This window comes from Arthrobacter sp. K410C (genome assembly GCF_059090105.1).
The window spans coordinates 1-112,898 of sequence record NZ_JBNHFJ010000003.1 but is presented as its reverse complement, the minus strand read 5'-3'; the positions used below and the strand labels follow the sequence as shown (position 1 = coordinate 112,898).

Below are 112,898 nucleotides of genomic sequence, written 5' to 3'. Positions count from 1 at the left end.
GGGACCTGCGCGGAGCCGGGTTTGGCGGCGGTCACGCCGGGCAGCGGGGCGATCATCTGCGCACCGGTTTCGGTCTGCCACCAGGTGTCCACGATCGGTGCCTTGCCGCCGCCGATGACGTCCCGGTACCACATCCAGGCCTCGGGGTTGATGGGTTCGCCCACGGAGCCAAGGACACGCAGGGAGGTTAGGTCGTACTTGTCGGGGATTTCCCGGCCCCACTTCATGAAGGTGCGGATCGCGGTGGGGGCGGTGTAGAGGATGGAGACCTTGTACTTTTCCACGATCTCCCACCACCGGCCCTGGTGCGGGGAGTCCGGGGTGCCCTCGTACATGACCTGGGTGGCGCCGTTGATGAGCGGGGCGTAGGTGACGTAGGAGTGGCCGGTGACCCAGCCGACGTCGGCGGTGCACCAGTACACGTCGGTGTCCGGGTGCAGGTCGAACACGGCCTTGTGGGTGTAGGCGGTCTGGGTGAGGTACCCGCCGGTGGTGTGCAGGATGCCCTTGGGCTTGCCGGTGGTCCCGGAGGTGTACAGGATGAACAACGGGTGCTCGGAGTCGTGCCCGACGGCGGTGTGCTGGTTCGAGGCGGCGTCCACGGTGTCCGCCCACCAGTGGTCCCGGCCCTCGGTCCAGTCCACGTCCTGGCCGTTGCGCCTGACCACCACCACGTTCTGCACGGTGTGCCCGGGCCGGGACAGCGCCTCGTCCACCGCCGGCTTCAGCGCGCTGGGCTTGCCCCGCCGGTAAGTTCCGTCGGCGGTGACCACCAGCTTGGCTTCGGCGTCATCGATCCGGGAACGCAGCGCGTCGGCGGAGAACCCGCCGAACACCACCGAATGCACGGCCCCGATCCGGGCGCAGGCCAGCAGCGTGATGACGGCCTCGGGGATCATCGGCAGGTAGACGGCAACCCGGTCACCCTTGGCCACACCGAGGGACTCGAACGCGTTCGCGGCCTTCTTGACCTCTTCGGTCAGCTCGGCGTAGGTGTATGAGCGGGTGTCGCCCGGTTCGCCTTCGAAATGGATTGCCACCCGGTCGCCGCGGCCGTTCTCCACATGCCGGTCCAGTGCGTTGTACGCGGCGTTGACCTCCCCGCCCACGAACCACTTCGCGAACGGCGGGTTGGACCAGTCCAGAGCCTCGTCGAAATCCTTGCTCCAGGTCAGCAGTTCCCGGGCCTGCTTCGCCCAGAAACCCGGCCGGTCGGCGTCGGCCTCCCGGTACTCCTCCGCGGTGACAACCGCGTTGGCCGCGAACTCCGGCGACGGCGGGAACGTCCGCGTCTCATGGAGCAGGTTTTCGAACGCGTCACCGTGCTGTTCGGAGCCGGCAGGAACGGTGGCCGTGGAGCTTGGAGTGTCCTGGGACATGTGAACCTCATCATTCATCGATCTTCGCTGGCGGCATGATCGCCGGCCGGGCTCCGCCGCATGCACGACGTCGGGCACCGGCCCGTCACGGTCATACCGCAAAGAGCTGTTCCGGATTCAAGACTAATGCTTGGCCGCGCAGGTGTGTGTGCCGTGTCACAAGCCGGCCCGCGAGCGGCGTTTATTAAGCGGTGAATGGTCTGCCGCGCGTCCTTTCGGTGGTCCCGGCGGTCCCTTGTCAGCTAGTGATCAGCCCGGCTGTTGACTAGGCTGAAATGGAATTGTGACTTCACCTCGGGCCGCTGGAGCCGGGCGCTACCAGTGCCGGGCAGCAGCGGATCCGGTGTTACGACGGGACGGTACCGGGGCCAGGCCCCGGTACCGCCACGCTAAGGAGAACAGAATGAACCAGCAGAGCTACGGCCAGAAAACAGGCCCCGACACCGCGGCAGGCGCAGGCGCCGAAGGGCCCGCCTCCGGGGACGGTCCGCAGGCGGCGGCCGCTGGAAAAGGCAGCCGCACAGGCCTTTCCAAGGATGCCAACCAGGCAGTGCTCGGGCCGTTCACCGTGCGGGACCTGGCTGTCTTCGCCGGCACCCTCATCCTGTTCATCGCCTCACTACTGCCCATCTTCGGCGGGCGGTACAACCTGTGGAACCTGAACAACCTGTTCTTCCTGGGATTGGGAATCATCCTTCCCCTGATCACCAGCGCCCTCTTCGCAGCGCGCAGGCTCGCGCCCACCACCAGGATCCGCATCGGTTCCCTGTCCGTGGACCAGTTCGCCTCCGTGGTGGCCTGCTTCGCCGTTGCCTTCTTCTTCCTGTCCGTGGCAGGCGCTTACGTGCCCAGCCTGCTGGTGGGCCTGATCGGCTCCCTGGTCCTTTTCGCGGCAACGGTGCTGGGCCGCTTCCTGCCGTACCTCAAAGGTGACTTCCAGGGCCGCGCCGAAACGCCGGCCCACGTGGTGGCCCGTGAAGCAGCTGTCCCGGTCCAGAAGCCGCGTGCCCCCAAAGAACCCAAGCCGAAATCTGCGTCCAAGCCGGGCGCGGGGAAGCTGCTCAGTTCCGCCGGCGGCAAGCTCTTCGGCGGCGCGGGTGCCGGATCCTCGGCCGTCCCGCCGCGGTCAAACGACCATGCGTCCGCCACCAACCATGCGCCGGCCACCGCCGCCGTCCCGTCCGTTTCCGCGCACCATTCCCCGGCCACCGCGGCCGTGCCCGCCACCGGTCCTGCATCCGCAGGGACCTCCGCGGCAGGCACTCCCGTGTCCACCGCTCCCGAAGTAGCCGACCACGCTCCTGAAATCGACGCTGGTCCGCCCACCCAGGCGGCCGACGTCGTGCGTCCCGCTGCAGCATCCGGCGAGGACACGCATTTCGGGGAGGTGCCGGCCGGATCCGGTTCGTCCGTCACAAACGGTGCGCCTGGCGGACATCACGACGCCGGTGCGCAGCCGGTTGCCTCCGGTGCGGCTGCCTCCGCAGCCCGGAGGACGTGGGAGCCGCCTGCAGCAACTGCGGTGCACCAGCAGATCCGCCCCGAGGAACCGATCGGGGCAACAGTTGACCCGTCGAGCCGGCACGAGCAAGTGGACGAGCAGCCCATCCACGAGGCGTTCTGGTTTGCTGTTGCCCAGCACCGCACCGCCTACGATCCGCGCACGGGGGCGCCGGCCTTCATCATTGAACCGGGTGGCTGGGTCCTTGCCCTCGAAGACCGCGGCCATGAGTTCCTGGTCCAGCACACTGACGGGCGGCTGGGCGTCCTGCGGGACCTCAGCAACATCGAGCGCGGCTAGGTCCCGTGGCCGCGCCCCGCGCCGCAAAGGCCGGCGGAAAGACGGCCCCCGCCGGCCAAACCGCCGGGATGCCGGTGGTTTCCTCCGAGTCGATGCTCGCGCTGAAGCGGCGGGCACGGCGCATCAACAGGGCACTGGCGGAGAAGTACCCCTACGCGCACGCGGAGCTCGATTTCACCAACCCGTTTGAACTGCTGGTGGCCACCGTCCTTTCGGCCCAGACCACCGACGTCACGGTTAACCAAATCACGCCGCTGCTCTTCGCCCGCTACCCGGACGCGCGGGCCATGGCGGAGGCGGACCCGGCCACGCTCGAGGAAATCATCAAGCCAACCGGTTTCTTCCGGGCGAAGTCACGCAACCTCCTGGCGCTGGCCACCAGGCTGGTGGATGAGTACGACGGCGTTGTGCCCGGCCGGATCGAGGACCTGGTCACCCTGCCCGGCGTGGGCCGCAAGACCGCCAACGTGGTGCTCGGAAACGCCTTCGGCATCCCGGGTATCACGGTGGACACCCACTTCGGCCGGCTGGCCCGCAGGTTCGGCTGGACGCAGTCGGAGGATCCCGTGCAGATCGAGTCCGACGTGGCCGAGCTGTTCGAACCGAAGGATTGGACCATGCTCTCGCACCGGGTGGTGTTCCATGGCCGACGGGTCTGCCATTCCCGGAAACCCGCCTGCGGGGCGTGCCCGGTGGCCAACTGGTGTCCCAGCTACGGCCTGGGTGAAACGGACCCGGCCAAAGCGGCCAAGCTCCTGAAATACGAACTGGCGCCGGGCAGCGAGGACCTGCTGGCAGAGCTGCTGGCCAACACGGAGCGGGCGGCGGAGATCAGGATGGCATCCCGGAAGAAGACGCCGTGAGTGCCCGGGATGACCTGATCGGCTTGGTCCGCCGGTCCGAATCGGGAGTCGACGCCACACCGGATCCGCGTTGGGCGGCACTTACCGTGGACGAGGAGCTGGCACGAAAAGCCGCCGTGCTGATGCTTTTCGGCGCGCTGGATGACGTCCCCGCCGCCGGGGGCAAGCCCCTTGCCCCCGCCGACCTCGACGTGCTGCTCCTTGAACGCGCCCACACGCTGGGCTCGCACCCGGGGCAGGTCGCTTTTCCCGGCGGCAGCATCGACGCCGGCGAGTCAGCAGTGGAGGCCGCCCTCCGCGAAGCCGAGGAGGAAACCGGGCTCGACGCGGGCGGCGTCGAAGTCCTGGGCACGCTCCAGCAGCTCGGCCTGGCCCACAGCAACTTCCTGGTGACCCCGGTGCTGGGCTGGTGGCGCTCACCCTCGCCGGTCCGGGTGGTGGATTATGCCGAATCAGCCCAGGTCTTCCGGGTGCCGGTGCGGGACCTGCTGGATCCCGACAACCGGGTGATGGCTACCGTGCACCGGGCAGGGCGCACGTTCGAAAGCCCCGGATTCACCGTGAACGGTGTCCTGGTGTGGGGTTTTACCGGAATTGTCCTGAGCGGACTCTTCGACCAGCTGGGCTGGTCCGTCCCGTGGGACCGCACCCGCCTTCACAGGCTGGGCGTCTGATTCCAAAAGAATAGGGAAGCCACGCGCGCCTTTGAGCGCGGCTGCCCGGTCTTGGGGCGGGTCCCCGGCAAAAGCCGGGGAGCCCGGTGCGTGGTGCTTCAGGCCTGCTGCTGCCTCAGGTCCACCACGATGCCTGTCGCCGCGTTTTCCCGCATCGCCTTGATGCCTTCAAGCAGCGTGTTGAGCGACTTGAAGTTGGGTGAAACGGCAACGATGTTGCCTTCCGCATCTGTGAGCCGCAGCCGGTATGACTCGTCTCCTACGCGGTGAATTTCGAACCTGCCCGCCATATGTCGGACCTCCCCTGGTATGCGTCGTTGCATCAGCCGTCCCGACCGGTCTGCCTCAGTCGCCGCTATGAACTGTAACGCCCGTCACGCTGCCAGTCGAGCTACTGCCGGGTAGGTTACATTCCCCGACTTGTGGGTACGTGTGCTGACTTATTTGCCGTCACTTGGCGTGGTCATAGGAGTCCACCACGGCCATGCTGACGGGAAACTCCACCGGAACGGGGCCGAACAGCAGTTCCTTGGCCGCATTGGCAGCGTCCTCGATGGCCCTGGTGCAGGCAGCCACCTGGTCCGCCGGAGCATGGACCATTACTTCGTCATGGAGGAAGAAAACAAGTTCGGCACCCGCGGCACCATCCGCGCGCAAGCCGCGCAGCCGCCGTCGTAATTCCGCGAGCCAGCAGGCCGCCCAGTCAGCGGCTGAGCCCTGGACCACGAAGTTCCGCGTGAAGCGGCCGCGGGACCTGGCAAAGGATTCCGCGCGCCGCTGCTCCTCGGCGGTGGCGGACCGTTGGCTGTGGAACCAGCGCTCCGACGGCGGCGGGCTGCTGCGGCCCAGCCTGGTGGTGACCGTTCCGCCGGTCTCACCGGTCCGCGCCGCACGCTCCACAAAGTCCACGGCGCGCGGGTATGTCCGGGCCAGCTGGGGCATAAGCCGGCCGGCTTCCCCCGACGTGGCCCCGTACATGGCGCCGAGCAGGGCAATCTTCGCCTTCGCCCGGTCCCCGCCGAAGCCCTTGGCGGCGATGGCCGCGTACAGGTCCTGGTCGCGCGCGGCCTCGGCCATCACAGAGTCCTGCGCCAGCGCAACCAGGACGCGGGGCTCCAGCTGGGATGCGTCCGCCACGATCAGTTTGTGGCCGGGATCGGCATGCACGGCGCCGCGGACCTGGCGCGGAATCTGCAGGGCACCGCCGCCACGGGACGCCCAGCGCCCGGAGACCACGCCGCCCACCACGTACTCCGGCCGGAACCTGCCTCCCGTCACCCAGGCATCGAGCCAGGCCCAGCCGTTGGCCGTGTGGAGCCGGGACAGCTTCTTGTACTCCAGCAGCGGCTCTATGGCCGGATGGCCCGACTCCCGCAGCTCCCACTTGCGGGTGCTTTTCACCTCGATGCCGTTGCGGTGCAGGGTCCGGATCAGGTCCTGCGGGGAGTCCGGGTTGAGGGCGGGCGCGTTCAGCAGGTTCCGCAGTTCCGCGGCCAGGGCCTCCAGCCTGGCCGGGCGGTGCCCCAAGGGCGGGCGGGGCCCGAGATGGTCGGCAAGGATCTTTTCATGCAGGTCTTCGCGCCAGGGAACGCCGGCGTGCTGCATTTCGGCGGCGATCATCGCGGCGGCGGACTCTGCGGCGAGCAGCAGCTGAAGCCGGTTGCGCCGGTTCCCCTCCGGGTCCACCGCGGCAAGGGCGGCCTGCTGCGCAGCGTACTCGCTGCGGAGCTCACCGGGCGTTTGCCGGGGTAGGGGCGCCGTGTCCGGCTCATCGAACAGGGCACCCTGGTCCGCCGGCGGGCGGGGCGGCAGGAGTGTTTTGGACGGGAGGACCGGGTCCTCCACCGGGGTCCTGTCCGCGGTGCGGGCGTACTCCGTGTGGGCGGTGAACTGGGAGAAGGCGAGGATGTTTCCGCAGAGGGTGAGGTCGTAGGACCGCTCCAGTTCCACGCCGGACGCCAGCAGGCTGGGGTACCAGTCCTGCGTGCGGTGCCAGATCCAGCGCGGCGGCTGCCCGCCCTTCCGGTCTGTTTCAAGCCGATGCACGACGGCGGGGAGGTCTTCGCGGGCGATAATGTGCGGTTCGGGGTTGGCCGGCTGGGGCTCGCCCGCCTGGGTCAGTTCCTGAAGGGCCGCGCCGTGGGGGTGGGCGGCGAGCAGCAGGTACATGCTCCAATTGTGCCCTGATCACGGGGCTGTCCTGGCGCGGGCAGCGTCCGGCCCGGCTTTTCCACATAGCGGCCGCGGTGCCTTACCTGCTTCCGCCCGCCCGTGGAGAGTGGCTCCATGAGCAGGCACCAGTTGACCCCGTCCCACACAGATCCAGGCAGTGCTGGCAGTTCCGCGCGGTCCTCCGGCCCGGTGCCGGCCGGGACGGCGGATACCGGAGCCGGCCCGGGGGACGACGCCGCCGGGGCATGGCTTCCGGCCGGTGCTGACGAGGTGCTGCTGGTGACGGCGTCCGCCCTCCTCCGGTCCGAGGTGGAGCGGATTGTGGCGGCCGCCGGCGCGCATCTGCGTGTCGTTGCTGACGCTGCCGAAAGCGGCCGGCACTGGGAAGGGGCGGGCGCGGTCCTGGTGGGCAGTGATATCCGGGAACTGCCGCCGCGGCGCCGGGCACCCGCGGTGCTGGTGGGACTGGACGGGGAAGGCGATAGCCTGTGGCACCTGGCCGCTGCCCTGGGGGCTGAACGGGTGGCGGTGCTCCCGGACGCTGCAGCATGGCTGGCCGACCATCTCAGCCGGTCGCGATCGCCTGCACCCGGCGGACTGGTGCTGGGCGTGACCGGTGGGTGCGGCGGCGCCGGGGCCACCACTGCGGCCGTCTGGATCGCGCAGGCTGCCGCTGGCCTGGGGGTCCGTGTGCTGCTGGTGGACGGCGACCCCTGGGGAGGAGGAGTGGAGCTTGCCATCGCCGCCGAGGAACACCCGGGCCTGCGCTGGCCGGACCTGTCCGATGCCCGGGGCAGCATCGATCCCGTGCAGCTTTCGGACTCCCTGCCCGTTGCAGGCGGGTTCTCCTTCCTGTCATGGCCCGCCAGCAGGGACCAGCCGGTTCCGGTGGCTGCCTCCACCACCGTGGGTGTACTGGACGCTGCCCGGCGGAGCTACGAACTGGTGGTGGTGGATATAGGCCGGCGGACAGAGCCGCTCCAGGCCTTCACGTGGGATTGCGACCGGATTCTGGTGGTGGTTCCCGCACAGCTCAAAGCTGCCGTGGCGGCGGCGCGGCTGCTCCAGGAGTTCCCTCCGGTTGAGGCTGCCCTCCTGGTCCGCGGAAAGCCCGGTTCTGCGCTGGACGGGCCTCTGCTCTCCGACGCCATTGGGCTGCCCATCCAGGGCCGGGTGCCGGAATTGCGCGGGGTGGCCGCCGCGGTCGAGGCCGGACGGCTCCTTGACCTGGGCAAGCGGCGAAGCATCCGGCACTTCGCCGCATCCGTCCTTGACGCATTGGGCGACGACATGTTTGTGGAGGACCTGGCATGAGGCAACACCCCGGGCCGCTGGTGCCGGGCCCGGTCCTGCCCGGGCCAGAACCGGCCGGACCGCCGGCAGCCCGGCCGGGCCCGGGCCCTGTCCGGCGGCGCGACAACCGTGGACAGGACAGCCGGCGCCGGGTTGACGCCGGGCTGCTGGAATCCGTGCGGGAATCAATGATGGCCGAGGCAGGTGCGGTTACGCCGTCGCGGGTGGCAGCCGCCGTGCAGGCCACGGGAAAGCTCCTGGGCACAGCGGGTGCCCTGGCCGCCGCGGAACGGATCAGCGCGGAGCTGAACGGCCTGGGTCCGCTCCAGGAACTCACGCGCGATCCGGCCGCCACGGACATCTTCGTGAACGCACCGGATTCTGTGTGGGTGGACCGGGGCCGCGGCATCGAACGCACGGCCATCGTTTTCGACAACGAATCCCAGCTGCGGGCGCTGGCCTGCCGGCTGGTGGCAGCCGGCGGCCGGCGGCTGGACGACGGCTCACCCTGTGTGGATGTGCGCCTGGCCGGGGGTTACCGTGTCCACGCCGTCCTCCCTCCGGTCTCCACGGCAGGTACCCTGCTGAGCGTCCGTATCCGCCGGGAACGGGTCTTCTCCATGGCCGAACTTGGCGCGGCCGGAATGTTCAGTCCACGGCTGCAGGATGTCCTTCGCAAAGTGGTGGAGCGCAGGTTGAGCTTCCTGGTCAGCGGTGCCACCGGGTCAGGCAAGACCACCCTGCTGTCAACCCTGCTGGGGCTGTGCTCGCCGGAGGAGCGGCTCGTCCTGATCGAGGATGCGGCAGAACTCAATCCCCTCCATCCGCACGTGGTGTCGCTCGAGTCCCGGCACGGGAACCTGGAAGGCGGCGGCGAGGTGGACCTCGGCGAACTGGTCCGGCAGGCGCTGCGCATGCGCCCGGACCGGCTGGTGGTGGGTGAGTGCCGCGGAGCGGAGGTACGCGAGCTCCTCACGGCCATGAACACCGGCCACAGCGGCGGGGGTGGCACCATCCATGCGAACACTGCCGCCGCGGTGCCCGCCAGGTTGACGGCGCTGGGCGCCCTGGCCGGGCTGGGCCCGGACGCCGTGAGGCTTCAGGCAGCAAGCGCCCTTGACATCGTCATCCACGTTGAGCGGACTTCCCGGGGACGGGAAGTGTCCTGTATCGGCGTCATTGGTGATGGCCCGGACGGGCTGGCGGTCGTTCCCGCACTGGAAGCCGCTGCGGGCGTGCCCGGCCCCGCGTGGCCGGCGCTCGCGGCCCGGCTGGGGATCCGGGCGGGGGATTTGTTGTGATCCTGCTGCTGGCCGCCATCCTCGTCCTGGCGGCCGTCCTGCTGCTGAGGCCGCCACATGGGGCCCCGGCCAGGCTGCGCCGCGCGGCAGGACACTACCGGGCTGTGCCCTTTGCCGGTGCCGGGCGGTTCACCATGCCCTGGGCTTTGCGGAAGCGGGAGCGTTCGGCGGGGCGGGGCAGTAAGCCGGCAGCCTCGGCCCTGACCCTGGTGGTCCAGCAACTAGCAGCCCTGCTGAAAGGCGGACGGACGCCCGGCCGGCTCTGGGAGGAACTGTGGGTGGTCTACGGGACGGCGGGCAGCGGTGCGCCGCCGGCGCACCCTCCGGCCAAACTCTTCCGACCGCATCCTGTGCAGTCCCCGGACCGGAACCGTGCCGCCAGCCAGAAGGAGCGGCGGCCCGGCGCCGGACTGTCGGCAGGTTCCGTGGCCGTGCTTGCCGCTGCCAGGGCTGCAGCAGCAGGCGGCCGGCCCGTGTCCGAGGCCATCCGCAGGACCTTGGATTCGACGTCCACGGTCCGGGACCGTGAAGCACGGATCTGGTCCGAGCTGGCGGCCTGCCTCGACATCGCGGAAGCCAGCGGATGTCCCCTCGCCGATGTGCTTACACGATTCGCGGCCCAGCTCGAAGTGGAGGACGACGCCGACGCTGCCCGGCAGACGGCCCTGGCAGGCCCAAAGGCCACCGTAACCCTGCTGACCTGGCTGCCGCTGATGGGGTTGGGCCTGGGAGCGGCGCTGGGGGTGGATCCTCTTGCCATTCTGCTGGGAACACCCCTGGGCCTGGCAGCGCTGGCGGCCGGGATAGCGCTCACTGCTGCCGGCCGGGTGTGGTCCGCGCGACTGGTGTCGGCCGCCGCCGGGGCAGGAGTGCCATGAGCGGGAACGTCCCGCTGGCCGCCGCCGTCTTCCTGTCACTTGCAGCTGCCGCCTGCCTCATCTGTTCGGACAAATGGACGGCGAGGAAACGCCTTCGTCTCCTGCGCATCAACAAACTGGCCCCGGCTGTTCCGTCCGCCGGCGAGGCAGGAACCACACACAACCGGGGCGGGCCTGGCCTGCGAGATACCGCCATGATGCTCGAACTGGTGGCGGCGATGCTGGACGCAGGTTCCAGCATCGGACGGTCACTGGAACTTGTGGCAGCGTCGGCCTCAACCCGGTACCGCGGGGCGCTCCGGCCGGTAGTGTCCGCCCTGTCCATCGGCGCCGACTGGGAGACCGCCTGGCGCAGCTCAGCCGTCCGGCTCCCCGAGATCTTGGAACTGCGTGACGCCCTTGGCTTCGCCGCCCTCACCGGCGCCCCGTCATCGGCCATCCTCTATGCCCAGGCAGCAAGGCTGCGCCGGGAGAGATTCCGGGCGGCAGAGAAGCGCGCAGCCTCGCTCGGCGTGAAACTCGTCGTCCCGCTGGGACTCTGCTCGCTCCCGGCCTTCATCTGCCTGGGCGTGGTTCCTGTCCTGCTGGCCCTGGTGCCCTCCGGCAGTTAGCCACGTCTTTCCCTCCACACCGGCCGGGAGCCCGGCCTTATCCACTTAGGCCACCCGCGCACTTACCGGTCCTGCCCGGGAGCGGAAGAGTCAAGACAGCCGGCAACATCACCGGCCCCAGGAAAGGAAACACCACATGTCCATGAACCACCACCGCCGGTACTACGCCGGACATGCCGGACCTGCCGCGTTCCGTCCGGCCGCTCCGGACCGGGAAGGCAACAGGTCCCGCAGGGCACGGATGAACACCGGCAGCATCCTGCCAGCCAACGTTGTGGAGCTCCACCCAGGCGCACGCCTGCCCCGGAAGCACAGCGGAACCATCAGGCTGATGGGTTCGGAGGCGGGCATGGCCACCGCCGAATACGCCATCGCCACACTTGCTGCGGTTGGCTTGGCGGGCCTCCTTGTCTTCATCCTCCGCAGCGACGAGGTCCGCGGCTTCCTGCTGACCCTGATCCGCACCGCGCTGGCACTGCCGTGACCGCTGCGCCGGCCGCGCTCCAGCACCGGACAACCCGGACCGTTCCCTGCTGCCCGGAAGGCCGGGAAGCCGGCACCGGGGGACACTGCAAGCGCGGGCCCGGACACGGAAGCAGCATGTCGAACGCGGGACGCGGCGCGGTCACTGCCGAGTTCGCCGTGGCGCTTCCCGCGGTGCTGGCCCTGCTGGCCATGCTCCTGGCGGGGGCTGCGGCAGGGGCAACCCAGCTGCGGATCGAGGAAGGGGCGCGGGCCGGTGCGCGGGCGTTGGCGAGGGGCGATGATCCCGCCAGGGTCGAGAGAACCGTCAGGACACTGGCCGGCAGCACGGCAGCAGCCGCGGTCGCAGCGGAGGGCGGCTGGTACAGCATCACTGTCACGGACCGTGTGGCCGGGCCGCTGGGCTCCTGGATTCCTTGGATCCTGACCGCCCGCGCCTCCACGCGCAGCGAAGCGCCCCCAGCATCCTCAGCCGGTGGACTGACTGACTGGAGGGGGACCAGGTGACGGAGGCTCACGCGCGCAACGGGCCGGCGCCTGGCCGCCGGAGTACTTCCAGGCGGCGCGGCAGCGGCCTCATTGCGCCGCTCGTTGCGCCCCCTGACGACCAGGCCGAGCGGGGCTCCGGGACGGTCCTTGCCGCCGGCCTGGCGCTGGTGGTCCTGCTCGTCGCGGCCATGGTGATGCTGCTGGCCCAATCGGCGGTGCTGGCCAGCAGGGCGGCATCTGCCGCGGACCTCGCTGCCCTTGCCGGTGCCGATGCGCTCCGCGGCCTGGCCGACGGCCAACCCTGTGCAGTAGCGGCGGCGGTGGCCGCCCGCCACGCAGCGGTGGTCGTCAGCTGCGTGGCGGGCCCGGGCCAGACACTAGAGGTCCGGACGCAGCTGGCCGGGTCCATTCTGGGTCCGGCCAGCGGCCATTCCCGGGCAGGACCTCCACCCGGTGGGATTCCCTAGGCGCGCCGTGAGCCGGCGCTTGGTTCGCCGATGCCCTGCTGCCCGGTCGCCTCCTGTGGCCCTGCGGCGTCCGGCTGCCCGGTGGTCTCCGGCTGCTCCGTGGCCTCCCTCAGCAGAACGTCCAACAGTGTGACGGCGGCGTCCTTGTCCAGCGGGTTGTTCTTGTTTCCGCACTTGGGCGACTGCACGCAGGACGGACAGCCGGAGTCGCACTCGCAGGCCTTGATTGCATCCCGGGTGGCGGCCAGCCACACCTTTGCCTTGTCGAAACCCCGCTCGGCAAAGCCGGCCCCGCCGGGGTGACCGTCATAGACAAAAATGGTGGGCACCCCGGTGTCGGCATGCAGGGCCGTGGAGACGCCTCCGATGTCCCACCGGTCGCTCGACGCCACCAGCGGCAGGAGCCCGATCGCGGCGTGCTCGGCCGCGTGCAGCGCACCCGGGAACTGGGCTTCGATGAGGCCGGCGGCCGTGAGCGACCTGTTGTCCACCACGAACCACACGGCTTTGGTAAAGAGGTCCCGGGCTCCGAGGTCCAGCGGTTCCTCACCCAGGATCTCGTTGGAAATCAGGACCTTGCGCTGGAAGGAAACCACCTGCGTGGTGACCTTGACGTCGCCGAAGTGGACGGTGATGTCGCCCCACTGCATGGTGCGATGGGTCTCCAGCACCTCAATCTGGGTGACGTCCCGGGCGGTGGTGTAGTAGTCCGGGTTGGCCCGGCGCACCACCACGCAGTGGTCCTCCTCGTTCAGGTCCTCCACCACGTAGCTGTCGCCCTGGTGGATGTACACCGCGCCGTTGTGCGCCTGGTAATGAGTCTGTGGCGAATCCATGGTGCCCAGCAGGGAACCAGTGTCCGCGTCCACGATGCTTACCGGCCCGCCGCCGTCCGCCCGGAGGTTGACCATCGCCGCAGCGCTCTGGGCATGGGTCCAGAACCAGCCCGCGGGCCTGCGGCGGAGGTAGCCCTGCGCCACGAGCTTGTCCAGGAGTGCCCCTGCCGTTCCGCCGAACAGGTCCAGTTCCCCAGGACCCAGGGGGAGTTCGGCGGCCGCAGCGCACAGGTGCGGGCCGAGCACATAGGGATTGGAGGGGTCAAAGACCGTGGCCTCCACGGACACGTCGAAAATCGCTTCCGGGTGGTTCACAAGGAAGGTGTCCAGGGGGTCGTCGCTGGCCACGAAGGCGGCGATCGCCTCCTGGCCGGCCCTGCCGGCACGCCCGATCTGCTGGAACAGGGAGGCCCTGGTTCCGGGCCAGCCCGCCACCAGGACCGCGTCCAGGCCAGAAATGTCGATGCCCAGCTCCAGAGCCGAGGTGCTGGACACGCCCAGGAGCTGGCCGGAGCGGAGGGCTCTTTCCACGGCGCGGCGTTCCTCCGGGAGGTACCCCGAGCGGTAGGCGGCCACCCGCTGCGGGAGGCTGGGGTCCACCTCGTCCAGGAGGCGCTTGGTGATGGTGGAGATGGTCTCCGCGCCGCGGCGCGATTTGATGAAGGCGATGGTCCGCACCTGTGCGGACACCAGATTGGCGAGCAGGTCGGCTGTTTCGGCCACGGCTGTCCGCCGTTCCTTCGCACCGTTCTCGCCCCTGACTTCGCTCAGGGCCGGTTCCCAGAAGGCCACCGTGGTGGCGCCGTGGGGTGAACAGTCGCGGGAAACGGCCTGTACCGGGGCGCCGATCAGCCGGGAGAAGGAGGCATCGGGGTCGGAAGCCGTTGCCGAGGCAGCTATGAACACGGGTTCGGGGAAGGAGGTGCCGGCTCCGTAATAAGCGCAGATGCGACGCAGCCGCCGCATCAGGTTGGCCACATGGGACCCGAACACGCCCCGGTAGCTGTGGGCTTCGTCGACGATCACATAGCGCAGCCGGCGGAAGAACCCCGCCCACCAGGCATGGTTGGGAAGGATGCCGAAATGAAGCATGTCCGGGTTGGCCAGGATGAAGTTCGCATGGTCGCGGATCCAGCGCCGGGAGGCGGGGTCGGTGTCGCCGTCGTACGTCTCTGCCCGGACGGTGGGAAGCTTCAGGGCGCGGATGGCGTTCAGCTGGTCGGCGGCCAGCGCCTTGGTGGGGGAGAGGTACAGGGTGACGGCACCGTCGTCGTGGATCTTTCCCGGATCTGCGAGGACACGCAGTTCAGACCGGTGGATGGCATCCAGCGCTGGCAGCTGGTAAGCCAGCGACTTCCCCGAAGCGGTGCCGGTGGCCACCACCACATGGCCGCCGCCGTGCGCGATCCCGGCGGCTTCCACCTGGTGCCGGTAGGGCTCCCGGATGCCCAGGGAAGTGTAGGCGTCCACCAGGTCCGGATGGACCCAGTCCGGCCATGGTGCGTGGACCGCCGCGCGCGCCGGCAGGGTGCGGACATGACGGAGCTGTTCCGGATCCGGGCCGCGGCCCAGCATGGGAATCAGGGAGTCATGGGGGTTCACCCCAACATTGTTTCACCCGCGGGGAAACGGCAGCCCCGGTTCCCCCAAGGGCGAACCGGGGCTGCGGGTCAAAGAGGAGGGAACGGTCAGCTCAGGGACAGATCCGAACCGTCGTGGGATGCGGACAGCATCAGCACGCGCGAGACCGTGCTCCAGCCCAGATGCGAGTAGAGCTTCTGGCCGTCAACGGATGCCAGCAGCAGCCCCGTGGTGACATCGTGCTCGAATGCCTGCGCGGCGAGGGCCCGCATGATGAAACTGCCCAGTCCGCGGCGCTGGAACCCCGGCTCGGTAATGATCTTGTCGAACACGGCGGTGTCCCCCACCACAAACACCCGGCCGCTCGCGGCCAGCGCATCGCCGGATCGCACCTCCGCGTAGTGGACTCCGTTCTGCTCGGTTGCGGAGAAGGTCAGGTCGTCGTCGGAAAGCCAGGGATCCTCGGCATCCTGCGTCTCCATGTCAACGATCATCATGGTCTGGCTATCCGAGGTGACGTTTAGCCCGTGCCTGCCGGCCATGGCTGCGTAGCGGGGGATGTCATTGGTGAGGATCGTCAGGACGCGGGGCGGAACCTCTGCGGTTTTGGCAGCCAGGGCGGCGAATTCGTCGTCAGTGGGGTCGGACGCGAAGTATTCCCATTCGCCGCTCGTGTCCGCCCGGAGTGCAGCGGGGAAACGGCCCTCTGTGGATGTCTGGTACCCGCGGCAGCCGGCCCAGCCCGCCACCCACACTTCAAGAAGGCCAGTGATGTCTTCAATCATGGTTTCCGGACTCATGGCATGAACACTATTCCAGCCTGAACGCCAGCAACAGGGTGCTTACGCAATTGTGATGGAGGAGGTTCCGGACGCCGGTACGGGTGCTCGGGGCCAGCCCAACGGGGCAAGTGCCCGGACCCCAGCCGGTACCCTTAAATACGTGGCTTTGAACCGAATCGTGCTCTTCTACGGCTTTACCCCCATCGCTGACCCGGACGCAGTGCGTCTCTGGCAGCGTGCCCTCTGCGAGAAGCTGGGCCTGACCGGGCGCATCATCATCTCCAAGGACGGCATCAACGCCACCGTGGGCGGCGAGATCGGCGCGGTAAAGCAATACGTCAAAACCACAAGGGAATACAAGGGCTTCCGCGGCATCGACGTCAAATGGTCCGACGGCGGCGCGGAGGACTTTCCAAGGCTCAGCGTCAAGGTTCGCGACGAGATCGTCTCCTTCGGCGCACCCGGCGAGCTCAAGGTGGATGAAAACGGTGTGGTGGGCGGCGGCAAGCACCTTAAGCCCGAAGAGCTGCACCAGCTGGTGGACGCCCGGAAACAGGACGGCGAAGAGGTGGTCTTCTTCGACGGCCGGAACGCCTTTGAGGCCCAGATCGGCCGGTTCAAGGACGCCGTGGTCCCGGACGTCGCCACCACCCATGACTTCATCAAGGAACTGGACTCCGGTAAGTACGACGCCCTGAAGGACAAGCCGGTGGTGACCTACTGCACCGGCGGCATCCGCTGCGAGGTGCTTTCGAGCCTGATGGTGAACCGCGGCTTCAAAGAGGTCTACCAGCTGGACGGCGGCATCGTCCGCTACGGCGAAACCTTCAAGGACCAGGGCCTCTGGGAAGGCTCCCTGTACGTCTTCGACAAGCGCATGCACCTCGAGTTCAGCGAAGACGCCAAGACCATCGGCCAATGCACGCGCTGCTCCGCGCCCACCAGCAAGTTCGAGAACTGCTCCAACCCCAGCTGCCGCACCCTCACGCTGTACTGCGCCGAATGCGCCGCAAGTCCCGAAACACTGCGCTGCCCCGAGGGCTGCGCCGCCTGAGGCACAACTTCAGCCGGTCGGCTGCAGGGCTGGCCAGGTACAAGCCGCCCTCACAGCCGCCGCACCCGGTAGGCAAAGTTGGCGCCGGTCCTGGCTTCCACCGTGATGCTCAAGGAAGTCTCGGCGGAGAGGTAGATGACGTTCTCCCGGTTGACCCCGCATCTCAGCCCCAGGTCCACCAGGGTCAGCGCATCACTGCGGACAACGAAATCGACCCGCCGCTGGCTCCGGCAGGCCAGGGCCAGAGCGTAGGTGCCGGTTTCCAGCACCGGGGTGGTTTCCGTCCGCACTTCCGCGGCGGCAAGGAGCCCGGCCCCTGCATGGACCACCGGCTGCGGGGGGTCGGGCAAGGTCCGCTCCACCCACGCCTCCAGTTCCCCTTCCGGCACGGGGTCGCGCCGCAGTGCATCGCGGGTGAAGGCCGGAGCAGGAGTAACGGAAGGTTCCGCCGGGACGCCCGACCAGTCCCGGCCGTCGTCGTACGTGTATTCACAGCCGCCCAATGCCATCCCGGCTGCCAGCACAAGGCCCAGGACGACGGCGGCCGCCGGCTTCCGCGCCAGCGGTGCCCGTGCTGTCCCTCCGGAAAGGGGCGCGGAGAGCCTCCGCACGGTGGGCATAGTCCGACTCTAAGCCCGCAAGGCCCGGCGGGCCAGAGCGAAAGGACCGCTATCGGGCGGGCACCAAATTGTAGGCGTAGATGAGCGGGGCATCCACGCTGGAGGTGCTGACCTCCACCGTGCCGGGCTCGGGCAACGTGATCCTGGTGACTTCCCGGCTGCCGTTGCAGGCCGCCCCGGCGTCCACCACCTGGGTGCCGTTAAGTGATAGCGCGAAGAAGGCTTTTCCGCCGCCTTCGCAGGTGGCCGTCAGAGTGTAGCGTCCGGCCGGAACGCTGGACGCTTCCTGCACGATGTGGTCCCGGTTCAGAATCTTCCCGGCGTCCGCCAGCACGGCTCCCGCGGCGGAAGGCAGGGCAGTGGCCTGCCACTGCGGCACGTCCGCGTTCTCTATCGACACCACCGGGGAACAAGCAGCCAGGGCAAGCGCCGCGGCGGGCATGACGGCAGCCAGCAGCAGCCCTCCGGACTTCAGCGGGCGGCAGGGGACGGCAGCCCGGCGGCGGGCGCGCGGAAGGAGGGGCAGCGGAGAAGGCATGCTTCAACGCTACCCCGCGGACAGGACACCCTTTGTACGAGACCCCGTCCGCCCCTGCCCGGACCGCCGGACTAAACTTGACCGGTGCCTAGATCCCCATACGAGTTTTCCGCCGGCAGCATCCCCGACGCCCCGCGCAGCGACCTTCCCCAGCTGCTGTCAGCCCTCGCAGCGGACCTGCGCCGGACCGGATACACCCTCGATGGCGTCGCGCAGCTCCTTGGGCCCGCGGCCTCGGCGGCACTCAACAGGGACCAGATCATCCCGGCCCTGCTGGCCACCGAACGCGCGGCCCGGGGGGACGAAAGTGCCCGGCCGCTTGCCGCCGTCGTCCGTCTTTGGCTCCTGGCCGAACCGCAGGAACGGGACGTGCTGGACGCCGCCCTCCCGGGCATCCGCAGCGGGGGCCTCCTGGAACTGGGGCTGGTGCAGCCGGTGTCCGGCAGCACCCTGCTGGCAGCCAAGGCTGACCTGCGCCCCTACGGCTGGGACGCGAATGAGGATGGAAGCGGCGGGGCCGAGCTGTGGGTGGCCAGCGACCTCGCGGCCCACCAGCAGGAGGGGGTCCTCCGGCATGACCACGTCCTGGGCATCGGGCAGGCCTCCACCACCCTGGTGCAGACCACCATCCGCCGCCACACCAGGCGGGCTCTGGACCTTGGCACGGGGTGCGGGATCCAGACGTTCCACCTGCTGCACCACTGCGAGCACGTGACGGCCACGGACATTTCAGAACGTGCGCTCGCCTTCACCCGTTTTAACATCCTGCTCAACGCCGAGCCCCTTTCCGTGGACCCGGCCCGGTTCGAGGACCGCGTGAGCCTCCGCCTGGGGTCGCTCCTGGAACCGGTAGCCGGCGAGGAATTTGACCTGGTGGTGTCAAACCCGCCCTTCGTCATCACGCCCCGCCGCGCCGGAGAGGACGCCGCGGGACAGTTCACCTACCGCGACGGCGGGCTGCCGGGCGATGACATCGTTTCCTCGCTGGTGGCGGACCTGCCCGGCGTGCTGGCGCCGGGCGGCACGGCGCAGATGCTCGGCAACTGGGAGGTGACAGCCGACGCGGAGTGGCACGAACGGCCCAGGAACTGGGTCCGGCCCGGCACGGACGCATGGTTCATCCAGCGCGAGCAGGTCAGCCCGGAGCAGTACGCCGAGACCTGGCTGCAGGACGCGTCCGAAGGCCGTGACCGGCAGCATTACCGGGATGCTTACGCCGCCTACCTTAGCGACTTCGAGTCCCGGAACGTGGAAGGGATCGGCTTCGGCATGGTCTGGCTCCGCCGTCCCCTGCCTGGCGGGCAGGCCACCGTCAGTCGCTTCGAGGAAATCACCTACCCCATCGAGCAGCCCATCGGTCCCCACCTGGGCGCCGCCGTCGAACGCTGCGACTGGCTCGCTGCCAACAGGCTCGAGGACACTCACCTGCTGGTGGCGGAGGACGTCACCGAGGAACGGCACCAGCGGCCCGGCGCGGAGCATCCGGGCGTGATCCTGCTCCGCCAGGGGGCCGGGCTGCGGCGGACCAACCTGCTCAGCACCGAGCTCGCCGGGTTCGTTTCGGCCTGCGACGGCGACCTGACCGCCGGCCAGATCGCGGGCGCCCTGGAGGCGCTCCTGGGTGGCGGCATGGCCGGCGACGGCACGGGATTCGACGCCGGCAGTTTCCGCAGCGCACTGCTGGCCGACGTGGAAAACCTGGTCCGCGACGGCTTCCTGGTTCCGGCCCACGGCTGAGCCTTCCGGAGCCTTTGCGCACCGCAGGGTTTTCCACACCGAATGCGCACAATTGTCCAAAATATGGTGAACTAGGCCAATATGGGCTCATCTGCCCCAGCAACCTTTTTCTGTAGGAGCACCGTGCCAAGCAAGGCCAAAACCGGCAAGAAACTCGTGATTGTGGAGTCTCCGGCCAAGAGCAAGACCATCGCCAAGTACCTGGGCGAGGGCTTCATTGTCGAGGCCTCCATCGGTCACATCCGCGACCTGCCGCAGCCGTCGGAGCTTCCCGCAGAACTGAAGAAAACCTCGGTAGGCAAGTTCGCCGTCGATATCGAGCACGACTTCAAGCCCTACTACGTGGTGTCCGCGGACAAGAAGAAAAAGGTCACTGAACTCAAGGCGGCGCTCAAAGACGCCGACGAACTCTACCTCGCAACCGATGGGGACCGCGAGGGCGAAGCCATCGCGTGGCACCTGCTGGAAGTACTCAAGCCCAAGGTCCCGGTATACCGGATGACGTTCGGCGAAATCACCAAGGAAGCGATCCAGCGCGCCATGGGCAACCTGCGCGACGTCGACTCCGCACTGGTGGACGCCCAGGAAACCCGCCGTATCCTGGACCGCCTTTACGGCTACGAGATCTCTCCCGTCCTGTGGCGCAAGGTGGCCCGCGGCCTGTCGGCCGGCCGCGTGCAGTCCGTTGTCACCCGCATGGTGGTGGACCGCGAACGCGAACGCATGGCATTCAAGGCGGCGTCCTACTGGGACCTCACTGGCCAGTTTGGCGCCGACGCCGGCTCCTTCAAGGCCAAGCTCGCCGCCGTGGACGGTGCAAAGGTCGCCACCGGCCGTGACTTCAACGACGACGGCGTCCTGGTCTCCAAGAACGTCGCCCACCTCAACGAGGAACTGGCGGCGTCCCTGGCCGCCGGGCTCCAGGACGCGGACTTCCGCGTCCGCTCAGTGGACACCAAGCCGTACACCCGGCGCCCCGCCGCGCCGTTCACCACCTCCACGCTGCAGCAGGAAGCAGGCCGCAAGCTGCGGTTCTCCTCCAAGAGCACCATGCAGATCGCACAGCGGCTGTATGAAAACGGCTACATCACCTATATGCGTACGGACTCCTCGGCGCTGAGCGACGAGGCCATCACCGCCGCCCGCCGGCAGGCGTCGGAGCTGTACGGCCCCGAGTACATTCCGGGCTCGCCCCGGGTCTACTCCAACAAGGCCGCGAACGCGCAGGAAGCCCACGAGGCCATCCGTCCCGCCGGCGACTCGTTCCGGACCCCGGCGCAGGTTGCCTCGCAGCTCTCGGGCGACGAGTTCCGGCTCTACGAGCTGATCTGGAAGCGGACCGTCGCCTCCCAGATGGCCGACGCCAAGGGTTCGACGGCCACCATCCGGCTCGGTGCGGTGGCATCGGACGGCCGGGACGCAGAGTTCTCCGCTTCCGGCACCGTCATCACCTTCCCCGGATTCCTCGCCGCCTATGAGGAGGGCAAGGACGAGACCCGCGGCGACGACGACTCCGACGAAGGCCGCCGCCTGCCCAACGTGGCCAAGGACGACGCCCTCACGGCCTCGGAGATCGTGGCCGTGGGCCACGAGACCTCACCGCCGCCGCGGTACACCGAAGCGTCGCTGACCGCCGAGCTGGAAAAGAAGGGCATCGGCCGGCCGTCCACCTACGCGTCCACCATCTCCACCATCCAAGACCGCGGCTACGTCCGGAAACAGGGCTCCGCCCTGGTACCCAGCTGGATCGCGTTCTCCGTGATCCGCCTGCTGGAGCAGCACTTCAGCGACTACGTGGACTACGAGTTCACGGCCGACATGGAAGGCGACCTGGACAAGATTGCCAACGGCCAGGCCGTGGGCGCTTCCTGGCTTCGCCACTTCTACTTCGGCGAGGATTCCGATCCCGGCCTGCTGAGCATCGTCAACAACCTCGGCGAGATCGACGCGCGGGAAATCAACTCGATTCCAATCACCGACGAGATCACCCTGCGGGTGGGCAAGTTCGGCCCGTACCTGGAGAGCTCCGCGGCTACCGTTGACCCCAAGACGGGGGAGATCGTGGAATCGGCGCGCGCGAACGTCCCGGAGGACCTTGCCCCGGACGAACTGACGGCTGCCAAGGCCATCGAGCTGATGGAGACCGCCGCCCCCGAGGAACGCGTGCTGGGCACCGATCCCCACACCGGCCACACCATCGTGGCCAAGAACGGCCGCTACGGCGCGTATGTCACCGAAATCATCCCCGAGATGACCGAGGAACAGATCGCCGCCCAGCCCGTCGAGTACTACAAGAACGGCAAGCCCAAGCCGCCCAAGAAACCGGTCAAGGCCAAGCCGCGCACCGGCTCGCTCTTCAAGTCCATGACGGTTGAGTCGGTGACCCTGGACGAGGCACTGCAGCTCATGAGCCTGCCGCGGCTCCTGGGCGAGGACGCCGAGGGCAACCCCATCACGGTGCAGAACGGTCGCTTCGGCCCGTACCTGAAGAAGGGGACAGACTCCCGGTCCATCGGCTCGGAAGAGGAAATCTTCACCATCACACTGGAGCAGGCGCTGGAGATCTACTCCCAGCCGAAGCAACGTGGTGCCCGTGCAGCCGTGCCGCCGCTGGCGGAGTTCGGCCCGGACCCGGTGTCGGAGAAGAACATCGTAGTGAAGGAGGGCCGCTTCGGGCCCTACATCACCGACGGCATCACCAACATCACTGTTCCCCGCGCCACCTCCCTGGAGGAACTGACGCGGGAACAGGCTGTGGAGCTCCTCGCCGAGAAGCGTGCCAAGGGGCCGGTCAAGCGCACCGCCACCCGGAAGGCGCCGGCCAAGAAGAAGGCCACGGCGAAGAAGTAGCCTGGTGGCAGGGCAGCCGCCCGGCCACGGGCGGGGAATTGCGCAGGGCACCCGAACGTGATCGGGTAGGGGGATGACTGAACAGCCTGCAATTGCCGACCCCACTCCGCTGAACGACCTCGAGGAGCAGCTCGCCAAGGGCGGACAGCCGGACGCGAGTCCCGTGGACGTCATCCTGTCCTTCCTCAACAGCGAGGTCTACATCATCAGCTCGGACACGGTGGAGGGCGAGGACTCCCAGGTGGAGCCGCTGGTCCTGGCCAATGCCGAGGGTGACCCCGTCCTGGCCGTCTTCTCACACCCGAGCCGGGTGGACCGGCAGTACCTGGATGCCGCACCCAACGTACTGGGCACCCAGGGCGCAGCGATCATCGCCAACATAGGTGAGGAGCTGGGCATGGTGATCAACCCCGGCGCCGCCTACGGCTTCGAAATTAACCCGGAGGGCGTGGCCAACATCAAGCGCGACTTCAAGCGCGCGGACGAGCTTCCCGACAGCGCCCCGGAGGACCCTGCCGGCATCTGAGCACGTCAACGGGCTGCGCACCGCGGTGCCCAGTTGGAATACGGCGCCCGCGCCGGTGAATAATGTCACCATGCGGCTAGGCGTCCTCGATATCGGGTCCAACACTGTCCATCTTCTGCTGGTGGATGCCCACCCTGGCGCGCGGCCGGTTCCCTTTGCCTCGCACAAGCGCCCCCTGTCCCTGGTCCAGTACCTGGAAGCGGACGGCAGCATCAGTGATGCCGGGCAGCACGAGCTCACGGAGTTCGTGCTGGAAGCCTGGGAGTTCGCGGCCCGGCACAAGGCCGAAGACCTGCTGGCTTTCTGTACCTCCGCCATCCGTGAAGCAACCAACGGGCCGGAGGTGCTGGCCCGGGTTAAGCATGAAACCACGGTGACGCTGCAGGAACTCAGCGGCAGCGAGGAGGCGTCCATGACGTTCTTCGCCGTCCGGCGCTGGCACGGCTGGGGCGCCGGGCCCATCTTGAACCTGGACATCGGTGGCGGCTCCTTCGAAATGGCCTTCGGACAGGATGAGCTGCCTGAGCTGGCCACCTCGGTGCCGCTCGGCGCCAGCAGGCTGACCCGTGACTGGCTCGCCGATGATCCGCCCACTGCCAAGAGCGTCAAGGAACTGCGGCGCTACATCCGGGCCACCCTGAAGCCGGCTGTCCGTGAGTTCGACAGCCTGGGCAGGGCGAACGTTGTTGCCGGCACGTCGAAGACCTTCCGGTCACTTGCCCGCATAGCCGGGGCAGCCCCCAGCGATGCCGGTCCCTACGTCAAACGCGAGCTCAACGCAACGGACCTGGGCATCTGGGCCCAGCGTATTTCCGCCATGAAGGCCGAGGACCGGCTGCACCTGCCGGGTGTCTCGGAAGCGCGTGCCCACCAGCTGCTGGCCGGCGCGCTGGTTGCCGAAGCCGCACTGGAGCTGTTCAAATTCAAGAAACTGCGGATCTGTCCCTGGGCCCTGCGTGAGGGCCTCATCCTCCGGCGGCTCGACCAGCTGGTCTTCGACGGGCCGCTCGAGCCCGCGCCGCACATTGCGCCGCCGCAGGCTGTCCGGGCCGCCGTGTAGTTGCCTGCCCGTGGGAGCAGGGCCGGAGGCTGCTAAAGGCGCCGGAAGGCTGCTTAAAGGCGGAAACACCGGGGCCGGCAACAGGAAAATGGGGGAAAACCTGTTGCCGGCCGCCGGTGCCCTGGCAGGCATCCCCATGCCTGCCGCATCACTCGCACCCTCAATGAGGTAATAACCACAGTAGGGGCGCTAAATGTGAGCTACCTGCACTGAACATGGGAGCAACCTGTGAATACGTGCCCTGTTCCGGAGATGGTGGCGTAAGGAATCGGCACGGGCCATTCGTAACTGCAATGATGGAGCCATGAGCAACCGAATCGCCTTCCTTGGCTGTGGGTCCATGAACGAAGCCATCTTGAGTGGCTTGCTGGAAGCAGGAACGGATCCGGCGGACATCGTCGCCACGGTCCGGCGCGCTGAGCATGCCGCGGAACTGGCCGAACGGTACCACGGGATCACGGCCATCGCCGGCGAGGAGGAGCCGGACAACAACAAGCAGGCCACCAAGGGGTCAGGCGTGGTCATCCTGGGCGTCAAACCGGTAGGCATCACCGACCTCGCCCGGGAAATCAGTGGAGCCCTGGCACCGGACACCGTGGTGGTGAGCGTGGCGGCGGCCGTGTCCATCGCCCAGCTCGAGGCCGCCCTTCCGGCAGGCCAGCCGGTCATCCGGACCATGCCCAACACCCCGGCCAAGCTGGGCCGCGGGGTCGTGTCCGTGTCGCCGGGAACCAACTGCAGCCCGGAACAGCTGCAAAAGGTCAAGGACGTCCTGCAGGGCACAGGAACCGTCGTCGAGGTCCCCGAGGAGCAGGTGGATGCCCTCTCGGCCATCAGCGGCTCAGGGCCCGCATACGCGTTCTACCTCGCCGAGGCGATGGCCGCGGCCGGCGAGGAACTGGGCCTGGACCGTGAACTGTCACTGCTCCTGGCTCGCGAAACTGTGGCCGGCGCCGGGCTCATGCTCGCCGAGCCGGGCGCAGACCCGTCCGCCCTGCGCAAAGCGGTCACCAGCCCCAAGGGCACCACGGAGCGGGCCATCGCCACGTTTGATGAGCGGGGCATGCCCTCCATCATCGCCGCCGGCGCCCGCGCAGCGGCAGACCGGGCAGCGGAGATCACCCGCCAGCTCGGCTAACCCGGAGCTTTTGTCCAGATATGGAGGCTTCCGCGGCCTGGAAGTCACCATATCTGGACAAAACCCTAAGCGAAGGGTCAGGGGCGGGCGGCGAACCGTTCCAGCAGGTCCACGTGCCCGGACACGATCAGCATGTCACGGGAGGACACCTTGGTTTCCGGGCGGGCGTATGTGAAGTCCTCGCCCGGGGACTTCACCCCGACGATCGTCACACCGTACTTGGAGCGCACCTTGGACTCGTCCAGGGTGAAGCCCACGGTTTCGCGCGGCGGGTACATCTTCACGATGGCGAAGTCGTCGTCGAACTCGATGAAGTCGAGCATGCGGCCGGACACCAGGTGCGCGGCGCGGACGCCGGCGTCGGCCTCGGGGTAAATGACGTGGTTGGCGCCGATGCGGGTGAGGATCTTGCCGTGCGACGGCGTGATGGCCTTAACCCACAGGTGCTCGATGCCCAGGTCCACCAGGTTGACGGTAATCAGTACCGAAGACTCGATGGACGTGCCGACGCCCACGACGGCGGAGCTGAATTCCTGCGCGCCAAGTTGGCGGAGGGCGTCGATGTTCGTGGCATCGGCCTCCACCACGTGTGTGAGGGTTGAGGCCCACTTCTGCACCAGGCTCCGGTCGCGCTCGATGGCAAGGACCTCCCGGCCCTGCTTGACCAGTTGCTCGGCAGTCGCTGAGCCGAAGCGTCCCAACCCCACCACCAGCACGGGGGCATTGTGGGCGGGACGCCTGCCGACTTCTGTGGAACTAGCCAATGATGGGCCTCTCTTCCGGATAGTGGTAAAGCTGCCTGCGTTGCCGCAGGGCAAGGGCTGCGGCGAGGGTCACTGTTCCCACACGTCCCATAAACATCAAGGCTGTCAGCACGTAAGCACCGGCAGGTGGTACCTCAGCGCTCAGGTTCGTGCTCAGGCCACAGGTGGCAAAAGCGGAGATGGCTTCAAAGAGGACGCGGTCCAAAGATTCACCGCTGATTGACAACAACAGGAACGATCCAACGGAAACCAGGGTTGCCCCCGCAACGATAACGGAAATGGCCACCCGCATGGCACCCTCCGGGATGGTGCGTCCGTGGACCTTCACGTCGGCGTCGCCCCGGGCTTCGGCCGCAATGGCCAGGAACATGACGGCAATCGTGGTCACCTTGATGCCGCCCGCCGTAGATGCCGACCCTCCTCCGGCAAACATCAGAGCGTCGGTCAGCAGCATGGTGGTGGATTCCAGCTGGTTTTGGTCCACCAGGTTGAAGCCGCCGGAACGGATCTGGACTGACGCGAAGACGGAATTCAGGATCTTGTCACTGAAACTGAGCAGCCCGATAGTTCGGGCATTGTCCCACTCCATCAACGCCCAAAGGATGCTTCCTGCTGCGAAGAGGATGAGTGAAACCTCAATGGTCAGCTTGGTATGCAGATTCCATTTTTTCCAGTTCAGGCCGTTCTGCAGCAGAACCATAACCACCGGAAATCCGAGGCTGCCGAAAAATACACCAGCCATGATCGGAACAAGTATCCACAAGTCACTGGCGAAGGGAACGATGCCGTCTGCATGGGCCGTGAATCCTGCGTTGTTGAACGAGGAGATGGCATAGAAGAACCCATGCCAGACCGCACCCCAGAAACTCTCGCCCAGCACGAGGAACCGGGGGATCAGGACCAGGGCAAGGGCGGCTTCGATCACCACAGACGTGGTGATGACAATCCGCAACAGGGCGCCTACTTCACCAAGGCGTCCGGCGTTATTCATCGATTCCGCCGCGATGATCTTGCCGCGGACCCCGAGCCTCTTGCTCACCATCAGTGCGAGGAGTGACGCAAGCGTCAGCGTGCCCAGGCCGCCGATGAACACGCCGATCAGAATCACCAGCTGGCCGAAAAAGGACCAATGGACGGCTGTTGTGACCACCGTCAAGCCGGTAACGCAGACAGCGGATACCGCAGTGAACATGGCCTGATGCAGGGGAGTGGACTGCCCGTCCGCCGACGCGGCCGGCAGCGAGAGCAGGAACGTAAATAGAAGGCAGACGGCGGCAAAGACGGTCAGGGCAAGCCGGGCGGGGGAGGTGTTGGCGATATCGTCGATGAAGTCGCGCAGCCGCGTCAGTATCCAGAGGCCTTCCCGCTCCTGTGCTGCGGGATGCCAGCTGGCCGGATTCCGTGGCCTCGACTGGCTTTGCGTCATGTGTGGCTTTTCCTCGGTTGAATCTGATTCCCTCTGTAGTAAACCACTAATGCCCGCGTAATGGCCGGGCCGGGCGGGGCCGGTGCTCGGGTAGCCTGTGATTGATGACATACCTGCCCGGTCTCAGCAAGCCCGCGCCGCCAACGGTGGTGGCGTGGGGTCCTGACATGACCGCCTACAACTTTGGCCCGGGCCACCCGATGGCGCCGGAGCGGATGGATCTCACCGCCCGCCTGGCGCAGAGCCTGGGGCTGTTCGACCTGGACCATGTTTCCGTGGAACCTCCGGAGGTGGCCAGCGACGCCGAGCTCGAACTGGTGCACGCGCCCGAGTTCGTGGCGGCCGTGCGGCGGGTCAGCGAGAACCCTAGGGAGCCGGACGAGTCCCGCGGCCTGGGCACCGAGGATGATCCAGCGTTCGCGGGCATGCATGAGGCGGCCGCACGGCTGGCTGGCGGCTCCCTGCTGTGCGCCGCGCAGATCCTGGACGGCTCGGCCCTGCATGCCGTCAACTTCGGCGGGGGCATGCATCATGCCGCCCGTGACCGTGCCAGCGGCTTCTGCATCTACAACGACGCCGCGCTCGCCGTGCAGAGGCTGCTCGACGGCGGCATCGGCAAGGTGGTGTATATCGACGTCGATGCCCACCACGGTGACGGGACGGAAAGCATCTTCTGGAGCGATCCCCGGGTGCTGACGATTTCACTGCATGAGTCCGGCCTTACCCTGTTTCCCGGGACCGGGTTCGCCAACGAAATCGGCGGTCCACAGGCGGAGGGAACGGCCGTGAACCTTTCCTTGCCCGCGGGAACCGGCGACGCCGGGTGGCTCCGGGCCTTCTATGCGGTGGTGCCGCAGCTGGTGGCCGCCTTCGGGCCGGAAGTGATCGTGAGCCAGCACGGCTGCGACTCCCACCGGACGGATCCGCTGACGCACCTCAATCTCAGCGTGGACGGCCAACGGGAGGCGGCCAGCGCCGTCGGGCAGCTCGCCGAACGCCACTGCGGCGGCCGCTGGATTGCCACCGGCGGCGGCGGGTACAACGTCCTGGACGTGGTTCCCCGGGCGTGGAGCCACCTGGTGGCCATCGCCGCCGGGCGGCCCGTCCCCCTGCGCGCGGCCGTGCCCCAGGACTGGCGGGACTACGTGGAGGACAAGTTCGGGGCCGCTGCTCCCGGGCTGATGGGCGATGACGTGGAGCTCTGGTGGCGGTCCTGGGAGGTGGGTTTCGACCCCAACGATGCCGTGGACCGCACCGTCATGGCCACCCGCAAGGCGGTGTTCCCGCTGCACGGGCTGGACCCCTGGTTCGACTAGGACGGCACCAGGCGTCGGTCTTCTCGGTCTGGAACACCACTCCCGCCGCAGGGCGTCCAGGCTCTGTTCTAGCACCGGCCGGGGCAGCGGGCAAGGGGCGGCTCCGGGGGCGAAATAGTTGATGCCTTTCGGCGTATATGTCGCTAGGGTGGGAGGCATGGTGACAGACGACGTATTTGCCGTCATTGCGGAATCGACCCGGCGGGACATCCTGGTGTCCCTTCGTTCCGGAGACAAAGCCGTGGGGGAACTGGTGGAGGAACTGGCCGCAAGCCAGCCCACCATTTCCAAGCACCTGAAGGTACTGCGCGAGGCCCAGCTGGTCAGCATGCGGGCGCAAGGCCAAAAGCGCTACTACGCGCTGAACCGCAAGCCCCTTGAGGGCATCGCCAGCTGGCTTGAGACGTTCGACGTCGGGTCTCCCGCGGCAGCCGGCGCACCCGGAAAGGCCGCACAGCAGACCGCGGCAGCGCGCGAAACAGCAGCCGCCGGCGGGGAGACGCCGGAAGCCGTAGCCGCGGGCGCCGTCTCCGAAGGCGTGCTGGCGCCCGACGGCGTGGAACTGAGTCCCGCCGTCGTCATCCCTGGCGGCACCACCGCCCCGCTCAGTGATGACAGCGTCCCCCAGCAGATCGGACGCACCGTTGGCCGTGCGGCCACCCGCGCGGCCGACCTGCTGGCAAACCTCCCGAAGTTCGGGCGCAAGAAGTAGCAGCCTACTTCCCCAGCAGCCGGACGTGGTCGGGCGTGAGCTCGGAAATCCGGCTGACACCCAGCAGCGCCATGGTGCGGGCCATGTCCTTCTCAAGGATCTGCAAGGTGCGGTCCACCCCGGCGCGGCCACCGGCCATCAGGCCGTAGAGGTAGGCGCGGCCGATCAGGGTGAAGTCGGCGCCAAGGGCCAGCGAGGCAACGATGTCCGCGCCGCTCATGATGCCGGTGTCCAGCATGATGGCCGCGTCCGTGTTGTCCGCCGCGAAGGCCTGCTTGACCTCCGGGAGCAGGTGGAACGGGATGGGCGCGCGGTCCAGCTGGCGGCCGCCGTGGTTGGACAGTACGACCCCGTCCGCGCCGTGGTCCACCACCCGCCGGGCGTCCTCAACGGTCTGGATGCCCTTGACCACCAGCTTGCCCTTCCAGGTTTCACGCAGCCAGTCGAGGTCCTTGAACGTCAGGGTGGGATCGAACATCGAGTTGATCAGGTCCGCCACCGTGCCGGTGTAGCGGGACAGCGAGGCGAAGGTCAGCGGCTCGTGGGTCAGGAAGTTGAACCACCAGGCCGGCCGGTAGGACGCGTCCAGGACGGTCTTGAGGGTCAGCGCCGGCGGGATGGTCATGCCGTTGCGGACGTCGCGGAGGCGGGCGCCGGCCACGGCGGTGTCGACGGTGACCATGAGGGTGTCGTTGCCGGCCTTGGCAGCGCGTTCGATCAGTTCCAGCGAGCGGTCACGGTCCGTCCACAGGTACAGCTGGAACCAGTTGCGGCCGTTCGGGGCGGCTGCTGCCACGTCCTCGATGGAGGCCGTGCCCATCGTGGAGAGGGTGTAGGGGATGCCGGCCGCTTCGGCTGCCTGGGAACCGGCGTACTCGCCCTCGGACTGCATCATCCGGGTGAAGCCGGTGGGAGCGATGCCTACGGGCAGCCGTGACGGCTTGCCCAGGATCTCGGTGCTGAGGTCGACGGCGGAGACGTTGCGGAGGATGCCGGGGCGGAACTCGATGTCCAGGAACGCCTGGCGGGCCCGGCGCAGCGTGATCTCCTCTTCGGCCGCACCGTCCGTGTAGTCGAACGGTGCCTGCGGTGTGCGGCGCTTGGCGATCTCCCGGAGCTCCCAGATGGTGCTGGCGCGCTTGAGCCGGGCCTCCTTGCTGAACTCCGGCTTCTTGAACTGCATGAGGGGAGCGAGGTCCGCGTACTTGGGGATGCGGCGCTTCAGGGCCGCGGGAACGGCGGACGACGGCGCCGGGGGAGTCTGTGCCGGTGCGGCGGGAACGTCCGTGGCATCCGGCGCGGGGGTTGTCTCCGGATTGTTGGGCTGGATGGTGTGGGTCATGGCGTCCTCTGTTGGGCCGGCAGGTCCGGTTCTGGAACCTTCTGTGGTCTAACCACACTGTAGGCTATGTGGTCCAACCACATCAACTACCATTGGTGCATGCGTACCCACCAGCTTGTCCTGTCCTGGATCGAGAATGAGCTTTCCGCGGGCCGGCTGGCCGTGGGCGGCCGGCTGCCGGCGGAGCGCAGCCTTGCCGAACAGCTGCAGGTCTCCCGGACGTCCGTCCGGGAGGCCATCAGGATCCTGGAAGCTTTGGGAGTGGTGCGGGCAGGCGTGGGATCCGGACCGGAGGCGGGGACGGTGGTCATTTCAGATCCGACGGCGGCACTCGGTTCCGCCCTGCGGCTGCACGTGGCCACCCAGCACCTGCCGGTGGCGGACATCGTGGAGACCCGCGTGCTGCTGGAGTCCTGGGCGGTGGCGAAGGCGGGCCCCGACGCCCCGGAGCTGGACGAGGCCGCCGCGCTCCTTGAGGGCATGGCCGCGGAAGACCTTCCGGTGGCGGAGTTCCTGGCCCTGGACGTGCGGTTCCACCTTGCCCTGGCGGATGCCGCGGGCAACGCCGTGGTCAGCGCCATGATGGGCTCGCTCCGGGAGTCCATCCAGGGGTATGCGGCGGAGCTGACCTCCAACCTCCCGGACTGGGCCACCACGGTGTCCCGGCTTCGGGACGAGCACCACGGCATCCTGGCAGCGATCCGGAACAACGACGGCGGGCTGGCGGCCAAGCTGGTGGCCGCGCATATTGAGGGGTACTACAAGGAAGCCGGGCTGCGCCCGTAGGGGCGCTTAGCCGTGGACCGTGCTGCGGGCGGCCTTGGCCGGGCCGGTGCTGGCGCGCACTTCCAGCCGGGGCTGGTACCGGCTGCCCGGGATGTCGCTCTGCTCCTTGCGGATGAGCGCGCGCAGCTGCTGCCAGGCCTGCTCGCCCAGTTCGGTGATGGGGACCGCGGCGGTGGTGAGGGCCGGCGTCGTGTATTTGGCGAAAGGGATATCGTCGAAGCCGGTGACGGAGATGTCGTTCGGCACGTCGAGCCCGCGCTCATGCAGGCCGCTCATCAGGCCCATGGCTACCAGGTCGTTGAAGGCCAGGATTCCGGTGGCGCCGCTGTCCAGGACGGCGTCCACAGCCCCGTGTCCCGTATCGAAGTCCGAGCCGCCTTCGAGCATGATGACCTCCACGTCCGGGTGGGCGGCCTTGAAGGACTCCAGGCCCTGGAGTCGTAGCCCGTTCGATGCACTCCGGGGCGGCCCGGCGAGGAACGCCAGGCGGCTGTGTCCCAGTTCCACCAGGTGTTCGGCGATGTCCTGCACGCCCTGGCCGTAGTCGACCACCAGGCTGGGAACCCCCGCTGTTGAGGTGGTGCGGTTGATCAGGACCAGGGGATGCAGAGACGGTGCGATCTCCTCCAGCTCGGCGTCCGTCATACGGGGTGCGCAGAGGACCAGGCCGTCACAACGACGGCGGGCCTCGCCTGCCAGGATGGCCTCCTCGCTGGAGACCTCGAAGGAATCGGCGATGAGGACGCGGTAGCCGTCCTGGGCGGCGGCACGGCTGAGTCCCCGCAGGATGGCCTGGAAGGTGGGGTTGGCGAGGTCCGGCACCACGATCCCGATGGTGTCCGTCTTGCCCAGGGCAAGGCTTCGGCCGACCGGGTTGGGCTGGTACTTCAGCTCTGCCGCAGCGGCCCTGACGCGGGCGGCAATATCGGGGTCCACCGTGAAGTTGCCGTTCATGACACGGGACACCGTGGCATGCGAAACCCCCGCCTTCGCGGCGACATCCGCGATGCCGATCCTGCCGGATGCAGACTTCCTGACCATAGCGACCCTTCCTTAGCGCCACAGGCCTGTTGGCCTTGAGCCGTTCTGCGGCGGATGGCCGCAGTGCCCGGCCGTCTGGTGGCGGTGTCCTGAGTGACAGCATATAACGCAGCGGGAAAACGATTTCTATCCTTTTCCCATGTTTTCCCAGCGTTTTTCCCGGCAGTCGCTGGCGCCGCTTAGCAAAGGGGGGTAGAAACCGCTTTCTTTCAACGGCCAGAATGGTTGACGGATCGCGGCTGCTGTTGATACAAATCATATAGCGAATCGAGAAAACGCTTTCTCAGCCGGTGCAGCAGTCTGCCGGCCACCTCCCCGGAACGGCCGGTGAAAACGGCCGCATCTTGAGCCTTTGAAAGGGACCCACATGGTCAACACAGCCGAGCCGAGTTCAGCAGCCACGGTCTCCAATGCCGGCGCTGCCCCCGGCACCGCCACCGCAGCAGCCGCCGCTCCGGGGAACGGCGGCAGGGCCCGCATCGCCCTGATCGGCACTGGTGGGCGTTCGGAAATGTACATCCGCGCAATCTTCGGCAATTACGCCTCGACGGCGGAGCTGGTGGCCTTCTCCGACGTCAACCCCGGCCGGGTGGAGTTCTACCAGCAGCTGATCCAGGAACTGGGTGCGCCGGGCCCGGTTGCCTCCTTTGATCCCGCGGAGCTCACCGCGTTCATCCAGGCCAACAAGATCGACCGCGTGGTGGTGACCACGCCGGACTACACCCACGCCGACTACATTGTGGAAGCACTCCGGGCAGGCGCGGACGTGGTGGTGGAAAAGCCGCTCACCATTGACGCCGAGGGCTGCCGCCGCATCACCAAAGCAGTGCAGGAGACCGGCCGCAACGTGGTGGTCACGTTCAACTACCGCTATTCGCCGCGCAACAGCGCCCTCAGGGAGATCATCCAGAGCGGCGTGATCGGCAAGGTCACCTCCATCGACTTCAGCTGGGTCCTGGACACCGTCCACGGCGCCGACTACTTCCGCCGCTGGCACCGGGAGAAGAAGAACTCCGGCGGCCTGCTGATCCACAAGGCCTCGCACCACTTCGACCTTGTTAACTGGTGGATTGACGACGTTCCCGAGCGTGTCTTCGCCTCGGGCGGACTGAAGTTTTATGGCGACAAGAACGCGGCGGAGCGCGGCCTGGGCCCCCGCCCGGAACGCGGCACCCCCGACGCCGATGCGCCGGCCGCCACCGAGAAGGATCCGTTCACGCTTGACCTGCGTGAGGACGAGCGGCTGAAGGCCCTCTTCCTGGACAACGAGCACTACGACGGCTACCGCCGCGACCAGGACGTCTTCACCGGCGGCATCACCATCGAGGACAACCTCGCCCTGGTGGTGGAGTACCAGGGCGGCCCGCGCCTGAGCTACTCACTGAATGCCCACAGCCCCTGGGAGGGCTACCGGGTGGCAGTCAACGGCACCGAGGGACGGGCCGAACTGGAAGTGGTGGAACGTGCCGCCGTCACGTCCAGCACCGACAAGAAGACGGTGGTGGACCCCAGCGCAACCCCCATCGAGGAAGACGACGCCATCCGCCGGAACGGCGAACGCCTGGTGGTCCAGCGCCACTGGGAGGCAGCCTACGAGGTGCCGATCGTCAACGGCGAAGGCGGCCACGGCGGCGGTGACGAACTTCTGCTCTCGGACCTCTTCAACGGCCCGGGCGAGGACCCGCTGGGCCGTCCGTCGGGCTACCTGGACGGACTGCGCTCCGTATCGGTGGGCATCGCCGGCAACCGGTCCCTTGAGTCATCCCTGCCCGTACGCATCGAGGACCTGGACCTCGGCGTCGACCTCCGCCGCGGCGCCTAGCCCCTGCCCTGAACGTTAGGAAACAACCATGAGCAGGATCTTTGTCACCGGCGGCGCCGGCCGGCTGGGACGCAGCGTGGTGGCGGGGCTCGCCGAAGCCGGCCACCACGTCATTTCGGTGGACCGCGACGCCGTGCCCGCCGGACAGTTGCCGGCCGGCACCGTCCAGGAAACCGCGGACCTCCTGGCACCCGGTGAGGCCCAGCGCCTGCTCCGGGAAGCAAAGCCCGACGCCGTCATCCACCTGGCAGCCATCGCCGTACCTTTCAGCGCGCCGGAGGACGTCATCTTCAGCACGAACACCAGGCTCGCCTTCGCCGTCATCAGTGCGGCCACGGAAGTTGGGGTGCCGAAAATCGTCACCGCCAGCAGCCCCACCGTCCTGGGCTACGGCTCACCGGCCGGCTGGCTGCCGCCGTCGTTCCCGCTCGACGAGCGGACACCGGCAAAACCGTGGAACGCCTACGCGCTGTCCAAGCTGATCGCGGAACAGACGGTGCAGATGTTCGCCGCGGGCCAGGGGGAGAAGATCCGCTACGCGGCTTTCCGCCCCTGCTATGTGATTTCGCCCGAGGAATGGGACGGAGCACCTACCCAGCAGGGCCACACGGTCGCCGAGCGGCTGGCAGATCCGGCCCTGTCCGCCCCGGCCCTGTTCAACTACGTGGATGCCCGTGACGTGGCCGACTTCCTTGACCTGCTGCTGCAGAAGATGGAGTCCATTCCGAACGGGGAAACCTTCTTCGTGGGGGCGGCGGACGCACTGGCAACGGCGCCCCTGGCGGACCTCATGCCCCGCTTCCTGCCCGGCAGCGAGGCGCTCAGCGCAGGCCTCACCGGCACCAGCCCCGCCTTCTCCATCGCCAAAGCCCAAGCACTCCTGGGCTGGCAGCCCAAGCGGAGCTGGCGTACAGAACTCAAGTCCCATCCCACCCTCAACGACGAGACCTCCGCGCTGGTGACTGCCGGCACCGGAGCCAAGGAGACAACATGAAATTCGACGGCGTACTCTTCTTCCCCGTCACCCCCTTTACGCCCGAAGGCGCCGTGGACACGGAACTGCTCAAGGAGCACATCAGCTCCCGGCTGCCCTACGGCCCCGGCGGCGTGTTCCCCGCCTGCGGCACCGGGGAATTCCATGCCCTCAGCATTGACGAGGTCCGCACCGTGGTGGCGGCCGCCGTCGAGGTCGTGGCCGGACAGGTTCCGGTTGTCGCCGGAGCCGGCGGACCGCTGGGCCACGCACTCGCCGCCGCCCCCGCGGCCGAGGAAGCCGGGGCCGATGCCCTTCTGGTGCTGCCGCCCTACCTGGTGACCGGCCCCACCGACGGGCTCGTTGCCTACATAGAAGCCGTGGCTGCGGCCAGCAGCCTGCCCGTCATCGTCTACCACCGCGGCAACGCCAAGTTCACGGCGGCCTCCATGGCACGGCTGGCATCCAACCCCAAGGTCATCGGCTTCAAGGACGGCCTGGGCGACGTTGGCCTGGCGCAGGAGATCGTCTCCGTCGTCAAGGCGGCCGGCCGGGACGACTTCGCCTTCTTCAACGGCCTGCTCACCGCCGAACTGACCCAGGGTGCCTACCGCGGCCTCGGCATCCCGCTGTACTCCTCCGCGGCGTTCGCCATGGCACCGGAAATCGCCAAGGCCTACTACGACGCCTATGTTTCCGGGGAGGAAGAACGCCGCAACGCCCTGCTCGAGGGCTTCTATGCGCCCCTGGTCCGCCTCCGCGACCAGACCCCCGGCTTCGGTGTGTCACTCATCAAGGCCGGGCTGCGGCTGGGTGGGCTTCCTGTCGGGTCCGTGCGCCCGCCGCTGGTGGACCCAACCGAGGACCAGGAACTGGAGCTCAAGGCCATCCTTGCCAGGGGCTACGAGCTGGCCGGACGCTGATGAGCGCCCCCGCAACGGAGGCCGTCCGTACCGTTCCCCGGATCACCGGGCTCAGCAGCAGGCTCCTCACGGTGCCCCTGCGGCGGCACTGGGGCGCCGAGGCGCCGGAAAACCACGTGATCGTCACCGAGATCCAGACGGACGACGGCGGTGCGGGGCATGGTTTCTCCTGGACGCCCACCATTGGCCCGCAGGCGGTCAAGGCGTTGCTGGACTACGACATCGCCCCATTCGTCACCGGGCTGCCCGCGCAGCCCGAGGCCGTGTGGGATGCACTCTGGAAGCGCCTGCATGAAGCGGGCGGGGGAGGGCTCACCACCATTGCCATGTCCGGCGTGGACCTGGCCCTGTGGGACCTGCAAGCCCGACAAGCGGGAACCACCGTCACCGGCCTGATTGGCCGGCGGCAGGAATCCGCCGAGGTCTACGGGTCCGGGGTGAATTTGCACTACACCCTGGACGAGCTGGTTTCGCAGGCCGAACGGTGGGTGGCGGCCGGGCACCAGGCAGTCAAGATCAAGGTGGGCAAGCCGGACCTCCGGGAAGACTACGAGCGGGTGCAGGCTGTCCGCTCCGTCCTGGGCCCGCACCGCAAACTCATGATCGACGCGAACCAGCGCTGGGACCTGCCCACCACCTTCCGGGCCCTGGATGTCCTGTCCGAATTCGGCCTCGAATGGCTGGAGGAGCCCATCCGCGCCGACGACCTGTGGGCCTACCGCCGGCTCCGGAAGCATTCCCCGGTTCCGATTGCCCTCGGCGAAAACCTGCACACCATCTACCGCTTCCGCGATTTCATAGAGGCGGAAGCGGTGGACATCATCCAGCCCAACATCATCCGGGTTGGCGGGATCACCCCGTTCCGCCGGATTGTTGAGCTGGCCCGGACCAACAGCATCCGGGTGATGCCCCACCTGCTTCCCGAGCTCTCCGGGCAGTTGGCGCTCACCCTTGCCGAACCCACCCTGGTGGAGGACGTGGAGGAAGCATCATTCGAGCAACTGGGCATCCTGGACGGGCCGTCGCCGGTGCGCTTCAGCGACAGCCGGGTGGCGCTGACCGGCCAGCCGGGGCTCGGCTTTCGCTTCCGGGAAGGGCTGTAACCATGAACGCACATACAACGAACAGGTATCCGACGTGACAACTGCAACGCTTTCCCTGTCCGAAGTCACAACCGCTGCCACAGCTGCAGCCAAAATCTCCGCCGCGGCCTCCGATGCCGAACGGGCAAGCTGGCTCACCGCCGTCGCTGATGCGCTCGACGCCAACGCCGCCGAACTGGTGGAGATCGCTGACGGGGAGACCAGCCTGGGCAGCGCCCGCCTGACCGGCGAGGTCGCCCGGACCACCGGGCAGCTGCGGCTCTTCGCCCGAGTCATCACGGAGGGCTCCTACCTGGAGGCCGTCATCGACCACGCCGACCCGGCCGCCACCCCACCAAGGCCGGACCTCCGCCGCATCCTGCGCCCCATCGGGCCGGTGGCCGTCTTCTCGGCCTCCAACTTCCCCTTCGCCTTCTCGGTGGCCGGCGGCGACACCGCCTCCGCCCTGGCAGTGGGCTGCTCCGTCATCGTCAAGGCCCACTCCGGCCACCTGCGGCTGTCGGAGCGAACGGCGGAGATCGTGGCGGAGGCGCTCCATGCCGCGGGTGCACCCGCGGGCCTGTTCGCGCTGGTCAGCGGCCGGGAAGTGGGCACCGCACTGGTCCAGGACCCAGCCATCAAGGCAGTGGGCTTCACCGGGTCCATCCCCGGCGGGCGCGCGCTGTTCGACCTCGCAACCTCACGCCCGGATCCGATTCCGTTCTACGGAGAGTTGGGGAGTCTCAATCCGGTGGTGATCACGCCGGCAGCACTGGCCGAACGCAGCGGCCGGCTCGCCGCCGGACTGGCCGCTTCCTTCACCCTTGGCGCCGGCCAGTTCTGCACCAAGCCCGGCCTGGTCTTCATCCCGGCAGGATCAACCTTTGCCCGGGAAGTGGCGGAGGCCAGCAAGGACAAGCCCGCAGCCGGCATGCTGACCAGCAGGATCGCCGAGGCCTACCCCGACGGACTGCGCAGCTTCGCGTCCGTGCCCGGGGTTGAGGTGGTCAGTGGCAGCGTGGACCAGGACGCCGCCGCCAACGGTGCAGCGCCAGTGGTTTTCTCCACTTCCGCGGCCGCAGTGCTGGAACGGCCTGAACAACTGCTGGAGGAGTGCTTCGGCCCCACCACCATGTTGATTGAATACAGGGACCCGGCCGAGCTGTCCGCGGTGCTGGCCAAGGTGCCCGGCAGCCTCACTGCCACTCTGCACGCCCAGCCCGGCGACGACATCGACGCGCTGGCGGAGCAGCTGTCCAACCTGGCAGGCCGCGTCCTGTTCGACGGCTGGCCCACCGGCGTAGCAGTGAACTGGGCCCAACAGCACGGCGGGCCGTACCCGGCCACCACGTCGCTGTTCACCTCGGTGGGTGCGACGGCGGTCCGCCGGTTCCAGCGCCCGGTCGCCTACCAGGACGCCCCGGAATCCGTGCTGCACCCCGCCCTGCACGAGGACAACCCGCTGCGCATCCCGCGCCGGGTGGACGGGGAACTGGTGCTTCCATAAGAGGCTCTCTCACTTGATGTGGGATGACCACAAACGCTCCCGCAGTTGCGGCCGGAGTTCCGGCCCCAACTGCGGGAGCGTTTTGGGGTTCTATGCAGGATGGGGGAGAGCGTCGGGGAGAGCCGCCATAAGTGAGCTCGCGTCACAGAAAAGACCGCCATAACTGAGCGCGCGTTGTAGGGATGCCGGGCTCTTGCCGACGCGGAAAATTTCCTCTGACGCGGAGATTCCCTGCCGTGCCCAAATATGGGGTGCGCCAGGGTACACGCGGGTCGACACTGAATTTGCGCGTCGATGGAGAGAGTCACCGGCAGGCAAATGACCCCGGGACCAACGGCCGCGGGGTCATTTGTCGTCAGGCTTAGAGCTGGAGCGTCACGGGGCGCTGCAGCCCGTTCACGGCGGCCGTCGGCCAGCGGGGATCCACCGTCAGGACCTGCAGCCCGGATTCGGTGAGCTGCACGGTGTCCTCGATCTTCACCCTGGGGCCGGAGGGGTTCCAGGTGAAGGTCTGGGCCAGCACCACGGTGTCGGTGGCGGACGACGTGACGCGGGGGTCACGGCCGGCGTAACCGGCGGATCCGCCCTGGTGGTGCTGTTCCCACTGGTCAGTGCCGAAGCCGTGCCGGGTGTAGGCGGCCTTGATTTCTGTGAAGATCCGGTCCAGCCGCGCGCCGGGGACCGTGGCATCGAAGATGTCCGCCTCCACCGCGGCGATCCGGGACTCGGCGTCGCGTTCTTCGGCGGTTCCGGCGTCGAACCGCACCCAGCGGGTGATGTTGGCTACCAGCCCGTCGCGTCGGGCGCAGACCACGGCCATGGCCCGCCGGCCGAGGGGGGAGTTGGTGGCCAGCGGGTGGCGGAAATCGCTCCGGGAACTGCCGTTGCACAGCAGGACCAGCGGCTCGGCCCCCGCAGCCACCACACGTTCAGCCAGTTTCGAGACCAGCCCGAATTCGGTGGTGTCCGGCCGGGCTGCGGACAGCACGTCGGTCATGATCGCCGCCAGCTCACCGCTGAGCCGGGCGTAACGGGCACTTTCGCCCGGCAGCAGCTGCTGGCGGGCGGCCCGCAGTTGGGCCGCGACCTCAGCCTCGGCCAGCGGCTGCTGCCCGGCTGCGGCGGACGTTCCGACGGCGGCGGCAGCCTCGTGCAGGTTCCCGTACCAGGGGACGGTGTGCAGGGTGACGCCCGCCGGGAGCTCCTCGGCCGCAATGCGCCCGGCCTCGTTGTTGAAGGTCACCAGGTGGTCGCCCGTCCGGTCCACCAGCACGGCGGCGATGGGGTCGCCGGCCAGGCTGATGTGGACGCGGCTGCCGTCCAGGTACCAGGTCAGCGCCGTGTGCGTGGTCAGCAGCAGCGAATCCCGCCCGGCGGCATCCAGGATGTCCAGCACCCGGCGGCGCTTGACCTCCCGGTCTGCAGCGGAAGCGGGCGCAACCCGGGCGTCGCAGGTGGCCGTTAAACCGGCCTGGCCGGTGGCGGATGCCGGGACTGCCGGCGGGGCGGCTGCGGCGGTTGTCTGGGTCATGCGGGGTCCCCCTGGTTGATCAAAGCGTTGATATCGGATGTGGCCAGGATGCCGTCGGCCACAAAGACGGTGACTTTCCGGTGCACCGGCTTGCCGGGTTCAGCGATGACAGGTGCATCCCAGGCGAGTGACTGGCCCACGCCCGGATAGCCGTCCACGCGGACGAACCATGGGTCCGTGGCGTCGCGCGGCGCCACGAAAACCAGGGTGGCGTCCTTTCCGCCGTCGAACTTTCCTGCCCAGGCGAGCCAGCGGGTCACGCTGCCATGCACTCCGGCTTCCCCGCTGCCGGCGGGCGTCCATACGGTGGCGTCCTTGCATTCCGGCAGTCGCCAGAAGAAGCCGCCGTAGCCGCCCTCGTGGCGGCCGTTGGATCCGGGGCTGCCCAGGCTGACCGGCTTGCTCACGGCGGGGGACAAGGCGAACTCGAGGGACAGGCTCCAGACGGAGGGGCCGACGCCGGCCCAGGTCCACGTGCGGTCCTCGGCCAGGACAGGGGCGCCGTCCGGGCCGTTCCAGCTGAGGCGCTCCCGCAGCCTGCCCGGGCTGCCGGGAGTGGCCGCGGTTTCTCCAACCGGCGTCTCGGTAACGGCGATGCTGCCGTGGTCCGGCCGCCAGATGTACTGGCCGGCCTCCCGGGTGTAGGTGCGGCCGCCCCAGAAGTTGACGCCTTCCACATCCTGCAGCGCCACGCCGACGCCCAGGTGCCACACGTGGTCCAACGGCTGGTGGTCCGTCACCACGGTGCCACCGAGCGTGCGGACCGGGTGCAGGTAGGGGCGGGGGGAGGACACCGCACGGATGTGGCTGCCGTCCTGGTAATCCGCTACCGCCGTGCCGTCAACGGTCAGCGACCGGACCGGCGGAAGCCGGCGGGCCCAGGGGACGCCGAGCTCGGCAAACGTGGCCTGCGCCTTGGATGCACGCTCGATAAGGTCCGCGATGCCGTGCACCACGGGGTGCGCGTCCTCGCCCGCACCCTCCCACGTGATGTGTTCCTGCCCGATGGCCTGCGGCGCGGGGGAGGTACGGATGGCTTCCAGCACAGTGGTGAACGCGCCGGTATCCGGCAGCGAACAGAGCAGCGGTGCGCCCGTGGACCGGGCCTCGAGGAGGTTTTCCAGCAGGTCCGTGCGGCCGTAGGCCTCCCGACGCTCGCCGTCGGGGGTGGTGATGACCACCTCGTCCCGCGTGTAGAACAGGGTCACCTCGCCCAGGGTTCCGTGCACGGTCACCGAAGGATCCTGCTGTTCCGGTGCGCAGAGGGTCAGGCCGCAGAGGAGGGTGGTTCCCTGCGCGGTGCGGACGCGGATCACCGAGGTGTCATCGCTTTCGGTGTCGTGGGCCCGGTACAGGTCTGTTTCCACGACAGCGACATCGGCCACCGTGTGTGCCCCGGCCAGGTGCAGTGCCGTGGCTACGGCATGGGCGAGTGCGTTGGTGGCCACGCCGTCCACCACGTCGGTGCCGTCCAGGCTCCGCTTTCCTGCCCAGCGGGAGCGCTTGAAGTATGCCTTGGTCCGGACCCACCGGCCCTTGGCGCTGAAGCCCAGGACGTTTCCGATGCCGCCTGACTCCACCAGGCGGCGGATGGCAGGCAGGGCCTGCGAGCCAAGGCTCTGGAAACCGACCTGGACCAGCCGTCCTGCGGCATCCGCGGCGGCGAGTACCTCTTGGAACTGGGCCAGCGAGGACACCGGCGGCTTTTCCACGTAAACGTCCATGCCTGTGTGGAGGGCGGCAAGTGCCAGCGGCGCGTGCGTCTGGATGGGCGTGGCAAGGATGACGACGTCGGCAGGCGCGTTGGCAGCCGACTGTGCGGCGAGCAGCCTGTCCAGGTCGGGAAAGACGGCTACCGAGTCCTTGAGCTGGCCCGGTGCCGGAGGGTTGGGATCAGCCACCGCCACAAGTTCCAGGACGCCGGCTTCTTCCAGCCGGGCGAGGTTGGCCAGGTGCCGCTCGCCAAAGCCGTGGACGCCCACCAGGGCGATGCGCGGAACGGCAGCCGGAACAGGCGCGGCACCCGGAATGCTGTGGCCTTGTTCGGCAGTGGCGGAGTGTTGAGTCATCAAGGATCCTTACAGGCTGGGGTGTTGAGGGATTAGGCGTATGTCTTGAGGGCGAGGGTGGCGGCCAGGAAGTCTGTGGCTTCTTCCTGCATGGCGGCAGTGAACACATGGCCGCCGGGCCAGAAGCTGCCCGTGTACGGGGATGCGGTGCCTTGGCTTGTATTGTGCAGCGATTCCAGGATCCGGTGGGCTTCGCGCATCCCCTCTTTGGGAAAGAGTTCATCGGCCAGGGCGTACTGCACCAGGAACGAAGCGTCCGATCGGGCTGTCAGTTCGGGCCAGTCACCAAGTTTCCACAGCCCGGGTGTCTGCAGCAGCCAGGAGTGGACGTCCAGGTAGGCCGGCAGGAGCGACTGGAACGTGGTCATCATGCAGGTCACCACCGACGCCCGGATCTGTGGGCTGAGTGCGGCGAGGGCCAAGGACCGTCCGCCGCCGCCGGAGAAACCCAGGCACCCCAGCCGGTCCGGGTCCACGCCGGGAAGGTGCGCGAGGATGTCCAGCGCAGCGAGGTCGTCGTGTGCCACCATGCCGGCCAGGCTCGTGCCCAGCAGCCCGGCGGTCTTGGCAACGGTCTCCTCGTGGAACCCTGCGGCGGCGTTGTAGTCATCCGCCTGGGAGGGCACGACGCCGTCCTGGCGCCACTGCGCCCGCCGCGCCTCCAGCGCGGCGGCGGTCCGCCATGGGGGAGTGGCGAGGTCGAAGCGCCGGCTGCCCCAGGCGAACGTGTCGTGGGCCAGGACGGCGAACCCCTTCCGGGCGGTCTCTGTTGCCAGGGCACGGCCGTCATAATGCCCGGCCCGGGCGGCAGCGGCGGACGGGTGGCTGTCCGGCAGTTCGACCAGCCGGTCCGCGCCGCCGAATTTGTTGCCGCCATGGCAGTGGAGCGCCAGGACTCCGGGCAGTTCGCCGGTTTCGCCGGCAGGCCTCACCAGCCAGCCCCTGGTCCGGGGGCCGAAGCCCAACTGCCAGCTGAGCTGGGAGGTGGTGACGCCGTCGTACGTTTTCTCCCACTCCACCGTCACACCGGGCGGGCCGGACGCGCCGGGAACTCCCAGGGCATCGGCAAGCTCCTGGCGGCCGGGCGTCGCAGCGGCGAAGCGTGGCTGTTCGCGGATGTAGGCAGGCCAGTCCTCGTACCCGCCGATGGCGCTGGGGCGTGCAGCGGTGTCCACTGGCCTGCCTCCTTCCTTTGGATGGTTCTGCCTGGAGGGGGTCAGCCCAGGTTTGAGTTGACCTCGTTGATGACGCCTTTGGCGGCATCCCGCGGGGAGACCTTCCCGAAAAGAACGTCGGTGTTGTAACGGTTCAATACTTCCATGGTGGCGGAGGATCCTGCCGGGAACGGCTTCGGCGGATCAATCTTCATCTCTGCGATCCGGTCCAGGTAGGTGGCCTCCTTCTGCTGGGTTTCCTTCAGCAGGGGAGTGATGCCGGCCTTCAGTTCGGTGTTGGCGGGCATGCCGCGGTCGCTCTTGATCTTGCTGGCAGCGTCCATATTGTTGACCAGGTAGTTGATGAAGAGTGCGGCTTCCTTGGACTGCGCCGACTTCGCGGAGATGGCGTACTCCATGGAAGAACGGAGCCAGGTGCCGGGCTGCTTGCTTTCGCCGGGGAGCTTCACCATCATCAGCGGAGCGCCGGAGTATGAGGTCATCTGGTTGCTCCATGAAATCTTCATGGCCTGCTTGCCCTGGCCCATGAGGGTCATCTCGGGCTGGGCCGAGCCGTCCTCCACCGTCTGCGACGCGGAGGGCGCTCCTCCGGTGTCCATCAGCTTCTTATTGAGCTCGAACCATTTGGTGAGCGTGTCCTCGCTGATGGCCATCTTCTTTCCGTCCTCCGTGTAGAGCTCCTCGCCGTTTTGGCGGGCCCAGACGGCAACGAATGAGTCGTTGGACATCGGCGTGGTGCCGAAGGTGCCGGCGGGAGACTTTGCGGTGATCTCCGCGGCAATGTCGACGTAATCATCCCAGGTCCAGGTTTCGTCATCCGGGAGGGGGACGCCGGCTGCCTCGAAGACAGTGGGGTCCAGCACCATGGACATGGCATTCACGCCGGCGGTGATGGTGTACTGCTTGCCGTCGATCTTGCCCAAATCCACAGTTCCTTCGGCGAACTTCGAAGTGTCGAGCTGGTCCTTTACCGTGTCCAGGTCAAGCAGCACGCCCCGGGAGGCGTACTCGCTGGGGTACGAGCCGCTCATGGCGAAGACATCAGGAGTGGTTCCCCCGGCGATCTGGGTGGCCATTTTGTCCCAGTAGGAGCTGAATTCGGTGTTCTCACCCTGGACTTTGATGGTGGGATTGGCGGCTTCAAAATCTTGGATGACCTCGAGCGTCGTTTTGGCGCGGGAGTCGTTGCCCCACCAGGCGAAGCGGATGGTTACCGGGTCCTCCTCGGTGCCCACCTTTCCGGCCTGGGTGTTGCTGCCGCAGCCGGTCAGGGCCAAGGCCAAGCTGGCAGTGGCCGCCGCCATCCCTAGTACTGACCTTTTTGGAAGAAACTTCATGGTCCTGCCCCTTTGCTGGTGTTCCAGAGCTGCTGTTCTAGAGTTGAGTGATGCCGGTTACAGAAAACGCTTTCTCAAAAATTAGCAAAGGGCTATACATCAGTCAAGAAACCGTTTACTTTGGTAGCGAGCCGCTTTCAACCAGCACCTCGGGCGGCGCCCGGCAAGCGTGTTCCGCAGTTCTTGCGGGCTCGCCTTCGCCACCGGCGCCACAGGTGCCCGCAACCATCGCACCGCGATGACAAGAACGTGGAGGCCACGATGACCAAAGGAGACCATATGGCCGCGAAGCACAAACCCAGGGCCCTGCGGCCGGCAATTCGGCCGGCCGCAGCCGGCCCATACCGGGCGGGGCACCTGCAGTGAGCGCGATCAGTGAATTGAGCTCGCTGTCCCGGCGGAAGGGCAAAGCCACCGCCGAGGAGAAGAGGGCGAACGGTCGCGACAACAAGGCCGCGTACATCTTCCTGCTGCCGTGGCTGGTGGGCCTGGTAGCCATCACCATCGGCCCCATGCTGATGTCCCTCTATCTGTCCTTCACGGACTACAACCTGCTCCAGCCGCCGGAATGGACCGGGCTGGACAACTTCACCCGGATGCTGACCGATGCCCGGCTGCACAACTCACTCGGTGTGACGTTCACCTACGTCTTTGTCGGTGTTCCGCTGCAGCTCGCCGTCGCTCTGCTGATCGCCCTGGTCCTGGATAAGGGCCTGCGCGGACTGCCGTTCTACCGCTCGGTGTTCTACCTGCCGTCCCTGCTTGGCGGTTCGGTGGCCGTGGCCATCCTCTGGAAGCAGATCTTCGGCACCACCGGCCTGGTCAACCAGGTCCTGGCGATGTTCGGCATCCAGGGGCCGGGGTGGATCTCGGATCCCAGCACTGCACTGGGGTCGATCATCCTGCTGCACGTCTGGACGTTCGGCGCCCCCATGATCATCTTCCTGGCCGGCCTGCGCCAGATCCCGCACATGTACTACGAGGCCGCCAAGGTGGATGGCGCCACCACGCTCCAGCAGTTCTGGCGGATCACCATGCCCATGCTGAGCCCCATCATCTTCTTCAACCTGGTTCTGCAGATCATCGGTTCGTTCCAGTCGTTCACCCAGGCGTTCATCGTCTCCGGCGGCAACGGTGGTCCTTCGGACTCCACGATGTTCTTCACGCTGTATCTCTACCAAAAGGGCTTCGGCCAGTTCGATATGGGCTACGCGTCGGCCATGGCATGGTTCCTGCTGGTCATCATCGGCGTCTTCACCGCCATCAACTTCATCGCTTCTAAGTATTGGGTTTTCTATGACGACTAACCTGGAGACGCTGCCCGCATCGGACAAGAAGTCCGGGAATGCCGGTAAGCCTACGAACCACCGCAAGCCCCGCGAGTCCCGCGGGACCCTGGCCTTCAGCCGGGCCCAGCGCGGCAAGTCCCTGATGAAGCACGGCATCCTGATCCTCGCCGGCGGCCTGATGATCTACCCCCTCCTTTGGATGGTGGTCTCCTCGCTCCGCCCCAACGAGATGATCTTCCGGGAGCCCGGCCTGTGGCTGAACAGCCTGGAAATGAGCAACTACACGGACGGCTGGTCCGCCCTGACGCACCCGTTCGGGCATTACATGATCAACTCGGCCATCGTGGTGATTGGCTCGATCCTGGGCAACCTGATTTCCTGCTCCATGGCCGCCTACGCCTTCGCCCGCCTGCAGTTCACGGGGAAGAAGCTGTTCTTCGGCATCATGCTGCTGACCATCATGCTTCCCTTCCACGTGGTAATCGTTCCGCAGTACATCCTGTTCTCGCAGATCGGCTGGGTGAACACCTTCTGGCCGCTGCTGGTGCCCAAGCTGCTCGCCACGGACGCGTTCTTCGTCTTTTTGATGGTCCAGTTCATTCGAGGTATTCCCCGGGAACTCGATGAAGCCGCCCGGATCGACGGCGCCGGCCACCCCCGCATCTTCCTGCGGGTCATCCTGCCGCTGATGGTGCCGGCCCTGGCCACCACCACCATCTTCACCTTCATCTGGACCTGGAACGACTTCTTCGGCGCCCTGATCTACCTCACCGATCCGGACATGTTCACGGTGCCCGTGGCCCTGCGTGCGTTCGTGGACTCCCAGTCCGCAACCAGCTGGGGATCATTGTTCGCCATGTCCATCGTGTCCCTCCTGCCGGTGTTCCTGGTGTTCCTGTTCGGCCAGCGGTTCCTTATCAAGGGCATCGCCACCACGGGCATCAAGTAGCCCCGCGCTGCCGCAGAATCCCAGGACCGCGGTTCTGCACCGGGCGGCGTTAAGCCCGAGCGGCCCGTCCCTGCGGCGGGCCGTTCGGCTGTCCTTTCCGGCATCCTGAAACTCTCCGCACAAGGTCTTGTATTACAAGTCACACACTTATAGCATTAGGTTCAGAAAGCGTTTTCCCGCCAGAAGATACCGTTCCCCCTATTCCTGCATAGCGAAACCAAGACCACACCATCCCCAGCACCAAGATCAAAGAAGATCGGAGTACCAAGTGCCGTTTTTCCCCCGTTCTGCATCTGCTGAGAGGCAGGCAGAAAATTCATCCTCCGGCGCAGCCCGCCGCATCCGCAAGACGGGCGTGGCGGCCGCGGCTGCCGCCGTCGTCGTGGCCCTCAGTGCATGCGGCGGCGGAGATACCGCGCAAAGTGCCGACGGCCCTGTTGAACTGCGCTTTTCCTGGTGGGGCGGTGACAAGCGCGCCCAGCTGACCCAGGAAGCCATCAAGCAGTTCGAAGCCGAGAACCCGAACATCAAGATCAAGCCGGAGTTTGGCGACTGGAGCGGCTACTGGGACAAGCTGGCCACCCAGGTGGCGGCCAATGACGCCCCGGACATCATCCAGATGGACGAGAAGTACATCACCGAGTACTCGAGCCGCGGCGCCCTCCTTGACCTGTCGAAGTACGACATTGACACGTCCAAGCTCGACGAAGCCGCCCTGAACGCCGGCAAGAGCGAGGACGGGCTGACGGGCATTGCCGCCGGTATCAATGCCGCCACCATCCTGGCCAACCCGGCTGTCTTCGAAGCCGCCGGTGTCCCGCTGCCGGATGACTCCACCTGGACCTGGGAGGACTTCGGACGTATCGCCGCGGAAATAACGGAGAAGTCGCCGAAGGGCACCTACGGCGCTGCGGCATATGGCACCGATGAGGCCTCGCTGGGTGTCTGGCTCCGCCAGGACGGCAAGTCCCTCTACACGTCGGACGGGAAGCTGGGCTTTGAGCCGGCCGATATCGCCGCCTGGTGGGACAACCTGAAGCAGCTGAGCGAGAAGAAGGCAGTGCCGACCGCATCCGAGGTGGTTGAGGCCGAAGCCGCACCGCTGGACCAGAGCGGACTGGCGACGGGCAAGAACGCCCTGGCCTTCTGGTGGTCCAACCAGGCGCCCGCACTGGAAAAGGCCTCCGGTGGCGACCTGAAGATCCTGCGGTTCCCCACCAAGACCGGTGACGCCGCCGATGCCGGGCTCTGGTACAAGGCATCCCAGTTCTGGTCAGCCTCCTCACGCACCAAGCACCCTGAGGAAGTGGCCAAGTTCATCAACTTCCTCGCGAACGACGTCAAAGCCGGTGAAGCCCTCCTGGCTGACCGCGGTGTCTACCCGAACTCCGAAGTCCGGGCAGCCATCGAATCCAAGCTGACCCCCGCCGACGTCAAGGTGGTCAAGTTCATCGACCAGATCAAGGACGAACTTGGCGAGGCTCCGGCACCGCCGCCAAAGGGCGCAGGCTCCATCCAGGAGATCATCAAGCGGTACACCTCGGAAGTCCTCTTCGAACGGCTGTCCCCGGAAGAAGCAGGCAAGAAGGCCCATGACGAAATGAAGTCGGCCATCAGCAGCTAGACCTCACACCGCCAACACGGCTCCGGACAGTTGGGTGGATGCCTCCTCCGCCCACAGCGTCCGACGGCGGGTGGCAGCTCCGTCCCGGCAGGAACCACCGGTTCCTCCCGGGACGGAGCTGTTTGAAGGCGTGGATGACGCCGGCTGGATGACCCGCCCGCCTCAGCCCTCCTCGGCGATCACCGCCACTCCGCCTGCAGGCACAATTCCGGAGAATGCATCACCCGTCAGAAGGTCCCTCCCCGATGCCTGCACTGAGGCACCGGAGCGGGTGTGGTTGATCGCGAACAGGAAGCTCCCACCGTCGGCAGAGCGGCGCCGCACCACCTCCACGCCGGTGTCGGCCACGGCGGCGGGTGCAACGCCGGAATCGGCAAGGAGCCGGTCCACCACAGCCTCGATGCCGTCCGGGTCGGGGAAAGTGGCCAGGTACCACGCAGTGCCCCTGCCGACAGTCCGCCGGGTCAGGGACGGGACGCCCTCCAGGGGGTATTCGGTAAAGGTCTGGACGGTTTCGGCGTCCACAGCGTGCACGTGCTCGCTCCACACGGACGCTACGGTGCCGTCGCTCAGCTTCAGCCGGGAACCTTCGAGCAGGGGATGGAATTCCTCCACCCGCACCCCCAGCAGCTCGCGGAAGGCTCCCGGGTAGCCTCCCAGCCGGACATGGTCCTTCTCGTCCACGATCCCGCTGAAGTAGCTGACCAGCACGGTGGCGCCGGCCGAAGCGGCAGAGGCAATATTGGCTGCGGCATCATCGGTGACCGAGTACAGCGTGCAGACGAGGACCAGATCGTAGCCCTCAAGCGACGCAGAGGGATGCACCATGTCCACGGAGACTCCCCGCAGGAACAGGGAGCGGTGGAAGGCCCGCAGCAGGTCCAGGTACCGGACATCAATGCTGGGCTTGGAATCGATTTCGCTGGCCCACCAGGCCTCGTAGTCAAAAACGATGGCCGCCCGGGACTCCACGCGGGAGCCGCGGACGGGCTCGAGCAGTTTCAGGGCGGCGCCCAGGTCCACCACCTCGCGCCAGACCCGCGTGTCGCGCCCGCCGTGCGGCACCATGGCCGAGTGGAACTTCTCCGATCCGGCAAAACTTTGCCGCCACTGGAAGAACATCACGGCGTCCGCCCCGCGCCCCACGTGGGCGAGGGAATTGCGGAGCATCTCGCCCGGCAGCTTTGGCTGGTTGCGCGGCTGCCAGTTGACGGCCGACGTCGAATGTTCCATCAGGATCCACGGTTCGCCACCCGCGATTCCACGGGTGAGGTCCGCGCTGAACGCGAGTTCTACGTGGCGTTCCGGATCCGCGGCCACCAGGTAGTGGTCGTTGGCAATGACATCCAGGTCCCTGGCCCAGTCGAAGTAGTCCATGGCCTTTGTGGCACTCGATGCCATCAGGTTGGTGGTGCAGGGAACGTTGGGGGTCACTTCACGCAGGACGGCCACGAGGTCGCGGTAGTAGTCCATCAGGACCCACGAGTTAAACCGCTGGAAGTCCAGCTGCTGGCCGGGGTTCAGTGTGCTGGGAGCGACGCCGGGAGGCAGGATCTCCTCGAACGATGCGTAGTTCTGGCTCCAGAATGCCGTGCCCCAGGCGGCGTTCAACGCCTCGATGCTTCCGTAACGGCGCTCCAGCCACACGCGGAATGCTGCCGCGTCCTCCTCGCCGTAGAAAGCGGAAACATGGCAGCCCAGTTCGTTGTCCACGTGCCAGAGTGCCAGTGCCGGGTGGTCCTTGTAGCGTTCTGCCAGCGCCCGGGTAATGCCCTTGGCGTACCGACGGTAAGCGGCCGACGACGGCGTGTAGTGCCGCCGCGAGCCCGGTCCCAGCACTGTTCCGTCAGCCGTGACCGGCAGGATTTCGGGGTGTTTGCGGACCAGCCAGGCCGGGGGAGCGGCGGTGGCGGTGGCCAGGGCCACCTTGACGCCGATGCCCGCGAGGTTGCCCAGCACCTCGTCGAGCCAGCCGAAATCGTAGTGCCCTTCAGTAGGCTCGAGCAGTGCCCAGGAGAAGATCCCGACGCTGAGGAAGTTCACGCCGGCTTCCTGCATCAGTTCCAGATCCTCCAGCCGCACGCTGACGGGCCACTGCTCCGGGTTGTAGTCACCGCCGAAGGCAATGCCTTCGACGTTGCTCCAAACGCTGGCCGGGCCGGAAGTTGCCTGGATTGTCATGGGACTCCTATGTCTGCTGCGGGGCTGGAACATGACGGAACGTCAGATGTTTGGAAAACGCTTGCCCAAATGGGGGAATGGCTATATTGTATCGTTTCAGAAGCCGTGTAAGCCAGCTCACTACTCGCGTTGTAGATGAGATCAGGGATTGCACACATCGAGCAAGGAGGCTCCCGTGATCAACAGAAGGCATTTCCTCACCACCGTCGCCGTCGGCACAGCATCCGCCGGCGTTCTGGCTGCGTGCGGCACCGGGTCCAGCACTTCCGGACAGACCGGTTCCGCCGAGAACCCCGTTACCATCAACTACACCTGGTGGGGCAACGACGACCGCGCAGAGCGGACCCGCAAGGCCATTGCCCTGTTCGAATCGAAGAACCCGGACATCAAGGTCAACGGCAACTTCACCGATTTTCCCAGCTACTGGCAGAAGCGTGCCACCGAGGCTGCCGGCGGCGGCCTGCCGGACGTCATGCAGTGGGACCTTTCCTACCTGCGTGACTACGGCCAGCGCAACCAGCTCCTGGACCTGGGCACCGTCAACATCAACACGGACGCCTTCGAGAAATCCCTCCTGCCTTCCGGCCAGATCAAGGGCAAGACCTACGGCATCCCCACCAGCACCAACGCCTTCGCGGTCTACTACGACCCCGCCAAGTTGGCTCCCCTCGGTATCGCGGAGCCCACCGGCAAGTGGACCTATGAGGAATTCAACGCTTTCCTCACCGAGGTGGGCAGCAAGAGCAACGGCGCGTTGTTCGGTTCCACTGATTACACCGGTGTCTGGTGGATGTTCAACATCTGGCTCCGCCAGAACAACATCGAGGCCTTCACCGAGGACGGCAAGCTCGGCTTCAGCAAGGATGACCTGAAGAAGTGGTGGAACCTCACCGCCGACCTCCGCGGCACGCCCGCCATCGTCCCTGAAGAGCGGGTGACCCAGCTCAAGCCCAAGTCGGCACTGGGCTCCAATGTGACTGTCTCCGAGGTTACTTGGGACAACTTTATGGCCGGCTACCTCGGCGACAGCGGAGCGAAGGAACTCAGGCTGGTTCCGGTTCCCTCTGACGACCCGGACAACCTGGGCCTGTTCCTGAAGCCCTCCATGCTGATGGTGGCCAGCGCCAAGACCAAGTTCAAGGACGCTGCAGCCCGGTTCATCGACTTCATGGTCAACGACCCCGAGGTGGGCCAGATCTTCAAGACTTCACGTGGCGTGCCGGCGTCCAAGACCCAGCGTGACGGCACCACCTTCGAAGGCACAGACAAGCTGGTTGTCGATTACGAAAAGTCCATCGAACAGTACCTCAAGGACGCTCCGGAGCCGCCCATCGTGGGCTTCGGCACATTGGAAGCATCGTTCGGCCGGATCGCCTCGGAGCTGAACTACGGCAAGCTGGACGTCAACGCTGCTGCCGACAGCTGGTTCAAGGAAGCCGAAGACCTCATCAAGCAGAATGCCTGAGCAGGCGCATCGCCTGACCAGGACGTTCACAACTGACGGAATGAACTCGTGACTCAAAGCCCAACAATGAGCAGGCGTTCGACGCAAACCGCCTCCCCGCAGCCGCGCAAGTCGCGGCAGCGGGGAGCGGATGCCCGCGCTGGCTACACCTTCCTGCTGCCCTGGCTGCTCGGATTCATCGCCCTCACTGTTGGGCCCATGATTTCCTCGCTGTACCTGTCCTTCACCAACTACAACCTGTTCGAACCGCCCAAGTGGATCGGCCTGGACAACTACGCCAGCCTCTTCCAGGACGAACGGTTCCTGCAGTCCGTCGGCGTGACCGTCAGCTACGTGGTGTTCGGTACTCCGTTGAAGCTCGCTGCCGCGCTGGCAGTGGCGATGCTGCTGAACAGCAAGCGCCGCGGCCAGGGCTTCTACCGCTCCGCCTTTTACGCACCGTCACTGATCGGCGCGTCGGTCTCCATTGCTATTGTGTGGAAGGCGATGTTCGGCGACTCGGGTCCGGTGGACCAGGGCCTGTCCTTCTTCGGAATCAACCTCGGCGGCTGGGTGGGAAACCCGGCGATGACCATGCCGATGTTCATCCTGCTGACCGTGTGGCAGTTCGGCGCCCCGATGGTGATCTTCCTCGCCGGGCTCAAGCAGATCCCCAACGAGCTCTACGAGGCAGCGTCGATGGACGGTGCAGGCCCGGTGCGGAAGTTCTTCAACATCACCTGGCCCATGCTCTCCCCGGTGATCTTCTTCAACCTGCTGATGGAAACCATCCACGCGTTCCAGATCTTCGCCTCGGCCTACATCATCTCCAACGGTGACGGCGGTCCGGCCGGTTCCACCCTCTTCTACACCCTCTACCTCTACCTGCGGGGCTTCAGCGACTTCCGGATGGGCTACGCCTCGGCGATGGCCTGGCTGCTGGTGATCGTCGTCGGCATCATCACCCTGATCTTTTTCCGCACGTCCAAGTCCTGGGTCCACTACAGCGGTGATGCAAAATGACAACCATGGCAACCCCCACCCAGTCCGCCCCGGACGCACCGGTGCCGGTCTACAACCCGAAATCCGAGTCGGCGGGTGCGAAGCGGGCCAAGAGCCTGGCCTTTCATGCCGCAACCCTCCTCCTCACCGCGATTGTGCTCTATCCGGGCCTGTGGATGATCGCCTCGTCGTTCAAGCCGAACTCGGAAATCGGTGGTGCGAACACGTCTCTGTGGTCGAACAACTTCAGCTTCGACAACTTCGTCACCGCAATGGAGGGGATCGGCGGTGTGTCCACTGTGCAGTTCTTCACCAACTCGTTGATCCTTGCCATCGGGGCAGTGGTAGGCACGATCCTCTCCGCGTCCGTGTCGGCCTACGCGTTCGCCAGGATCAACTTCCCCGGCCGCGGCGTATTCTTCGGCATGATGATCGCCACCCTGCTCCTGCCGTTCCACGTGGTGATCATCCCGCAGTACATTGTGTTCCAGCAGCTTGGCCTGGTGGACACCTACGTGCCGCTGCTGATCGGCAAGTTCCTGGCCGCTGACGCGTTCTTCGTGTTCCTGATGGTCCAGTTCATGCGAAACCTGCCCGGTGAGCTGGACGAGGCCGCAAGGATCGACGGCGCCGGCCACGCGAGGATCTTCACCTCCATCATGCTGCCGCTGATGAAACCGGCGCTGATCTCCACCTCAATCTTCTCCTTCATCTGGAGCTGGAACGACTTCCTTGGCCCGTTGCTCTACCTGAACACCCCGGAGAAGTACCCGCTGCCGCTGGCGCTGCGCCTCTTCGTGGACCAGACGCAGAGCTCCGACTACGGTGCCATGATCGCCATGTCCGTGCTGGCCCTGCTGCCGGTACTGATCTTCTTCCTTGTGTTCCAGCGGTACATTGTTGAGGGCGTCTCCACCCAGGGCCTGAAGGGCTGACGGAGGCAGGAATGAGCATCATGGACAGCACCAGGCCCGCATCCGACCACCATGAACCCGTCCCGGTAAACCGCTTCGCGTTGTTCTCCGAGACCCTCCTGGCAGGGGTCCTGGTGCTGGTCTTGTCCATTCCGCTGGTCACGATCCCCGCCGCCTACGCGGCGGGGATCGCCCATCTGGAACGGCACCTCGCGGGCCGGGACGATTCGGTCCGCGGGCTCTGGGGTACGTTCAAAGGTGCCCTTCCCGGCAGCTGGAGGCTTGGCTTCATCACCGCGGCAGCCGCCGTCGTGATTGTCCTCAACCTGCTGTTGGCCTGGGTGGGCCAGCTGCCCGGCCGGGAAGTAGTCCTGCCGGCAACCCTGCTCCTGGCTGGCTGCGGCGCCATCCTGCTCCTGCGCACCACCGCCGCCTGGTCCGACTCCAGCGGCCCGGGCACAGATGCCAAGAGCGCGTGGCGCTCCGCGCTGGAAACCGGAAAAGCGTTGTCCCTCAAAGACTGGACAGGCTCGCTTCTGCTGGGAGCCGCCCTCTTCGGCGCCGTGGTCTTCGTCTGGATGCTTGCGGCACTGTTCGTCGTGGTCCCCGGCACGTTGATCCTCGCGGCCGCCGCCGTAAAGCTTCGCTCACACCGGGCCTGAGAGCCCGTTTTCAAGCTATTCCGGCGCCGGCCTCCCGCCGGCGCCGGAACCATTGCCCCAGTCTTCCCAGCTATCGAGTTGAGTCCCCGACGTGCCTTCCGAACGCCCGCGTTCCGAACAGTCCACCCACCCGCCTGAAAGTACCGCCCGCTGGTACCACCCGCTGAAGCAGCACAACTACCGGCTCTTCCTGGGCATGCAGCTGGCGGGCAGCGCCGGCGTCTGGATGCAGCGGCTGGCCCAGGACTGGCTGGTGCTGCAGCTGACCGGGAGCCCGGCGGCCGTGGGCGTCGCCGTCGCCCTGCAGTTCCTTCCCATGCTGGTGGTGGGGCCCCTCGCCGGGCTGGTGGTGGACCTCTACCCCAAGCGCCGAATCATGATGGTCTGCCAGACCGTGATCGTGCTTCTCGCCCTGGGCCTGGCAGCATGGGTAGCCAGCGGCTCCATCACCGTTTGGGCCGTGTATGCAAGTTGCGTTGCGCTGGGAATCACCGCCGCCATTGACCAGCCCGCCCGGCAGGTGTTCGTGAACGAGGTAGTGGGCGACGCCGCCCTCCGGCCTGCCATCGGACTGAACAACGCGCTGGCCCAGCTCGGAGCCATGGCGGGACCTGCCCTCAGCGGCGTACTCATCGCCCAGGCCGGCCCGGCCGCCGCCTTCGCTGCCAACGCCCTGATCGGCGTACTGGTGCTAGGGCTGATCATCGGCATGCGGACCTCGGAACTTTATCCCGGCACTCCTGCCGAACGGGGCCGCGGGCAGCTCCTCGCGGGCTTCCGCTATGTCCGGGACCGGCCGCGCCTGCTGCTCCTGATTCTGCTGGCCGGGCTCCTAGGTGCCTTCGGCATGAACGGACCGGTGGTCCTGGCAGCCTTCGCCGACCGGGTATGGCACAACGGCGTGGCGGGCTTCGGCCTGTTCAATACCGTCAGCGCCATCGGGGCGCTCACCGGCGCACTGCTTGCCGCCCGGCTCAGGAACATGGGGCGCAAGGGCATCGTGGCGGCGGCGGGCCTCTTTGGACTGTCCCAGCTTATTGCCGCCCTGATGCCCAACCTGCTGCTCTTCACGGCGATGCTGGTAGTGGTGGGCCTCATGACGCTCCTCTTCCTCACCAGCGCCGCCACCGCGGTCCAGCTCGAGGCCGGCCCGGCCATCCGCGGCCGGGTCATGGCGCTGTACCTGCCGCTACTCCTGGGCGGACACGCCTTGGGAGGGCTCCTCGCGGGCTGGCTGACAGAGCAATTCGGAGTGCGCACCGGACTGGTAGTTACAGGCGGGCTGGGCCTGCTGTCCGCCGTTGTCGTGGGCCTGCTGCTGTGGCTGCACGGCAGGCGGTCCCGCACCCTGTAAAAGCGGCGCCGAAGTAAGGCTAGTCAGGACGCAGGGAGGGCGAACGAAGTGGGGGAGGACCCGGCCCAGCGCAAGCCCAGTTCGCTGAAGGTGGCATGCTGCCGGCCGGCGCGTTCCAGCGCGTCCTCAATGTCGACCACCACGGCGTGGGTTGCTTCGCCCTCGCCCTCCCACCGGACGTAGGCGCCGTCGATGGGGGCGGGCGCCGGCGCGGTGCGGATCGCCTCCAGGACCAGCATGAAGGCACCGCTGTCCACCGCCGAGCTGAGCAGGGGAACGCCGTGGTTCCGGTGCGCCAGCAGGTTCTCGGTGAGGTCGTCCCGGCCGAAGGTTTCCTCCGTGCGGCCGGACGCCGTTTCGATGGTGAGGCGGTCCTCGGTGTAGTGGAAGACCGCTGTTCCGGCCGATCCCTGGAGCGTCACGTATGGCTCCACGGACTCGGTGGCGCAGATGGTGAGGGCGCAGGTAATGGGCAGGCCGGATGCGGTGCGGATCCGGATCACGGAGGTGTCGTCCGATTCGATGTCGTTCGCGCGGTACAGCTCAGTTTCCACGGACGCCACATCCGCCGTGGTGCGGGCGCCGGCAATCCGCAGCGCGGTTGCCACTGCGTGGGCCAGGGGATTGGTGGCCACCCCGTCCACAACGTCGATGCCGTTGATGCTGCGCTTTCCCGCCCAGCGTGAGCGCTTGTAGTACGCCTTGTCGCGCACCCAGCGGCCGGTGGCCGAGATGCCCTGCAGGGTGCCGATGGTGCCGGCCGCCACCAGCTCTTCGATGGCCCGGAGGGCGTGCGAGCCGAGGCTTTGGAATCCGATCTGGACGCTCCTGCCGGAGGCGGCGGCGGCGTCGAGGAGTGTAATGTAGTCCGCGAGCGAGGCCACCGGCGGCTTTTCCAGGTAGAGGTCGGCTTCAACGGCCAGCGCGGCGAGTGCCAGCGGGGCGTGGGTTTGGATGGGCGTTGCAACGATGATCACGTCCAGCCCCTGCGTGTCCGCCAGCAGTTCAGCGAGCCCCGGAAAGACAACGGCCGACGCCGGCACGGAGCCGGGTGCCGGCGGCTGCGGGTCGGCTACGGCCACGAGTTCGACGGCGCCTGCCGCCTGGAGGCGTTCAAGGTTGCGGAGGTGGTGGGTGCCAAAGCCATGGACACCCACGAGAGCCACGCGGGCGGGGGCCTCGTCCTTGCCGGCAACGGCTGTGGTAGGCAATTCTCGCGATGCCGGAGCTCCTTCCGGTGCGTCCGGTACGCGGGGGCCAGCTGGCATTCCCATGGTTCTCCATTCCGCCCAAGGGCATGAGTTGTCGGCTTCGAGCCTCCGGCTGCGGCAAACGCTTTCCGCCTTCAAGTGTGCGGCATAGTCCATCCCGCCGTCCAGTGATGTAACGATTCAAAAATGGCGGTTGACCCTGGCCCGTAAGGTGGTCTAGCTTCTGAGAAGCCGACTACCTGCGCCGAACCCATGCACTTGCGCTATCACCTATGGGCCCCAGGGCGGGTTAAGCCGGCCATCTACCACGGCACTTATCCGGCTGCGGGGGAAGCTGTGCTTTGGCGCACCACCAGTTCGGGGGTGAAAACCACGGAGCGGTGGGTGGCGTTTTGCGACTCCACCTCCTCGGACAGCAGTTCGATGGCGGTGCGCCCCAGTGCCTCGGTGGGCTGCCGGATGGAGGAGAGTGGAACCACTGCGGAGGCGGCGAAGTCGATGTCGTCATAGCCGATCAGCGCAACGTCTTCGGGAATCCGAAACGTGTGCGTCATGGTCAGGGACTGCATGACTCCCAGGGCCAGGAGGTCGTTCGCGCAGAAGATGCCCTCCGGCAGATCGTCCCTGCCGCGCTCCACCAGCATGTTGCCCACGCTGCGGCCCGCCAGGACGGTCATGCCCTCCGAGGTCAGCACCTCTAGCGTTGCGCCCGGCTCCTCCTTCACGGCCCGCTCGGCCCCCTGCAGGCGGTCGGCCACTTGGCGGATGGAGGTTGCGCCGCCCACAAAGGCCAGCCGACGGCGGCCGGTGTCCAGCAGGTGCCGCGCTGCCAGGTACCCGCCGGCGTCGTCGTCCACTGCAACGGAACTGAACTTGGTCTCGTCGGCCAGGCGGTCCACCAGGACGGTGGGCACGCCGCGCTCGCGCAGCAGGTCCAGCCTCTCGGTCACGTCGCCCACAGGGGAAATCAGCAGGCCCTGGACCCGTTGCTCCTGGAACAGGTCGATGTAATTGGCTTCCCGGCCGGCGTCGTGGCCGCTGTCGCCCAGCAGCACGGCGCTGCCGTGGAGGGCAGCGGCGTCCTCCGCCGCCCTGACCACCGAGGTGAAGAAGGGGTTGCCGACGTCCAGGACGATCAGCCCCACGGTACGGCTGTGCCCGGCCCGGAGCTGCCTGGCAGCGTCGTTACGGATGAAGCCGAGCTCGTCAATGGCCTTCAAAACCCGTTCCTTGGTGCGCTCGGACACCCGGTCCGGGTAGTTCAGCACATTCGAAACGGTTCCCACCGCCACGCTGGCGTGCGTGGCGACGTCCTTGATGCTGGCTGAGCGGTTCATGGTTCTCCGTGCTGCTGGTCCGCGTGCGCTGCATTCCGGTCCATGAACGGCCAGACCCGAATGCTTGACACCTACTCTGGTTCAAGAGTACTTTGAATCGTAACAATGAAACGATTCAAAGTTTTGCGAGTTCAGGAGAGTTCCAGATGAGGGTGTGCTTCCGCTCTTCGATCAAGCCGGAGTTGGCCGATGAATACAAGCGGCGCCACGCCGCCGTGTGGCCGGAGATGCTCCGCGCGCTGAAGGATGCCGGCTGGAACAACTACTCCCTGTTCCAGGGGGAGGACGGGCTCCTGGTGGGTTACGTGGAGTGCGACGACTTCGACGCCGCCCGGGCACGCATGGCCCTCACCGACGTAAACACCCGCTGGCAAGCGGAAATGGCAACGCTTTTTGCAGACTCCGGCCAGGCGCCCGATGAAGGGTTCCAGGTCCTGGAAGAAGTCTTCAACCTCGACAGCCAGCTTGCGGCAGCAGGAACACCCGCTTTCTGAACCGCCGCAAGCGGCAGCCCCGGCAGCGGGGATGCACCCAACAGACCACAGAACAAGACACCGGGAAGAACCATCATGAATGACGTAGCAACGGCGCTGGGCAGGCTCGGGGAGCTTGCCATCGAGGTCCCTTCGTGGGCCTATGGAAATTCAGGCACGCGGTTCAAGGTGTTCGGCACGCCCGGTACCCCTCGGACCGTGCAGGAGAAGCTGGCCGATGCCGCAAAGGTGCACGAGCTGACGGGCCTGGCTCCCTCGGTGGCGCTGCACATCCCGTGGGACAAGGTGGACGACTACGCCGCGCTGAAGGAATACGCGGCCGGCATGGGTGTGGGTTTGGGAACCATCAACTCCAATACCTTCCAGGATGACGAGTACAAGTTCGGCTCGCTGACCTCGTCCAACGAGGCGGTCCGCCGACGGGCCATCGACCACCACCTGGACTGCATCGAGATCATGCACGCCACCGGCTCGAAGGACCTCAAGATCTGGCTGGCGGACGGCACCAACTACCCGGGCCAGGATGACATGCGCGGACGGCAGGACCGCCTGGCCGAGTCGCTGCAGGAGATCTACGCCGCCCTGGGCGATGAGCAGCGCCTGGTGCTGGAGTACAAGTTCTTCGAGCCGGCTTTCTACCACACCGATGTTCCGGACTGGGGCACCTCCTATGCCCAGACCTTGGCGCTGGGCGAGAAGGCGTTTGTCTGCCTGGACACCGGCCACCACGCCCCGGGCACCAACATCGAGTTCATCGTGATGCAGCTGCTGCGCCTGGGCAAGCTGGGGTCCTTTGACTTCAACTCCCGCTTCTACGCCGACGACGACCTCATTGTGGGTGCTGCGGATCCGTTCCAGCTCTTCCGCATCATGCACGAGGTCATCCGTGGCGGCGGTTACGGCAAGGACTCCGGTGTGGCCCTGATGCTGGACCAGTGCCACAACCTGGAAGAGAAGATTCCGGGCCAGATCCGCTCGGTCCTGAACGTCCAGGAAATGACCGCCCGCGCCCTGCTGGTGGACACCGCCGCCCTGAACGAGGCCCAGCGCGCCGGGGACGTCCTGGCTGCGAACGGCATCTTCAACGATGCCTTCTACACCGACGTCCGGCCTGTGTTGGCCGAGTGGCGTGAATCCCGCGGCCTGCCCGCGGACCCGCTGGCCGCCTTTAAGGCCAGCGGTTACCAAAAGAAGATCAACGAGGACCGCGTGGGCGGCCAGCAAGCCGGATGGGGCGCATAAGAAGCATGAACAAGACTGTTGAAGACCTGATCTCACGCTCCAACCGCCTGGGCGCGGACAAGCGGAACACTAACTTCGCCGGCGGCAACACCTCCGCCAAGGGCACCGAGAAGGACCCGGTCACGGGCGAGGACGTCCAGCTGCTCTGGGTCAAGGGCTCAGGCGGGGACCTGGGCACCCTGAAGGCCGAAAACCTCGCGGTGCTGCGGCTGGACCGGCTGAACGCCCTGAAGAACGCCTACCCCGGTGTTGACCGCGAGGACGAGATGGTGGCGGCCTTCGATTACTGCCTCCACGGTAAGGGCGGCGCAGCCCCCTCGATCGATACCGCCATGCACGGACTGGTGGACGCCGCGCATGTTGACCACCTGCACCCGGATTCCGGCATCGCAATCGCGACGGCGGTGGACGGCGAGGCGCTGACCACCAAGATCTTCGGCAACAAAGTGGTGTGGGTTCCCTGGCGCCGCCCCGGGTTCCAGCTGGGCCTGGACATCGCCGCGATCAAGGACGCCAACCCGCAGGCCGTCGGCACCATCCTTGGCGGCCACGGCATCACCGCCTGGGGCGCCACCAGCGAGGAGGCCGAGCAGAACTCGCTGTGGATCATCGACCAGGCCGAAAAGTACATCCGCGAGAACGGCAAGGCCGAGCCCTTCGGGCCCAAGCTGCCCGGCTACGGTCCGCTGCCCGAGGCCGAGCGCCGTGCCAAGGCCGCGGCCCTGGCACCCGTGATCCGCGGCCTGGCCTCCACGGACAAGCCGCAGCTGGGGCACTTCAGCGATGACGCCGTCGTCCTGGATTTCCTCGAAGCTGCCGAGCACCCGCGCCTGGGCGCCCTGGGCACCTCCTGCCCGGATCACTTCCTCCGCACCAAGGTCAAGCCGCTGATCCTGGACCTGCCCGCCGACGCCTCGGTGGAGGACTCCATCGCCCGGCTGCACGAGCTGCACGCCGACTACCGCGAGGACTACCAGGCCTATTACGACCGCCACGCGGACGAAAACAGCCCGGCGATGCGGGGCGCGGACCCGGCCATCGTGCTGGTCCCGGGCGTGGGTATGTTCTCCTTCGGCGCCAACAAGCAGACCGCCCGGGTTGCCGGTGAGTTCTACATCAACGCCATCAACGTAATGCGCGGCGCCGAGGCCATCTCCACGTACGCGCCGATCAAGGAATCCGAAAAGTTCCGGATTGAGTACTGGGCGCTGGAGGAAGCCAAGCTGGCCCGGATGCCCAAGCCCAAGTCCCACGCCACCCGGATCGCCCTGGTGACCGGTGCGGCGTCGGGAATCGGCAAGGCCATCGCCACCCGCCTCGCCGCGGAAGGCGCCTGCGTGGTCATCGCCGACCTCAACCTTGAGAACGCGCAGAAGGTGGCCGAGGAGCTCGGCGGCTCCGACGTCGCCGTCGGCGTCCAGGCCGACGTGACCGACGAAGCGCAGGTGGCTGCCGCGATCGACGCTGCCGTCCTGGCGTTCGGCGGCGTGGACCTGGTGGTCAACAACGCCGGCCTCTCCATCTCCAAGCCGCTGCTGGAAACCACCGAAAAGGACTGGGACCTGCAGCACAACGTCATGGCCAAGGGCTCGTTCCTGGTGGCCAAGGCCGCTGCCAGGGTGATGATCGCACAGGGCCTGGGCGGGGACATCATCTACATCTCCTCCAAGAACTCCGTGTTCGCGGGCCCGAACAACATCGCGTATTCCGCCACCAAGGCTGACCAGGCCCACCAGGTGCGCCTGCTCGCCGCCGAACTGGGCGAGCACAGCATCCGCGTCAACGGAATCAATCCCGACGGCGTGGTCCGCGGCTCCGGGATCTTCGCCGGCGGCTGGGGTGCCAAGCGCGCAGCGGTCTACGGCGTGGACGAGGAGAAGCTGGGCGAGTACTACGCCCAGCGCACCCTGCTCAAGCGCGAGGTCCTGCCCGAGCACGTGGCCAACGCCGCCGCCGTGCTCACCAGCAACGAACTGTCGCACACCACCGGCCTGCACATCCCCGTGGATGCCGGAGTGGCCGCAGCCTTCCTGCGATGAGCGGGCACATTTCGAATGTCGACGGCGGCAACGTGTTTGCCGCCGTCGACATCGGCGCCTCCTCCGGCCGGGTCATCCTGGGCCGGGTCGGCAACGGCGGTGTGCAGCTCGAGGTGGTCCACCGCTTCCCCAACGGCGTGGTGGAGATCGACGGCGGCCTCCGCTGGGACTTCGACGCCCTCTTCGCCGAGGTGCTTGAAGGGCTCCGGGCGGCGGCCACCACCGCCGCGGCGCAGGGCGAAAAGATTGCCAGCATCGGCATCGACACCTGGGCCGTGGACTACGGGCTGGTCAACACGGCCGGGGAGCTCACGGCCCAGCCGTTCAGCTACCGCGACGACCGCAGCCGCGCCGCCGTCGAACCCGTGCACCGCAAACTGGACCCGGCCCGCCTCTACGGCACCACCGGGCTGCAGTTCCTGCAGTTCAACACCATCTACCAGCTCGCCACCGAGAAGAACCTGGACGGCCTGCAGGCACTGCTCATCCCGGACCTGATCGCCTTCCTCCTCACCGGTGTCCGGCGGACAGAGGCTACCAACGCCTCCACCACGGGACTGTTCGACGCCGTGGCGGGGGAATGGGCCACGGAATTCCTCGCTGCCCTGGACCTGCGGCGGGACTTGTTCCCGCCGCTGATCCAGCCCGGGGAAACCTTCGGAACCCTGCTGCCGGAGATTGCCGGCCAGGTGGGGCTGCCGCAGTACACGACGGTGGTGGCGGTCGGCTCGCACGACACCGCGTCCGCCGTCGCCGCCGTCCCGGCCCAGGAAGAGGACTTCGCCTACATCTCCTCCGGCACCTGGTCCCTGGTGGGGCTCGAGCTCAAGCACCCCGTCCTTACCGAGGCCAGCCGCGCGGCGAACTTCACCAACGAACACGGCGTGGACGGCACCATCCGTTACCTCCGCAACATGGGCGGCCTTTGGCTGCTCAGCGAATGCCAGCGGACCTGGGCATCGGAGGGATTCCATCCCGAGCTTCCGGCGCTGCTCCAGGCTGCCGCGGCGCTGCCGCCGGGCGGACCGCAGATCAACCCGGACGATCCGTACTTTATTGCCCCGGACAACATGCCGGAGCGGATCCGGGCCGCTGTCCGCCGGACGGGCGAGGTGTTACCGGACGATCCGGCGGCCATCACCCGCTGCATCATGGACAGCCTCGCCGCCGGCTATGCCAGGACTATCCGCGACGCCGAGAAGCTCGCGGACAGTGCAGTGGACGTGGTGCACGTGGTGGGCGGCGGCTCGCAGAACCAGTTGCTTTGCCAGCTCACAGCAGATGTGACGGGCCGGAAAGTGGTGGCCGGACCGGTTGAAGCCACCGCCCTGGGCAACGTCCTGGTCCAGGCTCGGGCGGCCGGCGCGGTGACCGGCGGCCTGGCCCAACTGCGCGCCCTGGTGGCGGCCAGCAGCCCGCTCCAGGTCTTCGCCCCGCAGCTCACACGGCTGTAGCAACCCGCCGGCAAACGCCACGGATCCGGCGGTTCCTGTTTCTGCGGACGATTCTGGGGTAAGTTCCTTTCTGCGGCCGTGAGAAAACGGTTTCTGGCGCAGGGACAGGGATACATGAAACAACTGAGCAGGCTCGGCATTGTGGGCTACGGGGCCGGCGACGCCGCCAACAGCATGATTATCAGCACCGCGAACATGTTCCTGCTGGTCTATTACACGGACGTCGGAGGAATTGGTGCCGCTGCCGCCGGGACCCTGCTGGTGGTGGCGCGGGTGTTCAACGCCTTCACGGACATTGCTGCCGGACGCATCGTGGACCGCGTGCACAGCAGGCGGTGGGGCAAATTCCGGCCCTACCTGATGTTCGGCTTCATTCCGCTCCTGCTCAGTGCGGCGGTTTTCCACGTCCCTGACGCGGACCCTGGGGTGAAGCTGCTGTACGCGTACTGCACCTACGGCCTGGTGTGCCTGGCCTACAGCCTGGTGAACGTGCCCTACGGCTGCCTGGTGGGAGCAATGACCCAGGACCCGCGGGAACGGGCCCGGCTGGCCGGGGCCCGGACCATCGGCGGGCTGTCGGTGGGGGCAACGCTTGGCTTCTTCGTTGCCCCGCTGCTCGGCGCAGGCGGGGACATGCAGCAGATCTTCACGGTCATGACGCTGGTTTTCGCGGCTGTGGGGTCAGGGCTGTACGCGTTCACCGGGATTGCCTGCCGGGAACGGATCGCCGGCAGCGTTCCCAGCATTACGCTGCGCCAAAGTGTGGACGCGCTGAAAGCCAATTCCCCGCTGGTGGTCCTCTGCGTCAGTTCGGTGCTGTTCGTCACCGGTGCCAGCGCCACCGGAGCCGCACAGTTCTTCTACCTCCGCGATGTCCTGTCCCGGGTGGACCTGTTTCCGGTCATGGCGGCCGCGCAGGTGGCCATCACCCTGGTGCTCGCCATCGTGATGCCGCGCATCGTGGCCCGGTGGGGCAAGAAAGCTGTTTACGCGGCCGGTGGCTGCACCGGGGCACTGGGTGGCCTGCTGGTCTTCCTGGTTCCGGCAACCCTGCCGTGGCTTGCCGTTGCAGGCATCGTGCTGGCCATGCTGTCGTCCGCGTCGGTGGGCATTGTGACCTGGGCTCTGATTGCCGACACCGTGGAGTATGGCGAGTGGAAGACCGGCGTGCGCGTGCAGGGCATCAACTATGCGCTCCTGGCGGCAACCCGGAAGCTGGGCATGGGCTTCGGCGGGGGAGTGGTGGCCTTCTCCCTGGCCTGGGGCGGCTATGCGTCAGCGGCTGCGGCGCAGTCGGACGCTGCCGTCTTTGCCATCAGGGCCGCCGCGGGACTGCTGCCCGGCGCACTGACCCTGGCAGCAGCGGCAGCAATGTACTGGTACCGCCTCACCGATAAGAGGCACGCGGAGCTGGTGGCAGGCCTTCAGGAATCGCGCTAGCTGGGGTGGAATGTGACGCAGCCGATTTTGCAGTCCTGTCCGGCGGGGTTATGGTCTTTCCCATGACTAACCGTTGGTATGCGTATTTTTCGTTGGCTCTCGAGGGGCCCGCGTCTAACTGACACGCATCCGACCACCTTCAGAGCCAACAGGGCAGAGATCATTCTCTGCCCTTCGCCGTTTCTCCGGCGGGTTCTGAACTGGGCCCGCTCCCCATCTGGAACAGGACCCGAACATGAGCGCCGCAACAGCAACAGCCGCAAAATCCACCTCGAACCTGCGGGTCAGCGAATTCACTGCGCTGCCCGCCCCTTCCGAACTCATCGCAGAACTTCCCCTGGACGCCCGCGTGGCGGACGTCGTCGAACGCGGACGCGATGAAGTCCGCGCCATCATGGACGGCGTTGACGACCGCCTGCTGGTCATCGTGGGCCCCTGCTCCATCCATGACCCCAAAGCAGGGCTGGAATACGCCCGCCGGCTGGTCAGCCAGGCCGAGAAGCACAAGGCAGACCTGCTGATCGTCATGCGGACCTACTTCGAAAAGCCCCGCACCACCGTGGGCTGGAAGGGCCTGATCAACGATCCCCGGCTGGACGGCAGCCACGACATGGTCACCGGCCTGCGGACCGCCCGGCACTTCCTGCAGCAGGTCACAGCCCTGGGGCTGCCCACCGCCACCGAATTCCTCGAGCCCATCAGCCCGCAGTACATGGCGGACCTGATCTCCTGGGGCGCCATCGGGGCGCGCACTACGGAAAGCCAGATCCACCGGCAGCTCGCGTCCGGCCTGTCCATGCCCATCGGCTTCAAGAACGGGACCGACGGCGACCTCCAGGTGGCCATCGATGCCTGCGGTGCATCCGCGGCGCCGCAGGCATTCCTGGGCATCGACGGCGAAGGCCGGGCGGCGCTGGTGGCCACTGCCGGCAACCCGGACACCCATGTGATTCTGCGCGGCGGGCGGAAGGGCCCCAACTACTCTTCAGCCGACGTCGAAGCCGCCTCGGCGAAGCTGGCCGGGAAGCAGCTGAACCCGCGGCTGATCGTGGACGCCAGCCACGCCAACAGCGGCAAGAGCCACCACCGGCAGGCAGAGGTGGCGCTCGAAATCGGCGCACAGCTTGAGGACGGCGGCACCTCCGCCCAGGCCATTGCCGGCGTCATGCTGGAGAGCTTCCTGGTGGGCGGGGCCCAGAACCTGGATGTTGCCGAGCACGCGGCGGCCCGGGACGAGCTGGTGTACGGCCAGAGCGTCACCGACGCCTGCATGGAGTGGGACGTGACCGCGTCGGTCCTGGACCAGTTGGCGGCGTCTGCACGGAAGCGCCGGGCGGTGAAATAGGGGAGCGCACTACTTTCACATCTGCCACAGGAACATCTAGAGTATCTAGGTAGGTGGTTGGTGGATGGCTCAGCATCGGAACACCGCATTGGCATGTACCTGGGGTCACTGTTGTCCATCCGTCAGCAAAGGAATAGGGAAATGTCGGAACAGAACTTCTCCAACGCGAAGTTCCTCACCGTGGCTGAAGTAGCCCAGGTCATGCGCGTCTCCAAAATGACGGTGTACCGCCTGGTGCACTCCGGCGAAATGCCCGCGGTGCGCTTTGGCCGCTCCTACCGGGTCCCCGAGAACGCCGTCGAGCAGTACCTCAAGGGTGCTGTGGTGGAGGGCCACACCGAGACCGCCTGAGGAGGCCTGTCAAAGGCCGCTCCGGATAGGCGGTACCCTGTTAAGGAACGATTTACGTCATTGTAAGAATCTGTCAGTTGTTCAGTTCGTAGCTTCGTCCACGGACCCGTTCCAGCAGGCAGGTACTGCATCTAGTTTGTAAGGAACTTTCGTGGGTTCAGTAATTAAGAAGCGTCGCAAGCGTATGGCCAAGAAGAAGCACCGCAAGCTGCTTCGCAAGACCCGTCACCAGCGCCGCAACAAGAAGTAGCAATACTTCGAACAGCGTGAATGCCCGTCGCCTTCCAGGCGGCGGGCATTTCTTTGCTCCCGGCTACCTAGATGCGCGGGCCGCGGATGCGGGCGAAGCCCTTCCACAGGCCGTAGACCGCCCCGCCGGCGGTGGCTGCCTTGAGGCCGAACGTTGCGGCGCGCCGTCCCGCCCGGAAATCGTAGACGGGCCAGTTGTTGTCGCGGGCGTGGCGGCGGAGCCGGACGTCCGGATTAATCGCAACGGGATGGCCCACCAGCGAGAGTAGTGGGATGTCGTTATAGGAATCGCTGTAGGCCCAGCAGCGCTTGAGGTCCAGGTCCTCGGCGTCGGCGATGGCCCGGACTGCCACGGCCTTGGCGGACCCGTGCAGGATGTCGCCCACCAGGCGGCCGGTGTACATGCCCTCCGATATTTCGCCCACAGTGCCAAGCGCGCCGGTGAGGCCCAGGCGGGTGGAAATTACCGTTGCCACCTCGATGGGGGTGGCCGTGACCAGCCAGACACGGCGGCCCACCCGCAGGTGTTGCTCTGCCAGCGCCTTGGCTCCGGGCCAGATCCGTGACGCGATCATCTCGTCGTACACTTCCTCGCCCAATGCCTTGATGTCATCGACGGTGATGCCGGCGGCCAGGGTCAGGGCGGAATCACGGACGGCATGGACGTCGTCGATATTCTCGCCCCGGGCCATGAACTTCAACTGCTTCCACGCGAAGCCGGCGGCCTGGGCCATGGTGAAGGCGCCGCGCTGGTGCATCTTGCGCGCCACGTGGAACAGGCTGGCCCCGCGCATGAGCGTGTTGTCCACGTCGAAGAAGGCCGCCTCGCCCGGTTGTGGCGCAGCAACCGGCTTGGTGACTACGGCAACGTACTTCTCCTCGGGCATGGACTCGAGTCTAGTCAATCCAATAGGACGAAGCCGTCGGCGTGCCCGGCACCGCGAACGGGGCTACGGTTAACCCATGGCCATCCCCCGCGTCGTCCTCCTTACCAAAGCCAACTGCCACCTTTGTGAGGAAGCGCGCGACGCCGTTGCGCGGGTCACCGCCTCGCTGGGCCTTGAGTGGACGGAAGAGTTGGTGGACCAGCAGCCGGAGCTGCGGGAACGCTACGGGGAGGAGATACCGGTGGTGCTGGTGGACGGGGTGCAGCGCGACTTCTGGAAGATCGACGAAGCCCGCCTGGAACGCGTCCTCCAGCGCGCCATGGCGCAGTAACGGGGGAGCGTTGCGGTTCATTGCACCTGCTTTGTGGGCACCGGCGGGAGGGCTCTAGAGTGGAGTCACAACGCGACTCAAGGGAGGGGCTGGTGACTTCGCTGGACTCGACTCCCAAGGCTGTCCCGGATCTTCCGGGCGCCGCGGGCACCCCGGCCAAACAGATTCCGCCCGCAGCCGTGGCCCGGCTGACGCTCTACCTGCGCGCCCTGAACACCCTGCTTGCCGACGGAGTGGAGCGCGTCTCCTCCGAGTCCCTCGCCGAAGCCTCAGGCGTCAGCTCCTCCACACTGCGCAAGGACCTGTCCCATGTGGGCTCCTACGGCACCCGCGGAGTGGGTTACGAGGTGCAGTACCTCAGCCGTCATATCGCGGCTGCCCTTGGCCTCACCCACGACTGGAAAGTGGCGATAGTCGGCGCCGGCAACCTGGGCAAGGCCCTGGCACGCTACGGTGGCTTCGAATCCCGCGGGTTCGACGTCGTGGCCATTTTTGACGCGGACCCGATGGTGGTGGGCAACGAAGTGGGATGGCTGCGCGTCAGCGATGTTGCGGACCTGGAAAAGGTCCTGCACCGCACCGGAGCCAACATGGTGGTGCTGGCGCTCCCGGCGGCGGTGGCCCAGGACGTATGCGACAGGGTGGTGGCCGCCGGCGTGCACAGCGTGCTGAGCTTCGCCCCTGTCATGCTGCAGGTTCCCGAAGGGGTCAATCTGCGCAAGGTGGACATGGCCACCGAACTGCAGATCCTGGCCTACCACGCGCAGCGGGCGCAGGCTCCGGGGCAGACTGCCTAGGTACAGAAAACGGCCCGGGATGCATTGCGCTTCCCGGGCCGCTTTCGTTAGCAGGTATTACCGGCCGTACGGGTTTCCAAAGCCGCCGCCGTACGGGTTGGTGAACGGCTGCTGCTTCCGGAAATAGGGAGCAGCAGCGGGCAGGTACAGCAGCACGATGGCGGCGATCCCCAGCAGGGTGCCCAGGGTTCCGATAGTGGGCGGACCGAACAGCCCGAAGATGGACAGGGCCGCGAACACCGTGCCCAGGATGCGGGCCCAGTTCTTGCCCTTGCGGACGAAGAAGGCCACCAGCAGGTACAGGCCTGCGCCGATGATGGCGAACACCACCAGGGTGCCGGCGATGATGCCCTTGATGTCCTCGTACGTGACTCCCGTGGCGCCGCCGGCTTCCATCTGGTCCTCGAAGGTCTGGCGGAACAGCGGGTCATCCAGCTGGGTAAGGCCCGTCAGCAGGGAGACCACGAAGATTACCGCGGACGCAATCAGCAGCCAGAAGGAAATGTTGACGAGCTGGGGCACGCCATTGGCGCCGGAAGGCTGCGGCTGCTCCGACGGGTACTGGGCGTACGGGGACTGGCCGTAGGACGACTGGCCGAACGGCTGCTGGCCGTAGCCGGGAGCCTGCGGCGGGTTCTGCCCGTACTGCGGTGCGTTTTGTCCGTACTGCGGCGCCGACGGCGGCTGGGAACCATACTGCGGCGCGTTCTGCCCGTACTGCGGCGGGTTTTGGCCGTACTGTGGAGCGTTTTCGCCGTAGCGGGGCTGGCTGCCGGGCTGGTTTCCGGACTGGTCATCGTTGGGTACGGGCGGCGGGACGGGAGGAGTGCTCATGAGCGGTCCTTCTGCAGGTCGGATTCCAGGGAGGCTGCCGGGAGCGGTCCTGCGCCGACCCCCAGCAAGGCTTAAGTCCACCGTACCCCCGGGCTGCCGCCTTGTGGGTCATTCTGGCGAGGTATTCCGCCCGGTGGCGGCGGCGAACCAGGCCTGCGCATTCGGCAGCCACATCAGTACTGATGCCGCCAGGCTGACCAGGAAGGCTGTCCAGTTTCCTGCACCCTGCCCAATGCCCGATGCCGTATTAACTCCGGCCAGGACGAGGGTGATCCCGGCAAGCACCGTCAGGGCCACCCGCGCCCAGTTCCGGCCGGCTTTCATCTTGACCGCGAAAACCATCTGCGCGGCCCCAACGGCGGCGGCCAGCAGCATCAGGGCGACGACGGCTGCAGCGGCCGCGGGCGCGGCGGCAAACAGCACCAGGGATGCCAGCATCCCCAGGAGCCCGCCCATCACGGCAAGGACCCCGCCCACGAACCAGATCCAGAATGAGACCTTGATTTCGACGGGCCGGCCGGCGACGGAAAATAGCGCCCCCAAGCCGCCCTGCGGCAGGCGGGAAGAGTTGGTCATGGCGTTCACTGTAGTCCTGCCCGGCGGCGTCGCGGCCAGGCTCGGTAGGCAGGGACTGCTCCCCGTGCAAGGGGCGACGGCTTCACTGCGCAGGCCGGGGCGACGAACGCCATTAAGACGGAAACCTCCGGCACCGGGCCATTGGCCAGTGCCGGAGGTGGTTCCGGGGCTGCTTACGCGGCGGGAGCGATGAAGGCCAGTTCCAGGTTGATGGCAACCTTGTCGCTGACCAGGACACCGCCGGTTTCCAGGACGGCGTTCCAGGTGAGGCCGAAGTCCTTGCGGCTGATGGTGGTCTCGGCGGAAACACCGGCGCGGGTGTTGCCGAACGGATCAACGGCTACGCCGTTGAATTCGGTCTCCAGTGTCACCGGGCGGGTGACGCCCTTGATGGTGAGGTCGCCGTTCAGTTCGTAGCTGTTGCCCTTGGCGACCAGGCCGTTGGAGACGAAGGAGATTTCCGGGAACTTCTCCACGTCGAAGAAGTCCTCACCCTTGACGTGGCCGTCACGGTTCGCGTCGCCGGAGTCGAAGCTGGCGGTGTTGATGGTGGCCTCGATCCTGGCCTCGGCCACATCCTCCGCGAGCTGCAGGGTGGCGGCGGCTTCGGTGAACTGGCCGCGGACCTTGCTGATGCCTGCGTGGCGGACGGTGAAGCCGATCTCGCTGTGGGAGTTGTCGAGGGTCCAGGTGCCGGTGGTGATGTCTGCGGGAAGTGCCATGGTGATGCTCCTTGATTCTTGCGTGCCGGGGTGACGGTTGCGTTGAACCTTCATCTGTTGAAGCCTCAACTATCTTGCTGCATCCAGTATAAACATGCATTTGCATCTTTTGTTCCCGGCCTCGGAACATTTCTTCAAAAACTTCAGTTCTACTCTTTGTAGAAAGCATGTGCGGAAGATTTCGGATCGCACGCCATCTTTGAGAAACTGGTAAACATGCCCCAAGCCACTGTCCATCTGCTCCGCCATGGCGAAGTCCACAATCCGGACGGCGTCCTGTATGGAAGGCTGCCCGAATTCCACCTGTCCGAACTCGGGCGGGAGATGGCCCGCATGCTCGCCGAGCACTTTCGGCAGCGCGTGGAAAACGGTGCCCGGATCACCTACCTGGCCGCTTCGCCGCTGGACCGGGCCCAGGAAACGGCGGCTCCCACCGCGGAGGCGCTGCGCCTGCATATCCACACCGATGAGCGGATCATCGAGGCCGAAAACTATTTCGAGGGCATGAAGGTCAGCAAGGCCGAGTTGCGCCGGCCCAGGCACTGGCCCCGGCTGGTCAACCCCCTGCGCCCGTCCTGGGGCGAGCCGTACAAGCAGCAGGCCTCGCGGGTGATGGCGGCAGTCCAGGAAGCCCGTCTTCACGCCATCGAACTGGCGGACGGCGATTTCGGCGTGTCCGGCCCCGAGGCAATCATGGTCAGCCACCAGCTTCCCATCTGGGCAACCCGCCTCAACGCCGAGGGCAAGCCGCTGTGGCATGACCCGCGGAAGCGCGAATGCACCCTGACATCCATCACGTCGCTGGTGTTCGACGACGACGGCACGCTCCTGCGCGTCCAGTACAGCGAACCAGCGGCGTCCCTTCTTCCCGGTGCCGCCAGCACCCCTGGAGCCTAGTAGTGACCGACAGCAATTTCAGGAACACCCCGGCAGGCAAAGGGCCCGTCAGTTCCCGCCGCAGCGTCCTCGCTGCCGGTGGCCTGGCCCTGACCGCCCTGACCGTGGGCCTGTCCGGTTGCGCCCAGGAGGACGCCCTGGCGCAGCAGGCGAAGGCCGGGGACAACAAGAACTATGTGGCCGGGGACGGTTCCGTCACGGAGTTCGCCGCGGCGGACCGCAAATCGGCCGTCCAGATCAACGGCACGCTCTTCAACGGCACGGCAGTGGCACCGGCTGATTTCCAGGGCAAGGTGACGGTATTGAACTTCTGGTTCGCCGCCTGCGCCCCGTGCCGGGTTGAAGCGCCCATCCTGGAGGAGCTCCACCAGGAGTTCAAGGACCAGGGCGTGCAGTTCTTCGGCGTCAACCTCCGCGACGAGAAGGCCACCGCCGAGGCGTTCGACAAGACGTTCAACCTGACCTATCCCAGCTTCGACGACAAGGACGGCGGGGTCCTGCTCGCCGTGTCCGGACTGGTCCCGCCGGGGGCCGTACCCACCACGCTGGTGTTGGACAAGGAGGGGCGCGTGGCGTCCCGCGTCCTGGGGGAGATCCAAAAGGGCACCCTCAAGGCCCTCATCACCGCAGCCGTGGCAGAGTAGCGGACCCGTGAACAGTCCCTTCGCCGAAGCCATCCTGAGCGGCTCGCTGCTCCTGGCCATTCCCGTGGCCCTGCTCGCGGGACTGGTTTCCTTCCTTTCGCCCTGCGTCCTGCCCCTGGTCCCCGGCTACCTGGGCTACGTCACGGGCCTCAGCGGCGTGGACCTGCAGAAACAGAAGCGTGGCCGCATGCTGGTGGGCATCGGGCTGTTCGTCCTGGGCTTCTCCGTGATCTTCGTGCTCCTGGGCGGTGCTTTCGGCCAGTTGGGAACCCTCATCACCGGCTCCCAGAATGCCTGGATCACCCAGCTGCTTGGCCTCCTGGTGATCGTCATGGGCGTGGTGTTCATGGGCGGTTTCAGCTGGCTGCAGCGCGATGCGAAAATCCATGCCAAGCCGCCGGCAGGCCTGTGGGGCGCGCCGCTGCTGGGCCTGACCTTCGGGCTGGGGTGGGCGCCCTGCATCGGCCCCACCTACTCCGCCGTGCAGCTGCTGAGCCTCTCCGGCGGTTCCTCCGCCGCCAAGGGTGCGTTCCTTGCCTTCGTCTACAGCCTGGGGCTGGGCATCCCGTTCCTGCTGATCGCCCTCGCCCTGCGCCGCGGCATGGGCGTGATGGCGTTCTTCCGCAAGCACCGCCTGGCCATCCAGCGCATCGGCGGCGGCATCCTGGTGGTCCTGGGCCTGCTGATGGCCACCGGGGTGTGGGGAGCCTGGGTGACTGAGTTGCAGTACTGGTTCCAAACCGACGTGAAGTTGCCAATCTGATGAGCGAGCGTGTGAACGTAGAGAAGAAGTCCCCAGCCGAGGCAGGCGGCAACGAGCCCGGCGCCAAAGTGCTGGAGGCCAAGGCCGGCGCCGCGCTGCCCGCCCTGGGCCCCAAGGAAATGCTGCGCTGGGCGTGGACCCAGCTGACCAGCATGCGGACGGCCCTGTTCCTGCTGCTGCTCCTGGCTGTCGCTGCGGTCCCGGGCTCGCTCTTCCCGCAGCGCCCGGCCAACCCGGCCGTGGTGACCCAGTACATCAAGGACAACCCGGACTACGGCAAGCTGCTGGACTCCCTCCAGCTCTACGACGTGTATTCCTCGGCATGGTTCTCTGCCATCTACCTGCTGCTGTTCATCTCCCTCATCGGCTGCGTGGTGCCCCGCGCCATCGCCCATTACAAGGCGATGCGCTCCCAGCCGCCGCGCACCCCCAAGCGACTCTCCCGCCTGCCCGAGTACGGCACACTGGTCATTCCCGCCTCCGCGGGAATCCCGGCGTCGGACGCCATCCATGGTGCCGCCGGGCTGCTGCGGAAGCGCGGCTACCGCGTTGAAGTGAGGGACGACGACGGCGCGCGGCCGTCTTTGGGTGCCGAACGCGGCTTCCTGAAGGAAGTGGGCAACCTCGTCTTCCATACCTCCCTGATCGGCGTGCTGGTTTCGGTGGCAATTGGAGGACTGTTCGGCTACAGCGGCCAGCGGATCCTCGTGGAGGGCGACACCTTCGTCAACACCCTGGTGGGCTACGACCAGTTCAACCCGGGCACCAACTTCCAGTCCAGCCAGCTGCAGCCGTACTCCATCCAGCTGGACAAGTTCGACATCACCTTCGACCGGGAGTCCCAGGGCAAGTTCGGCCAGCCCATCGACTTCGCCGCCGCCGTGACCACCCGGGAAAACCCGGACGCGCCCGCCAAGCAGGAGACCCTGAAGGTGAACGACCCCGTCACCCTGGGCGGCACCAGCATCTACCTCACCGGCAACGGGTACGCGCCTGTGGTGACCATCCGGGACGGGGAGGGCAACATCGCCATGCAGGGGCCCGTGGTGGCCAAGCTGCAGGGGGATAATTACTACTCGTCCGTGGTCATCAAGGTCCCCGATGCAAAGCCGGACCAGCTGGGCTTCGCAGGCTTCTTCCTCCCCACCGCGTTCGTCACGGATGAGGGCGTGTCCTTCAGCGGGGACCCGGAGCTCTTCAACCCGCAGCTGACCCTGAACTCCTACTTCGGAGACCTTGGCCTGGACGACGGCGCTCCGCAGAACGTCTTCGAGCTGGACGTGGAGGACCTGACGCCGCTGAACGCCCGCAACCTTGACGCCGGCGGCATCACCCTGGCGCCCGGAACCTCCCACACCCTGCCGGACGGCAAGGGCAGCATCAGCTTCGACGGCGTGAAGCGCTACATCGGCGTGGACATCCACCACAATCCCGGCCAGCTGTACGCCCTGATTTTTGCGCTGCTCGCAGTTGCCGGCCTGATCCTCTCCCTGTACGTCAACCGCCGCCGGGCCTGGGTGCGCACCGGCACCCACGAAGACGGCCGGACCATGGTGGAGTACGGGCTCCTGGCCCGCGGCGAGGACCACCGCCTGGCCGCCGAGGCTGCCACCCTCCGCAAGCTGTTCTCCACCGAATGGCGGCTGCCAGGGGACGCGCCTGCCGAACCTTCTTCCGTAACCACCCCAGCAGGCCCCTCCGGGCCCGAAAAGGACCAGTAATGCCGTTCGGAATCAACGAGACCATGGGCCAGTACAGCGAGCTCTTCATGCTGCTGGCGGCGGGCACCTACACGGTTGCCTTCATCGCCTTCGCCTGGGACCTCGCCAAGAGCAGCAAGGCGCTGCGGGCCATCGACCTTAAGGCCGCGCAGGCTGAAGAAGCAGTCAAAGTTCCGGTAGCAGCCGGGGCAGGGGCAGAGTCCTCAGCTGCCGGATCCCGTCCTGATGAGGCTCGCCTTGGCGGGCCGGCAGGCCGGGCCGAGCGGCCGTCGTCGTCCACGGCCAAAGCGGCCGGGGCCGGGGGAGTGGTCACGGCCGACGCCGACATGAAGTACGCGGCCGAGCGCCGCGCTCCCGCGCGGGTAGCGGTGGCCCTGACCGTCCTCGGTGCGCTGATCCACGGGGCGGGCGTGGTGACCCGGGCGCTCGGCGCCGGGCGCGTGCCGTGGGGCAACATGTACGAGTTCCTGACCACCGGCGCGTTCGTGGCGATTGCCGTGTTCCTCCTGGTCCTGGTCCGGCGGGACCTCCGGTTCCTGGGAACGTTCGTGGTGGGCCTGGCCATCATCATGCTGGTGGCTGCCTCTGTGGCCTACTGGACACCGGTCGGGCACCTGGTGCCCGCCCTGCAGAGCTACTGGCTGATCATCCACGTCTCCATCGCCGTGCTCTCATCAGCGCTGTTCACGCTGACCTTCGCCATGTCCGCCCTGCAGCTGGTCCAGTCGCACCGGCAGAAGACGGTGGCTGCGGGCGGCGCGGACAAGCTCGGCTTCATGCGCCTGGTGCCCTCCGCGCTCAGCCTGGAGAACCTGTCGTACCGGATCAACGCCATCGCGTTCATCGGCTGGACCTTCACGCTGATGTTCGGCGCCATCTGGGCGGAGAAGGCCTGGGGACGCTTCTGGGGCTGGGACACCAAGGAAGTCTGGACGTTCGTCATCTGGGTGGTCTACGCCGGCTACCTGCACGCACGGGCCACCCGCGGCTGGACCGGCAACAGGGCGGCCTGGCTCTCGATCGTGGGCTACCTCTGCGTGATCTTCAACTTCACCATCGTGAACCAGTTCTTCAACGGCCTCCACTCCTACTCGGGCCTCTGAGCAGGGGATTCTCGGGAAAGCCCGGGGTGGCCCGGGCAAATAACAAATCGATGTAGCAATGGGGGTGTTCCCGGTCCGCCGGTGATGCTACGTTGGTGACGTTCGCCCGTGATGAAGTTTGCAGGCGAAACGCAAGTTTGCCTGAGGTACCCCATGAGCTACGTTCTCGCCATTGATGTCGGGACCAGTTTCACGGCAGCCGCCGTTGTCCGTTTTCAGCAGGGGATCAAACCCATTCCGGAGTGCCTTCCGCTGGGTCTTCGCGGGTCTGCCGTGCCATCCGTGGTGTACTACCCGGAGGAGGGCCCCATCCTGGTGGGGGAGGCGGCAGAGCGCCGCGGCCTCGATTCCCCCGGCCGCGTGGTGCGGGAGTTCAAGCGCCGGATTGGCGATTCCGTGCCGATTTCCGTGGGCACGTTGTCCCTTCCGCCTGAAGACGTCTTCGCCACCATGGCCCGCTGGGTGGCGGACCGGGCAGCGGAACGGGAGGGGGAGCCGCCGTCGGAAGTCATCCTGACCCACCCCGCCGCCTGGGGCAGCCACCGCACGTCCGTGGTCCGGGACGCCCTGGCCGCCCACGGCCTGCCAAACGTCACGCTGCTGACTGAGCCCGAAGCGGCTGCGCTGCACTACGCATCGCAGGTCCGGGTGGAGGACGGCAGCACGGTGGCCGTCTACGACCTCGGTGGCGGGACCTTCGATACCGCTGTCCTCCGCAAAACCGGCAGTAACCGGTTCGAGGTGCTGGGACGGCCGGAAGGTATTGAGGACCTCGGCGGCGCCGACTTTGATGCCGCAGTATTCCGCTTCGTGGCCGGAAACACCGGCGAAGCCATGGCCGGCCTGGACGCCGAAGACCCGAATGTGCTCGCGGCGCTGGCCCGGCTGCGGCGGGAATGCGTGGAAGCCAAGGAAGCCCTGTCCTCGGACAGCGAGGCCAGCATCTCCGTGCTCCTGCCTGGCCTCCAGCAGCAGGTCCGCCTGGTCCGGTTCGAGTTCGAGGCACTGATCGAGGAGCCGGTCCGCGATACCGTTGACGCCTTGGAACAGTCGCTGGCGCAGCTGGAGCTGGAACCTGCAGACCTCACCGCGGTCCTGCTCATCGGCGGTTCCTCCCGGATCCCGCTGGTGGCCCAGCTGGTCTCCGAACAGCTGGACCGGCCCATCGCCGTCGATGCCGATCCCAAATCCTCCATCTGCCTCGGGGCCGCCGTGTCCGCGGTACTGGCACTGCCGGAGGTTGCTCCCGCGGCGGCCGCGGAGCCGGAAGCCGCTGCCGCGGATTCCGCCGCAGAGGGCGCTCATCTGCCGGTCCGGCCGGCCAGCTGGTCCCGGAAGGGCCCGGCGGGTGCCACTGCCGCCCACGGTCCCGGACACGGACACCACGGCGGGGCGCATGCTCCGAAGCCGACAGTACGGCTGACCGCCATCGCAGCCGCCGCCGCCATGCTCACCGTCTTCACGGCCACCGCTGCCCAAAGCCCGGAGGGTTTCAACAACCTCGCATCCATCTTCCAGCCGGGTGCAGAAGCCGCACCGGGGGCGAAATCCGACGGCGGATCCGGCGCCGGTGACGGAACCGGGGGAGCCGCGGTCGGGGCCGCTGGCGATGGGGCGGCGCCGCTGGCAGGCATCGAGGCCGGAGTGGAGAAGCCGGCATCGTCGCAGAGCGCCGGCCTCGAGGTCGAGGCGTCGCCTACCAGCAAGCCGTCGGCCTCCGCTGAGAAGAGTCCAGCTGGTGAGCCTTCGGCGGACAGCACGTCGGGGTCCGACTCCGTAACGGGTGCTGCGGCGCCGGGCACCTCCCCGGACACAGTGTCCGGTACCGAAGGTACGACGACGCCCGGCACTACTGATTCTACCGGCACCCCCACGACGGCGCCGGGAACGGTGGATCCGACGACGCCTGGCACGACTGACCCCGCGCCGACTGATCCCGGCACAAGTACTCCGCCGGCGACGGAGGAACCCGCGCCTGTAACCTCCGATCCTCCACCACCTGAAACTTCGGATCCACCACCGCCCGTCACCTCGGAACCGCCGGTTACGGAAGATCCGCAGCCAACGGCAACCGAGGATCCGGCCCCGGTGACGGAACCGGTACAGACCACAACAGAAGCGCCGGCAGTGGAAACTGCCGCTCCGACGGAACCGGGGGCTTAGCATGTTGGGCGATTACACCGGAGCCGAGGAACCGGCACATGCGGAGCCGAACCACCAGGGGCAGCCGGCCCACGCCGCCGAACACATGGCCAGGCAGCTCAAGGGCGAGAACGCGGCCGTACGGGAGCTGCTGCTGGCGTTGTCCGTTGGCTTTACCCTTCCGGGACCGCTGCCTGCCGGCCTGCAGCGCAGGATCGACGGCGGCGAGGTGGACAGCCTGGATGTCCTGGTGCAACGCGCAGAGTCCGCAGGCCTGCTGACCACCGATGGCACGGTTGTGGGACAGGCACAGCATGCGTTGCTGACCGTTGCTCCCACCGCGAAAGTCCATGCGCTCCAGCGCGAACTGGTGGCCGCCTACGCCGCTGCCGGCCAGCCGCTGGGTGATGTGGCACGGGAATTGGCCCGTGGCGGCCTTGCCGATCCACGGGTGGCCCTGGAGCTGGAGCACGCTGCCAACAAGGCCTTGAACCACGATCCAGGGCTGGCCTACCAGCTGTACGGTGAAGCACTGCTGGCCGGTGCCGACGAGATTGCCACCGCCGCGCGGCGTGCCCAGGCCGCGGCGGGCGACGGCGACCTGGACACCGCCACGCGCATTATCGACACCCTCCTGGTTGAGGAGGACCCGCCGGACGTGCGCCGTGGTGCCGATGTCGCAGCCGCCGTCTGGGCCCAGCGCGGGATGCTGGCACGCGGCGCCGACATCTACAGCTGGCTGGGGTCCTCGCGGGTGGGGCAATCGGCGCCCCTCGCCGCCGTCGCCCTGCTTGGCTGCGGCAACCGTGCCGGCGCCGAAGCACTGTTCCGTGCGGACGCGCCGCCGGCCTCGCCCACGCTCCTGGCCACCACGCTCGCCCAGACCGGCAAGGGCCTCCTGGAGTCCCTTGCGGCTGATCCGCACCAGGGCCTCCCCCTCCTGATCCACGCCTCGGATATGCTCAACGCCGCCGGCACGGCGCTTCCCATGCCGGAGACACCCGCCGCGCTGGCCGCACTGGTGGCCCTGCACAGCGGGGAGCCGCATCTGGCCGAAACCGTCTGCCGTTCCGCGGCTGCGGCGGGCCAGGGCGGCAACGGGGCCAAGCCCCGGCTCTTCCTCTTGCAGGCATGGTCGGCGATGATGCAGGACAAACTCGAGGATGCCCGGCTCGCCATCAACGAGGCGTCCAAAACGAACCACTGGCCGCTGGTGCCGCGGGACGAATTCCTGTGCTCGGCACTGGAAGTTGGCCTCGCACGCCGCAACGGCGACGTTCCCGAACTACTCAAGGCCTGGGAACGGGCCCGCGAGGCGATGCTGCACACCGCCGTCGATCTTTACAGCCTCCTGCCGTGGGGCGAACTGATGATCGCTGCAGCCCGGCTCCGGGAAACCCGCCGGGTTGTGCACTATTTCGACGAGGCGAACCGGCTGCTCGGCCGCCTCGGTGATCCGCCTCTGTGGGCTGTGCCGTTCCACTGGGCGGCAGTCCAGGCAGCCATGCTCAGCGAGAGCCCGTCGGACCTCGCACCCCATGCCGCAGCACTGGCCCGCGCGGCGAACCACAGCCACCTCGCGGCGGTGCTCGCCACCGCCGGCAAAGCATGGGTTTCCGTCCTGGCCAACAGGTTCAGTCCCGCCGAGGTTGAAGCGGCAGCACGAAGCCTGGGCAGGGTGGGAATGCCCTGGGAGGGTGCCCGGCTGGCTGGCCACGCTGCCGCGAAGGCGGAGGATCGCAAAGACATGGTGCGTCTGCTGTCCTGTGCCCGCGACCTCCATCCGCAGGGCAGCTCCGCGGGCGGGGGAAGCTCCGGCTCGGTCGAATCCGGTACCGCCCCTTCCGAGACGGGAAACGGCATGCATCCCGACGGGACGGGGCTCAGCGAGCGGGAAAAGGAAGTGGCCCGGCTGGTGCTTGAGGGCAAGACCTACCGGGAGATCGGCGAAGCCATCTACATCTCCCCACGAACGGCCGAACACCACATTGCCCGCATGCGCCGGCGCCTCGGAGCGGAGAACCGATCGGACCTGCTGGCCCGGCTGCGCGTAGCCCTGAACTCGGAGAATCCTCCTCTCGAGTGAACCCCTAATGCCCCTAACAGGGGGTGCGGCAGTTCCCCAGCAGGGGGACTGCTGGAAGGGGGAATCGGCCCGATGCCCGGTTCTGCACCCGGACCATACGTTTGATCCAAGCCCGGCAACGAAGCTTGGCGAAATTCAACTCAGAGAAACCAGGGGACCATCAAATGACACTCGCAAACGACCTCGTACAGTTCCTGATGCACCTCTTCGGCGACCGCCAGGCCGCGCAGGACTTCCTGGATGATCCGGAGAAGGTCCTGGAAGACCACGGCCTGGGCCACGTTTGCTCGGCGGATGTTGACGCCGCAATGCCGGTTGTCCTGGACTACGCACCCATCACGGTCAACTCCCGGTTCGACCGCGACTACAACACCGGTGGCAACACCTCCTGGACCCGGGATAACGACGGCGGCAACCACGGCGGTGGCGGCAACCATGGCGGCGGTGGCGGACACGGCGGCGGCGGACATGGTGGCGGCGGCAACCACGGTGGCGACGACCACGCCCATGCTGTCCAGCAGCTGCACCACGTGGTGAACAACTACTCCTACACCTCAACGGTCGATGACCGCGACAACATCGTTGACCAGTCGGTCAACCAGAACATCTGGGCCGACGGCGACGTCAAGCAGTGGTTCGACAACGATTCCGTGATCGCCTCCGGCGACCGTGCCGTTGCTGCCGGCGACGACGCCTACGTCAAGGACTCCAACAACATCGAGGACTCCTACAACACCGACAACTCGACGGACAACTCCACCGACAACTCCATTAAGGCCGGCGGCGACGTTAACATCGGCAACGAGGAAACCGACATCGACGACTCCTTCAACACCGACGTGGACGTGGACGCCGACATCGACGACTCGTTCAACGACAACTCGGACAACTCGGACAACTCCATCGAGGACTCGTTCAACGACAACTCGGATCATTCCGACAACTCCACGGACAACTCGGTTGACGTTGACATCGACGATTCCTTCAACGACGAGAGCGTCGAGATCGACGAGTCCTTCAACGAGGACAAGTCCACGAACACCGACATCGACGTTGACTTCGAGGATTCCTTCAACGACAACTCGACCACGGAGACCAACACCACCGAGGTGGAAATCGAGGATTCATTCCAGGACAACTCCACCGATGTTGATGTCGACGTCGAGGACTCGTTCCAGGACAACTCGCAGACCGCCGTCCTTCAGGACAACATCATTGTCGCCGACAACGAACTCAGCTACTCGGAGGAGACCACCAACACCACCGAGATCGACACGGACATTGAGGTCGAAGACGTGAATGTGGCAGGGGACGACGTAACGCTCTAGGAGGCAACGCTGTAGCACACCGGAATCAGCCCGGCAGGTGAACCCAGAACACCTGCCGGGCTCTTCCCAACCCATCCCACATTCCAAATCGCGGCTCGAGGAAAAGGACACGCTGTGGCAGAAGAAGGACCGGCAAAACCCACTACCCCGGCGACGGCGGCGCAGCTTATCAAATTGGTGGAGCACGGCCTTCAACTGGTCGGCACCGGGGACCGGGCGGACCTCCGGAAGCGCCTGGACCAGACACTGGGCAGGCTCAAGGACCCCAGCATCCGCGTCATCGTGGTGGGCGAGTTCAAGCAGGGAAAGAGCAAACTTATAAACGCCCTGGTCAACGCCCCCGCATGTCCCGTGGATGATGATATTGCCACCTCGGTGCCCACCGTGGTCCGCTACGGCGACCCTGCATCGGCGTCCATCCTGGTTCCCAAAGCTGACAAGGACGGCGCCGACGAGGCCAGTGTGGAACGGCAGCCCATCCCGCTTGCCGACCTCCCGGCCTATGTTTCCGAGCATGGCAACCCGGGAAACAGCAAGAAGCTCGTGGCCGCGGAGGTCTGCCTGCCCCGGAAGATCCTGACCGGCGGGCTTACCGTCATTGACTCCCCGGGCGTTGGCGGGATGGGCTCGTCCCACACCCTGACCACCCTGACCGCGCTGCCCACCGCCGATGCCATGCTGCTGGTGTCGGATGCTTCACAGGAGTACACCGAACCTGAACTGCGTTTCCTCCGCCAGGCCATGCGGATCACCCCCAGCGTTGTGGGTGTCCTGTCCAAGACGGATCTGTACCCGGACTGGCGCCGGGTGGAAGAAACGGACCGTGCCCACCTGGGCAGGGTGGCTCCGGATATTCCGTTGTTCCCCGTGTCCTCAGACCTGCGGCTGGAGGCTGCGCGCCTGCAGGACGGCGAGTTGAACGCCGAATCCGGCTTTCCGGTCCTGATTACGCACCTTCGGAATGAGATCGTCGGAAAGGCCCAGCGCCTGCAGCGCCGTTCCGTCAGCCAAGACCTGCTCTCCGTTACCGAAAACCTTCGGCTCTCACTGCAGTCAGAGCTTGAAGCACTCGAAAACCCCGAGGGCACGCCCCGGATGATCGCTGAACTGGAAATGGCCAGGACCGAGGCGGACGAACTCCGCAAACGCTCGGCGCGGTGGCAGATCACCCTCAACGACGGCATCAGCGACCTCATTGCGGACATGGAATACGACCTAAGGGACCGCCTGCGCCGCATCCAGAGGGAAGCTGAGACTGCCATCGACCAGGGGGACCCGGGACCAAGCTGGAACGAGTTTTCCAAGTGGCTGGAGGAATGCGCCGCCGCCGCCATCTCGGACACCTTTGTGTGGACCAGCGAGCGGGCGCAGTGGCTGGCGGCCCAGGTTGCCGAGCACTTCGCCGCCGAGGAAGTGTCACTGCCGGTCATGCGCGTGTCCGATTCCGGTGACGCGCTGGATCCCGTGGACGCAATGCCGGACATGGACGACGGCCGCATCAACCCGATGCAAAAAGTGCTGATCGGCATGCGCGGCTCCTATGGTGGCGTGCTGATGTTCGGCCTTTTGACCGGCATCTTCGGCATGGCCCTGATCAATCCGCTCTCCGTTGGCGCCGGCCTGCTGCTGGGCCGCAAAGCGTACCGGGAGGACAAGGAGGCGCGGCTCAAGCGACGGCAGGGCGAAGCGAAGGCGCTGGTCAGGCGGCAAATCGACGACGTGACATTCCAGGTGGGCAAGCAGCTCAAGGACCGGCTTCGGCTGGTGCAGCGGTCCATCCGCGACCATTTCACCGAGATCGCGGAAGAACACCACCGCTCCCTGACCGATTCCGTGAGCGCAGCACAGAAGGCTGCCACCACCTATGCGTTGGAAAAGGACGTCCGGATCAAGGACATCAGGGCCGAGCTCAAGAAAGTCGATGCCCTCCACCGGGCGGCGGAGGCGGTCGCTGCCGAGGTGGCAACCGGCGCCCAGAAGCTCACGTCTGTGGGCGCAGGATGACCGGTTCAACCATTGACGGTGCCGCCGGCCTGGTCCAGGAGGCCCTGAAAGTTTACGGCGATGACCCGGTGGCTGCCGGGGTGCTGCGCAATTATGCCCGCAGGCTGGCCGAGCCCTTGCGGATAGCCATCGCCGGGATGGTGAAGGCGGGCAAGTCAACGTTGCTGAATGCCATTATCGGCGAGGAAATCGCGCCCACGGACACGGGCGAATGCACCAGGATCGTCACGTGGTACCGGTACGGGCGCACGCCCCGCATCACCCTCCACCCCCGGGACGGGGAACCCCGCATCCTGCCGCTCAAGCGTGTGGAGGGCCGTCTGGTGTTCGTCCTGGGTGCCGTGCAGGCGGAGGACGTGGAGCGGCTGGACGTGGAGTGGCCGTCGCCCACGCTGCGGAACATGACCCTGATCGATACGCCGGGCATCGCCTCCCTTTCCGAGGACGTGTCTGCCCGGTCCACGAGCTTCCTGACGCCCGGGGACACACCGTCGGAAGCGGACGCGATCATCTACCTGATGCGCCACATGCACGCCTCCGACCTCCGGTTCCTCGAATCCTTTCGGGACACGGAGGCGGGCCGCTCCGGCACCGTCAATGCGCTCGCGGTCCTGTCCCGCGCGGATGAGGTAGGCGCAGGGCGCATTGATTCGCTGCTCTCGGCCGGGGAAATCGCCGAGCGGTACCGGCGGGACCACAACCTGCGGAAGCTGGCCCTGGGCGTGGTCCCCGTGGCCGGCCTCCTTGCCCAGAGCGCCCGCACCATGCGCCAGCAGGACTTTGCCGCCCTGCAACTGCTGGCAGGCCTGGAGCGTGCCGACCGCGAAAAGATGCTGCTCTCTGCCGACCGGTTCGTCCGGTCTGCCGGACCGGACGGCCTGACGGCGGAGGCCCGGGTTTCGCTGTTGTCCAGGTATGGATTGTTCGGTATCCGGCTGGCAGTCGTCCTGCTCCGGAACGGGTTCGACGAACCCACGCCGCTTGCTCATGAACTCGCCCGCCGTAGCGGCCTGGATCCGCTGCTGGAGCTGCTCAACCGCCAGTTCCAGGCGCGCGCGGAGGCGTTGAAGGCCCGGACCGCCCTGGTGGGGGTGGAATCCCTGCTGCGCACCTCCCCCCGCCCGGATACCGGGCAGCTGGCCGCCGCGCTGGAACGGTTGCAGGCCAATGCCCACGAATTCCGGGAACTGCGGCTGCTTGCGACGCTGCGGACTTCAGGCGTGCCTCTCCGCCCGGAACTGGCAGCGGAGGCAGAAGGCCTGATCGGGGGCTGGGGCGCTGCGCCGCACGTCCGGCTGGGGCTGGGCGAGGACGCAAGCCCTGACGACGTGGCGGACGAGGCCCGCCGGTTCCTGGTCCGGTGGCGCTCGGTGGCCGAGAACCCGCTGACTGACCGCGCCGCGCTGGATGCCTGCAGGGTTGTTATCCGCAGTTGTGAGGGAGTGCTGGCGGAAGCATCCACCCGGCAGCGCCAGCCGCTTCGGCACTCCGCCTGAGCGGCCGGCGGTCAGCCGGCGGGGTGGCTCGTCTTGAGCCAGGCGTTCGCTGAGGGCAGGAAGAACATCACCAGCCCGGCCAGGGCCAGGAGCAGTTCGGCGCCCCACAGCAGCAGGACGTAATCGGCGCCGTCACCCTCGGGGACGAGGAACGCGATGGCCACGATCATCACCAGCGCGTGGCCGGCGAGCAGCGGGATGAGGGCCCACCTGGCCCAGCCCTGCCGGCCCAGCACCACGCCCAGCATCGCTGCCTCAAGGAGGATCGCCAGCAGCAAGGCTCCTCCGCTTCCCCAAAAAACGATCCCGGTGGCGGTGGTCACGGCCTCTGCGTCACCGCCCGGCGCCATCTCCTCCACCACTCCGCGCAGCCGTTCCAGGTGCCCGTCGCGGGTGAGGAAGGAACCCACCAGGACGGCCAGGCCCGCCAGGAAGCTGGCAAGCCACAGTGTGCGGCCATGCCTGATGGTGCCCGGGGCCGGCGGGATGACGGCGATGGGGGCAGGTGCGGAATAGGACAGCCCCGGCCGCGGCGGCGGGGCGTGCTGGGTGGGAGGCGGTGCCGGGGGCTGGCCGGGGGCCGAATCGGACGGTTCAGTGGCTTGCCCCTCTGCCGGATAGGCGGTCCCGGATGCATTGGTCCGCAGACGTTCTTCTCCGTCAGGTTGGTGAGCCATAGGTCCTACTTCCGTCCGTCGTTATCGCGTTCGTCGGTTTCGTGCTTGTCCTTGCCGCCATCGTCCTTGGCCTTGGCATCCAGCTCTTCCTTGAGCTTCTTCAGGCGGGCAGCCTCGGCCTCGTTGCGGCGGCGGAGTTCGAGGTTACGGAGGAAGTCGGGGTCGTCGTCCGGGGCGGTGGGGTGCCGGTAGTTCTGCTGCTGCGGGGCGGAACCGCGCGGCCGCCCGATGAGCAGCCAGAGGATGGCGCCCAGGACGGGGAGGACGATCATCACCACGATCCATGCGGGTTTGGAAATTCCCCGGGTAAGCCGGCCGTCCGTGCGGATCACGTCCACGAGGCCATACACGAAGATGACGAGGACTGCCACGGCCAAAGCCACACGGAGGAGCATGCCATCAAGTCTATCGCCCGCAGGGCCGCGGGAGCCCGGGCGGGAGACGGCTAAACTTGAATGTGGCCTTTTTGAAATATTCCCTGATCCGACTTGCCCTCTTCGCACCGCTGTTCGTGCTGTTCACGCTCCTGCAGCTGGGCGTCCTGATGTCCGTGATCTGTGCCGCCCTGATCGCCTTCGCCATCAGCTACCTTTTCTTCCAGAAGCAACGGGACGAGGCTGCCGCAGCCCTGCACCGGCGGTTCTCCGGCAAGGCCAAGCCGCTCCGTTCGGCCAATGAGGTCCAGGACGCCAACGCAGAGGACGCGCTCCTGGACGCTAACCCGGACATCGCCATCAGCAATGACGCGAAGGACCACAAGCCGCGCAGCTAGGGCCTAGAACCCGTGGCTGAGCACCAGGCCCAGTGAGAACAGCAGGCTGTACCCGAGGTTGATGAGGCCGGTCTGCTTCAGCACCGGGATGAGGCTCTTGCGCTTGCGGCCGTTGATCATCAGCCAGGACGGCATCAGGCAGGCCGGTATCAGCAGCAGCACAATCAGCATCCACGGCCGCGCCGGAGCCAGGATGACCACCAGCAGGATGGCCACGGCCAGCATCAGCACGTAGCTTTCCCGGGCATGCTTGTCGCCCAGCCGCACGGCCAGGGTCTTCTTGCCCACCTGCATGTCCGTGGGGATGTCCCGCACATTGTTGGCCATCAGCAGGGCCGTGGCGATGAGCCCGGTGCCGATGGCGCCGATGATGGCGGGCAGGTTTATCTGCCCTGCCTGGGTGTAGGTGGTGCCGAGCGTCGCCACCAGGCCGAAGAACACGAACACGAACACGTCGCCCAGGCCCATGTAGCCGTAGGGGTTCTTGCCGCCCGTGTAGCCCCAGGCAGCCATGACGCAGCCCAGTCCCACCAGGATCAGCCACCAGCTCTGGGTGATGATCACCAGGACCAGCCCGAACACCATCGCCGCAGCAAAGGTCCCGAACGCGGCTCGCTTCACGTGCTCCGGCTTGGCCACGCCGGAACCGACCAGGCGCAGCGGGCCCACCCGGTCATCGTCCGTCCCGCGGATGCCGTCGGAGTAGTCGTTGGCGAAGTTCACGCCCACCTGCAGCAGCAGGGCCACCAGCGCAGCGAGGATGGCGTTGAACAGGAGGAACGAATCCATCTCGTAGGCGGCAGCGGAGCCTATAAGTACCGGCGCTATCGCGGCGGGCAGGGTTCGCAGTCGCGCGCCTTGGATCCATTGTGCGGCTGTGGCCACGGTTAGTACCTCGTATTGAATCGGGAGTCCGGCGGGGCGGAAAGCACGCACCCGCCGCTTTGGTGCAGGTCCACTCTACTTTCCCTGGTGCAGGGCGCTGAGTTCGGCGGTCATGGCAACCCGGTCGGGTTTGCCGTTGGGCAGCATCAGCAGGGCGGAGGCGGCCAGCACGGTTTTGGGCGCCAGCACCCCCAACCTGCGGTGCCATTCCTGTTCAAGCACGACGGCGCGTTCCCCCGGTGCGGCGACCGAACCGGCGGCACCCGGGGCGGCGGGTTCGTCCGCGAGGGCAACATACGCGGCCACGGCCTGGCCCCACTCCGCGGAGGGGACGCCGGCCACGAACGCGGCCGTGACGCCGTCGGACTTTTCCAGTTCCTCCTGCACGTGCCGAGCGGAGACTTTCATGCCGCCGGTGATGATCACGTCGTCCATCCTGCCCAGCACGGTGAGCCGGCCGTCGTCGTCAATGCTGCCGAGGTCGTTGGTGCGGTACCACCGCACGCCGTCCTCCTCGAAGAAGGTGCCGGACTCCTGGTCCGGCGCCTCAAGGTAGCCGGCGGTGATGGTGTCGCCGCCCAGCAGGATGCGGCCGTCCCCGTCCACCCGGACGGAGACGCCTTCCAGGGGGTAGCCGTTGTAGATGCAGCCGCCGGAGGACTCCGCGGACCCGTAGGTGGTGACAACGCGTACGCCGGCGTCCCGGGCAGCGTCCAGCAGGGACTCAGGCGCCGGACCCCCGCCCAGGAGGACGGCGTTGAACCGGCGGAGCACCGCCAGGGTTTCGGGTGACGGGTCATCAAGGAGCCGCTGCAGCTGGGTGGGGACCAGTGAGGTAAAGCGGATCTTGTCCGTCAGCTCCAGTGCCGCGGCTGTGAAAGCCTCCGGCGTGAACCCGCCGGACATGTCCATAACCCAGGGGCGCGTGCCGGCGAACAGCGAACGCACCAGCACCTGGATGCCTGCCACGTACTGCACCGGCAGGGCCAGCAGCCACTGCCCTTCACCCTTCAGCGCCAGCGCCGTGGCCATGGAGGACGCGGCTAGCGATTCCACGGTGAGGACCGTCGCCTTGGGCGTTCCGGTGGATCCGGAGGTGCGGACCACGGCCACCGCATCGTCGCAGCCAGGCGTTTCAACGTGGCCCACCACCAGGGAGCCGTCCCCGGCGATGGAAAGTTCGACGGCGGGGCCCTCGCCATGGAGGGCGGCCGCCAGGGCCTTCAGGGCCGGTTCGATGTTGAGGGGACCGCTGCTCATTGCCGCGCCTGCCTTAGAAGTAGTGCGGGAAGGAGGACCAGTCCGGGTCGCGTTTTTGCAGGAAGGCTTCCTTGCCCTCCACCGCCTCGTCCGTCATGTATGCCAGCCGGGTGGCTTCACCGGCGAACACCTGCTGGCCGGCCAGGCCGTCGTCGGCAAGGTTGAAGGCGAACTTCAGCATCCGGATGGCCTGCGGCGACTGGCGGGCGATGTCAGCCGCGTACTCCAGGGCCACCTCCTCGAGGCGTTCATGGTCCACGGCCTCGTTCACGGCGCCCATCCGGACCATGTCCTCAGCGGAATATTCGCGGGCCAGGAAGAAGATCTCCCGGGCGGCCTTCTGCCCGATCTGGCGGGCCAGGAGCGCGGAGCCGTAACCGGCGTCGAAGCTTCCCACGGTGGCATCGGTCTGCTTGAACTTGCCGTGCTGGCGGGAGGCGATGGTGAGGTCCGCCACCACGTGCAGCGAGTGTCCGCCGCCTGCCGCCCAGCCGTTGACGACGGCGATGACCACCTTGGGCATGGTCCGCATCAGCCGCTGGACTTCCAGGATGTGGAGCCGGCCGGCCCTGGCGGGGTCGATGGTTTCGTGGGTCTCGCCGTCGGCGTATTTATAGCCGTCCCGGCCGCGGATCCGCTGGTCACCGCCGGAGCAGAACGAGTGGCCGCCGTCCTTTGGGGAGGGGCCGTTGCCCGTGAGCAGGACGGTGGCCACGTCCGGGGTCATCCGCGCGTGGTCCATGGCGCGGTACAGCTCATCCACGGTGCCCGGCCGGAATGCGTTGCGGACTTCGGGCCGGTTGAAGGCGATCCGGACCGTCGGCAGGTCACGTACCCAGCCGCCGTCGGAATCCCGCTCCACCTGGCGGTGGTAGGTCATGTCCTGGAAGTCTTCAAAGCCGGACACCACGCGCCAGCGGGTGGGATCGAAGACGTCGGACACCGGGGCGGGGATCTGGTTGCTCACCGTCCAAGTGTAGTAATCAGGCTTCGCTGATGCAGAACCCGTTTGCCCACCGGGGTGCCAAAAGCGCGGTCCTGACGGTCCGTACCGGCACCTAGGCCGGAACGCCCTGCTGGAGCTGGTCGTACAGCTCCGGCGGGATGGCGTAGAGAAAGACGACGGCCAGTAGGTTCTTGGCGGCATGGACGAAGTAGGAGAACATCAGGTTTTTCCCGGTCCAGACGTAGACGAACACCAGGGTGGCGCCCATCGCCAGGTATGGGAGCAGCACCGTCAGTGTGATGGTCCCCTGACTCATCATGTGCATGACCGCGAACAGGGACACGGACAGCGCACAGCAGACCCAGATGTTGACACGGCGGCTGAGCTTGCCGATCAGCAGGTGCCGGAAGATGTACTCCTCGACAAAGGGCCCTACAAGCACCAACAGCGGAACCATGAGCCAGGCAGGAACCTGCTGGATCAGCGACTGCACACCCGCTTGGTTTGCTGACGTCTGTACTTCTCCACCAACAGTCACTACCAGCGCCGTGAAGACCATCATGGCGACCACTGCCGCTGGAATCATTAGCAGGGTGAACCATGGCCGGGTGGCAAGGACCCGGAGGTCCCTGCTTGCGACCCGCCGGGCCGCCACAACCGCTACGATCCCCACCGAACCAAACCACAACAGGTTTGCCGCGTAGGATACGGCCGCCGGGGAGGGGGCAACCTGGCGCAGGAAGGGGGCCAGAAGGCCACCCCCGAATGCAAAGAATCCGGCGATCGCCACGAAAAGCCCTACTGCGGTGAAGTCCAGGGGAGTAAACCGGTACAGCTGTGGCTGCGGAGCAGGTGGAATGCGATGGGCGGTTGCCATGGTTTCAGCCTATCCCGGGGCAGGGCAGGGTGCGTTGCCCGCGGAAACCTGCTTCGCGTAAAATGTTCGGTATGCCTAAATTTACGTTTCGGTGCGCCAAAGTAGCCGCCCGGACCAGCACCACACAGCGGCTGCGCCTCCGCGCCGCGGCCGTTGCAGCCGTCGTGCTTTCCCTCTTGCTCACCGCCTGCGGAGGCGGCGCCGCCGGCAACGGCGACGACGGCAAGAAGGTGGTCCTGACCACCTTTACTGTGCTGGCCGACGTCGCCCGGAACGTTGCAGGGGACAAGCTAACGGTGGAGTCCATCACCAAGGCGGGCGCCGAGATCCACGGCTACGAGCCGACGCCGGGGGACATCCGGAAAGCGTCCAAAGCCGACCTCATCCTTGATAACGGGCTGAACCTGGAAGCTTGGTTCGCCCAGTTCGTGGAGGGGCTGGACGTGCCGCACGCCGTGGTCAGTGAGGGCGTGGAACCCATGAACATCAGCGAGGACGCCTACCAGGGCAAGCCGAACCCGCACGCCTGGATGTCGCCGCTGAACGTACAAACCTACGTGGACAACATGGTGAAGGCCTTCTCGGAGCTGGATCCGGACAACGCCGAGGCCTTCAAAGCCAACGGTGACGCCTACAAGGCAGAACTCCAGGCCGTGCAGGACCAGATGACCACCCGCCTGGCCGGAGTGCCGGAGGCGCAGCGCGCCCTGGTCACCTGCGAGGGCGCATTCTCCTACCTGGCCCGCGACGCCGGGCTGAAAGAGCTCTACATCTGGGCCGTCAACGCCGAGCAGCAGGCCACCCCGCAGCAGATCACCCGGGCCATCGAGTACGTCAAGGCCAACAACGTTCCCGCGGTGTTCTGCGAGTCAACCGTCTCGGACGCCCCCATGCAGCAGGTGGTGGGTGCCACCGGCGCCAAGTTCGGCGGCACCCTCTACGTGGACTCGCTCTCCGAAGCGGACGGCCCAGTGCCCACCTACCTGGACCTCATCAGGCACGACGCCGACGTCATCACCAAGGCCCTCACCGGAGCCGGGTCATGAACACCCCCGCCATCCTCGTTGACAACGTAACCGTCCACTACGGCGAGGTCCTGGCGCTGGATGCCGCCTCCCTGACCTTGGATCCCGCCCGGATCTGCGGCCTGGTGGGCATGAACGGTTCCGGCAAGTCCACGCTGTTCAAAGTGATCATGGGCATGATCAAGCCCGACGCCGGTACTGTTCGGATCAACGGGCAGTCACCCGGCCGGGCCCGCCGGGAAGGCGGGATCGGGTATGTGCCGCAGAGCGAGGAGGTGGACTGGCAGTTCCCGCTGTCCGTCCGCGACGTGGTGATGATGGGCCGCTACGGGCACCAGGGCTTCACCCGCCGCGCGTCCAAAGCCGACCGCGCCGCCGTCGACGAGGCACTGGACCGGGTGGAACTGGGCGGCTACGCCGGGCGCCAGATCGGCCAGCTGTCCGGCGGCCAAAAGAAACGCGCGTTCGTGGCGCGGGGGATCGCGCAGGGGGCCACCACCATGCTCCTGGACGAACCCTTCGCCGGCGTGGACAAGCGCTCGGAGGCCACCATCACCCGGCTGCTCCGCGAGCTCGCCTCCGACGGCTGCACCATCCTGGTGTCCACCCACGACCTGCACGCCCTGCCCCAGCTCTGCGACGAGGCCGTGCTGCTGATGCACCGGGTGCTCATGCACGGGCCGCCGGAGCAGGTGCTGCAGCCGGAGAACCTGGCGATGGCCTTCGGCCTGGACGTGCTGAACCGCGATCTGCCGGACCAGGACATGGATGCCCGGAAGGAGCGGACCGCCTGATGGAGCTCCTCCTCGAACCCCTGTCCTATGACTTCATGGTCCGGGCCATCGTCACCACCGCGCTCGCCGCCGTCGTCTGTGCCGTGCTCAGCTGCTGGCTGGTCCTGATCGGATGGTCCCTCATGGGCGACGCCGTTTCGCACGCGGTGCTGCCCGGCGTCGTGCTTGCCTACATCGTGGGCGCCCCGTTTGCGCTGGGTGCGCTGGTGTTCGCGCTGGTGGCGGTCACCCTGATCGGGGTGGTCCGCAACACCAGCCGGGTGAAGGAAGACGCCGCAATCGGGATCGTGTTCTCCTCGCTGTTCGCGCTGGGCCTGGTGCTGATCTCCGTCACGCCCAGCCAGACCGACCTCAACCACATCATCTTCGGCAACCTCCTCGGCGTCAGCGTCCCGGACCTGATCCAGGTGCTGGTGCTCGGCGTGGTGGCCTTCGCCATCCTCATCCTCAAGCGCCGCGACCTCACCCTCTACGCCTTCGACCCCACCCATGCGCATGCCATCGGGCTTTCGCCCCGCCGGCTCGGCGCGCTCCTGCTCGGCCTGCTCGCCCTGACGTCCGTGGTGGCGCTGCAGACCGTGGGCGTGGTGCTGGTGGTGGCCATGCTCATCATCCCCGGGGCCACCGCCTACCTGCTGACCGACCGGTTCTCCCGAATGCTGGTCATCGCGCCCACCATCTCGGCCCTCTGCTCCGTGGCGGGCATCTACATCAGCTACTACCTGGACACCGCTTCCGGGGCCATGGTGGTGCTGACCCAGGGCGTGGTGTTCGGCGCCGTCTACCTCTTCAGCCCGCGGCAGGGCCTGATCGGGACCCGGCTGGCAAAGGCCCGGCGCCGTAAAGCGGCTGCACTGGCGGTGTGATTCCCGCTTCCGTTCCGACGGTTCCCTGCCCGCTCGACGTTTCCCGCCGTCGAGTCTGCAGGGAACCGTCGAAATGGCTTACGACGGCGGCACGCGGCCCGGTGCCGTCACACCACTTGGGGTCCTAGCCGGGCACCTCCGGAAATGGTGAGGTTGGCGTAAAGGGATCTTTACGGTGGAACCGGCGTGCTGAAACATCGGCGGCGCAGGATGGGCAGTGCCAGTTGTTGTGCTGCCGAAAGGATCCTCCCGTGCTGACCCAGAATCTCTTCCTGCAGGGCATCTACTCCTTCCAGGGTGCCGGGATGGAAAAGCCCGTGCCCATCCACAGCGAGCTCCTGCACTACGTCCCGGACGGCGTGGTCAACCAGACGCTGTACTTCCGCGGCGGCAATTCCAGCCCGGAACTGATCGCTGTGGTGCTCATGCGCAACGGTGTCCCCATGCGCTACTTCCCCATTGGCGCGAAGAGTGAGGTCCACGTTCCCCTGCGGGTGGTGGAGGACATCGAAGGCGGCACGGCCATTGAACTGCACGTGGCCGCGCCGGAGGGCGTGGCCGGAACCGTGGTGGTCGACCTGGGGATGGTGGAGCACTGATGGCCACGGTCCTGGTCAACCCCCGGACCCTGCGTACCGGAAGGGAACAGCGCCGGCGCCTGGTGGTCATCGGCAACGGGATGGCAGGGGCCCGGGCCGTGGAGGAGATTCTGGCGCGCGGCGGCGCCGGCATGTTCACCATCACCATGTTCGGGGACGAGCCCTACGGGAACTACAACCGGATCATGCTCAGCCATGTCCTCTCCGGCGAGGAAACCGATGCCGGGATCCTCCTGAACCCCCTGTCCTGGTACCAGGAGAACGGCATTACCCTGCACGCCGGGGTCCGGGTGGACAGGATCGACCGCTTCGCCAAGAACGTGCACTCCAGCGACGGCAGGGTGACCCCGTACGACACGCTGGTGATCGCCACCGGAAGCCGTTCCCACCTGCCGCCAATGGACGGTTTGTACACTCCCGCCGGGTCCCTTAAACAGGGCATCTTCGGGTTCCGCACCATCGATGACACGCGGAACATGCTGGCCCACGCGCGGACCGGCCATGCCCGGCATGCCGTGGTGATCGGCGGGGGACTGCTGGGGCTCGAGGCCGCCTCCGGCCTCCGGCGCCACGGCGTGTCAGTGGACGTGGTCCATTCTGGCGGGCACCTCATGAGCGCCCAAATGGGGCCCGACGGCGGGGCAGTGCTCCGCCGCAGCGTCGAGGCCCTGGGTATCGGGGTACTGACCGGCTGCCGCACCACAGCCGTGCTGGGAACGGACAGGGTCACCGGGGTCCGGCTGCGTGACAGGGCCGACCTCGAGTGCGACATGGTGGTGATGGCGGCTGGGATTCGCCCGAACGTGGACCTGGCAGTGCTCAGCGGGCTGCCGGTGGAGCGGGCCATCGTGGTGGACGATTCCCTCCGGGTCCAGGACGAGGACGAGATCTACGCCGTGGGGGAATGCGTCCAGCACCGCGGCGAGGTGTACGGCCTGGTGGCCCCGCTCTGGGAGCAGGCGGTGGTGCTGGCCAACCACGTAACGGGCGCCGACACGTCGTCGGCGTACCTGGGGACCCGGACGACCACCAAGCTGAAGGTGGCTGGGGTGGAAGTGGCCTCGATGGGCCTGCACGGGCCGGAACTGGACACGGACGAACACATTGTCTTCTCCGAGCCCAGCCGCGGGGTGTTCAAGTCGATTGTGCTCCGGGACAACAAGATGGTGGGGGCCACGCTCCTGGGCGACAGCCGCAAGGTCGCCTACCTCGCGCAGGCGTACGGCAGCGGGTTGCCGCTGCCGGAGGAGCGGCTGGGCCTGATGTTCGACCTTGGAACGCCGGGCGGGGAAACCGGCGTAGAGGAGCTCGACGGCGGCGCCCAGGTCTGCAACTGCAACGGCGTCAGCAAGGGCGCGCTGGTGGAGGCCGTGAAGGGCGGCTGCACCACGGTGGCCGGAGCCATGGAAGCCACGCGCGCCGGCAAGGGCTGTGGCTCCTGCAAACTGCTGGTGGGCCAGGTGGTGGAATGGGCTGCCGGGGGAGCAGTCGAGGAGGACCCCGCCGCCAACTACTACGTGCCCGGCATCCCGCTGGATAAGCCCGCGCTCATGGCCGAAATCCGGAGGCTGGGGCTGCGGTCCGTCTCCCAGGTGTTCCAGGCCCTGGCGCCGGACGGCCAGGAGGACGCGAAGTCCAAGATGGGCCTGGCCTCGCTGCTGAAGATGATGTGGGCTGGCGAGTACATCGATGAACGTGATGCCCGGTTCATCAACGACCGTGTCCATGCCAACATCCAGCGGGACGGAACCTTCTCCGTAGTGCCGCAGATGAAGGGCGGCGTGACCAGCGTCGAGCAGCTGCGGCGCATCGCCGACGTTGCGGAGAAACACAACGTGCCGCTCATCAAGCTCACGGGCGGGCAGCGGATCGACCTGCTGGGCATCCGCAAGGAGGACCTGCCGCAGGTATGGGCGGACCTGGACATGCCCTCCGGCTACGCGTACGGCAAGAGTTTCCGCACCGTCAAAACCTGTGTGGGTCAGGACTTCTGCCGCTACGGCACGGGGGATTCCACCGCACTCGGCATCAGGATCGAATCCCGCTTCCAGGGGCTGGAGTCACCGGCGAAGCTGAAGCTGGCGGTCTCCGGCTGCCCGCGAAATTGTGCTGAATCCCTGGTCAAGGACGTCGGCGTGGTGGCCGTTGAGGGCGGCCGCTGGGAGATCTACGTCGGCGGAGCAGCTGGCGCCCATATCCGCAAGGGCGACCTGCTGGCCACGGTGGAGAGCCAGGACGAGGTCATGGTCCTGGCCGGCCGGTTCATGCAGTACTACCGCGAGCATGCCAACTGGCTGGAGCGGACGTACTCGTTCGTGCCGCGGGTGGGCATCGAACACCTGCGGGCCGTGATCGTCGAGGACTCGGAGGGGATCGCCGGCAGCCTGGACGAGGCCATGCAGGCTTCGGTGGACAGCTACGCGGATCCGTGGCGGGAACGCGACGACCCCCAGACGCCGGGCCAGTTCCGGACCTCGCTGCCGCTGACGGCCCTGCCGCAGGTGCCGGTCCGATGAGCGGCACGCAGGCGCGCATCCACAACCTCGGCCCCGTGGACCAGATCCCGGTCGGGGAAGGCCGGGCCTTCGGCGTCGACGGGATGCAGGTGGCGGTCTTCCGGCTGCGGGACGGTTCCGTGCGCGCAGTTTCGGCCGTCTGCCCGCACCGGGGAGGACCCATCGCGGACGGCACCATCGACCGGCAGGTGGTCATGTGCCCCCTGCACCAGCACGCCTTCGACCTCGCCACCGGCTGCTCCACCACCGGCATGGACCCGCTGCAGAGCTACCGGGTGGGCCTGGACGGGCAGCAGAATCTGCTCCTGGAGACGGAGCGGCTGTAGCCCACGTCACGTAACACCCCTGGTGTCTTGTAGGATGGACAGGCCGCGCGAAGCTTCGGCTTTACGAGGGTTTGGACTCATAAACTGTAGCTGCAGGAGCAGAACACCGAATTTGTGAGCTGAATTACATCGTATTCCGGATGCGGCCAACCCCCAACCCACTAGGAACAGTTGTGCCTCAAAGTACCCCAACAGATCTCCAGAACAGCACGGCACCATCCACCGCCGTCGATCCCTCCCTCAGCGCCGAGGGCTACAGCAAGACGCTGGGCAGGCGCCATGTCACCATGATCGCCATGGGCGGCGCCATCGGCGTAGGCCTGTTCATGGGCGCAGGCGGCCGCCTCGCCTCCACCGGCCCGGCCCTGATCTTCTCGTACGCCATTGCCGGCGTCATCGCCTACCTGCTGATGCGGGCGCTGGGCGAGCTCATCATGTACCGCCAGACCTCAGGCTCGTTCGTCAGCTATGCCGGCGAGATGTTCGGCAAGAAGGGCGCGTTCCTGTCCGGCTGGATGTATTTCATCAACTGGGGCATGACCGGCATCGCCGAGCTCATCGCGATCGGCCTGTACTTCCAGTTCTTCTTCCCCAACGTCCCGGTGGAGGCCTCCGCCATGGCGGCACTGGCGCTGCTGGTGGCAGTGAACCTGCTCAGCGTCAAGGCGTTCGGCGAATTCGAATTCTGGGCCTCCTGCCTCAAGGTGGGCGCCATCCTCATCTTCCTGGTGGTCGGTACCTTCATGGTGGTCACCAACGCCCAGGTGGGCGACGGCAACGCCTCCGTGGCAAACCTCTTCGCTGCCGAAGGCGGCATGTTCCCCAAGGGCGCCCTGGTAATGGTCCTGGTCCTCAACGCCGTGATCTTCGCCTACAACGGCATCGAACTCGTGGGCATCACCGCCGGCGAGATGCAGAACCCGGAACGCGAAGTGCCCAAGGCGATCCGCGCCGTCGTGCTCCGCATCGTGGTGTTCTACGTCGGTTCCGTGACCCTGCTGGCAATGCTGCTGCCCTCCGACCAGTACGTGGCCGGCACCTCGCCGTTCGTCACGGTCTTCGGCCAGATGGGCCTGGCCTGGGTGGGTGACGTGATGAACATGATCGTCATCACCGCCGCGCTGTCCTCCTGCAACTCCGGCCTGTACTCCATCGGCCGCGTCTTCCGCACCATGGCCAACAACGGCCACGCCCCGCAGTGGCTCACCCGGATGTCCAAGCGGCACGTCCCGTACGCAGCCATCCTGGCTATCGCGGCGTTCTACCTGGTGGGCATCCTGTTGAACATCTGGCTGGGCGGCTCGCACGCGTTCGACCTGGCCCTGAACACCGCATCGATCGGCGTGATCTTCACCTGGGGTGCCATCTTCGCCAGCCAGATCGTGCTCCGCCACCGCAAGGGCGTCACCTCCAGCCTGCCGATGCCCGGATCGCCGTGGACAAGCTGGGCCGGCCTGCTCGGCCTGCTGGCCATCACCGTGCTGATCGGCTTCGACACCATGACCAGCAAGACCGGCGAGGTGTTCTACCTGGGCCTGTGGACCCTGGCCACCATCCCGTTCTTCGCGGTGCTCCTCTGGCTCGGCTGGCAGAAGGTCAAGAACAACGAGCCCAAGAACGCGCTCTACAGCTAAGCATTCCTTAGCAGCAAACGACGGCGGGACGCCCCTGGGGAGGGCGGGCCCGCCGTCGGCGTTTTCCGGCTGGGGTGCGGGAAATGGTGGTGCGGGGCGCCGGGCGGGGGCAGACTGTGGCTTGTGGGAGAACCCTGGGTGCTGCATGTTGACCTCGACCAGTTCATCGCCGCCGTGGAGGTGCTCCGCCGGCCGGAGCTGGCGGGCAAGCCGTTGATTGTGGGCGGCCGAGGTGATCCCACCGAGCGGGCGGTGGTGTCCACGGCGTCCTACGAGGCAAGGGCGTACGGCGTCGGCTCCGGGATGCCGCTGCGCATTGCCGCCCGGAAAGTCCCTGACGCCGTCATCCTGCCCGTGGACCAGGACGCCTACCTTGAAGCGTCCGGGAAAGTCATGGCGGTGCTGCGTGCACAGCCGGACGCCACTGTCCAGGTGCTGGGGTGGGATGAAGCGTTTGTGGGCGTGCGGACGGAGGACCCGGACAACTATGCCCGGCAGCTGCAGCAGGCGGTCCTGGCCGAGACCCGGCTGCACTGCAGCGTGGGCATCGGTGACACGCTGGTTCGCGCCAAGGTGGCCACGACTTTTGGCAAGCCCGCCGGGATCTTCCGTCTCACCGAGGGCAACTGGCTTGACGTCATGGGCGGCCGGCCCACCATCGACTTATGGGGTGTGGGAACCAAGGTCTCGCGCCGCCTGGCCAAGCTCGGGATCGAAACGGTCGCCCAGCTGGCGGCATCCAACCCTGATGACCTGGTTCCCGAGTTCGGCCCGAAGATGGGACCCTGGTACGCACAGCTGGGCCGCGGCGACGGCGCCCGGGAAGTTGATGACACGCCCTGGGTGGCACGGGGGCACAGCCGGGAAACCACCTTCCAGCAGGACCTGACCGGGCCCGCGCAGGTTGATGCCGCCGTCCGTGAACTGGCCGGGCACGTCCTCGAGGACGTGGCGGCCGAGGCGCGGCCGGTGGTCGGTCTGACCCTGAAGGTCCGCTACGCCCCGTTCATCACCAAGACTTATGCCCGGAAGATCCCGGAGACATCCGATCCCGAGGAAGTGCTCGCCAGGGCGCTGGACCTGGTGGCGAAGATCGAGCCGGACCGCCCCATCCGGCTGCTGGGGCTGCGGGCTGAGATGTCCATGCCCGGGGACTCCCGGCAGGGGCACACCCCCACCCGCAGCGGCTGGTGACAGGCAACCTCCGGGAAAGCAGAACGGCGGCGGATCCGGAAGGGATCCGCCGCCGTTTCTGGCTGTTGCAGCACGCCGTTCGCTGCGGCTGCGCCAGCAAGGAACTAGTCGCGCTTGAACTCGTCCTTGACGCTTTCGCCAACCTTCTTGGCATCAGCCTTGACCTGGTCCTTCTGGCCTTCAGCCCTCAGGCGGTCATTGTCAGTCGCGTTGCCCGCAGCTTCCTTGGCCTTGCCGCCCATGTCTTCTGCTGCATTACCGATCTTGTCTCCGAGGCCCATGATGGACTCCTTTCGTTTCGTCGATCAACCTGACCGCTTCACCCTAACACGAAGCATGCTTACTATTTCAAGCCCGTGTATCCGCGGGCGGATGCCTGTTGGTTGTCAGTGCCCGGGGCTAGGCTCGGAACCATGGAACAAACCACCACGCTCACCCAGCACATCCAGGCCGCCCCGGAGAAGGTGTGGTCTGTCATCACGGACATCCCGGGCTCGGCGGCGACGCTGTCCGGCGTGGAGGCGGTCCAGCTCCTCACGGACGGCCCGTACGGCGAGGGAACCCGGTGGAAGGAAACCCGGAAGATGTTCGGCCGGTCGGAAACCGTGGAGATGTGGGTGGACCAGGTGGATCCGCCCCGCAACACCACGGTGAAGGCCGTCCAAGGCGGTGCGGATTACAGCACGCGCTTCAACCTTGCTCCGCGGGACGGCGGAACGGACCTCACAGTCACGTTCGGGGCAGGGGTTGCCAAGCCCACTGCCGCAAGCCGCATTATGATGGCGCTTTTCGGAAAGATGGGCCTGGCGGCCACGCGCAAAGCCTTGGCCAAGGACCTGGCGGAGATTGCAGCGAAGGCTGAGTCGCTGTAGTGGCGGACGCCTGGCCCGCGGCCCGGAAGAAGCCGGGCCAGGGGTCGCAGCGCCCCGGCTTTCACAGGTGGTGCTGGAGGACCTTTCGGACGAGCCTGCGCCGGAGTTCCTGCGCGGCGGGAAATACGACGAAGCTGCACCATCGGCACCCTTGACTTAACGGGTGCCAGGCTCAAGGATTTCGACCTCCGGGGGACCGATTTCCGTGGCATCAGCGGATCGGGCAACGTCGCCGGAATGGTGGTCGAAGATTACCAGCTGGGCCTCCTGGCGCCGCTCCTGGCTGCGCACCTCGGCATCACCATCCTCTAGCTGGAGTTTTTGTCCACATCTGGCGACCTGCGCGCCGGCAAAGTCGCCAGATGTGGACAAAAACTCCAGAGGTACGCAACGGCAGCCCTGCCGTGTACTATTTACAGAACGAACGGTCGGTAAGTGGAGGATTCCGCGATGCCGGATGCCGATGACAGTGCTGTTTATCGCGTGAAGGGTGTTTCCATGGCTGCAACCGCAGGTCCGCAGGCTTTCCTTGTTGGCGGGGTCCGAACGCCGGTAGGCAAATACGGCGGCGCGCTCTCGTCCGTCCGCCCCGATGACCTTGCCGCCTTGGTAGTCCGGGAAGCCGTAAACCGGGCGGGCCTGGACCCGGACAGCATTGACGAGGTCATCCTGGGCAACGCCAACGGCGCGGGCGAAGAAAACCGGAACGTGGCCCGGATGGCAACCCTGCTGGCCGGGCTGCCGCTCCACATTCCCGGAATTACGGTCAACAGGCTGTGCTCCTCGGGCCTGAGTGCCATCATCCAAGCCAGCCATATGATCAAGGCCGGTGCCGCGGACATCGTGATTGCAGGCGGCGTGGAGTCCATGAGCCGCGCACCGTGGGTGCAGGAGAAGCCCGCCGCCGCCTTCGCCAAGCCGGGCCAGATCTTCGACACTTCCATCGGTTGGCGCTTCGCCAATCCGCATTTCCAGCACGGTGCCCTGTCCCGCGACGGCAAGATGACGTACTCCATGCCGGAAACCGCGGAAGAGGTGGCCAGGGTGGACAGCATCTCCCGCGAGGACGCCGACGCCTTCGCCGTCCGCTCGCACGAGCGGTCCCTCGCCGCCATCGAAGCCGGCCGGTTCAAGGACGAGATCGTCCCCGTCACCGTGAAGACCCGCAAATCGCAAAATGTGGTGGACACCGACGAAGGCCCGCGGCCGGGAACCACCATGGATGTCCTCGCCGGGCTGAAGCCGGTGGCGCACGGCGGCACGGTGGTCACCGCCGGCAACTCCTCATCCTTGAATGACGGCGCCTCCGCGATCATCGTGGCCTCGGAGGCCGCCATCGAACGGCTGGGCCTGACGCCCCGGGCACGCATCATCGACGGCGCGTCGGCCGGCTGCGAGCCGGAGATCATGGGCATCGGACCGGTTCCCGCCACCCAGAAAGTCCTGAAGCGCAGCGGCCTCAGCGTGGGCGACCTTGCCGCCGTCGAACTTAACGAAGCCTTCGCCACGCAGTCCCTTGCCTGCATCCGCCGGTTGGGCCTCGAGCCGGACATCGTCAACAACGACGGCGGCGCCATCGCCCTGGGGCACCCGCTCGGTTCCAGCGGTGCCAGGATTGCGATCACCCTGCTGGGCCGGATGGAACGCGAGGACGCCAGGATTGGCCTCGCCACCATGTGCATCGGCGTGGGCCAGGGCACCGCGATGCTGCTGGAGAAGGTCTGATGCCCGGCGCCGTGGACTTGGCTGCGGAAAAGTTTCACGCCCTCCTGGTGGAGGAACGCAGCGACCGGGTGGTGGTGCTGCTCAACAGGCCGGAGGTGCGGAACGCCATCGACCAGCAGATGGTGGACGAACTGCACACCGTCTGCACCGCGCTGGAACAGAACCCCAAAATCCTGATCATCGCCGGCGTGGATGGCGTCTTCGCCTCCGGGGCGGACATTGCACAGCTCCGGGAGCGCCGCCGGGACGACGCACTGCAGGGAATCAACTCCACCATCTTCGTCCGAATCGCCAAGCTGCCCCTGCCGGTGATCGCGGCCCTGGACGGGTACTGCCTGGGCGGTGGGGCGGAACTGGCATACGCGGCCGATTTCCGGATCGGCACCCCCGCCGTGCGGATCGGCAATCCCGAAACCGGGCTGGGGATCCTCGCCGCAGCCGGCGCCAGCTGGCGGCTCAAAGAGCTGGTGGGGGAGCCGGTGGCCAAGCAGATCCTGCTGGCCGGCCGGGTCCTTGGCGCCGAGGAGGCGCTGGCAGTCAATCTCATCACCGAAATCCATGAGCCGGACGGCCTGCTGGACGCCGCCCACCACCTCGCGGACGGGATCGGGAGGCAGGACCCGCTGGCGGTCCGCATCACCAAGTCCGTGTTCCATGCCCCGGCCGAGGCCCACCCCCTGATCGACCAGCTGGCTCAGGGGATCCTGTTCGAATCCGAGGCGAAGTTCGAGCGCATGCAGAAATTCCTGGACAGGAACGCCGCCAGGAAGGCTGGCAAGGAATCCGGCCGGGCGGCCGGCAGTGAAACCGGAAAGAAGAACTGATGAACAACCCCCAACTTGCTCCGGGCCTCCCCTCACATGTTGGTGTCCTGGGCGGCGGCCGTATGGGCGCCGGCATCGCGCATGCCTTCCTGGTGAAAGGCGCCGACGTGCTGGTGGTCGAGCGCGACGAGCCGTCCGCTGAGGCTGCCCGCGAGCGGATCGAGGCGGCAGCGGCCAAGAGCATTGAGCGCGGCGCCACCGATGCCAACCTGGATGAGATGGTGTCACGGCTGGCTGTGGGCGTGGACTACGACGCCTTCACCGGCCGGCAGCTGGTGGTGGAGGCCGTACCAGAGGACTGGGACCTGAAGGTCACCGCCCTGCGCGGCATCGAGGAACGCCTGGCCGACGACGCGTACCTCGCCTCCAACACCTCATCACTATCCGTCAACGGACTTGCCGGCGAACTGAAGCGGCCGGAGCACTTCCTGGGCCTGCACTTCTTCAACCCCGTCCCGGCGTCCACCCTCATCGAAGTGGTGCTGGGGGAGCGCACCTCACCCGGACTCGCGCAGGCCGCCAAGGGGTGGGTGGAGGCCCTCGGCAAAACCGCCGTCGTCGTCAACGACGCCCCGGGCTTCGCGTCCTCCCGCCTCGGGGTCGCCATCGCGCTGGAGGCGATGCGCATGGTGGAAGAGGGCGTCGCCTCGCCGGAGGACATCGACGCCGCCATGGTCCTGGGCTACAAGCACCCCACGGGGCCGCTTCGGACCACCGACATTGTGGGGCTGGATGTCAGGCTGGGGATTGCTGAGTACCTGCACTCCACCCTGGGGGAGCGGTTCGCGCCACCGCAGATCCTCAAGGACAAGGTGGCCCGCGGTGAACTGGGACGCAAGGCCGGCAAGGGCTTCTACGACTGGTCCAGCTAGGACGGCGCTTTAGGCGGTTGCCTAGTCGAAGAACCCGACGATATAGCCGATGAAGTAGAGCAAGGACAGCAGGACCACGATCCCGATGATCGCGATCCACAGGAACTGGATGCTCTTCTTGGTCCCGTGCTCGTCGTGCCCCTGCGGGCCGGCGGTGGAGGCTTCGCCGGGCGGGGTCTCTCCCGGCGGCACGCCGCCGCCCGGCTCCAGGCCTGTGATCCTGTCGTCCTCCGGGTCCGGATTTGTTCCTGACACGTCAACTCCCTTTTGCTCGCCGTCCTGGTGCTGTCCCAGCGTAACCGGCACCGATGAGGGGGCCTAGGCTGGTGCAGTGACTTTCCTAGAACCCCTTACCCTGACCGGCCGCCATGTAATCCTGGAGCCGCTGGCCGAGGAGCACCACGACGGCCTGGTTGCTGCGGCAACCGACGGTGAGCTGTGGAAGCTCTGGTATACCTCGGTGCCCGCGCCGGAGGAAATGGCCGACGAGATCGGGCGCCGCCTGGCGCTGCAGGATGAGGGCTCGATGCTGCCGTTCACCACCCGGCTGATCGACCCCGCCACCGGGGGTCCCGGCAGGATCATCGGGATGACCACGTATATGAATATCGACGCCGGCACGCCCCGGGTGGAGATCGGCTCCACCTGGAACGCGGCGTCAGCCCAGGGCACGGGCACCAATCCGGACTCCAAGTTGCTGCTGCTCCGGCACGCGTTCGAGACCATCGGCTGCCCTGCCGTCGAGTTCCGCACGCACTGGCTCAACCACCAGTCGCGCGAGGCGATCGCGCGGCTGGGTGCCAAGCAGGACGGGGTGCTGCGGAACCATTCCCGGACCCGCGACGGCATCCTCCGGGACACAGTGGTGTTCTCCATCCTTGAGCACGAATGGCCCATGGTCCGCGCCGGGCTGGAGCACAGGCTCGCCCGGCGCGGGTAGGCGGTCTGGAACAAAGGACTACGGTCGTGCCAGCTGCCGCAGGTTTACTGAAGACAACAAAGCCTCCGCGTATTGGGCGTGGCCAGTCGGGTTCGGGTGGAAGCTGAACACCGCCTCAAGCACAAGCGTGTAGGTGTACGTTTCGCCCGGCGCGGGCGGGCGTCATCAGCGTGCGGCCCGCAATTTCCCTAATTCTTCCCCAATCGTGACGTGCGTCTCCTGTGACTGGTGTGATTAGCTGGCCGGGTGACGAAAACGGGCAGGTCCATGGATTGGGACGGTGCTGTCAACGCGTGGCACGTGGCCGGCGGCGTTTACCGGATGGGACGCCGCGAATGGCTGACGGAGGCGGGATGGCAGCAGGCGTTCGACGACGGCGTCCGCACCGTCGTCGACCTTCGCAATGCCGCGGAGGCGCGCCGCCGGGACACCGATCCTCTGGTGTCGGACGGCGCATGGCACGGCATGGCCGTCGTCTCGGCACCCACCGAAGAACCCGGCCACCCCCGCTTCACCGAACTGTGCGGTCCCTACCTCAACGATCCCGCCTTCTATGCGGACAACGCCCGCATCTTCCCCGCAAAGCTGGTGGGCGTCTTCCGGGCGCTCGCGGCAGGGGCGGAACGCGGCGGGGTGATCCTGCACTGCGCCGCCGGACGCGACCGCAGCGGCATGGTGGCCGCCATGGTGCAGGACTTGGCGGGGGACACGGACCAGGACATCGCCGAGGGTTACCGCCTCGCCGCCCGCGGCATCAATGAGCGCTACCGGACCCACGGTCCCCCGCATGACCGGGAACGCTACCTGGACGACGCCGAACTGGCACCACTGCTCGAGCGGCGCGGGGCCGCCGTGGTGGAGTTCGTCCGTACCCTGGACACCCGGGGCTACCTGCTCCGGAACGGCCTTAGCACCGACGAACTCGACGCCGTGCTGTCCCTGTGCGGGATGGGAGTGGCCCGATGAGGGCGGCCCGCCTGCCCCGGTTCCTGTCCCTTGGGGCCGTCGCCGGGGTGCTGGCGTCCTCCGCCTACGTGACTGCTCCTGCATGGGCGGCGGACCAGGCTCCTGAGGCTCCCGGCGTCGGGCTATCCGACGGCGGCCCCGTCCTTTCGGAAGCGGCGCTCGCCGAAGCGGTGCAGCGGGATCTCGGCCTCACCCCGGAGCAGTTCACCGCGGCTGGGGAGCTTGGTTCCCGGGCGGCTGCTGCGGCCGTGCAGCTCCGCGACGTCCCGGGGTACGTGGGCATCAGGCTGGAAGACGGCCGGATCGTGGTGACAGGGTCCGGTGCCGAGCTGCTGGCGAAAGTGGCCGGGCTCGCTGTTCAAATACCGGAATTGGTGGTGGAGGCACCGGCGCCCGAAGCCAGGCTGGCGGATCCTGGCGCCGCAGCTGCCCCTGGCGAAGGGGCGGAACTGGCCGTCAGCACCGAACAGCTGTTCCAGGCCTACGTGCGCGAGGTCGGCCCGGAAGGACTCCAGGCTGTGCTGGCGTCCGGCGGGAAATTCGTGATCCGCACCGGCGGCGTCAACACGCCCGAGTCAACCGAGAGGACTGGCACAGCAGCCGTTCCGGCCCGCGCCGGAAAGGTGTCGCCCGCCGAGTTCGTGGCCAAGTACGCCAACGTGGAGCTCGACGGCGGCGCCTCGCTTGCGCCCGAAGCGGACGTTCCCGGGGGAGTGGGCTACATCGCCGACACCGGCTGGGTCTGCTCCACGGGCTTCTCCGCCTTCGACCCCGCAGGCCTGCCCGCTGTTCTCTCCGCCGGGCACTGTGCCTCCGATGGTGCGGCGAAATCCGCAACCCTGCATTTCCTCGGCGAATCTGCCGGCCTGCTGGGCGACTTTGGCTTCAGCCAGTACGGCGGCCCGGGCAACTCGAGGGTCCTGGACCCCAACACCGCCACCGGCCCGGGCGGCACGGCTCTGACTGACCCCGGGAATGTGGGCACCGACATCTCCGTCATCGAGTCCCTGCGCACCGACGTGGACCCGCTGCCGGCAGCCAGCACGTGGGGTCACCCCGCCGAGCCGGGCCCGGACGTCAAGATCATCGGCAGCGCAGACCCCGTGCCGGGAATGCCGGTGTGCCGCTCGGGACGGACGTCTTTCTGGTCCTGCGGGACCATCGATGCGGTGGGGATCTTCGTTGTCCCCGGCCATGGCTACGCAACGGACCCCACCGACTTGCGGGCCTTCCGCGGTTTCCTGTCCTACGCCGTGCAGTCCAGTGGCGGTGACTCCGGCGGCCCCTACGTCAGCGGCAATTACGCAGTGGGGACGCATGCTGCCGGCGACACCCCGGATGAGAACGGCAACGTCGTCCAGAACATGGCCATTGCGGTGACCCTTAGCGAGGGCCTGGCTGTCCTGCCGGGTTACCAGCTGGAAGTCTTCCTCAACAGACCTGCCGTCACCAGCCCCGCGCCCGGCGGCACCTTCGAAGCGGGGCAGCCGGTCAGCGGCACTGTTCCCGCCGCACCGGCTTCCGCCGTGGCTGCCGGGTCAACAGTCCGGATCACCCTGGACGGCGAAGATCCCTTCGAGGTTCCGGTGGACAGCGCCGGAAACTGGAGCTTCACGGCCCCTGAAAGCATCCCCGGGGGCAGCGGAAAGCTGCGGTTCACCGCCGAGACGGTCAACGGGTTCAGTGTTTCCGGCACCAGCAGTTTCGAGTTTGGGGGTGTACCGGAAGAGCAGCCCGCACCTCCGGCACCGGCTGAATCGCCCGCGCCTCCGGTGCCAGTCGAACCCGCAGCAATGGTGCCTGCTCCCGCGCCGACCGGAACGGCACCCGCCAGCCCGGCCCCGGCTGGCCCGGCTCCTGTCCCCCCGTCGGATCCCTCGGATGGCGGCGCCGCCGTCGTACCTTCCCCGACCGGGACGCCGCCCGCCGGCCTGGCCGATACATCGGGCCCGTACAGGGCGGGCTCCACTGGCGGGCTCGCCTACACCGGCACCAGCGCACTTCTGCCGGCGGCAGGTGCGGCGTTGGCGGCGCTCGCCGTCGGCATCCTCCTGACAGTCCTGGTCCGCCGGCGGAACCTGCGCCGCGTCCCCTAGTTTCGGATGGGCGGGGACGCCTGTGGCGCCCCCGCCCATGTGGCCAGCCTTCGGGGCCGGACCTCCTGCCCGCGGTCAGCGGTGACCGTGCCACCTGTCGTCGCCGTCAACCACCTGCACGGCCGTGGCCAGGGTGCCGTCGGCCAGGCTTCCCCAGGCATAGACGATGGTGTTCGTCCCGCCTGCAACGGTGATATCAGCCGGGCCGATCACCGGGGCGGTGGTTCCTGCCGCGGCTACCGCAGCTGAGACCGTGCCGGCCCTCAGCTTCAGCACAGCTTCATCGGGATTCGTGAGGCCTTGGATAACGGGTTCGCCGTTAGCCAGCACGTCGACGGCGGGAGCTGCGGCCACGTGCCTGACCGTCAGTTTGCCTTTCCTGTCGTTGCGCAGGCCCTTGGTGCTGTTTTCGAACAGCGAAGCCGTGGGGGCGCCCTCGGCGCTGAGGTGGGCCACGGCTGTGTAGTTGCCACCCTCGTCGAGCTGCACATTCACAGGCCCGATCACCGGGTTCTTGGCGGAGGTGGCATCGGCGGCAGTCACGGCAATCTGGTAGTCGCCGGCAGCCAGTTCCAGCGGCCCTGCCAGGGTGCCGGGAGTGAAGTCATCAAGCGTGAGGTTCCCGTTCACCCACACGTCCACCGTCAGGCCCGGAACACCATGGAGAACGGACAGCAGCGCGCCGTCGTCGTCGTGGTGCCAACCGCCGGCCTGGGCGGGAGGGGCGAAGGCCAACGAGGCGGCCAGGGAAAGTGCTCCGGCGGCGTAACCCATTCTGCGCATATCAAACTCCTTCAAGGATGCCCGGCAGCCCGGGCTGTTTGTGCTTACGCGCTCAATACCGGGGACGTGCAGTCTTTGGATGCAGCGTGGGGGAAGTTTTCCTGGCTAGTGCTTGTGGCGCCGCATCAGCAGGTTGGTGATGCGGAGCGTGCAGAGCCGCTGGCCGATCTCGTTGGTGATCAGCACCTCGTGCGTGGTGAGCGTGCCGCCGAGGTGGATGGGCGTGGCGGTGATGGTGACCAGCCCTTCCCGGGCGGACCGGTGGTGCGTGGCGGAAACATCTACGCCCACCGCCGTCTTGCCCATCGTGCTGGCGTGAATCACGGCGGCCCAGGAGCCCACCGCCTCGCCCACGGCCAGCGAGGCCCCACCGTGGAGCAGTCCGAATGACTGCCTGTTGCCCTCCACCGGCATGGTGGCCACAACGCGCTCCACTGACTCCTCCACGATCTTCACCCCCATCTTCTCGTCCAGCTCGCCGAGGGTGATCTTCCACAGCTCATGCTCTGTGGGGGAGTGGTCCTGCGTCTCGGCGGAATTCGGAACAGGGGTGCTCATGGGAGTCTCCTTCGGTGTTGCCGGACGGCACATTCATGTATGGTTCTTATATTACCGAACGGACGGTCAGTAATCATTGACCGCCTTTCTGCCCCCCTTGTTGGAAGGACCCGTCAACGATGACCACCACAGCCACAGCTCCCCAGGCCACGGTCGACACCGTGGAGACAGTGCCCAGCTTCATCCAGGATGCCTGGTGGACCCCCGACGCCGGCACCTCTTCCTCCGCAGTCCCGGTCCGTGACGCGAGCACCGGGGAGATCCTGGCCAAGGTGAGCACCGAGGGGCTGGACCTGCAGGCCGTGGTGGACTACGGCCGCGGCACCGGCCAGGAAGAACTGGGCAAGCTCACCTTCCACCAGCGTGCGCTCAAGCTCAAGGAGCTCGCTCAGTACCTGCACGCCCGGCGCGAGCACTTTTACAACTTCTCCTTCCAGACCGGCGCCACCAAGATCGATTCCATGGTGGACATCGACGGCGGCATCGGCGTCCTCTTCACCTTCGGCTCCAAGGGCCGGCGCGAGCTGCCCAACTCGCAGGTGGTGGTGGACGGGCCCATGGAGGTGCTTTCGAAGGACGGTTCCTTCGCCGGCGAGCACATCTACACCCGCATACCGGGTGTGGCCGTGCAGATCAACGCCTTCAACTTTCCGGTTTGGGGCATGCTCGAAAAGTTCGCCCCCGCGTTCCTCGCCGGGGTTCCCACCATCGTCAAGCCCGCCACCCCCACCGGCTATGTTGCCGCGGCTGTGGTCAAGGCCATCGTCGAATCCAACATCCTGCCGAAGGGCTCGCTGCAGCTGATCTCCGGCTCAGTCCGCGGCCTGCTGGACGTGCTGGATTACCGCGATTACGTCTCCTTCACCGGCTCGGCCTCCACTGCCCTGTCCCTGAAGTCCCACCCGAACGTGGTCCAGGGCGGCGTCCGGTTCACTTCCGAAACCGACTCCCTGAACGCGGCCATCCTCGGCCCCGACGCCGTGGAGGGCACCCCGGAGTTCGATGCCTTCGTGAAGTCCGTGGTCACCGAAATGACCGTCAAGGCGGGCCAGAAGTGCACCGCCATCCGCCGGACCATCGTCCCTGAGGCGCTGGTACCCGCCGTCGTGTCCGCCATCGGCAAGCGGGTCCAGGAGCGCGTGGTGCTCGGCGACCCCCGTGGCGAAGGCGTCACCATGGGCGCGCTGGCCTCCGTTGAGCAGCTTCAGGACGTGCGCGCCGCCGTGCAGTCCATGCTCGACGCCGGCGGCGAGCTTGCGTACGGAACGCTGGATTCGCCGTCGGTCACCACCGCCGACGGCACCTCCGCGGTGGTGGAGGAAGGTGCCTTCATGTCTCCCGTCGTGCTCAGCTGGAACGATCCGGAAGCGGAGGCGCTGCACTCCCTGGAGGCCTTCGGCCCCGTTTCGTCGGTGATCGGCTACAAGGACCTGGCCGACGCCGTCCGGCTCGCCGCCCGGGGCAGCGGCTCGCTGGTGGCCACGGTCTGCACCAACGATCCAGCCGTGGCACGGGAACTGGTAACGGGCATTGCCGCCCATCACGGCCGCGTGCTGATGCTCAACCGCGAGGACGCACGGTCCTCCACCGGGCACGGATCGCCCGTGCCGCACCTGGTCCACGGCGGACCCGGCCGCGCCGGCGGCGGCGAGGAATTGGGCGGCATCCGCTCCGTGATGCACCATATGCAGCGCACCGCCATCCAGGGCTCGCCGAACATGCTCACGGCCGTCACCGGCATCTGGCACGCCGGGGCCGACCGCAACTTCACCGTGGAAACCGAAGGGACCCACCCGTTCCGGAAGCCGCTGGAGACGCTGCGGATCGGCGACGCCGTCCGGTCCGACCTGCGGCAGGTCACCCTGGAGGACATCACCGCCTTCGCCAACAGCACCGGCGACACCTTCTACGCCCACACCAACCAGGAAGCCGCCGAAGCCAACCCGTTCTTCCCGGGCATCGTTGCCCACGGCTACCTGCTTCTCAGCTGGGCCGCCGGTTTGTTCGTGGAACCTGCACCGGGCCCGGTGCTGGCCAACTACGGGCTGGAGAACCTGCGCTTCATCACCCCGGTGGCCGCCGGCGACTCCATCCGGGTCACCCTCACCGCCAAGAAGATCACCCCGCGCGAGACGGACGAGTACGGCGAGGTGGCCTGGGACGCCGTCCTGACCAACCAGAACGACGAGATCGTGGCCACCTACGACGTCCTCACCCTCGTCGAAAAGTAACCACCCCGACGCGCGCTCACTTGTGGCGGCTTCCCCGGTATGCCCGCTCTCTTATGGTTGCCTTTTCCCCAACGCCCGCTCACCCAGGTGAGCGGGCGTTGGGTGTTTAGCGACCATAGGTGAGCGGGCGTTCCGGTTTTAGCGACCATAGGTGAGCGGGCATTGGCATTTTGGGCTCTAAAGGTGAGAGAGCGTTTGGGGTTTGGGCGCCAAAAGTGGAAGAGCGTTTTAGGGGGTGGGGGCGTAAAATTCTGCCCGTAGGAGGTGGCCACATGACCCTAAGAATGAAATCAGCCACAACCATCCTGCCAGTCGATGATGCAGCCCGCGCCCACAGTTTCTACACCGAGAAACTTGGACTCCCGCACCGCGGTATGACAGACGATGGAAGCGAAATACTGGGCATCGACGGCGGCGCCATGCTGCAGCTGATGCCGGTCAGGGACGGCAAGCACTCGGAACACACGGCCCTCAGCTTCGAGGTGACGGATATCGAGCAAACCGTCCGCGAGATGGAGTCCATGGGCGTGCAGTTCCAGGACTACGACTTGCCCAACCTGAAGACCGAGAACCACATCTGCACCACGGGCTCGGAGAAGAGCGCTTGGTTCATGGACACCGAGCACAACATCCTCTGCGTCCACGAGAACCTGGGCGACAGGATGGAGTACCAGCTCTAGGCATCACAAAAGACGCAGGGGCGCCCCGGAAATGAACTGGTCCCCGAAAGTTGGACTGGGTAAGTAAGAGCCTAAGCCGCGAGGGCCTGAGCACGGTATTGCACCGGGCTCAGGCCCTCGAGCTTTGTC

At 66.9% G+C, this 112,898-nt stretch carries 102 protein-coding genes and 1 pseudogene (1 of these 103 running past the window's edge); 71 read left to right on the top strand and 32 right to left on the bottom strand.

What is annotated here, in order from left to right; translation table 11 throughout:
- Positions 1 to 1,379: the 5' portion of an acetate--CoA ligase gene (acs, locus tag AC5RU7_RS07270; RefSeq protein ID WP_494051842.1), read on the bottom strand. It extends 622 nt beyond the left edge of the window; only the first 1,379 of its 2,001 coding nucleotides appear in the window; it begins with the start codon at positions 1,377 to 1,379; the stop codon falls past the left edge of the window.
- A gap of 403 nt (positions 1,380 to 1,782) precedes the next feature.
- Here acs and AC5RU7_RS07265 point away from each other — a divergent pair, with 403 nt between their 5' ends.
- The 3 genes from AC5RU7_RS07265 to AC5RU7_RS07255 all read left to right on the top strand — a co-directional run bounded on the left by AC5RU7_RS07265 (position 1,783) and on the right by AC5RU7_RS07255 (position 4,717).
- On the top strand, positions 1,783 to 3,180 hold the full coding sequence (locus AC5RU7_RS07265) for an energy-coupling factor transporter transmembrane component T family protein (protein ID WP_494051706.1): 1,398 nt from the start codon (positions 1,783 to 1,785) through the stop codon (positions 3,178 to 3,180).
- A 68-nt stretch (positions 3,181 to 3,248) separates the two neighbouring features.
- Positions 3,249 to 4,043 (top strand): endonuclease III, encoded by a 795-nt coding sequence (gene nth, locus AC5RU7_RS07260; protein WP_494051841.1) that lies wholly within the window; start codon positions 3,249 to 3,251, stop codon positions 4,041 to 4,043.
- Entirely contained in the window at positions 4,040 to 4,717 is a 678-nt protein-coding gene (locus AC5RU7_RS07255) for an NUDIX hydrolase (RefSeq protein WP_494051705.1), read from the top strand. The genes nth and AC5RU7_RS07255 overlap by 4 nt, the downstream gene beginning before the upstream one ends.
- Positions 4,718 to 4,815: 98 nt before the next feature.
- On the opposite strand, the gene AC5RU7_RS07250 is transcribed toward AC5RU7_RS07255, so the two are convergent.
- Positions 4,816 to 5,007 carry a YegP family protein gene (locus tag AC5RU7_RS07250; protein ID WP_494009947.1) on the bottom strand — a complete coding sequence of 64 codons (192 nt, stop codon included), beginning with the start codon at positions 5,005 to 5,007 and terminating at the stop codon, positions 4,816 to 4,818.
- Positions 5,008 to 5,167: 160 nt separating this feature from the next.
- Positions 5,168 to 6,886 (bottom strand): bifunctional 3'-5' exonuclease/DNA polymerase, encoded by a 1,719-nt coding sequence (locus AC5RU7_RS07245; protein WP_494051704.1) that lies wholly within the window; start codon positions 6,884 to 6,886, stop codon positions 5,168 to 5,170.
- A gap of 117 nt (positions 6,887 to 7,003) precedes the next feature.
- Between AC5RU7_RS07245 and ssd the strand changes: the two genes are divergently transcribed.
- The 7 genes from ssd to AC5RU7_RS07210 all read left to right on the top strand — a co-directional run bounded on the left by ssd (position 7,004) and on the right by AC5RU7_RS07210 (position 12,411).
- The gene (ssd, locus tag AC5RU7_RS07240) at positions 7,004 to 8,203 is read left to right on the top strand and encodes a septum site-determining protein Ssd (RefSeq protein WP_494051703.1); all 1,200 of its coding nucleotides are present in this window, start codon (positions 7,004 to 7,006) and stop codon (positions 8,201 to 8,203) included.
- On the top strand, positions 8,200 to 9,483 hold the full coding sequence (locus AC5RU7_RS07235) for a TadA family conjugal transfer-associated ATPase (RefSeq protein WP_494051702.1): 1,284 nt from the start codon (positions 8,200 to 8,202) through the stop codon (positions 9,481 to 9,483). Before ssd ends, AC5RU7_RS07235 begins: the two co-directional genes overlap by 4 nt.
- Entirely contained in the window at positions 9,480 to 10,361 is an 882-nt protein-coding gene (locus tag AC5RU7_RS07230) for a hypothetical protein (RefSeq protein ID WP_494051701.1), read from the top strand. The genes AC5RU7_RS07235 and AC5RU7_RS07230 overlap by 4 nt, the downstream gene beginning before the upstream one ends.
- Positions 10,358 to 10,972, top strand: a complete 615-nt coding sequence (locus AC5RU7_RS07225) for a type II secretion system F family protein (protein WP_494051700.1) — start codon at positions 10,358 to 10,360, stop codon at positions 10,970 to 10,972. The genes AC5RU7_RS07230 and AC5RU7_RS07225 overlap by 4 nt, the downstream gene beginning before the upstream one ends.
- A 136-nt stretch (positions 10,973 to 11,108) precedes the next feature.
- Positions 11,109 to 11,456 (top strand): DUF4244 domain-containing protein, encoded by a 348-nt coding sequence (locus tag AC5RU7_RS07220; RefSeq protein ID WP_494051699.1) that lies wholly within the window; start codon positions 11,109 to 11,111, stop codon positions 11,454 to 11,456.
- A gap of 116 nt (positions 11,457 to 11,572) precedes the next feature.
- Entirely contained in the window at positions 11,573 to 11,962 is a 390-nt protein-coding gene (locus AC5RU7_RS07215; protein ID WP_494051698.1) for a TadE family type IV pilus minor pilin, read from the top strand.
- Positions 11,959 to 12,411, top strand: a complete 453-nt coding sequence (locus AC5RU7_RS07210) for an Rv3654c family TadE-like protein (RefSeq protein ID WP_494051697.1) — start codon at positions 11,959 to 11,961, stop codon at positions 12,409 to 12,411. The genes AC5RU7_RS07215 and AC5RU7_RS07210 overlap by 4 nt, the downstream gene beginning before the upstream one ends.
- Here the strand turns inward: AC5RU7_RS07210 and AC5RU7_RS07205 are convergent.
- On the bottom strand, positions 12,408 to 14,849 hold the full coding sequence (locus tag AC5RU7_RS07205) for a DEAD/DEAH box helicase (RefSeq protein ID WP_494051696.1): 2,442 nt from the start codon (positions 14,847 to 14,849) through the stop codon (positions 12,408 to 12,410). The two genes, AC5RU7_RS07210 and AC5RU7_RS07205, sit on opposite strands and share 4 nt — an antisense overlap.
- Before the next feature lie 86 nt (positions 14,850 to 14,935).
- A complete protein-coding gene (locus AC5RU7_RS07200) occupies positions 14,936 to 15,628 on the bottom strand; it encodes a GNAT family N-acetyltransferase (RefSeq protein WP_494009954.1) in 693 nt (230 codons plus the stop codon).
- A 142-nt stretch (positions 15,629 to 15,770) separates the two neighbouring features.
- Between AC5RU7_RS07200 and trhO the strand changes: the two genes are divergently transcribed.
- A complete protein-coding gene (gene trhO / locus AC5RU7_RS07195; protein ID WP_494051695.1) occupies positions 15,771 to 16,664 on the top strand; it encodes an oxygen-dependent tRNA uridine(34) hydroxylase TrhO in 894 nt (297 codons plus the stop codon).
- A 50-nt stretch (positions 16,665 to 16,714) separates the two neighbouring features.
- Here the strand turns inward: trhO and AC5RU7_RS07190 are convergent, their stop codons facing one another.
- Positions 16,715 to 17,284, bottom strand: coding sequence for a DUF6023 family protein (locus tag AC5RU7_RS07190; protein ID WP_494051694.1), 570 nt, complete (start codon positions 17,282 to 17,284; stop codon positions 16,715 to 16,717).
- 49 nt (positions 17,285 to 17,333) lie between these two features.
- Positions 17,334 to 17,822, bottom strand: coding sequence for a DUF6023 family protein (locus AC5RU7_RS07185; RefSeq protein WP_494051693.1), 489 nt, complete (start codon positions 17,820 to 17,822; stop codon positions 17,334 to 17,336).
- 84 nt (positions 17,823 to 17,906) lie between these two features.
- Between AC5RU7_RS07185 and AC5RU7_RS07180 the strand changes: the two genes are divergently transcribed.
- The 5 genes from AC5RU7_RS07180 to proC all read left to right on the top strand — a co-directional run bounded on the left by AC5RU7_RS07180 (position 17,907) and on the right by proC (position 25,133).
- A complete protein-coding gene (locus AC5RU7_RS07180) occupies positions 17,907 to 19,559 on the top strand; it encodes a DUF7059 domain-containing protein (RefSeq protein ID WP_494051692.1) in 1,653 nt (550 codons plus the stop codon).
- Positions 19,560 to 19,682: 123 nt separating this feature from the next.
- Positions 19,683 to 22,409 (top strand): type I DNA topoisomerase, encoded by a 2,727-nt coding sequence (gene topA, locus AC5RU7_RS07175; RefSeq protein WP_494051691.1) that lies wholly within the window; start codon positions 19,683 to 19,685, stop codon positions 22,407 to 22,409.
- 73 nt (positions 22,410 to 22,482) lie between these two features.
- Entirely contained in the window at positions 22,483 to 22,935 is a 453-nt protein-coding gene (locus tag AC5RU7_RS07170) for an SseB family protein (RefSeq protein WP_494051690.1), read from the top strand.
- Between the two features lie 70 nt (positions 22,936 to 23,005).
- Positions 23,006 to 23,995 carry a Ppx/GppA phosphatase family protein gene (locus AC5RU7_RS07165; RefSeq protein ID WP_494051689.1) on the top strand — a complete coding sequence of 330 codons (990 nt, stop codon included), beginning with the start codon at positions 23,006 to 23,008 and terminating at the stop codon, positions 23,993 to 23,995.
- A 304-nt stretch (positions 23,996 to 24,299) separates the two neighbouring features.
- The gene (gene proC / locus AC5RU7_RS07160) at positions 24,300 to 25,133 is read left to right on the top strand and encodes a pyrroline-5-carboxylate reductase (protein ID WP_494051688.1); all 834 of its coding nucleotides are present in this window, start codon (positions 24,300 to 24,302) and stop codon (positions 25,131 to 25,133) included.
- A 77-nt stretch (positions 25,134 to 25,210) separates the two neighbouring features.
- On the opposite strand, the gene AC5RU7_RS07155 is transcribed toward proC, so the two are convergent.
- Together AC5RU7_RS07155 and AC5RU7_RS07150 are read right to left on the bottom strand one after the other, a co-directional pair.
- A complete protein-coding gene (locus AC5RU7_RS07155; RefSeq protein ID WP_494010357.1) occupies positions 25,211 to 25,849 on the bottom strand; it encodes a potassium channel family protein in 639 nt (212 codons plus the stop codon).
- A 40-nt stretch (positions 25,850 to 25,889) separates the two neighbouring features.
- Positions 25,890 to 27,323, bottom strand: coding sequence for a TrkH family potassium uptake protein (locus AC5RU7_RS07150; protein WP_494009963.1), 1,434 nt, complete (start codon positions 27,321 to 27,323; stop codon positions 25,890 to 25,892).
- A gap of 104 nt (positions 27,324 to 27,427) precedes the next feature.
- Here AC5RU7_RS07150 and AC5RU7_RS07145 point away from each other — a divergent pair, with 104 nt between their 5' ends.
- Both AC5RU7_RS07145 and AC5RU7_RS07140 read left to right on the top strand, forming a co-directional pair.
- Positions 27,428 to 28,639: an acetoin utilization protein AcuC gene (locus AC5RU7_RS07145; protein ID WP_494051687.1), complete on the top strand. Its 1,212-nt coding sequence runs from the start codon at positions 27,428 to 27,430 to the stop codon at positions 28,637 to 28,639.
- 157 nt (positions 28,640 to 28,796) lie between these two features.
- Positions 28,797 to 29,351 (top strand): ArsR/SmtB family transcription factor, encoded by a 555-nt coding sequence (locus AC5RU7_RS07140; RefSeq protein WP_494051686.1) that lies wholly within the window; start codon positions 28,797 to 28,799, stop codon positions 29,349 to 29,351.
- Positions 29,352 to 29,355: 4 nt separating this feature from the next.
- Here AC5RU7_RS07140 and AC5RU7_RS07135 read toward each other — a convergent pair whose 3' ends face one another.
- Positions 29,356 to 30,693, bottom strand: coding sequence for an alpha-hydroxy acid oxidase (locus tag AC5RU7_RS07135; protein WP_494051685.1), 1,338 nt, complete (start codon positions 30,691 to 30,693; stop codon positions 29,356 to 29,358).
- Between the two features lie 99 nt (positions 30,694 to 30,792).
- Here AC5RU7_RS07135 and AC5RU7_RS07130 point away from each other — a divergent pair, with 99 nt between their 5' ends.
- On the top strand, positions 30,793 to 31,479 hold the full coding sequence (locus AC5RU7_RS07130) for a FadR/GntR family transcriptional regulator (RefSeq protein ID WP_494051684.1): 687 nt from the start codon (positions 30,793 to 30,795) through the stop codon (positions 31,477 to 31,479).
- A gap of 6 nt (positions 31,480 to 31,485) precedes the next feature.
- Here AC5RU7_RS07130 and AC5RU7_RS07125 read toward each other — a convergent pair whose 3' ends face one another.
- Positions 31,486 to 32,520 carry a LacI family DNA-binding transcriptional regulator gene (locus AC5RU7_RS07125; protein ID WP_494051683.1) on the bottom strand — a complete coding sequence of 345 codons (1,035 nt, stop codon included), beginning with the start codon at positions 32,518 to 32,520 and terminating at the stop codon, positions 31,486 to 31,488.
- Between the two features lie 367 nt (positions 32,521 to 32,887).
- Here AC5RU7_RS07125 and AC5RU7_RS07120 point away from each other — a divergent pair, with 367 nt between their 5' ends.
- The 5 genes from AC5RU7_RS07120 to AC5RU7_RS07100 are packed head-to-tail and all read left to right on the top strand — an operon-like array spanning position 32,888 to position 38,827.
- The gene (locus tag AC5RU7_RS07120) at positions 32,888 to 34,342 is read left to right on the top strand and encodes a Gfo/Idh/MocA family oxidoreductase (protein ID WP_494051682.1); all 1,455 of its coding nucleotides are present in this window, start codon (positions 32,888 to 32,890) and stop codon (positions 34,340 to 34,342) included.
- Between the two features lie 28 nt (positions 34,343 to 34,370).
- Positions 34,371 to 35,336, top strand: a complete 966-nt coding sequence (locus AC5RU7_RS07115; protein ID WP_494051681.1) for an NAD-dependent epimerase/dehydratase family protein — start codon at positions 34,371 to 34,373, stop codon at positions 35,334 to 35,336.
- Positions 35,333 to 36,238, top strand: a complete 906-nt coding sequence (locus AC5RU7_RS07110) for a 5-dehydro-4-deoxyglucarate dehydratase (protein ID WP_494051680.1) — start codon at positions 35,333 to 35,335, stop codon at positions 36,236 to 36,238. Before AC5RU7_RS07115 ends, AC5RU7_RS07110 begins: the two co-directional genes overlap by 4 nt.
- On the top strand, positions 36,238 to 37,341 hold the full coding sequence (locus tag AC5RU7_RS07105; protein ID WP_494051679.1) for a mandelate racemase/muconate lactonizing enzyme family protein: 1,104 nt from the start codon (positions 36,238 to 36,240) through the stop codon (positions 37,339 to 37,341). Before AC5RU7_RS07110 ends, AC5RU7_RS07105 begins: the two co-directional genes overlap by 1 nt.
- Positions 37,342 to 37,375: 34 nt before the next feature.
- Positions 37,376 to 38,827 (top strand): aldehyde dehydrogenase (NADP(+)), encoded by a 1,452-nt coding sequence (locus tag AC5RU7_RS07100; RefSeq protein WP_494051678.1) that lies wholly within the window; start codon positions 37,376 to 37,378, stop codon positions 38,825 to 38,827.
- Positions 38,828 to 39,188: 361 nt separating this feature from the next.
- On the opposite strand, the gene AC5RU7_RS07095 is transcribed toward AC5RU7_RS07100, so the two are convergent.
- From AC5RU7_RS07095 to AC5RU7_RS07080, 4 genes are read right to left on the bottom strand one after another with little or no spacing between them, the layout of a single operon-like run.
- Positions 39,189 to 40,358, bottom strand: a complete 1,170-nt coding sequence (locus tag AC5RU7_RS07095; protein WP_494051677.1) for a M24 family metallopeptidase — start codon at positions 40,356 to 40,358, stop codon at positions 39,189 to 39,191.
- Entirely contained in the window at positions 40,355 to 42,427 is a 2,073-nt protein-coding gene (locus AC5RU7_RS07090) for a DUF6807 family protein (RefSeq protein ID WP_494051676.1), read from the bottom strand. The genes AC5RU7_RS07095 and AC5RU7_RS07090 overlap by 4 nt, the downstream gene beginning before the upstream one ends.
- Positions 42,428 to 42,459: 32 nt before the next feature.
- Positions 42,460 to 43,602 (bottom strand): acetylxylan esterase, encoded by a 1,143-nt coding sequence (locus AC5RU7_RS07085; RefSeq protein ID WP_494051675.1) that lies wholly within the window; start codon positions 43,600 to 43,602, stop codon positions 42,460 to 42,462.
- A 41-nt stretch (positions 43,603 to 43,643) separates the two neighbouring features.
- Positions 43,644 to 44,939 carry an ABC transporter substrate-binding protein gene (locus AC5RU7_RS07080; protein ID WP_494051674.1) on the bottom strand — a complete coding sequence of 432 codons (1,296 nt, stop codon included), beginning with the start codon at positions 44,937 to 44,939 and terminating at the stop codon, positions 43,644 to 43,646.
- A gap of 362 nt (positions 44,940 to 45,301) precedes the next feature.
- Here AC5RU7_RS07080 and AC5RU7_RS07075 point away from each other — a divergent pair, with 362 nt between their 5' ends.
- The 3 genes from AC5RU7_RS07075 (at position 45,302) to AC5RU7_RS07065 (ending at position 48,801) form a co-directional block, all read left to right on the top strand.
- A complete protein-coding gene (locus tag AC5RU7_RS07075) occupies positions 45,302 to 46,246 on the top strand; it encodes a carbohydrate ABC transporter permease (protein WP_494051673.1) in 945 nt (314 codons plus the stop codon).
- Complete coding sequence (locus tag AC5RU7_RS07070; RefSeq protein WP_009358525.1) at positions 46,236 to 47,177, top strand: carbohydrate ABC transporter permease; 942 nt, start codon at positions 46,236 to 46,238, stop codon at positions 47,175 to 47,177. The genes AC5RU7_RS07075 and AC5RU7_RS07070 overlap by 11 nt, the downstream gene beginning before the upstream one ends.
- A 268-nt stretch (positions 47,178 to 47,445) precedes the next feature.
- A complete protein-coding gene (locus AC5RU7_RS07065; protein WP_494051672.1) occupies positions 47,446 to 48,801 on the top strand; it encodes an ABC transporter substrate-binding protein in 1,356 nt (451 codons plus the stop codon).
- Positions 48,802 to 48,963: 162 nt separating this feature from the next.
- Here the strand turns inward: AC5RU7_RS07065 and AC5RU7_RS07060 are convergent, their stop codons facing one another.
- Positions 48,964 to 50,982: a beta-galactosidase gene (locus AC5RU7_RS07060; protein ID WP_494051671.1), complete on the bottom strand. Its 2,019-nt coding sequence runs from the start codon at positions 50,980 to 50,982 to the stop codon at positions 48,964 to 48,966.
- Between the two features lie 175 nt (positions 50,983 to 51,157).
- On the opposite strand from AC5RU7_RS07060, the gene AC5RU7_RS07055 reads away from it, so the two are divergent.
- The 5 genes from AC5RU7_RS07055 (at position 51,158) to AC5RU7_RS07035 (ending at position 56,358) form a co-directional block, all read left to right on the top strand.
- Positions 51,158 to 52,447 (top strand): ABC transporter substrate-binding protein, encoded by a 1,290-nt coding sequence (locus tag AC5RU7_RS07055; RefSeq protein WP_494051670.1) that lies wholly within the window; start codon positions 51,158 to 51,160, stop codon positions 52,445 to 52,447.
- Positions 52,448 to 52,495: 48 nt separating this feature from the next.
- Positions 52,496 to 53,449 carry a carbohydrate ABC transporter permease gene (locus tag AC5RU7_RS07050; protein ID WP_494009982.1) on the top strand — a complete coding sequence of 318 codons (954 nt, stop codon included), beginning with the start codon at positions 52,496 to 52,498 and terminating at the stop codon, positions 53,447 to 53,449.
- Positions 53,446 to 54,363, top strand: a complete 918-nt coding sequence (locus AC5RU7_RS07045) for a carbohydrate ABC transporter permease (RefSeq protein ID WP_494009983.1) — start codon at positions 53,446 to 53,448, stop codon at positions 54,361 to 54,363. Before AC5RU7_RS07050 ends, AC5RU7_RS07045 begins: the two co-directional genes overlap by 4 nt.
- An 11-nt stretch (positions 54,364 to 54,374) precedes the next feature.
- Positions 54,375 to 55,004, top strand: coding sequence for a Poxvirus protein I5 (locus AC5RU7_RS07040; RefSeq protein WP_494051669.1), 630 nt, complete (start codon positions 54,375 to 54,377; stop codon positions 55,002 to 55,004).
- 91 nt (positions 55,005 to 55,095) lie between these two features.
- Positions 55,096 to 56,358, top strand: a complete 1,263-nt coding sequence (locus AC5RU7_RS07035) for an MFS transporter (RefSeq protein ID WP_494051668.1) — start codon at positions 55,096 to 55,098, stop codon at positions 56,356 to 56,358.
- 23 nt (positions 56,359 to 56,381) lie between these two features.
- Here AC5RU7_RS07035 and AC5RU7_RS07030 read toward each other — a convergent pair whose 3' ends face one another.
- Together AC5RU7_RS07030 and AC5RU7_RS07025 are read right to left on the bottom strand one after the other, a co-directional pair.
- On the bottom strand, positions 56,382 to 57,569 hold the full coding sequence (locus AC5RU7_RS07030) for a Gfo/Idh/MocA family protein (protein WP_494051667.1): 1,188 nt from the start codon (positions 57,567 to 57,569) through the stop codon (positions 56,382 to 56,384).
- 314 nt (positions 57,570 to 57,883) lie between these two features.
- On the bottom strand, positions 57,884 to 58,906 hold the full coding sequence (locus tag AC5RU7_RS07025) for a LacI family DNA-binding transcriptional regulator (RefSeq protein ID WP_494051666.1): 1,023 nt from the start codon (positions 58,904 to 58,906) through the stop codon (positions 57,884 to 57,886).
- 146 nt (positions 58,907 to 59,052) lie between these two features.
- On the opposite strand from AC5RU7_RS07025, the gene AC5RU7_RS07020 reads away from it, so the two are divergent.
- From AC5RU7_RS07020 to AC5RU7_RS06985, 8 genes are all read left to right on the top strand, one after another.
- The gene (locus AC5RU7_RS07020) at positions 59,053 to 59,400 is read left to right on the top strand and encodes an L-rhamnose mutarotase (RefSeq protein ID WP_494051665.1); all 348 of its coding nucleotides are present in this window, start codon (positions 59,053 to 59,055) and stop codon (positions 59,398 to 59,400) included.
- Positions 59,401 to 59,475: 75 nt separating this feature from the next.
- Positions 59,476 to 60,642 (top strand): L-rhamnose isomerase, encoded by a 1,167-nt coding sequence (gene rhaI, locus AC5RU7_RS07015; protein ID WP_494051664.1) that lies wholly within the window; start codon positions 59,476 to 59,478, stop codon positions 60,640 to 60,642.
- A 5-nt stretch (positions 60,643 to 60,647) separates the two neighbouring features.
- Positions 60,648 to 62,681 (top strand): bifunctional aldolase/short-chain dehydrogenase, encoded by a 2,034-nt coding sequence (locus tag AC5RU7_RS07010; RefSeq protein WP_494051663.1) that lies wholly within the window; start codon positions 60,648 to 60,650, stop codon positions 62,679 to 62,681.
- A complete protein-coding gene (locus tag AC5RU7_RS07005; protein ID WP_494051662.1) occupies positions 62,678 to 64,135 on the top strand; it encodes a rhamnulokinase in 1,458 nt (485 codons plus the stop codon). Before AC5RU7_RS07010 ends, AC5RU7_RS07005 begins: the two co-directional genes overlap by 4 nt.
- A gap of 114 nt (positions 64,136 to 64,249) precedes the next feature.
- Positions 64,250 to 65,575 (top strand): glycoside-pentoside-hexuronide (GPH):cation symporter, encoded by a 1,326-nt coding sequence (locus tag AC5RU7_RS07000; protein ID WP_494051661.1) that lies wholly within the window; start codon positions 64,250 to 64,252, stop codon positions 65,573 to 65,575.
- A 235-nt stretch (positions 65,576 to 65,810) separates the two neighbouring features.
- The gene (locus AC5RU7_RS06995; protein WP_494009993.1) at positions 65,811 to 66,920 is read left to right on the top strand and encodes a 3-deoxy-7-phosphoheptulonate synthase; all 1,110 of its coding nucleotides are present in this window, start codon (positions 65,811 to 65,813) and stop codon (positions 66,918 to 66,920) included.
- 141 nt (positions 66,921 to 67,061) lie between these two features.
- Positions 67,062 to 67,271: a helix-turn-helix domain-containing protein gene (locus tag AC5RU7_RS06990; protein ID WP_009356681.1), complete on the top strand. Its 210-nt coding sequence runs from the start codon at positions 67,062 to 67,064 to the stop codon at positions 67,269 to 67,271.
- A 151-nt stretch (positions 67,272 to 67,422) separates the two neighbouring features.
- Positions 67,423 to 67,521 (top strand): 30S ribosomal protein bS22, encoded by a 99-nt coding sequence (locus AC5RU7_RS06985; RefSeq protein WP_003792170.1) that lies wholly within the window; start codon positions 67,423 to 67,425, stop codon positions 67,519 to 67,521.
- Positions 67,522 to 67,588: 67 nt separating this feature from the next.
- Here the strand turns inward: AC5RU7_RS06985 and AC5RU7_RS06980 are convergent, their stop codons facing one another.
- Positions 67,589 to 68,407, bottom strand: coding sequence for an HAD family hydrolase (locus AC5RU7_RS06980; protein WP_494009994.1), 819 nt, complete (start codon positions 68,405 to 68,407; stop codon positions 67,589 to 67,591).
- Positions 68,408 to 68,483: 76 nt separating this feature from the next.
- Here AC5RU7_RS06980 and AC5RU7_RS06975 point away from each other — a divergent pair, with 76 nt between their 5' ends.
- Together AC5RU7_RS06975 and AC5RU7_RS06970 are read left to right on the top strand one after the other, a co-directional pair.
- On the top strand, positions 68,484 to 68,738 hold the full coding sequence (locus AC5RU7_RS06975) for a glutaredoxin family protein (RefSeq protein ID WP_494009995.1): 255 nt from the start codon (positions 68,484 to 68,486) through the stop codon (positions 68,736 to 68,738).
- Positions 68,739 to 68,830: 92 nt separating this feature from the next.
- Entirely contained in the window at positions 68,831 to 69,535 is a 705-nt protein-coding gene (locus tag AC5RU7_RS06970) for a redox-sensing transcriptional repressor Rex (RefSeq protein ID WP_494009996.1), read from the top strand.
- Between the two features lie 57 nt (positions 69,536 to 69,592).
- Here the strand turns inward: AC5RU7_RS06970 and AC5RU7_RS06965 are convergent, their stop codons facing one another.
- The 3 genes from AC5RU7_RS06965 to AC5RU7_RS06955 all read right to left on the bottom strand — a co-directional run bounded on the left by AC5RU7_RS06965 (position 69,593) and on the right by AC5RU7_RS06955 (position 71,667).
- Complete coding sequence (locus AC5RU7_RS06965) at positions 69,593 to 70,369, bottom strand: hypothetical protein (RefSeq protein ID WP_494009997.1); 777 nt, start codon at positions 70,367 to 70,369, stop codon at positions 69,593 to 69,595.
- Positions 70,370 to 70,477: 108 nt separating this feature from the next.
- Complete coding sequence (locus tag AC5RU7_RS06960; protein ID WP_494051660.1) at positions 70,478 to 70,945, bottom strand: hypothetical protein; 468 nt, start codon at positions 70,943 to 70,945, stop codon at positions 70,478 to 70,480.
- A gap of 173 nt (positions 70,946 to 71,118) precedes the next feature.
- Positions 71,119 to 71,667, bottom strand: coding sequence for a YceI family protein (locus AC5RU7_RS06955; protein WP_494009999.1), 549 nt, complete (start codon positions 71,665 to 71,667; stop codon positions 71,119 to 71,121).
- Positions 71,668 to 71,883: 216 nt separating this feature from the next.
- Between AC5RU7_RS06955 and AC5RU7_RS06950 the strand changes: the two genes are divergently transcribed.
- The 10 genes from AC5RU7_RS06950 to AC5RU7_RS06905 all read left to right on the top strand — a co-directional run bounded on the left by AC5RU7_RS06950 (position 71,884) and on the right by AC5RU7_RS06905 (position 85,851).
- Positions 71,884 to 72,564, top strand: a complete 681-nt coding sequence (locus AC5RU7_RS06950) for a histidine phosphatase family protein (RefSeq protein WP_494051659.1) — start codon at positions 71,884 to 71,886, stop codon at positions 72,562 to 72,564.
- A gap of 2 nt (positions 72,565 to 72,566) precedes the next feature.
- Positions 72,567 to 73,208, top strand: a complete 642-nt coding sequence (locus AC5RU7_RS06945) for a TlpA family protein disulfide reductase (RefSeq protein WP_205753955.1) — start codon at positions 72,567 to 72,569, stop codon at positions 73,206 to 73,208.
- 7 nt (positions 73,209 to 73,215) lie between these two features.
- Positions 73,216 to 73,971: a cytochrome c biogenesis CcdA family protein gene (locus AC5RU7_RS06940; RefSeq protein WP_009356672.1), complete on the top strand. Its 756-nt coding sequence runs from the start codon at positions 73,216 to 73,218 to the stop codon at positions 73,969 to 73,971.
- Positions 73,971 to 75,692 carry a cytochrome c biogenesis protein ResB gene (gene resB, locus AC5RU7_RS06935; protein WP_494051658.1) on the top strand — a complete coding sequence of 574 codons (1,722 nt, stop codon included), beginning with the start codon at positions 73,971 to 73,973 and terminating at the stop codon, positions 75,690 to 75,692. Before AC5RU7_RS06940 ends, resB begins: the two co-directional genes overlap by 1 nt.
- Positions 75,692 to 76,795, top strand: coding sequence for a c-type cytochrome biogenesis protein CcsB (gene ccsB, locus AC5RU7_RS06930; protein WP_494010002.1), 1,104 nt, complete (start codon positions 75,692 to 75,694; stop codon positions 76,793 to 76,795). Before resB ends, ccsB begins: the two co-directional genes overlap by 1 nt.
- 153 nt (positions 76,796 to 76,948) lie before the next feature.
- Positions 76,949 to 78,958 carry an Hsp70 family protein gene (locus AC5RU7_RS06925; RefSeq protein WP_494051657.1) on the top strand — a complete coding sequence of 670 codons (2,010 nt, stop codon included), beginning with the start codon at positions 76,949 to 76,951 and terminating at the stop codon, positions 78,956 to 78,958.
- 1 nt (position 78,959) lies between these two features.
- Positions 78,960 to 81,023 (top strand): LuxR C-terminal-related transcriptional regulator, encoded by a 2,064-nt coding sequence (locus tag AC5RU7_RS06920; protein WP_494051656.1) that lies wholly within the window; start codon positions 78,960 to 78,962, stop codon positions 81,021 to 81,023.
- 164 nt (positions 81,024 to 81,187) lie between these two features.
- Entirely contained in the window at positions 81,188 to 82,351 is a 1,164-nt protein-coding gene (locus AC5RU7_RS06915) for an IniB N-terminal domain-containing protein (RefSeq protein WP_494051655.1), read from the top strand.
- A 114-nt stretch (positions 82,352 to 82,465) separates the two neighbouring features.
- Positions 82,466 to 84,355 carry a dynamin family protein gene (locus tag AC5RU7_RS06910; protein ID WP_494051654.1) on the top strand — a complete coding sequence of 630 codons (1,890 nt, stop codon included), beginning with the start codon at positions 82,466 to 82,468 and terminating at the stop codon, positions 84,353 to 84,355.
- Positions 84,352 to 85,851, top strand: a complete 1,500-nt coding sequence (locus AC5RU7_RS06905) for a dynamin family protein (RefSeq protein ID WP_494051653.1) — start codon at positions 84,352 to 84,354, stop codon at positions 85,849 to 85,851. Before AC5RU7_RS06910 ends, AC5RU7_RS06905 begins: the two co-directional genes overlap by 4 nt.
- A gap of 11 nt (positions 85,852 to 85,862) precedes the next feature.
- Here the strand turns inward: AC5RU7_RS06905 and AC5RU7_RS06900 are convergent, their stop codons facing one another.
- Both AC5RU7_RS06900 and AC5RU7_RS06895 read right to left on the bottom strand, forming a co-directional pair.
- A complete protein-coding gene (locus AC5RU7_RS06900) occupies positions 85,863 to 86,528 on the bottom strand; it encodes a hypothetical protein (protein WP_494051652.1) in 666 nt (221 codons plus the stop codon).
- Between the two features lie 5 nt (positions 86,529 to 86,533).
- A complete protein-coding gene (locus tag AC5RU7_RS06895) occupies positions 86,534 to 86,923 on the bottom strand; it encodes a PLD nuclease N-terminal domain-containing protein (RefSeq protein WP_494051651.1) in 390 nt (129 codons plus the stop codon).
- 62 nt (positions 86,924 to 86,985) lie between these two features.
- Between AC5RU7_RS06895 and AC5RU7_RS06890 the strand changes: the two genes are divergently transcribed.
- The gene (locus AC5RU7_RS06890) at positions 86,986 to 87,300 is read left to right on the top strand and encodes a DUF4229 domain-containing protein (protein WP_494051650.1); all 315 of its coding nucleotides are present in this window, start codon (positions 86,986 to 86,988) and stop codon (positions 87,298 to 87,300) included.
- Between the two features lie 3 nt (positions 87,301 to 87,303).
- On the opposite strand, the gene AC5RU7_RS06885 is transcribed toward AC5RU7_RS06890, so the two are convergent.
- From AC5RU7_RS06885 to AC5RU7_RS06870, 4 genes are all read right to left on the bottom strand, one after another.
- A complete protein-coding gene (locus AC5RU7_RS06885; protein ID WP_494051649.1) occupies positions 87,304 to 88,185 on the bottom strand; it encodes a 1,4-dihydroxy-2-naphthoate polyprenyltransferase in 882 nt (293 codons plus the stop codon).
- Positions 88,186 to 88,260: 75 nt separating this feature from the next.
- Positions 88,261 to 89,445 carry an AMP-binding protein gene (locus AC5RU7_RS06880; RefSeq protein ID WP_494051648.1) on the bottom strand — a complete coding sequence of 395 codons (1,185 nt, stop codon included), beginning with the start codon at positions 89,443 to 89,445 and terminating at the stop codon, positions 88,261 to 88,263.
- Positions 89,446 to 89,458: 13 nt separating this feature from the next.
- Entirely contained in the window at positions 89,459 to 90,412 is a 954-nt protein-coding gene (locus tag AC5RU7_RS06875; protein ID WP_494051647.1) for a 1,4-dihydroxy-2-naphthoyl-CoA synthase, read from the bottom strand.
- Between the two features lie 91 nt (positions 90,413 to 90,503).
- Entirely contained in the window at positions 90,504 to 91,268 is a 765-nt protein-coding gene (locus tag AC5RU7_RS06870) for a CPBP family intramembrane glutamic endopeptidase (protein WP_494051646.1), read from the bottom strand.
- Positions 91,269 to 91,339: 71 nt separating this feature from the next.
- Between AC5RU7_RS06870 and AC5RU7_RS06865 the strand changes: the two genes are divergently transcribed.
- From AC5RU7_RS06865 to AC5RU7_RS06830, 8 genes are all read left to right on the top strand, one after another.
- Positions 91,340 to 92,314, top strand: a complete 975-nt coding sequence (locus AC5RU7_RS06865) for a metal ABC transporter substrate-binding protein (protein WP_494051645.1) — start codon at positions 91,340 to 91,342, stop codon at positions 92,312 to 92,314.
- On the top strand, positions 92,311 to 93,087 hold the full coding sequence (locus AC5RU7_RS06860) for a metal ABC transporter ATP-binding protein (protein WP_494051644.1): 777 nt from the start codon (positions 92,311 to 92,313) through the stop codon (positions 93,085 to 93,087). The genes AC5RU7_RS06865 and AC5RU7_RS06860 overlap by 4 nt, the downstream gene beginning before the upstream one ends.
- Positions 93,087 to 93,953 (top strand): metal ABC transporter permease, encoded by an 867-nt coding sequence (locus AC5RU7_RS06855; protein WP_494051643.1) that lies wholly within the window; start codon positions 93,087 to 93,089, stop codon positions 93,951 to 93,953. The genes AC5RU7_RS06860 and AC5RU7_RS06855 overlap by 1 nt, the downstream gene beginning before the upstream one ends.
- Before the next feature lie 251 nt (positions 93,954 to 94,204).
- The gene (locus AC5RU7_RS06850) at positions 94,205 to 94,552 is read left to right on the top strand and encodes a molybdopterin oxidoreductase (protein WP_494051642.1); all 348 of its coding nucleotides are present in this window, start codon (positions 94,205 to 94,207) and stop codon (positions 94,550 to 94,552) included.
- Entirely contained in the window at positions 94,552 to 97,068 is a 2,517-nt protein-coding gene (gene nirB, locus AC5RU7_RS06845; RefSeq protein ID WP_494051641.1) for a nitrite reductase large subunit NirB, read from the top strand. The genes AC5RU7_RS06850 and nirB overlap by 1 nt, the downstream gene beginning before the upstream one ends.
- Positions 97,065 to 97,394 (top strand): Rieske (2Fe-2S) protein, encoded by a 330-nt coding sequence (locus tag AC5RU7_RS06840; protein ID WP_494051640.1) that lies wholly within the window; start codon positions 97,065 to 97,067, stop codon positions 97,392 to 97,394. The genes nirB and AC5RU7_RS06840 overlap by 4 nt, the downstream gene beginning before the upstream one ends.
- Before the next feature lie 173 nt (positions 97,395 to 97,567).
- Positions 97,568 to 99,028, top strand: a complete 1,461-nt coding sequence (locus tag AC5RU7_RS06835) for an amino acid permease (protein WP_494051639.1) — start codon at positions 97,568 to 97,570, stop codon at positions 99,026 to 99,028.
- 123 nt (positions 99,029 to 99,151) lie between these two features.
- Positions 99,152 to 100,222, top strand: a complete 1,071-nt coding sequence (locus AC5RU7_RS06830) for a DNA polymerase IV (RefSeq protein WP_494051638.1) — start codon at positions 99,152 to 99,154, stop codon at positions 100,220 to 100,222.
- A gap of 104 nt (positions 100,223 to 100,326) precedes the next feature.
- Here the strand turns inward: AC5RU7_RS06830 and AC5RU7_RS06825 are convergent, their stop codons facing one another.
- Positions 100,327 to 100,503, bottom strand: coding sequence for a CsbD family protein (locus AC5RU7_RS06825; protein ID WP_009356651.1), 177 nt, complete (start codon positions 100,501 to 100,503; stop codon positions 100,327 to 100,329).
- A 132-nt stretch (positions 100,504 to 100,635) separates the two neighbouring features.
- On the opposite strand from AC5RU7_RS06825, the gene AC5RU7_RS06820 reads away from it, so the two are divergent.
- From AC5RU7_RS06820 to AC5RU7_RS06800, 5 genes and pseudogenes are all read left to right on the top strand, one after another.
- Entirely contained in the window at positions 100,636 to 101,094 is a 459-nt protein-coding gene (locus tag AC5RU7_RS06820) for an SRPBCC family protein (RefSeq protein WP_494051637.1), read from the top strand.
- A 132-nt stretch (positions 101,095 to 101,226) separates the two neighbouring features.
- Positions 101,227 to 101,406 (top strand): annotated as a pseudogene (locus AC5RU7_RS06815) (pentapeptide repeat-containing protein); the annotation flags it as partial.
- A 186-nt stretch (positions 101,407 to 101,592) separates the two neighbouring features.
- Positions 101,593 to 102,819, top strand: a complete 1,227-nt coding sequence (locus AC5RU7_RS06810) for a thiolase family protein (RefSeq protein WP_494051636.1) — start codon at positions 101,593 to 101,595, stop codon at positions 102,817 to 102,819.
- Positions 102,819 to 103,643 (top strand): enoyl-CoA hydratase/isomerase family protein, encoded by an 825-nt coding sequence (locus AC5RU7_RS06805; protein WP_494051635.1) that lies wholly within the window; start codon positions 102,819 to 102,821, stop codon positions 103,641 to 103,643. The genes AC5RU7_RS06810 and AC5RU7_RS06805 overlap by 1 nt, the downstream gene beginning before the upstream one ends.
- Positions 103,643 to 104,515: a 3-hydroxyacyl-CoA dehydrogenase family protein gene (locus AC5RU7_RS06800; protein WP_494051634.1), complete on the top strand. Its 873-nt coding sequence runs from the start codon at positions 103,643 to 103,645 to the stop codon at positions 104,513 to 104,515. The genes AC5RU7_RS06805 and AC5RU7_RS06800 overlap by 1 nt, the downstream gene beginning before the upstream one ends.
- 21 nt (positions 104,516 to 104,536) lie before the next feature.
- Here the strand turns inward: AC5RU7_RS06800 and AC5RU7_RS06795 are convergent, their stop codons facing one another.
- Complete coding sequence (locus AC5RU7_RS06795) at positions 104,537 to 104,770, bottom strand: DUF6480 family protein (RefSeq protein WP_494051633.1); 234 nt, start codon at positions 104,768 to 104,770, stop codon at positions 104,537 to 104,539.
- A gap of 76 nt (positions 104,771 to 104,846) precedes the next feature.
- On the opposite strand from AC5RU7_RS06795, the gene AC5RU7_RS06790 reads away from it, so the two are divergent.
- From AC5RU7_RS06790 to AC5RU7_RS06780, 3 genes are all read left to right on the top strand, one after another.
- Positions 104,847 to 105,455 (top strand): GNAT family N-acetyltransferase, encoded by a 609-nt coding sequence (locus AC5RU7_RS06790; protein WP_494051632.1) that lies wholly within the window; start codon positions 104,847 to 104,849, stop codon positions 105,453 to 105,455.
- 267 nt (positions 105,456 to 105,722) lie between these two features.
- A complete protein-coding gene (locus AC5RU7_RS06785) occupies positions 105,723 to 106,421 on the top strand; it encodes a tyrosine-protein phosphatase (RefSeq protein ID WP_494051631.1) in 699 nt (232 codons plus the stop codon).
- The gene (locus AC5RU7_RS06780) at positions 106,418 to 108,517 is read left to right on the top strand and encodes a S1 family peptidase (RefSeq protein ID WP_494051630.1); all 2,100 of its coding nucleotides are present in this window, start codon (positions 106,418 to 106,420) and stop codon (positions 108,515 to 108,517) included. Before AC5RU7_RS06785 ends, AC5RU7_RS06780 begins: the two co-directional genes overlap by 4 nt.
- Before the next feature lie 75 nt (positions 108,518 to 108,592).
- Here the strand turns inward: AC5RU7_RS06780 and AC5RU7_RS06775 are convergent, their stop codons facing one another.
- Together AC5RU7_RS06775 and AC5RU7_RS06770 are read right to left on the bottom strand one after the other, a co-directional pair.
- Positions 108,593 to 109,300 (bottom strand): DUF4397 domain-containing protein, encoded by a 708-nt coding sequence (locus tag AC5RU7_RS06775; protein ID WP_494051629.1) that lies wholly within the window; start codon positions 109,298 to 109,300, stop codon positions 108,593 to 108,595.
- 105 nt (positions 109,301 to 109,405) lie between these two features.
- Entirely contained in the window at positions 109,406 to 109,858 is a 453-nt protein-coding gene (locus AC5RU7_RS06770; RefSeq protein ID WP_494051628.1) for a PaaI family thioesterase, read from the bottom strand.
- Positions 109,859 to 109,977: 119 nt separating this feature from the next.
- Here AC5RU7_RS06770 and paaZ point away from each other — a divergent pair, with 119 nt between their 5' ends.
- Positions 109,978 to 112,089 carry a phenylacetic acid degradation bifunctional protein PaaZ gene (gene paaZ / locus AC5RU7_RS06765; RefSeq protein ID WP_494051627.1) on the top strand — a complete coding sequence of 704 codons (2,112 nt, stop codon included), beginning with the start codon at positions 109,978 to 109,980 and terminating at the stop codon, positions 112,087 to 112,089.
- A 272-nt stretch (positions 112,090 to 112,361) separates the two neighbouring features.
- Positions 112,362 to 112,769: a VOC family protein gene (locus AC5RU7_RS06760; RefSeq protein WP_494051626.1), complete on the top strand. Its 408-nt coding sequence runs from the start codon at positions 112,362 to 112,364 to the stop codon at positions 112,767 to 112,769.
- Positions 112,770 to 112,898: the final 129 nt, after the last annotated feature.

What these genes read in the sequence shown, in the direction of transcription:
- AC5RU7_RS07265 (WP_494051706.1), top strand. Translation starts at nt 1,783, where the DNA reads ATGAACCAGCAGAGCTACGGCCAGAAAACAGGCCCCGACACCGCGGCA.
- nth (WP_494051841.1), top strand. Translation starts at nt 3,249, where the DNA reads ATGCCGGTGGTTTCCTCCGAGTCGATGCTCGCGCTGAAGCGGCGGGCA.
- AC5RU7_RS07250 (WP_494009947.1), bottom strand. Translation starts at nt 5,007, where the DNA reads ATGGCGGGCAGGTTCGAAATTCACCGCGTAGGAGACGAGTCATACCGG.
- AC5RU7_RS07245 (WP_494051704.1), bottom strand. Translation starts at nt 6,886, where the DNA reads ATGTACCTGCTGCTCGCCGCCCACCCCCACGGCGCGGCCCTTCAGGAA.
- ssd (WP_494051703.1), top strand. Translation starts at nt 7,004, where the DNA reads ATGAGCAGGCACCAGTTGACCCCGTCCCACACAGATCCAGGCAGTGCT.
- AC5RU7_RS07235 (WP_494051702.1), top strand. Translation starts at nt 8,200, where the DNA reads ATGAGGCAACACCCCGGGCCGCTGGTGCCGGGCCCGGTCCTGCCCGGG.
- AC5RU7_RS07225 (WP_494051700.1), top strand. Translation starts at nt 10,358, where the DNA reads ATGAGCGGGAACGTCCCGCTGGCCGCCGCCGTCTTCCTGTCACTTGCA.
- AC5RU7_RS07220 (WP_494051699.1), top strand. Translation starts at nt 11,109, where the DNA reads ATGTCCATGAACCACCACCGCCGGTACTACGCCGGACATGCCGGACCT.
- AC5RU7_RS07215 (WP_494051698.1), top strand. Translation starts at nt 11,573, where the DNA reads ATGTCGAACGCGGGACGCGGCGCGGTCACTGCCGAGTTCGCCGTGGCG.
- AC5RU7_RS07200 (WP_494009954.1), bottom strand. Translation starts at nt 15,628, where the DNA reads ATGAGTCCGGAAACCATGATTGAAGACATCACTGGCCTTCTTGAAGTG.
- AC5RU7_RS07190 (WP_494051694.1), bottom strand. Translation starts at nt 17,284, where the DNA reads ATGCCCACCGTGCGGAGGCTCTCCGCGCCCCTTTCCGGAGGGACAGCA.
- AC5RU7_RS07185 (WP_494051693.1), bottom strand. Translation starts at nt 17,822, where the DNA reads ATGCCTTCTCCGCTGCCCCTCCTTCCGCGCGCCCGCCGCCGGGCTGCC.
- AC5RU7_RS07170 (WP_494051690.1), top strand. Translation starts at nt 22,483, where the DNA reads ATGACTGAACAGCCTGCAATTGCCGACCCCACTCCGCTGAACGACCTC.
- AC5RU7_RS07165 (WP_494051689.1), top strand. Translation starts at nt 23,006, where the DNA reads ATGCGGCTAGGCGTCCTCGATATCGGGTCCAACACTGTCCATCTTCTG.
- proC (WP_494051688.1), top strand. Translation starts at nt 24,300, where the DNA reads ATGAGCAACCGAATCGCCTTCCTTGGCTGTGGGTCCATGAACGAAGCC.
- AC5RU7_RS07150 (WP_494009963.1), bottom strand. Translation starts at nt 27,323, where the DNA reads ATGACGCAAAGCCAGTCGAGGCCACGGAATCCGGCCAGCTGGCATCCC.
- AC5RU7_RS07145 (WP_494051687.1), top strand. Translation starts at nt 27,428, where the DNA reads ATGACATACCTGCCCGGTCTCAGCAAGCCCGCGCCGCCAACGGTGGTG.
- AC5RU7_RS07140 (WP_494051686.1), top strand. Translation starts at nt 28,797, where the DNA reads ATGGTGACAGACGACGTATTTGCCGTCATTGCGGAATCGACCCGGCGG.
- AC5RU7_RS07135 (WP_494051685.1), bottom strand. Translation starts at nt 30,693, where the DNA reads ATGACCCACACCATCCAGCCCAACAATCCGGAGACAACCCCCGCGCCG.
- AC5RU7_RS07130 (WP_494051684.1), top strand. Translation starts at nt 30,793, where the DNA reads ATGCGTACCCACCAGCTTGTCCTGTCCTGGATCGAGAATGAGCTTTCC.
- AC5RU7_RS07125 (WP_494051683.1), bottom strand. Translation starts at nt 32,520, where the DNA reads ATGGTCAGGAAGTCTGCATCCGGCAGGATCGGCATCGCGGATGTCGCC.
- AC5RU7_RS07120 (WP_494051682.1), top strand. Translation starts at nt 32,888, where the DNA reads ATGGTCAACACAGCCGAGCCGAGTTCAGCAGCCACGGTCTCCAATGCC.
- AC5RU7_RS07115 (WP_494051681.1), top strand. Translation starts at nt 34,371, where the DNA reads ATGAGCAGGATCTTTGTCACCGGCGGCGCCGGCCGGCTGGGACGCAGC.
- AC5RU7_RS07110 (WP_494051680.1), top strand. Translation starts at nt 35,333, where the DNA reads ATGAAATTCGACGGCGTACTCTTCTTCCCCGTCACCCCCTTTACGCCC.
- AC5RU7_RS07105 (WP_494051679.1), top strand. Translation starts at nt 36,238, where the DNA reads ATGAGCGCCCCCGCAACGGAGGCCGTCCGTACCGTTCCCCGGATCACC.
- AC5RU7_RS07095 (WP_494051677.1), bottom strand. Translation starts at nt 40,358, where the DNA reads ATGACCCAGACAACCGCCGCAGCCGCCCCGCCGGCAGTCCCGGCATCC.
- AC5RU7_RS07090 (WP_494051676.1), bottom strand. Translation starts at nt 42,427, where the DNA reads ATGACTCAACACTCCGCCACTGCCGAACAAGGCCACAGCATTCCGGGT.
- AC5RU7_RS07080 (WP_494051674.1), bottom strand. Translation starts at nt 44,939, where the DNA reads ATGAAGTTTCTTCCAAAAAGGTCAGTACTAGGGATGGCGGCGGCCACT.
- AC5RU7_RS07070 (WP_009358525.1), top strand. Translation starts at nt 46,236, where the DNA reads ATGACGACTAACCTGGAGACGCTGCCCGCATCGGACAAGAAGTCCGGG.
- AC5RU7_RS07060 (WP_494051671.1), bottom strand. Translation starts at nt 50,982, where the DNA reads ATGACAATCCAGGCAACTTCCGGCCCGGCCAGCGTTTGGAGCAACGTC.
- AC5RU7_RS07045 (WP_494009983.1), top strand. Translation starts at nt 53,446, where the DNA reads ATGACAACCATGGCAACCCCCACCCAGTCCGCCCCGGACGCACCGGTG.
- AC5RU7_RS07040 (WP_494051669.1), top strand. Translation starts at nt 54,375, where the DNA reads ATGAGCATCATGGACAGCACCAGGCCCGCATCCGACCACCATGAACCC.
- AC5RU7_RS07025 (WP_494051666.1), bottom strand. Translation starts at nt 58,906, where the DNA reads ATGAACCGCTCAGCCAGCATCAAGGACGTCGCCACGCACGCCAGCGTG.
- AC5RU7_RS07020 (WP_494051665.1), top strand. Translation starts at nt 59,053, where the DNA reads ATGAGGGTGTGCTTCCGCTCTTCGATCAAGCCGGAGTTGGCCGATGAA.
- rhaI (WP_494051664.1), top strand. Translation starts at nt 59,476, where the DNA reads ATGAATGACGTAGCAACGGCGCTGGGCAGGCTCGGGGAGCTTGCCATC.
- AC5RU7_RS07010 (WP_494051663.1), top strand. Translation starts at nt 60,648, where the DNA reads ATGAACAAGACTGTTGAAGACCTGATCTCACGCTCCAACCGCCTGGGC.
- AC5RU7_RS07005 (WP_494051662.1), top strand. Translation starts at nt 62,678, where the DNA reads ATGAGCGGGCACATTTCGAATGTCGACGGCGGCAACGTGTTTGCCGCC.
- AC5RU7_RS07000 (WP_494051661.1), top strand. Translation starts at nt 64,250, where the DNA reads ATGAAACAACTGAGCAGGCTCGGCATTGTGGGCTACGGGGCCGGCGAC.
- AC5RU7_RS06995 (WP_494009993.1), top strand. Translation starts at nt 65,811, where the DNA reads ATGAGCGCCGCAACAGCAACAGCCGCAAAATCCACCTCGAACCTGCGG.
- AC5RU7_RS06990 (WP_009356681.1), top strand. Translation starts at nt 67,062, where the DNA reads ATGTCGGAACAGAACTTCTCCAACGCGAAGTTCCTCACCGTGGCTGAA.
- AC5RU7_RS06980 (WP_494009994.1), bottom strand. Translation starts at nt 68,407, where the DNA reads ATGCCCGAGGAGAAGTACGTTGCCGTAGTCACCAAGCCGGTTGCTGCG.
- AC5RU7_RS06975 (WP_494009995.1), top strand. Translation starts at nt 68,484, where the DNA reads ATGGCCATCCCCCGCGTCGTCCTCCTTACCAAAGCCAACTGCCACCTT.
- AC5RU7_RS06965 (WP_494009997.1), bottom strand. Translation starts at nt 70,369, where the DNA reads ATGAGCACTCCTCCCGTCCCGCCGCCCGTACCCAACGATGACCAGTCC.
- AC5RU7_RS06960 (WP_494051660.1), bottom strand. Translation starts at nt 70,945, where the DNA reads ATGACCAACTCTTCCCGCCTGCCGCAGGGCGGCTTGGGGGCGCTATTT.
- AC5RU7_RS06955 (WP_494009999.1), bottom strand. Translation starts at nt 71,667, where the DNA reads ATGGCACTTCCCGCAGACATCACCACCGGCACCTGGACCCTCGACAAC.
- AC5RU7_RS06950 (WP_494051659.1), top strand. Translation starts at nt 71,884, where the DNA reads ATGCCCCAAGCCACTGTCCATCTGCTCCGCCATGGCGAAGTCCACAAT.
- resB (WP_494051658.1), top strand. Translation starts at nt 73,971, where the DNA reads ATGAGCGAGCGTGTGAACGTAGAGAAGAAGTCCCCAGCCGAGGCAGGC.
- ccsB (WP_494010002.1), top strand. Translation starts at nt 75,692, where the DNA reads ATGCCGTTCGGAATCAACGAGACCATGGGCCAGTACAGCGAGCTCTTC.
- AC5RU7_RS06925 (WP_494051657.1), top strand. Translation starts at nt 76,949, where the DNA reads ATGAGCTACGTTCTCGCCATTGATGTCGGGACCAGTTTCACGGCAGCC.
- AC5RU7_RS06920 (WP_494051656.1), top strand. Translation starts at nt 78,960, where the DNA reads ATGTTGGGCGATTACACCGGAGCCGAGGAACCGGCACATGCGGAGCCG.
- AC5RU7_RS06915 (WP_494051655.1), top strand. Translation starts at nt 81,188, where the DNA reads ATGACACTCGCAAACGACCTCGTACAGTTCCTGATGCACCTCTTCGGC.
- AC5RU7_RS06905 (WP_494051653.1), top strand. Translation starts at nt 84,352, where the DNA reads ATGACCGGTTCAACCATTGACGGTGCCGCCGGCCTGGTCCAGGAGGCC.
- AC5RU7_RS06900 (WP_494051652.1), bottom strand. Translation starts at nt 86,528, where the DNA reads ATGGCTCACCAACCTGACGGAGAAGAACGTCTGCGGACCAATGCATCC.
- AC5RU7_RS06895 (WP_494051651.1), bottom strand. Translation starts at nt 86,923, where the DNA reads ATGCTCCTCCGTGTGGCTTTGGCCGTGGCAGTCCTCGTCATCTTCGTG.
- AC5RU7_RS06880 (WP_494051648.1), bottom strand. Translation starts at nt 89,445, where the DNA reads ATGAGCAGCGGTCCCCTCAACATCGAACCGGCCCTGAAGGCCCTGGCG.
- AC5RU7_RS06870 (WP_494051646.1), bottom strand. Translation starts at nt 91,268, where the DNA reads ATGGCAACCGCCCATCGCATTCCACCTGCTCCGCAGCCACAGCTGTAC.
- AC5RU7_RS06865 (WP_494051645.1), top strand. Translation starts at nt 91,340, where the DNA reads ATGCCTAAATTTACGTTTCGGTGCGCCAAAGTAGCCGCCCGGACCAGC.
- AC5RU7_RS06860 (WP_494051644.1), top strand. Translation starts at nt 92,311, where the DNA reads ATGAACACCCCCGCCATCCTCGTTGACAACGTAACCGTCCACTACGGC.
- AC5RU7_RS06855 (WP_494051643.1), top strand. Translation starts at nt 93,087, where the DNA reads ATGGAGCTCCTCCTCGAACCCCTGTCCTATGACTTCATGGTCCGGGCC.
- nirB (WP_494051641.1), top strand. Translation starts at nt 94,552, where the DNA reads ATGGCCACGGTCCTGGTCAACCCCCGGACCCTGCGTACCGGAAGGGAA.
- AC5RU7_RS06840 (WP_494051640.1), top strand. Translation starts at nt 97,065, where the DNA reads ATGAGCGGCACGCAGGCGCGCATCCACAACCTCGGCCCCGTGGACCAG.
- AC5RU7_RS06825 (WP_009356651.1), bottom strand. Translation starts at nt 100,503, where the DNA reads ATGGGCCTCGGAGACAAGATCGGTAATGCAGCAGAAGACATGGGCGGC.
- AC5RU7_RS06820 (WP_494051637.1), top strand. Translation starts at nt 100,636, where the DNA reads ATGGAACAAACCACCACGCTCACCCAGCACATCCAGGCCGCCCCGGAG.
- AC5RU7_RS06810 (WP_494051636.1), top strand. Translation starts at nt 101,593, where the DNA reads ATGGCTGCAACCGCAGGTCCGCAGGCTTTCCTTGTTGGCGGGGTCCGA.
- AC5RU7_RS06805 (WP_494051635.1), top strand. Translation starts at nt 102,819, where the DNA reads ATGCCCGGCGCCGTGGACTTGGCTGCGGAAAAGTTTCACGCCCTCCTG.
- AC5RU7_RS06800 (WP_494051634.1), top strand. Translation starts at nt 103,643, where the DNA reads ATGAACAACCCCCAACTTGCTCCGGGCCTCCCCTCACATGTTGGTGTC.
- AC5RU7_RS06785 (WP_494051631.1), top strand. Translation starts at nt 105,723, where the DNA reads ATGGATTGGGACGGTGCTGTCAACGCGTGGCACGTGGCCGGCGGCGTT.
- AC5RU7_RS06780 (WP_494051630.1), top strand. Translation starts at nt 106,418, where the DNA reads ATGAGGGCGGCCCGCCTGCCCCGGTTCCTGTCCCTTGGGGCCGTCGCC.
- AC5RU7_RS06775 (WP_494051629.1), bottom strand. Translation starts at nt 109,300, where the DNA reads ATGCGCAGAATGGGTTACGCCGCCGGAGCACTTTCCCTGGCCGCCTCG.
- AC5RU7_RS06770 (WP_494051628.1), bottom strand. Translation starts at nt 109,858, where the DNA reads ATGAGCACCCCTGTTCCGAATTCCGCCGAGACGCAGGACCACTCCCCC.
- paaZ (WP_494051627.1), top strand. Translation starts at nt 109,978, where the DNA reads ATGACCACCACAGCCACAGCTCCCCAGGCCACGGTCGACACCGTGGAG.
- AC5RU7_RS06760 (WP_494051626.1), top strand. Translation starts at nt 112,362, where the DNA reads ATGACCCTAAGAATGAAATCAGCCACAACCATCCTGCCAGTCGATGAT.